The sequence below is a fragment of the Saccharothrix mutabilis subsp. mutabilis genome (assembly GCF_039521145.1).
GTDB classification, from domain to species: Bacteria; Actinomycetota; Actinomycetes; order Mycobacteriales; family Pseudonocardiaceae; genus Actinosynnema; species Actinosynnema mutabilis.
The window spans coordinates 228145-341836 of the sequence record NZ_BAAABU010000001.1 but is presented as its reverse complement, the minus strand read 5'-3'; the positions used below and the strand labels follow the sequence as shown (position 1 = coordinate 341836).

109 protein-coding genes and 2 pseudogenes (2 of these 111 running past the window's edge) are annotated in these 113692 nt (G+C 72.6%); 57 read left to right on the top strand and 54 right to left on the bottom strand.

The features are described from left to right. The 4 genes from ABD126_RS01615 to ABD126_RS01600 all read right to left on the bottom strand — a co-directional run. A protein-coding gene (locus ABD126_RS01615; protein WP_343931745.1) for a hypothetical protein crosses the window boundary here: on the bottom strand, window positions 1-915 show its beginning. It extends 924 nt beyond the left edge of the window; the window shows 915 of its 1839 coding nt (coding positions 1-915); its start codon is at window positions 913-915; the stop codon falls past the left edge of the window. A 194-nt stretch (window positions 916-1109) separates the two neighbouring features. Then, window positions 1110-2189, bottom strand: a complete 1080-nt coding sequence (locus ABD126_RS01610; protein WP_343931744.1) for a CU044_5270 family protein — start codon at window positions 2187-2189, stop codon at window positions 1110-1112. Beyond that, window positions 2182-2778 carry an RNA polymerase sigma factor gene (locus ABD126_RS01605; RefSeq protein WP_343931743.1) on the bottom strand — a complete coding sequence of 199 codons (597 nt, stop codon included), beginning with the start codon at window positions 2776-2778 and terminating at the stop codon, window positions 2182-2184. Before ABD126_RS01605 ends, ABD126_RS01610 begins: the two co-directional genes overlap by 8 nt. Window positions 2779-2877: 99 nt before the next feature. Then, the gene (locus tag ABD126_RS01600; protein ID WP_486374848.1) at window positions 2878-3789 is read right to left on the bottom strand and encodes an NAD(P)H-binding protein; all 912 of its coding nucleotides are present in this window, start codon (window positions 3787-3789) and stop codon (window positions 2878-2880) included. A gap of 73 nt (window positions 3790-3862) precedes the next feature. Here ABD126_RS01600 and ABD126_RS01595 point away from each other — a divergent pair, with 73 nt between their 5' ends. The 3 genes from ABD126_RS01595 (at window position 3863) to ABD126_RS01585 (ending at window position 5846) form a co-directional block, all read left to right on the top strand. Next, window positions 3863-4747: a LysR family transcriptional regulator gene (locus tag ABD126_RS01595; protein WP_343931741.1), complete on the top strand. Its 885-nt coding sequence runs from the start codon at window positions 3863-3865 to the stop codon at window positions 4745-4747. Between the two features lie 164 nt (window positions 4748-4911). Next, on the top strand, window positions 4912-5322 hold the full coding sequence (locus ABD126_RS01590; protein WP_343931740.1) for a DUF6292 family protein: 411 nt from the start codon (window positions 4912-4914) through the stop codon (window positions 5320-5322). A 137-nt stretch (window positions 5323-5459) separates the two neighbouring features. After that, a complete protein-coding gene (locus tag ABD126_RS01585; RefSeq protein WP_343931739.1) occupies window positions 5460-5846 on the top strand; it encodes an STAS domain-containing protein in 387 nt (128 codons plus the stop codon). Between the two features lie 15 nt (window positions 5847-5861). Here ABD126_RS01585 and ABD126_RS01580 read toward each other — a convergent pair whose 3' ends face one another. Then, entirely contained in the window at window positions 5862-6194 is a 333-nt protein-coding gene (locus ABD126_RS01580; protein ID WP_343931737.1) for a hypothetical protein, read from the bottom strand. Between the two features lie 61 nt (window positions 6195-6255). On the opposite strand from ABD126_RS01580, the gene ABD126_RS01575 reads away from it, so the two are divergent. Further along, window positions 6256-6465 carry a DUF2795 domain-containing protein gene (locus tag ABD126_RS01575; RefSeq protein ID WP_343931736.1) on the top strand — a complete coding sequence of 70 codons (210 nt, stop codon included), beginning with the start codon at window positions 6256-6258 and terminating at the stop codon, window positions 6463-6465. Here ABD126_RS01575 and ABD126_RS01570 read toward each other — a convergent pair. Further along, window positions 6462-6650, bottom strand: a complete 189-nt coding sequence (locus tag ABD126_RS01570; protein WP_343931735.1) for a hypothetical protein — start codon at window positions 6648-6650, stop codon at window positions 6462-6464. The two genes, ABD126_RS01575 and ABD126_RS01570, sit on opposite strands and share 4 nt — an antisense overlap. 53 nt (window positions 6651-6703) lie before the next feature. Then, window positions 6704-8107, bottom strand: a complete 1404-nt coding sequence (locus ABD126_RS01565; protein ID WP_343931734.1) for an FAD-dependent monooxygenase — start codon at window positions 8105-8107, stop codon at window positions 6704-6706. Between the two features lie 100 nt (window positions 8108-8207). Here ABD126_RS01565 and ABD126_RS01560 point away from each other — a divergent pair, with 100 nt between their 5' ends. Further along, entirely contained in the window at window positions 8208-8768 is a 561-nt protein-coding gene (locus ABD126_RS01560) for a TetR/AcrR family transcriptional regulator (RefSeq protein ID WP_343931733.1), read from the top strand. Window positions 8769-8907: 139 nt separating this feature from the next. Continuing rightward, the gene (locus tag ABD126_RS01555) at window positions 8908-9327 is read left to right on the top strand and encodes a nitroreductase family deazaflavin-dependent oxidoreductase (protein WP_343931732.1); all 420 of its coding nucleotides are present in this window, start codon (window positions 8908-8910) and stop codon (window positions 9325-9327) included. A 486-nt stretch (window positions 9328-9813) separates the two neighbouring features. On the opposite strand, the gene ABD126_RS01550 is transcribed toward ABD126_RS01555, so the two are convergent. Then, on the bottom strand, window positions 9814-10755 hold the full coding sequence (locus ABD126_RS01550) for a helix-turn-helix transcriptional regulator (RefSeq protein ID WP_343931730.1): 942 nt from the start codon (window positions 10753-10755) through the stop codon (window positions 9814-9816). 53 nt (window positions 10756-10808) lie between these two features. Between ABD126_RS01550 and ABD126_RS01545 the strand changes: the two genes are divergently transcribed. Together ABD126_RS01545 and ABD126_RS01540 are read left to right on the top strand one after the other, a co-directional pair. Continuing rightward, on the top strand, window positions 10809-11345 hold the full coding sequence (locus tag ABD126_RS01545; RefSeq protein WP_343931729.1) for a mycothiol transferase: 537 nt from the start codon (window positions 10809-10811) through the stop codon (window positions 11343-11345). Beyond that, window positions 11342-11935: a GNAT family N-acetyltransferase gene (locus ABD126_RS01540; protein WP_343931728.1), complete on the top strand. Its 594-nt coding sequence runs from the start codon at window positions 11342-11344 to the stop codon at window positions 11933-11935. The genes ABD126_RS01545 and ABD126_RS01540 overlap by 4 nt, the downstream gene beginning before the upstream one ends. On the opposite strand, the gene ABD126_RS01535 is transcribed toward ABD126_RS01540, so the two are convergent. Further along, on the bottom strand, window positions 11936-12247 hold the full coding sequence (locus tag ABD126_RS01535) for a hypothetical protein (protein WP_343931727.1): 312 nt from the start codon (window positions 12245-12247) through the stop codon (window positions 11936-11938). Window positions 12248-12300: 53 nt separating this feature from the next. Then, window positions 12301-13245, bottom strand: coding sequence for a beta-ketoacyl-ACP synthase III (locus tag ABD126_RS01530; protein ID WP_343931726.1), 945 nt, complete (start codon window positions 13243-13245; stop codon window positions 12301-12303). A 63-nt stretch (window positions 13246-13308) separates the two neighbouring features. Here ABD126_RS01530 and ABD126_RS01525 point away from each other — a divergent pair, with 63 nt between their 5' ends. The 3 genes from ABD126_RS01525 to ABD126_RS01515 are packed head-to-tail and all read left to right on the top strand — an operon-like array spanning window position 13309 to window position 15561. Continuing rightward, window positions 13309-13914 carry a TetR/AcrR family transcriptional regulator gene (locus ABD126_RS01525; RefSeq protein ID WP_343931725.1) on the top strand — a complete coding sequence of 202 codons (606 nt, stop codon included), beginning with the start codon at window positions 13309-13311 and terminating at the stop codon, window positions 13912-13914. Between the two features lie 10 nt (window positions 13915-13924). After that, complete coding sequence (locus ABD126_RS01520; RefSeq protein WP_343931724.1) at window positions 13925-14773, top strand: helix-turn-helix transcriptional regulator; 849 nt, start codon at window positions 13925-13927, stop codon at window positions 14771-14773. A gap of 44 nt (window positions 14774-14817) precedes the next feature. Continuing rightward, window positions 14818-15561 (top strand): glucose 1-dehydrogenase, encoded by a 744-nt coding sequence (locus ABD126_RS01515; protein WP_343931723.1) that lies wholly within the window; start codon window positions 14818-14820, stop codon window positions 15559-15561. Between the two features lie 280 nt (window positions 15562-15841). Here ABD126_RS01515 and ABD126_RS01510 read toward each other — a convergent pair whose 3' ends face one another. The 5 genes from ABD126_RS01510 to ABD126_RS01490 all read right to left on the bottom strand — a co-directional run bounded on the left by ABD126_RS01510 (window position 15842) and on the right by ABD126_RS01490 (window position 20680). After that, window positions 15842-16585 carry a universal stress protein gene (locus ABD126_RS01510; protein WP_343931722.1) on the bottom strand — a complete coding sequence of 248 codons (744 nt, stop codon included), beginning with the start codon at window positions 16583-16585 and terminating at the stop codon, window positions 15842-15844. A 202-nt stretch (window positions 16586-16787) separates the two neighbouring features. Beyond that, entirely contained in the window at window positions 16788-17117 is a 330-nt protein-coding gene (locus ABD126_RS01505; protein ID WP_343931721.1) for a DUF3040 domain-containing protein, read from the bottom strand. Window positions 17118-17410: 293 nt separating this feature from the next. Continuing rightward, on the bottom strand, window positions 17411-17890 hold the full coding sequence (locus ABD126_RS01500) for a superoxide dismutase family protein (RefSeq protein WP_343931720.1): 480 nt from the start codon (window positions 17888-17890) through the stop codon (window positions 17411-17413). Between the two features lie 191 nt (window positions 17891-18081). Beyond that, window positions 18082-18444, bottom strand: a complete 363-nt coding sequence (locus ABD126_RS01495; protein WP_343931719.1) for a DUF742 domain-containing protein — start codon at window positions 18442-18444, stop codon at window positions 18082-18084. A 31-nt stretch (window positions 18445-18475) separates the two neighbouring features. Then, window positions 18476-20680, bottom strand: coding sequence for a sensor histidine kinase (locus tag ABD126_RS01490; protein ID WP_343931718.1), 2205 nt, complete (start codon window positions 20678-20680; stop codon window positions 18476-18478). Window positions 20681-21247: 567 nt separating this feature from the next. Between ABD126_RS01490 and ABD126_RS01485 the strand changes: the two genes are divergently transcribed. From ABD126_RS01485 to ABD126_RS01465, 5 genes are all read left to right on the top strand, one after another. Next, complete coding sequence (locus ABD126_RS01485; RefSeq protein ID WP_343931717.1) at window positions 21248-23452, top strand: molybdopterin cofactor-binding domain-containing protein; 2205 nt, start codon at window positions 21248-21250, stop codon at window positions 23450-23452. Window positions 23453-23461: 9 nt separating this feature from the next. Further along, a complete protein-coding gene (locus ABD126_RS01480) occupies window positions 23462-23917 on the top strand; it encodes a (2Fe-2S)-binding protein (protein WP_343931716.1) in 456 nt (151 codons plus the stop codon). A 295-nt stretch (window positions 23918-24212) separates the two neighbouring features. Beyond that, a complete protein-coding gene (locus tag ABD126_RS01475) occupies window positions 24213-24647 on the top strand; it encodes a MarR family winged helix-turn-helix transcriptional regulator (protein ID WP_343931715.1) in 435 nt (144 codons plus the stop codon). Window positions 24648-24726: 79 nt separating this feature from the next. Beyond that, window positions 24727-25170, top strand: coding sequence for a hypothetical protein (locus ABD126_RS01470; RefSeq protein ID WP_343931714.1), 444 nt, complete (start codon window positions 24727-24729; stop codon window positions 25168-25170). After that, window positions 25170-25784: a DJ-1/PfpI family protein gene (locus ABD126_RS01465; RefSeq protein ID WP_343931713.1), complete on the top strand. Its 615-nt coding sequence runs from the start codon at window positions 25170-25172 to the stop codon at window positions 25782-25784. Before ABD126_RS01470 ends, ABD126_RS01465 begins: the two co-directional genes overlap by 1 nt. Here ABD126_RS01465 and ABD126_RS01460 read toward each other — a convergent pair. From ABD126_RS01460 to ABD126_RS01450, 3 genes are read right to left on the bottom strand one after another with little or no spacing between them, the layout of a single operon-like run. Continuing rightward, window positions 25769-26299, bottom strand: a complete 531-nt coding sequence (locus ABD126_RS01460) for a GNAT family N-acetyltransferase (RefSeq protein WP_343931712.1) — start codon at window positions 26297-26299, stop codon at window positions 25769-25771. The genes ABD126_RS01465 and ABD126_RS01460 overlap by 16 nt on opposite strands. A 14-nt stretch (window positions 26300-26313) precedes the next feature. Next, complete coding sequence (locus ABD126_RS01455) at window positions 26314-26694, bottom strand: VOC family protein (RefSeq protein ID WP_343931711.1); 381 nt, start codon at window positions 26692-26694, stop codon at window positions 26314-26316. A gap of 43 nt (window positions 26695-26737) precedes the next feature. After that, complete coding sequence (locus ABD126_RS01450) at window positions 26738-27412, bottom strand: dienelactone hydrolase family protein (protein WP_343931710.1); 675 nt, start codon at window positions 27410-27412, stop codon at window positions 26738-26740. 80 nt (window positions 27413-27492) lie between these two features. On the opposite strand from ABD126_RS01450, the gene ABD126_RS01445 reads away from it, so the two are divergent. Then, window positions 27493-29433 (top strand): erythromycin esterase family protein, encoded by a 1941-nt coding sequence (locus tag ABD126_RS01445; RefSeq protein WP_343931709.1) that lies wholly within the window; start codon window positions 27493-27495, stop codon window positions 29431-29433. Window positions 29434-29448: 15 nt separating this feature from the next. Here ABD126_RS01445 and ABD126_RS01440 read toward each other — a convergent pair whose 3' ends face one another. Beyond that, window positions 29449-29826 carry a hypothetical protein gene (locus ABD126_RS01440; RefSeq protein ID WP_343931708.1) on the bottom strand — a complete coding sequence of 126 codons (378 nt, stop codon included), beginning with the start codon at window positions 29824-29826 and terminating at the stop codon, window positions 29449-29451. Between the two features lie 74 nt (window positions 29827-29900). Further along, complete coding sequence (locus ABD126_RS01435; protein WP_343931707.1) at window positions 29901-30572, bottom strand: DsbA family oxidoreductase; 672 nt, start codon at window positions 30570-30572, stop codon at window positions 29901-29903. 67 nt (window positions 30573-30639) lie between these two features. On the opposite strand from ABD126_RS01435, the gene ABD126_RS01430 reads away from it, so the two are divergent. Further along, window positions 30640-30984 carry a winged helix-turn-helix transcriptional regulator gene (locus ABD126_RS01430; RefSeq protein ID WP_343931706.1) on the top strand — a complete coding sequence of 115 codons (345 nt, stop codon included), beginning with the start codon at window positions 30640-30642 and terminating at the stop codon, window positions 30982-30984. A 4-nt stretch (window positions 30985-30988) separates the two neighbouring features. On the opposite strand, the gene ABD126_RS01425 is transcribed toward ABD126_RS01430, so the two are convergent. From ABD126_RS01425 to ABD126_RS01400, 6 genes are all read right to left on the bottom strand, one after another. Continuing rightward, window positions 30989-31960, bottom strand: a complete 972-nt coding sequence (locus ABD126_RS01425) for a zinc-binding alcohol dehydrogenase family protein (protein WP_343931705.1) — start codon at window positions 31958-31960, stop codon at window positions 30989-30991. A 22-nt stretch (window positions 31961-31982) separates the two neighbouring features. Beyond that, the gene (locus ABD126_RS01420) at window positions 31983-32525 is read right to left on the bottom strand and encodes a potassium-transporting ATPase subunit C (protein ID WP_343931704.1); all 543 of its coding nucleotides are present in this window, start codon (window positions 32523-32525) and stop codon (window positions 31983-31985) included. Beyond that, window positions 32522-34528: a potassium-transporting ATPase subunit KdpB gene (gene kdpB, locus ABD126_RS01415; RefSeq protein WP_343931703.1), complete on the bottom strand. Its 2007-nt coding sequence runs from the start codon at window positions 34526-34528 to the stop codon at window positions 32522-32524. The genes ABD126_RS01420 and kdpB overlap by 4 nt, the downstream gene beginning before the upstream one ends. Next, window positions 34525-36147: a potassium-transporting ATPase subunit KdpA gene (kdpA, locus tag ABD126_RS01410; protein WP_343931702.1), complete on the bottom strand. Its 1623-nt coding sequence runs from the start codon at window positions 36145-36147 to the stop codon at window positions 34525-34527. Before kdpA ends, kdpB begins: the two co-directional genes overlap by 4 nt. Then, on the bottom strand, window positions 36147-36248 hold the full coding sequence (gene kdpF / locus ABD126_RS01405) for a K(+)-transporting ATPase subunit F (RefSeq protein WP_343931701.1): 102 nt from the start codon (window positions 36246-36248) through the stop codon (window positions 36147-36149). Before kdpF ends, kdpA begins: the two co-directional genes overlap by 1 nt. Window positions 36249-36472: 224 nt before the next feature. Further along, a complete protein-coding gene (locus ABD126_RS01400) occupies window positions 36473-37420 on the bottom strand; it encodes a LysR family transcriptional regulator (RefSeq protein WP_343931700.1) in 948 nt (315 codons plus the stop codon). A 151-nt stretch (window positions 37421-37571) separates the two neighbouring features. On the opposite strand from ABD126_RS01400, the gene ABD126_RS01395 reads away from it, so the two are divergent. Beyond that, complete coding sequence (locus tag ABD126_RS01395; RefSeq protein WP_343931699.1) at window positions 37572-38501, top strand: M64 family metallopeptidase; 930 nt, start codon at window positions 37572-37574, stop codon at window positions 38499-38501. Window positions 38502-38518: 17 nt separating this feature from the next. Here ABD126_RS01395 and ABD126_RS01390 read toward each other — a convergent pair whose 3' ends face one another. Beyond that, entirely contained in the window at window positions 38519-38734 is a 216-nt protein-coding gene (locus ABD126_RS01390; protein WP_343931698.1) for a DUF6343 family protein, read from the bottom strand. Between the two features lie 324 nt (window positions 38735-39058). On the opposite strand from ABD126_RS01390, the gene ABD126_RS01385 reads away from it, so the two are divergent. Next, a complete protein-coding gene (locus ABD126_RS01385) occupies window positions 39059-40327 on the top strand; it encodes a hemolysin family protein (protein ID WP_343931697.1) in 1269 nt (422 codons plus the stop codon). A 107-nt stretch (window positions 40328-40434) separates the two neighbouring features. Here the strand turns inward: ABD126_RS01385 and surE are convergent, their stop codons facing one another. From surE to ABD126_RS01370, 3 genes are all read right to left on the bottom strand, one after another. Further along, the gene (surE, locus tag ABD126_RS01380; protein WP_343931696.1) at window positions 40435-41175 is read right to left on the bottom strand and encodes a 5'/3'-nucleotidase SurE; all 741 of its coding nucleotides are present in this window, start codon (window positions 41173-41175) and stop codon (window positions 40435-40437) included. A gap of 97 nt (window positions 41176-41272) precedes the next feature. Next, window positions 41273-42196, bottom strand: a complete 924-nt coding sequence (locus ABD126_RS01375; protein WP_343931695.1) for a 1-phosphofructokinase family hexose kinase — start codon at window positions 42194-42196, stop codon at window positions 41273-41275. 39 nt (window positions 42197-42235) lie between these two features. Further along, window positions 42236-42970: a DUF6292 family protein gene (locus tag ABD126_RS01370; RefSeq protein WP_343931694.1), complete on the bottom strand. Its 735-nt coding sequence runs from the start codon at window positions 42968-42970 to the stop codon at window positions 42236-42238. Window positions 42971-43087: 117 nt separating this feature from the next. Here ABD126_RS01370 and ABD126_RS01365 point away from each other — a divergent pair, with 117 nt between their 5' ends. Both ABD126_RS01365 and ABD126_RS01360 read left to right on the top strand, forming a co-directional pair. Next, window positions 43088-43840, top strand: a complete 753-nt coding sequence (locus tag ABD126_RS01365; protein WP_343931693.1) for an MBL fold metallo-hydrolase — start codon at window positions 43088-43090, stop codon at window positions 43838-43840. Between the two features lie 29 nt (window positions 43841-43869). After that, the gene (locus ABD126_RS01360; RefSeq protein ID WP_343931692.1) at window positions 43870-44337 is read left to right on the top strand and encodes a PaaI family thioesterase; all 468 of its coding nucleotides are present in this window, start codon (window positions 43870-43872) and stop codon (window positions 44335-44337) included. Between the two features lie 92 nt (window positions 44338-44429). On the opposite strand, the gene ABD126_RS01355 is transcribed toward ABD126_RS01360, so the two are convergent. The 4 genes from ABD126_RS01355 to ABD126_RS01340 form a co-directional block, all read right to left on the bottom strand. Further along, complete coding sequence (locus ABD126_RS01355; RefSeq protein WP_343932181.1) at window positions 44430-48125, bottom strand: NPCBM/NEW2 domain-containing protein; 3696 nt, start codon at window positions 48123-48125, stop codon at window positions 44430-44432. Between the two features lie 727 nt (window positions 48126-48852). Further along, the gene (locus ABD126_RS01350) at window positions 48853-49209 is read right to left on the bottom strand and encodes an MmcQ/YjbR family DNA-binding protein (RefSeq protein WP_343931691.1); all 357 of its coding nucleotides are present in this window, start codon (window positions 49207-49209) and stop codon (window positions 48853-48855) included. A 150-nt stretch (window positions 49210-49359) separates the two neighbouring features. Continuing rightward, on the bottom strand, window positions 49360-50610 hold the full coding sequence (locus tag ABD126_RS01345; protein WP_343931690.1) for an SGNH/GDSL hydrolase family protein: 1251 nt from the start codon (window positions 50608-50610) through the stop codon (window positions 49360-49362). Between the two features lie 8 nt (window positions 50611-50618). Further along, entirely contained in the window at window positions 50619-51287 is a 669-nt protein-coding gene (locus ABD126_RS01340; protein ID WP_343931689.1) for a polysaccharide deacetylase family protein, read from the bottom strand. 135 nt (window positions 51288-51422) lie between these two features. On the opposite strand from ABD126_RS01340, the gene ABD126_RS01335 reads away from it, so the two are divergent. Together ABD126_RS01335 and ABD126_RS01330 are read left to right on the top strand one after the other, a co-directional pair. Further along, window positions 51423-52355 carry a YihY/virulence factor BrkB family protein gene (locus ABD126_RS01335; protein WP_343931688.1) on the top strand — a complete coding sequence of 311 codons (933 nt, stop codon included), beginning with the start codon at window positions 51423-51425 and terminating at the stop codon, window positions 52353-52355. A gap of 60 nt (window positions 52356-52415) precedes the next feature. Then, window positions 52416-52688 carry a GlsB/YeaQ/YmgE family stress response membrane protein gene (locus ABD126_RS01330; RefSeq protein ID WP_343931687.1) on the top strand — a complete coding sequence of 91 codons (273 nt, stop codon included), beginning with the start codon at window positions 52416-52418 and terminating at the stop codon, window positions 52686-52688. 61 nt (window positions 52689-52749) lie between these two features. Here the strand turns inward: ABD126_RS01330 and ABD126_RS01325 are convergent, their stop codons facing one another. Beyond that, on the bottom strand, window positions 52750-54450 hold the full coding sequence (locus tag ABD126_RS01325; protein WP_343931685.1) for a glycoside hydrolase family 13 protein: 1701 nt from the start codon (window positions 54448-54450) through the stop codon (window positions 52750-52752). 60 nt (window positions 54451-54510) lie between these two features. Here ABD126_RS01325 and ABD126_RS01320 point away from each other — a divergent pair, with 60 nt between their 5' ends. The 4 genes from ABD126_RS01320 to ABD126_RS01305 all read left to right on the top strand — a co-directional run bounded on the left by ABD126_RS01320 (window position 54511) and on the right by ABD126_RS01305 (window position 59116). Next, the gene (locus ABD126_RS01320) at window positions 54511-55368 is read left to right on the top strand and encodes an SAM-dependent methyltransferase (RefSeq protein WP_343931684.1); all 858 of its coding nucleotides are present in this window, start codon (window positions 54511-54513) and stop codon (window positions 55366-55368) included. A 473-nt stretch (window positions 55369-55841) separates the two neighbouring features. After that, window positions 55842-56264, top strand: a complete 423-nt coding sequence (locus ABD126_RS01315; RefSeq protein ID WP_343931683.1) for a hypothetical protein — start codon at window positions 55842-55844, stop codon at window positions 56262-56264. A 240-nt stretch (window positions 56265-56504) separates the two neighbouring features. Further along, complete coding sequence (locus ABD126_RS01310; protein WP_343931681.1) at window positions 56505-57941, top strand: hypothetical protein; 1437 nt, start codon at window positions 56505-56507, stop codon at window positions 57939-57941. Then, window positions 57941-59116 (top strand): ARPP-2 domain-containing protein, encoded by a 1176-nt coding sequence (locus tag ABD126_RS01305; RefSeq protein WP_343931680.1) that lies wholly within the window; start codon window positions 57941-57943, stop codon window positions 59114-59116. Before ABD126_RS01310 ends, ABD126_RS01305 begins: the two co-directional genes overlap by 1 nt. A gap of 467 nt (window positions 59117-59583) precedes the next feature. Here ABD126_RS01305 and ABD126_RS01300 read toward each other — a convergent pair whose 3' ends face one another. Then, window positions 59584-60846, bottom strand: coding sequence for an extracellular catalytic domain type 1 short-chain-length polyhydroxyalkanoate depolymerase (locus ABD126_RS01300; RefSeq protein ID WP_343931678.1), 1263 nt, complete (start codon window positions 60844-60846; stop codon window positions 59584-59586). A 135-nt stretch (window positions 60847-60981) separates the two neighbouring features. Between ABD126_RS01300 and ABD126_RS01295 the strand changes: the two genes are divergently transcribed. From ABD126_RS01295 to ABD126_RS01260, 8 genes are all read left to right on the top strand, one after another. Next, entirely contained in the window at window positions 60982-62229 is a 1248-nt protein-coding gene (locus ABD126_RS01295; protein ID WP_343931677.1) for an SGNH/GDSL hydrolase family protein, read from the top strand. A 116-nt stretch (window positions 62230-62345) separates the two neighbouring features. Next, window positions 62346-62723, top strand: coding sequence for an STAS domain-containing protein (locus tag ABD126_RS01290; RefSeq protein WP_343931676.1), 378 nt, complete (start codon window positions 62346-62348; stop codon window positions 62721-62723). A gap of 120 nt (window positions 62724-62843) precedes the next feature. Continuing rightward, window positions 62844-63398 carry a helix-turn-helix domain-containing protein gene (locus ABD126_RS01285; protein ID WP_343931675.1) on the top strand — a complete coding sequence of 185 codons (555 nt, stop codon included), beginning with the start codon at window positions 62844-62846 and terminating at the stop codon, window positions 63396-63398. Window positions 63399-63460: 62 nt separating this feature from the next. Beyond that, window positions 63461-64600, top strand: coding sequence for an NAD(P)/FAD-dependent oxidoreductase (locus ABD126_RS01280; protein ID WP_343931674.1), 1140 nt, complete (start codon window positions 63461-63463; stop codon window positions 64598-64600). Further along, a complete protein-coding gene (locus tag ABD126_RS01275) occupies window positions 64597-64854 on the top strand; it encodes a (2Fe-2S)-binding protein (protein ID WP_343931673.1) in 258 nt (85 codons plus the stop codon). The genes ABD126_RS01280 and ABD126_RS01275 overlap by 4 nt, the downstream gene beginning before the upstream one ends. After that, window positions 64851-66131 carry an FAD-dependent oxidoreductase gene (locus ABD126_RS01270; protein ID WP_343931672.1) on the top strand — a complete coding sequence of 427 codons (1281 nt, stop codon included), beginning with the start codon at window positions 64851-64853 and terminating at the stop codon, window positions 66129-66131. The genes ABD126_RS01275 and ABD126_RS01270 overlap by 4 nt, the downstream gene beginning before the upstream one ends. Before the next feature lie 42 nt (window positions 66132-66173). Beyond that, window positions 66174-67175, top strand: coding sequence for a proline racemase family protein (locus tag ABD126_RS01265; protein ID WP_343932180.1), 1002 nt, complete (start codon window positions 66174-66176; stop codon window positions 67173-67175). After that, window positions 67172-68569, top strand: coding sequence for an aminopeptidase P family protein (locus ABD126_RS01260; protein ID WP_343931671.1), 1398 nt, complete (start codon window positions 67172-67174; stop codon window positions 68567-68569). The genes ABD126_RS01265 and ABD126_RS01260 overlap by 4 nt, the downstream gene beginning before the upstream one ends. A gap of 4 nt (window positions 68570-68573) precedes the next feature. Here the strand turns inward: ABD126_RS01260 and ABD126_RS01255 are convergent, their stop codons facing one another. Continuing rightward, window positions 68574-69530 (bottom strand): LysR family transcriptional regulator, encoded by a 957-nt coding sequence (locus tag ABD126_RS01255; protein WP_343931670.1) that lies wholly within the window; start codon window positions 69528-69530, stop codon window positions 68574-68576. A gap of 6 nt (window positions 69531-69536) precedes the next feature. Here ABD126_RS01255 and ABD126_RS01250 point away from each other — a divergent pair. Continuing rightward, window positions 69537-70946 (top strand): annotated as a pseudogene (locus ABD126_RS01250) (M9 family metallopeptidase N-terminal domain-containing protein); the annotation flags it as partial. 61 nt (window positions 70947-71007) lie between these two features. Then, complete coding sequence (locus ABD126_RS01245; protein ID WP_343932179.1) at window positions 71008-71814, top strand: collagenase; 807 nt, start codon at window positions 71008-71010, stop codon at window positions 71812-71814. Between the two features lie 214 nt (window positions 71815-72028). Here ABD126_RS01245 and ABD126_RS01240 read toward each other — a convergent pair whose 3' ends face one another. Next, complete coding sequence (locus ABD126_RS01240; RefSeq protein ID WP_343931669.1) at window positions 72029-73246, bottom strand: serine/threonine-protein kinase; 1218 nt, start codon at window positions 73244-73246, stop codon at window positions 72029-72031. A 111-nt stretch (window positions 73247-73357) separates the two neighbouring features. After that, complete coding sequence (locus tag ABD126_RS01235) at window positions 73358-75004, bottom strand: acyl-CoA dehydrogenase family protein (RefSeq protein WP_343931668.1); 1647 nt, start codon at window positions 75002-75004, stop codon at window positions 73358-73360. A 79-nt stretch (window positions 75005-75083) separates the two neighbouring features. On the opposite strand from ABD126_RS01235, the gene ABD126_RS01230 reads away from it, so the two are divergent. Then, on the top strand, window positions 75084-75806 hold the full coding sequence (locus ABD126_RS01230) for a PaaX domain-containing protein, C- domain protein (RefSeq protein WP_343931667.1): 723 nt from the start codon (window positions 75084-75086) through the stop codon (window positions 75804-75806). Between the two features lie 35 nt (window positions 75807-75841). Here the strand turns inward: ABD126_RS01230 and ABD126_RS01225 are convergent, their stop codons facing one another. The 5 genes from ABD126_RS01225 to ABD126_RS01205 form a co-directional block, all read right to left on the bottom strand. Continuing rightward, window positions 75842-77743: a family 20 glycosylhydrolase gene (locus tag ABD126_RS01225; protein WP_343931666.1), complete on the bottom strand. Its 1902-nt coding sequence runs from the start codon at window positions 77741-77743 to the stop codon at window positions 75842-75844. Between the two features lie 170 nt (window positions 77744-77913). Continuing rightward, window positions 77914-80181 (bottom strand): heavy metal translocating P-type ATPase, encoded by a 2268-nt coding sequence (locus ABD126_RS01220; RefSeq protein WP_343931665.1) that lies wholly within the window; start codon window positions 80179-80181, stop codon window positions 77914-77916. Further along, entirely contained in the window at window positions 80171-81082 is a 912-nt protein-coding gene (locus tag ABD126_RS01215) for a hypothetical protein (RefSeq protein ID WP_343931664.1), read from the bottom strand. The genes ABD126_RS01220 and ABD126_RS01215 overlap by 11 nt, the downstream gene beginning before the upstream one ends. 47 nt (window positions 81083-81129) lie before the next feature. Further along, on the bottom strand, window positions 81130-81336 hold the full coding sequence (locus ABD126_RS01210; RefSeq protein ID WP_309113281.1) for a heavy-metal-associated domain-containing protein: 207 nt from the start codon (window positions 81334-81336) through the stop codon (window positions 81130-81132). Between the two features lie 20 nt (window positions 81337-81356). After that, complete coding sequence (locus ABD126_RS01205; RefSeq protein ID WP_343931663.1) at window positions 81357-81638, bottom strand: metal-sensitive transcriptional regulator; 282 nt, start codon at window positions 81636-81638, stop codon at window positions 81357-81359. Between the two features lie 115 nt (window positions 81639-81753). Here ABD126_RS01205 and ABD126_RS01200 point away from each other — a divergent pair, with 115 nt between their 5' ends. Continuing rightward, window positions 81754-82944 (top strand): cysteine desulfurase-like protein, encoded by a 1191-nt coding sequence (locus ABD126_RS01200; protein WP_343931662.1) that lies wholly within the window; start codon window positions 81754-81756, stop codon window positions 82942-82944. 142 nt (window positions 82945-83086) lie between these two features. Continuing rightward, window positions 83087-84106 (top strand): family 2 encapsulin nanocompartment cargo protein polyprenyl transferase, encoded by a 1020-nt coding sequence (locus ABD126_RS01195; RefSeq protein ID WP_343931661.1) that lies wholly within the window; start codon window positions 83087-83089, stop codon window positions 84104-84106. A gap of 58 nt (window positions 84107-84164) precedes the next feature. Here the strand turns inward: ABD126_RS01195 and ABD126_RS01190 are convergent, their stop codons facing one another. Further along, the gene (locus ABD126_RS01190; protein ID WP_343931660.1) at window positions 84165-85295 is read right to left on the bottom strand and encodes a glycoside hydrolase 5 family protein; all 1131 of its coding nucleotides are present in this window, start codon (window positions 85293-85295) and stop codon (window positions 84165-84167) included. Between the two features lie 19 nt (window positions 85296-85314). Next, window positions 85315-86337 (bottom strand): LacI family DNA-binding transcriptional regulator, encoded by a 1023-nt coding sequence (locus ABD126_RS01185; protein WP_343931659.1) that lies wholly within the window; start codon window positions 86335-86337, stop codon window positions 85315-85317. 134 nt (window positions 86338-86471) lie between these two features. Between ABD126_RS01185 and ABD126_RS01180 the strand changes: the two genes are divergently transcribed. The 8 genes from ABD126_RS01180 (at window position 86472) to ABD126_RS01145 (ending at window position 96932) form a co-directional block, all read left to right on the top strand. Further along, window positions 86472-87749, top strand: coding sequence for an ABC transporter substrate-binding protein (locus tag ABD126_RS01180; protein ID WP_343931658.1), 1278 nt, complete (start codon window positions 86472-86474; stop codon window positions 87747-87749). A gap of 4 nt (window positions 87750-87753) precedes the next feature. Next, a complete protein-coding gene (locus ABD126_RS01175) occupies window positions 87754-88632 on the top strand; it encodes a carbohydrate ABC transporter permease (RefSeq protein ID WP_343931657.1) in 879 nt (292 codons plus the stop codon). After that, window positions 88629-89471, top strand: a complete 843-nt coding sequence (locus ABD126_RS01170; protein WP_343931656.1) for a carbohydrate ABC transporter permease — start codon at window positions 88629-88631, stop codon at window positions 89469-89471. Before ABD126_RS01175 ends, ABD126_RS01170 begins: the two co-directional genes overlap by 4 nt. Before the next feature lie 22 nt (window positions 89472-89493). Continuing rightward, complete coding sequence (locus tag ABD126_RS01165; protein WP_343931655.1) at window positions 89494-90843, top strand: discoidin domain-containing protein; 1350 nt, start codon at window positions 89494-89496, stop codon at window positions 90841-90843. Between the two features lie 12 nt (window positions 90844-90855). Beyond that, window positions 90856-95178 carry a glycoside hydrolase family 38 N-terminal domain-containing protein gene (locus ABD126_RS01160; protein ID WP_343931654.1) on the top strand — a complete coding sequence of 1441 codons (4323 nt, stop codon included), beginning with the start codon at window positions 90856-90858 and terminating at the stop codon, window positions 95176-95178. Window positions 95179-95239: 61 nt separating this feature from the next. Continuing rightward, window positions 95240-95968, top strand: a complete 729-nt coding sequence (locus ABD126_RS01155; protein WP_343931653.1) for a DUF7158 domain-containing protein — start codon at window positions 95240-95242, stop codon at window positions 95966-95968. A gap of 88 nt (window positions 95969-96056) precedes the next feature. Next, the gene (locus ABD126_RS01150; RefSeq protein WP_343931652.1) at window positions 96057-96509 is read left to right on the top strand and encodes a DUF4383 domain-containing protein; all 453 of its coding nucleotides are present in this window, start codon (window positions 96057-96059) and stop codon (window positions 96507-96509) included. Between the two features lie 90 nt (window positions 96510-96599). Next, window positions 96600-96932 (top strand): helix-turn-helix domain-containing protein, encoded by a 333-nt coding sequence (locus tag ABD126_RS01145; protein ID WP_343931651.1) that lies wholly within the window; start codon window positions 96600-96602, stop codon window positions 96930-96932. Between the two features lie 215 nt (window positions 96933-97147). On the opposite strand, the gene ABD126_RS01140 is transcribed toward ABD126_RS01145, so the two are convergent. Beyond that, window positions 97148-97621, bottom strand: coding sequence for an SRPBCC family protein (locus tag ABD126_RS01140; protein ID WP_343931650.1), 474 nt, complete (start codon window positions 97619-97621; stop codon window positions 97148-97150). A 93-nt stretch (window positions 97622-97714) separates the two neighbouring features. Between ABD126_RS01140 and ABD126_RS01135 the strand changes: the two are divergent. The 4 genes and pseudogenes from ABD126_RS01135 to ABD126_RS01120 all read left to right on the top strand — a co-directional run. Beyond that, window positions 97715-98533: pseudogene (locus tag ABD126_RS01135) on the top strand (CoA transferase subunit A); the annotation flags it as partial. A gap of 305 nt (window positions 98534-98838) precedes the next feature. After that, complete coding sequence (locus ABD126_RS01130; RefSeq protein ID WP_343932178.1) at window positions 98839-99567, top strand: CoA-transferase subunit beta; 729 nt, start codon at window positions 98839-98841, stop codon at window positions 99565-99567. After that, entirely contained in the window at window positions 99564-100739 is a 1176-nt protein-coding gene (locus tag ABD126_RS01125) for a thiolase family protein (protein ID WP_343931648.1), read from the top strand. The genes ABD126_RS01130 and ABD126_RS01125 overlap by 4 nt, the downstream gene beginning before the upstream one ends. Before the next feature lie 202 nt (window positions 100740-100941). Next, complete coding sequence (locus ABD126_RS01120; protein WP_343931647.1) at window positions 100942-101736, top strand: IclR family transcriptional regulator domain-containing protein; 795 nt, start codon at window positions 100942-100944, stop codon at window positions 101734-101736. 18 nt (window positions 101737-101754) lie between these two features. On the opposite strand, the gene ABD126_RS01115 is transcribed toward ABD126_RS01120, so the two are convergent. Continuing rightward, window positions 101755-102759 carry an aldo/keto reductase gene (locus ABD126_RS01115; RefSeq protein ID WP_343931646.1) on the bottom strand — a complete coding sequence of 335 codons (1005 nt, stop codon included), beginning with the start codon at window positions 102757-102759 and terminating at the stop codon, window positions 101755-101757. Between the two features lie 94 nt (window positions 102760-102853). Here ABD126_RS01115 and ABD126_RS01110 point away from each other — a divergent pair, with 94 nt between their 5' ends. After that, on the top strand, window positions 102854-103546 hold the full coding sequence (locus ABD126_RS01110) for a TetR/AcrR family transcriptional regulator (RefSeq protein WP_343931645.1): 693 nt from the start codon (window positions 102854-102856) through the stop codon (window positions 103544-103546). Here the strand turns inward: ABD126_RS01110 and ABD126_RS01105 are convergent. From ABD126_RS01105 to ABD126_RS01090, 4 genes are all read right to left on the bottom strand, one after another. Beyond that, window positions 103511-105955, bottom strand: a complete 2445-nt coding sequence (locus ABD126_RS01105; RefSeq protein ID WP_343931644.1) for a bifunctional lysylphosphatidylglycerol flippase/synthetase MprF — start codon at window positions 105953-105955, stop codon at window positions 103511-103513. The genes ABD126_RS01110 and ABD126_RS01105 overlap by 36 nt on opposite strands. Then, window positions 105922-107190, bottom strand: a complete 1269-nt coding sequence (locus ABD126_RS01100; RefSeq protein WP_343931643.1) for an alpha/beta hydrolase — start codon at window positions 107188-107190, stop codon at window positions 105922-105924. The genes ABD126_RS01105 and ABD126_RS01100 overlap by 34 nt, the downstream gene beginning before the upstream one ends. A gap of 137 nt (window positions 107191-107327) precedes the next feature. Next, window positions 107328-108470: an alpha/beta hydrolase family protein gene (locus ABD126_RS01095; RefSeq protein WP_343931642.1), complete on the bottom strand. Its 1143-nt coding sequence runs from the start codon at window positions 108468-108470 to the stop codon at window positions 107328-107330. 90 nt (window positions 108471-108560) lie between these two features. Beyond that, window positions 108561-109325 carry a MerR family transcriptional regulator gene (locus ABD126_RS01090; RefSeq protein WP_343931641.1) on the bottom strand — a complete coding sequence of 255 codons (765 nt, stop codon included), beginning with the start codon at window positions 109323-109325 and terminating at the stop codon, window positions 108561-108563. Between the two features lie 136 nt (window positions 109326-109461). Between ABD126_RS01090 and ABD126_RS01085 the strand changes: the two genes are divergently transcribed. Then, window positions 109462-109782 carry a YciI family protein gene (locus ABD126_RS01085; RefSeq protein WP_343931640.1) on the top strand — a complete coding sequence of 107 codons (321 nt, stop codon included), beginning with the start codon at window positions 109462-109464 and terminating at the stop codon, window positions 109780-109782. Continuing rightward, window positions 109775-111103 (top strand): RNA polymerase sigma factor, encoded by a 1329-nt coding sequence (locus ABD126_RS01080; RefSeq protein WP_343931639.1) that lies wholly within the window; start codon window positions 109775-109777, stop codon window positions 111101-111103. Before ABD126_RS01085 ends, ABD126_RS01080 begins: the two co-directional genes overlap by 8 nt. Here ABD126_RS01080 and ABD126_RS01075 read toward each other — a convergent pair. Further along, window positions 111045-111866 (bottom strand): PP2C family protein-serine/threonine phosphatase, encoded by an 822-nt coding sequence (locus tag ABD126_RS01075; RefSeq protein ID WP_343931638.1) that lies wholly within the window; start codon window positions 111864-111866, stop codon window positions 111045-111047. The two genes, ABD126_RS01080 and ABD126_RS01075, sit on opposite strands and share 59 nt — an antisense overlap. Beyond that, the gene (locus ABD126_RS01070; protein WP_343931637.1) at window positions 111863-112786 is read right to left on the bottom strand and encodes a hypothetical protein; all 924 of its coding nucleotides are present in this window, start codon (window positions 112784-112786) and stop codon (window positions 111863-111865) included. The genes ABD126_RS01075 and ABD126_RS01070 overlap by 4 nt, the downstream gene beginning before the upstream one ends. Before the next feature lie 224 nt (window positions 112787-113010). On the opposite strand from ABD126_RS01070, the gene ABD126_RS01065 reads away from it, so the two are divergent. Continuing rightward, window positions 113011-113692 carry the 5' portion of a peptidoglycan DD-metalloendopeptidase family protein gene (locus ABD126_RS01065; protein WP_343931636.1) on the top strand. It continues 506 nt past the right edge of the window, so 682 of the gene's 1188 nt are visible here — the first part of the coding sequence; the start codon lies at window positions 113011-113013; the stop codon falls past the right edge of the window.

Here is a 113692-nt window from a genome sequence, read left to right as displayed (position 1 = left end):
CAGCGGGACCGTGCGGCCCGGGGTGGGGCCGTCGGCCCACGAGACGCCGCGGGTGTCGCGCCGCGCCTGCGGGACGCGGACCTGGTAGCGGCCGGCGTCGTCCACGAACAGGTAGGGCTTCTCGCGGCTGAGCGGCGTGCGGTCCAGCGTGGTGTAGGGCGGGTTCGGGAAGGCGGTGTCGGCGGGCGCGCCCTCGACGCCGGAGAAGACCTGGTTCCACACGCCGTTGGACCAGCCGGCGACCTCGCTGTCGCGGGTCAGCCACTGCTGCTGCGAGCCGTTGACGACCTGCGGCAGCCGGGAGTCCGCGATGAACCCGCCGCTGGCGTACTGGGGTCCGGCGGTGCAGTAGTCCATCAGCGAGAACGTGCCGCCGGTGACGTTGAGGCGGCGCAGCGAGACCGCCTGCGACACCGCCCAGAAGTTCGCCGACGAGCGGCAGCCGTCCTGGCCCCCGGCCTCGACGTTGATCGTCAGGTTGGACACGGTGCGCCAGAAGTTGACCAGGGCGAGGCAGTTGCCGGCGCCGCCGTCGGCCAGGCAGCGGTTGTAGACCTCGACCTTGCCGTTGACGACGACGTCGGTGGGCGAGGAGCCGAGGCCCGCGATCTCGGTGTAGTAGCCGACCTTGATGTGCAGGGGCCGCTCGGCGGTGCCGTAGGTGCCCGGCTTGAACAGGAACGCGTGCCGGCGGGTGCCCATCTCGTCGTCCACGCGGGCGGCGTGGGTGGCGTCGAGCGCGGCCTGGATCTCGGCGACCGGGGTGCTCGGGTCGAACACCCGGACGTCCGTGCCGAGGTCCTGGGGTCGCGGCGGGTCGGCCGTGGCGCCGGGCGCGGCCAGTGCCGCGGTGGCCAGCGCCAGTGCCAGTGCCGGGACGAGAACGCGTCTCGCGAAGGGGCCCATGATCGTCATCGACCTGCCTGTACCGGGGAGTGGGGGCGGAGACCCGCCCGTGAGAGAGCGCTCTCACGGGCGGGTGCGCCATTCTTACTCCGCCGGGTCCGGTTTTCCAAGGGTGCGCGGAATCCCGGTCTTTCCCGGAATTCGGCAGGAGAAGGGCCCGTGCGCCCCCGACAGCCGCACGAGCCCTTCCGCCGAACCACCGCTCACCGGGTGGGCTTGTCCCCCATCCGCTCGACCACGCCGGTCTCGACGGCGGTGAACGACAGGACCGTGCCGGCCTTGAACTGGTCCATGTCGGACGTGGTGACCTGGCGTTCGCCGATGAACTGGCCGGTCTCCGGGTCGATGATGATGTCCTGGCGCAGGTCGCCGTCGTCGATGCCCAGCGCCGTGCCCAGCCGGCCGCCCAGGTTGGCCTGCTTCTCGGTCACCTGAAGGCCCGGCAGCTTCGCCAGCGCCTTGTAGATGTTGGCCCGCACGTCGCTGCGGACCAGGCCGCTGCGCAGGGCGTCGGCCGCGTAGACCAGCAGTTCGGCGTCACCGCGGTCGTTGTCCGGGGCGTCGTCGCTGAGCCGTTTGAACAGGGCGTCCGGGTCGGTGGGCAGGCCTGCCTGCCACTCGGCGGTCGGGTGCTGCCAGCTGCCGCGCTCGTCGCACTCCCTGCCCGGCTCGGCGAAGAACCCGCCGCACTTGGCGCGCCACTCGCCCTCGGGCCAACCGCCCTCGGTGTCGATGCCGGCGGCCTTGGCCCGCTCCGCCGTGCCGACGACCCACTGCTGGTTGCCGGTGACGTCGCGGCGCAGCAGCCATTCGGCCTGCTCGTCCGCCGGCGCCCACGTCTCCAGCAGGTTCTCCGCCAACCGGGAGAACTCGCCGCTGGTCGCCATCCACCAGGCGCGCGTCGCCACGTACCGGTAGCCGCCGGACGGGACCGGCTGGTCCACCGCGCCGATGGTCCGCGCGGCGGCCCGGTCCAGCGTCGCGGCGGCCTCGGCGCTGGCCGGCGCGCGGTCGCGGCCGAACGACACGGTCTGCACGACCAGTCCGGCCGCCACCAGCACGGCCACGGCCGCCGCGCCGAACACCCAGCGCCGCTTCGAGCGCGCCGGTTTCGTCTGCCCCGGGTCGGTCGTCACGTGCGTCTCCCCTTCGGTCGTCTCCACCAGCGCCGCCCGGGCGCGGGCGAGCACCGCCTCGTCGCTGTCGACGTCGGCGTTGAGTGCGTCCAGCGCGGCGTCCAGCTCGTCGTCGGTCCAGATGCGGTGGATGTTGTCGTCACTCATCGCCGGTCCTCGCTTGGTCGGTCTCGGGCGCGTGGGCGCGCAACCGGCGGCGCACGCGGTGCAGCCGGGAGCGGACGGTCCCGACCGGGATGCCGAGCGCCTCGGCCACCTCGTTCGAGTCCAGCCCGGCCCAGCTGGTGAGCAGCAGGACGTCCCGGTCGCCGGGGTCCAGTTCGGCCAGCGCGCCCGCGAGCAGCCGGGCACGCGCGGCGGCGTCCACCCGGTCGGCCACCCGGCCGCCGTGGTCCTCCTGGCCCGCGGTGGACCCGGCGGCGCGGGCGGCGGCGGCCAGGCCGCGCACCTCCTGGCGCACGTGGCGGCGCAGCAGGTTGGTGGCGATGCCGTAGAGCCACGACCGGGCGGTGCCGCGTTCCGGGTCGTAGCCGGCCCGGGTCTGGTAGGCGACCAGGAACGTCTCGCCGACCAGGTCGTCGGCCAGGTCGCCGACGCGGCGGGCCAGGTAGCGGTGCAACGGCCGGGCGTGCCGGTCGAACAGCCGCCCGAAGACGAGGCCCGGCCCGGGTCCGGACAGGTCCGGCCGGTCGTCCGCGTCGGACGCCCGCGCACCCGCCGTCGTGTGTTGGGTCATCGTCCTCACACCTGGTGTTGCCCGGAGCCGGCCGTGGCGTTCACGGCAACTTCAGGTGAGCACACACTCACCCTGTGTCGTTGACCGTTCGGTCTGGAGTCAGCCGATAGCGGGCTTGAGGACCTCCTCGCACCACTGGCGGAACGTGGTGGGCGTCGTGGACGCCGGTGTGCGGGGTTCGGTGTTGTCCAGGCCGTTGTCCTTCGCGCGCATCATCGCCACCATGCCGTCGGCGAACGGCTCGGACATGCCGGCCGCCGTCAGCCGCGCCCGGAACGCGTCCTCGGGCACCCGCAGGTAGCGCACCGGCCGGCCCAGGACGTCGGTCATGATCGCGGCCATCTCGTCGTGGGACAGGTCCTCCGGCCCGAGCACCGGGACGTCGGCGCGGCCCTGCCACGAGTCGTCCAGCAGCAGGCCCAGGGCCACGTCGGCGATGTCGCGGGTGGCGCACATGGGCAGTGCGCGGTCGCCGGACACGATGTCGGCGAACACGCCGTGGTCCCGGATCGGGTCGACCTGGCGCAGCACGTTGTCCATGAACGACGGCATGGTCAGCGCCCGGTAGCGCACGCCCGTGCCCGCGATCAGGTCGTCCATCGCCAGCGACGCGGTCACCAGGCCCGCCTCGCCCGCCAGGGCCGACCCGCGGCCGAGCGCCGAGACGCCGACGACCCGCCGCACGCCCCGCTCGGCGAACGCCCGCGCCGCCGCCCGCGTGAACCCGACGTAGGCGTCCTGGACGTCGGGGGTGCGGCGGTCCGGCGCGGGCACCCAGTACACGGCCTCCGCCCCGGCGAACGCCTTGGCGACGACCTCGGCGTCGGCGTGCGAGCCCCGGACGACCTCCGCGCGGTCCCGGACGTCGTCGGGCAGGCGGGACGGGTCGCGGGCGATCACGCGGACGGGTGCGCCCCGGTCGAGCAGGCCGCGGACGACCCTGCGGCCGGTGTTGCCCGTCGGTGTGGTCACGACGATCACGCTGTTCTCCTCGGAAAGTGGTTGGGGCACAACGGCGTCGAGTCAACCGGCGGGACCCGCGCGACTGAAGGACCGATCCGGTCCGCGTTGATACCGTGCGGGTATGGACGACCTGGAGGTCCGTCAGCTGCGCTACTTCGTGGCCGTCGCCGAGGAGCTGCACTTCGGGCGGGCGGCGCGGCGGCTGGGGATGGCGCAGCCACCGCTGTCCCGGGCGATCCGGGAGCTGGAGCGCGGCCTGGGCGTGCGGCTGCTCGACCGCACCACCCGGCACGTGGCGCTCACCCCCGCCGGCGAGGTCCTGCTGCGCGAGGGCCGCGCCGCGCTCGACGCCGTCGGCGCCGCCGCCCGCCGGACCCGGCACGCGGGCCGTCCCACGCCGGCGCTGCGGCTCGCGCTCAAGGCCGACTTCGACGCGGGGCTGCTGCCGGCGGTGCTCGCGGAGTACCAACGGACAGAAGGGCTTCCGCCGGTCGAACCGGTGCTGGGCGGACGCGGCGACCAGGCGGTGGCGCTGCGCGACGGCCGCGCCGACGTGGCCCTGCTGCCCGGCCCGGTCGACGCGGCCGACCTGGACTTCGAACCGCTGGTCACCGAGACCCGCGTGGTCGCGCTGGCGGTCGGCGATCCGCTGGCGGCCCGCGCGGACCTGCGGCTGGCCGACTTCGCCGGGCGCGTGCTGCCCGACGGCTCCCCCGCCGAGCAGGACGGCACGGGCACGGCCACCACCACCGGGTTCCGGCCCCGGGACGTGGCCGAGATCTTCAACATGGTCGAGCTGGGCCGCATGGTGTGGTTCCTGCCCGGTTCCCTGGCCCGCCGCCACCCGCGCCCCGGCGTGGCGTACCGGCCCGTCACCGACCTGTCGCCGTTCACGCTGTCGGTCGCGTGGCCGCGCAACTCGCGGTCACGGGCGGTCGCCGCGTTCGTGCGCGCGGCCACCGGGGTCGCCGGGTCGCCGGTGGGCGCGCAGGCCCTGGGCGCCTGAGCAGGCGGGCGGGCGCCGCCCTCGACGATCGCCCTGACCTGCGGTTTTCCGCCCGTTCGTGATCGGTTCCGCGAGAGGCGGGTTTGGACGGTCACCCGGTTGGGGTATCTGGGCGGTGCGTCAAACAGTCGGCGCCCCGGTTGGTGGAATGAGGGCGGTTGGCGATGAGCTGGGACTTCGAGGAAGCGGCGACGCGGGCGTTGCGGGAGTACGTCCGGCGCGTCACGCAGGCGCTGGGGTTGAGCGGCGAGTGCTCGCTGGTGCAGGCCGAGCGGCCGGCGTCGGCCTACGTCGCGGTGGACGGCCACCTGCCCGGCTTCCCGGACCGCGACCTGGCGCTGGTGTGGGACGAGCGGGACGGGTGGGCCGCCGCCGTCGAGACGCACAGCGGGGAGGACCTCGTCGTGCGGGCGCGCCTGGGCGGGGACGTCCTGCCGCCGCCCGACGTGGTCGCCGCCTGGCTGGACCAGGTGCGGCACGGCGCCGCGGTGTCGCTGCCCGCGCCACGCCGGGTCGGGGACCTCTCGGTGCGGCTGCGCACCTACAGCACCGCGGAGTTGTCGCGGACCGCGTGACAGCGGGTCGGCTTGTCGGATCGCCGCACCGGTCGTACGTTCGAAGCGGACACGAAGGCGTCACCGTGAGGAACGATCCCGGTTGAGCGGCCAGTCCGGGACGGGTCCTCGCGACTTCACGGCGGGGAGCGACGGGGATGACGGGACCTGAACTCGACCGGGCGCTGCGGGTGACGACCGCCGAGTCCGACGGCGTCGTCGTGCTCGAAGTGGTCGGCGAGGTGGACATGGCCACGTCACCGCGGCTGCGCGCCGAAGTGTCGCGGCTGCTCGACACCCGACCCACGGTCCTCGTGATCGACCTGCGCCAGGTGGTGTTCTTCGGCTCGACCGGCATCTCCATGCTCGTGGAGGCCGAACACCACGCGCGGCGGCTGGGCGTGCCGCTGGGCATCGCCGCCACTCAGCCCACGGTGCTGCGCCCCCTGGCCGCGACCGAGGTGGACACGCTGGTCACGGTCCGGCCCGACCCGGCGATGGCCGCCGCCGCCGTGCTGGGCGACACCCGCCCGGAAGCCTCCTGACCCCCGGCCGCCCGGCTAGCCCAGCTGCGGACGCCACTCCTCCTGCCACGCGTGGTGGGTGTCGTAGGCGGTGGCGAGCAGGCGCAGGGTGTCGTCGTCCGCGCCGGCCTCCAACTCGTCGCGCAACAGCGCCGCCTTCTCCGCGAACGGCACAGGCGCGTGGTCCTCGTCACTGGCGCCCGGGAGCAGCAGCAGGCCCTTGCCGTCGTCGGCGCGCACGATCCGCAGCCGGCCCCGGCCCTCGGCGTCGTCCAGCGCGGTCGTCCCGTCCTCGGCCAGCCGCCGTTCGTCCTCGGCCAGCCGGTCGAGCACGAACCGCCGCAGGTCTTCCCTCACGTCGACGTCCATGCCACCGGGGTGCCCGCTGCCGGCGGCGTTTACCCCGACCCCTCCCGGGTAGTCGGGCGGCATGACCGACACGACCACCGTCGACCGGTTGCGCACCGCCCTGAGCGACGTCGCGTACCCGGCGGACAAGGCGCAACTGGCCGACCACGCATCCCGCAACAACGCCGACGAGGACACGGTGCACGCGCTGCGCTCGGTCCCCGACGGCGTCTACGGCTCGTTCGACGAGGTCCTCGGCTCGATCGCGATCGACCAGAGCCGGGACCGCTAGGCGGTCGGCGGGTCGGCCCGGCGGCCGGGGTCCAGGCCCAGGTCGCCGGACTCCTCCGCGTCGGGCATCTCCGGATCGCGGAACTCCTCCGCGTGCGTCGGGCCGCCCGCCCGCAGCGAGTCCTCCACCTCGTGCTTCAGCTCGTCGTCCACCGCGGGACCGTGCTGGGTGCTCTCCCGTTCCACGACACGCCCTCCTCGTCGGGTCCATCCACTCCGGACACCCCGGGTACCCCGGTTCAGCGGGTTCCCACCAGTTCGGCCAGGGCCCGGCGCAGCCCGGCCGGGTCGGCGCCGGCCCAGCCCACGTACCCGTCCGGGCGGACCAGCACGAGCGGGCCGCCGGCGCCCGGGACGACCTCGACGCGGTCCTCCCACCCGGTGACGTCGACGTCGCCCAGCACGACGAACTTCTGCCCGCGCAGCACCTCGTACAGGCGGCGACCGCCCACCGGGACGTCCGCGGCGCGCGTGCCGACCAGCTCGTGCGCGCCGGCGGGCCGCGGGTAGGTGTAGCCGACGCCGCTGAGCTGCCCGGTGGCCTTGCGGGCGATGGCGGGCACCGCCAGCGCAACCCGGCCGACGACTCCCCGGACCGCCCGCCCGGCCCACGACTTGATCATGGCGGCCCGGATGATGCCGCCGCTGCTGCGCAGCACCGCGCGCCCGACCGGGTGGCGTTCGGCCTGGTAGGTGTCGAGCAGGCGGTCGGGCGCGCCGCGCAGCACCGCGGCGAGCTTCCAGCTCAGGTTGGCCGCGTCCTGCAACCCGGTGTTCATGCCCTGGCCGCCGGCCGGCGAGTGGACGTGCGCGGCGTCGCCGGCCAGGAACACCCGGCCCACGCGGTAGTCCGGCACCTGCCGCTCGTCGCTGTGGAACCGCGACAGCCAGCGGGCGTCGTGCATGCCGAAGTCGGTGCCCAGTGCGCGCCGGGTGACCTCGCGGACCTCGTCCAGGGTGAGCGGTTCGTCGTCGGCGACGGCCCGGCGGCGGTCCCAGGCGAACACGCGGTAGTAGCCGTCGCCGAAGGGCGCGATGAACGCGAACGCGTCGCCCACGCCGTTGACGGTCAGCAGGTCGGCGGGCGCCTCGGCCACCTTCACGTCCGCCAGCATGATCGACTTCAGCACCGAGCGGCCGGGGAACGGCTGCCCGAGCGCGGCCCGGACCGCGCTGTGGAACCCGTCCGCGCCGACCGCGTAGGCGGCGCGGTAGGTCCGGTCGGCGGTGGTGACGGTGACGCCGTCGGCGTCCTGCGCGATGCCCTTGACCTCGGCGTTGTGCACGATCTCGACGCCGGCTCGCAGCGCCCGTTCGCGCAGCAGGTTCTCGACGTTGTACTGCGGCGTGATCAGCAGGTAGGGGAACCGGCTGGGCAGGGCGCCCAGGTCCACCTCCACCCCGCCGAACAGGCGGACCTTGTCCAGCGCCGCGCCCGTGGGCACCAGCCGGTCGGCCAGGCCGCGCGCGTCGAGCTGCTCCAGCGTGCGGGCGTGGACGCCGAACGCGCGGGACAGGTTCGACACCCGCCCGTCGCGACGCTCCAGCACGACCACCCGGACGCCCGCCTCCGCGAGGTCCCCGGCGAGCAGCAACCCGGTCGGTCCGGCCCCGACCACGAGCACCTCGGTCGTCCCGCTCATGACTCCCCCTTTGCCAACGCTTGTTTGCCAACGTGTGTTGGCATGAGTGTGGCGCGACCGTGGTGGCGATGTCAACACTTGTTGGCCTACACTCGTTGGCATGGCCTCCGACAAGCCCCGAAGCTCGGCCGCGACCAAGGAGTCGATCCTCGCGGCGGCCCGCGAGCGGTTCGCCGAAGACGGCTACGAACGCGCCACCATCAGGGCGATCGCGGCCGACGCGGACATCGACCCGTCGATGGTCATGCGGTACTTCGGCAACAAGGAGAAGCTGTTCGCGGCGGCGGCGGAGTTCGACCTGCGGCTGCCGGACGTGACGGACCTGCCGGTCGAGGAGGTCGGTCGGCGACTGGCCGGGCACGTGGTCGACCGGTGGGACGGCGACGAGACGTTGATGGCGTTGCTGCGGGCGGCGGTGACCAACGCGACCGCGGTCGAGCGGATGCGGGAGATCTTCGCGACCCAGTTGGGGCCGGTGGTGGCGAAGGTCGCGCCGGACCGGGTGGGGACGCGGGCGGGGTTGATCGCCACGCAGGTGCTGGGGATCGCGTTGACCAGGTACGTGCTGCGGTTGCCGCCGGTGGTGGCGATGAGCCGGGACGAGCTGGTGGCGTGGATCGGGCCGACGCTCCAGCGTTACCTGACGGGGACGCCGGGCTGACTCGCGGGTACTTGCGGGTGCTTGCCGTTGCTTGCGGGCGGCCCTGAGTTTCCGGACTGCGTCCCATGGGGCGGACCGTGTGATCCATGTCGCCTATGATTGTTCGGGAGACACCGAACTACGAGAGGAACGTGACCGCATGGCCGAGGGCGTGGGCGAGTTCAACCAGCGGCTTGTCGCCGAGTTCCGGGCCAACGGGGGGAAGGTCGGGGGCCGGTTCGAGGGCGGCAACCTCCTGCTGCTGACCACCGTCGGGGCGCGCACGGGACAGGAGCGCGTCTCGCCGCTGGCCTACACGCGCGACGGCGAGCGGTACGTGGTCGCGGCGTCGTACGCGGGCGCGCCGAAGCACCCGGCCTGGTACCACAACATCGTCGCCACACCGAAGGTGACGGTCGAGGTGGGCGAGGAGACGTTCGAGGCCGTCGCGACGGTGATCGAGGATGGGGCGGAGCGGGATCGGCTGTACGCCGGGATGGTCGCCTACTCGCCGGTGTTCGCGGAGTACCAGGAGAAGACCGAGCGCGTGATTCCGATCGTGGTGCTGGAGCGGGTTTAGTCGGCGTCGCCGGGTGATCTTGGGAGCCGCGAGGCGCGTTTGAGCTTGCGCGGAGCGCGGAGCGCGTTTGAGTTGCTTGCGCGGAGCGCGGAGCGCGGAGCGCGTTTGAGTTGCTTGCGCGGAGCGCGGAGCGCGGAGCGCGTTCGAGCTTGCGAGCGCGGAGCGTGTCCTGTTTGGACCCGCGAAGCGTGGGCTTGAGCAGCGAAGCGCGAGTTCAAAGCGTAAAGAGCCTCGCCGGCGGGCGAGCCACCAGAGATGGACACAACTGCCAAGGCGGGGGCTTCTTGCTTGTGCCCTCTCCGCATGACCCGGCAAAGCCAACCACAGATTTTCCGAGTGCCGCTAAATTTTTTGCTCGTTCCTCACAAAAAATTCGGCTGCACCCGGAAAATCTGTGGTAGCCCTTCGGGCGGGCCATACGGAGAGGACACAAGCAAGAAGCCCGGGTTGGGTTGTGTCCCCTCCGGTGGGCTGCCCGCTTGCGGGCTAGTCGGCGCTTGCCTTCAGGCGTTGGGCCAGAGTGGTCAGGGCGGTGCGTAGTTCTGGGCAGTGCACCACCTTGAACGGGGCCGGGATGGTCGCCAGTTGTTCCGCGTACCAGGTCGGGTTGCTGGTGCTGCCGATCAGGTGGGTCGTCGCGTCGTCCTGCTCGATCAGGCGGCCCAGGACGCGCGGGATGCACTCCGCGATCCGGGCCAGCGGTGCGTTGATGTGTACTTCCACCTGGTACTCCCAGCCACTGGCCAAGTGGTCTTCCAACTCCGCCACCGGGTCCAGGTCGGCGGGTGGGGTGAAGGTCGTGTCCAGGGTGGTGACCTTCTGGACTCGGTCTATGCGGTACGCGCGGCGGGTGTCCGAGTCGTGTGAGCGGCACAGGAGGTACCAGCGGCCGTGGCGGACCACCACTGACCACGGGTCCACGTCCGTCGTCCATTCCTTGCCCGACTCGGAGCGGTAGTCGAGGCGGACGGCGTGGTGGGTCGCGCAGGCCCGCACCAGAGTTGTCGTGGTTTCTGGGGCTGGGCGGGCGGCGGCTCGGTCGGGGGCCGGGGCCGTGGTGCGGCGGACTTCCCGGGCTTGGGCCGCCACTGGATCCGGTAGGGCGCGGATCAGTTTGCCCAGGGCGCTGCCGACCGGGTCCTCTGGATTTCCGGCGTCGTGGTGGCCGTCCAAGACCGCCATGACCAGGGCCAACGCCTCGGTGGCGGTGAACATCAACGGGGGTGGGCGCAGGCCTCGGCCCACCCGGTAGCCGCCGTACGGGCCGCGTTCGGACTCCACGGGGACGCCGGCCTCGCGCAGGATGCCCACGTAGCGGCGGGCGGCGCGCTCGGACACGCCGAGTTTCTCGGCCAGGCGGTCGGCGGTGATGCCCGGGGTGGCTTGGAGCAGCTCCAGCGCCAGCAGGGCGCGAGCGGTGGGGGACATGGTTCGCCTGTTCCGGAAGCAGAACGTCCGGAACCCAGCTTAACGTGCGGGTCATGAACGGCGACACCGCGATCCACGAACCGTCGCTCACGGCGGGCGAGGTGGAGATGATGCTCTTCGCGCTGGAACGCTCCCGCGCCCAGTTCGCCTGGAAGGTCGGCGGGCTGGACGCCGAAGCGCTGCGCAGGCCCCACCCGCCGTCGGCCATGACGCTGGGCGGTTTGCTCAAGCACCTGACCCGGGTGGAGGACCAGCGCACGGACCTCGACCTGCTCGGCCGGCCGATCTCGCCGCCGTGGGACGCCGCGCCGGACGAGGAATGGGAGTGGACCTCCGCCGCCGAAGACGACGCGAGCGAGCTGTACGCGCGGTGGCGGGCGGCGGTGGAGCGGTCGCGTGAGGCGTGGGCGGCGGCGTTGGCCGAGGGCGGGTTGGACCGGTTGTCCGCGCACGTCTACGGCAACGGCGCTCGGCCCAACCTGCGGCGCATCCTGTGCGACCTGCACGACGAGTACGCCCGGCACACCGGTCACGCGGACCTGATGCGGGAAGCGGTGGACGGCCTGGTCGGAGAGGACCCGCCGCGGTGAGCACGGAGATCGTCCCCGCCAACACGGCCTCGCCGGAGGACATCGACGCGATCTTCGGCACCGCCGACGCCGGGCGCTGCCGGTGCCAGCGGTTCAAGGTGGTCGGGTGGATGTGGCGGGACTCCACCCTGGACGAACGCGTCGACCGGCTCTACGAGCAGACCGCGTGCGGGGAGCCGGACGCGCCGGCGACCAGCGGCCTGGTGGCCTACGTGGACGGTGAGCCGGCGGGATGGGTCGCGGTCGAGCCGCGCACCGCGTACCCGAAGCTGCGGGGCTTGCGCGTGCCGTGGACGGGTCGGGACGAGGACAAGGACGACGCCGGCGTGTGGGTCGTGACGTGTTTCGTCGTGCGCAAGGGTTTCCGGGGTCGTGGCCTGACCTACCCGCTGGCCCGCGCGGCCCTCGACCACGCGCGGGACAGCGGCGCTCGGGCGGTCGAGGCGTACCCGATGGTCGTCCCGCCGGGCAAGCACATCACGTGGGGCGAGACGCACGTGGGCGTGCGGCAGGTCTTCGAGGACGCCGGGTTCACGCAGGTCGCCCACCCGACGCCGCGCCGGGTGGTGATGCGGGTCGACTTCGCCTGATCACATCCGGGACCAGGCCACGAGGAACACCACGATGAACGCCACCACCACCAGCACGCCCAGGGCGCCGCCGAGGACCAGCCCCGTGCCGAACGCGCCGCCGGGCTTGTCCAGCCGGACCAGCTTGACCACGCACCCGAGCAGGATCGCGCCGACGGCCACGCCGATGAACGCGTACGCGTACTCGCCGCCCAGCCAGCCCCAGGAGGCGAAGGTGTCGGACGAGTAGGCGAAGTACAGGGCCACCAGCAACGCGCTCGGCAGCAGGAACCCGGCAAGCCCCAGCGTCCGGCGCCGGTCGATCTCGGTCATGCCGCCGAGTCTGCTCATGCGCCGGGGTCCGGCGCATGAGCAGTTCTACGCGCTTACGGAACCGTGACGACCTGACCCGCCCACGACAGTCCGCCGCCGAACGCGAACAGCAGCACCGGCGCGCCCGACGGCAGGTCGCCCCGGTCCACCAGCTTGGACAGCGCCAACGGCACCGACGCGGCGGAGGTGTTGCCCGACTCCACGACGTCCTGCGCGACGACCGCGCCCTCCGGCAGGTCGAGCTGACGCGCCAGGGCCTCGATGATCCGCAGGTTCGCCTGGTGCGTCACGATCCCGGCCAGGTCCGCCGGGGCCAGCCCGGCCAGCTCGCACGCCTGCCGCGCGACGGCGGGCAGTTCGCCGGTGGCCCACCGGAACACCGCCTGCCCCTCCTGGGCGAACCTCGGCTGCCACCGGTCGACCAGGCGGACGGCGTCGCCCCGGGTCGGGTCCGAACCCCACGCCACCGGCCCGATCCCGGCGTTGTCGGACGCGCTGAGCACCGCCGCGCCCGCGCCGTCGCCGAGCAGGACGCACGTGCCGCGGTCGGTCCAGTCGGTGACGTCGGACATCTTCTCCGCGCCGACGACCAGGGCGTGCCGGGCCGCTCCGGCGCGCACCGAGTGGTCGGCGACGGCCAGGGCCGTGCAGAAGCCGGCGCAGCCGTTGTTCAGGTCGAACGCGACCGCCGACGGGATGCCCAGGCGGGCGGCGACCTGGGCGGCGATCGACGGGCACCGGTCGATCGCGGAGCAGGTCGCCACGGTGACCAGGCCGATGTCGGCGGGCGCGAGGCCCGCGCCGGCCAGCGCCTTGGCCGCCGCCGCGGCGGCGAGGTCGGTGACGGACTCGTCGGGCGCGGCGATGCGGCGGGTGGCGATGCCGGTGCGGCGGCGGATCCACTCGTCGCTGGTCTCGACCATCGTCGCCAGGTCGTCGTTGGTCAGGACGCGCGCGGGCTGGTGGTGGCCCAGGGCGGCGATGCGGCTTCCCGGCACGGTGGTCTCCTCAAGGTCGAACCGACAATAGCAACCGATCGGTCGGTAGCTAAGATGGTCGACATGAGTCCGCGCAAGTCCGCCGTCGAGGCCCGGCACACCCGCGAGCGCATCGTGGCGCGCGGCATGGCGATCGCGTCCGTCGACGGCCTGGAGGGCCTGACCATCGGGCGGCTGGCCGCCGACCTCGGCATGAGCAAGGCCGGGGTGCTGGGGCACTTCGGCACCAAGCAGGCGTTGCAACTCGCGGCGCTGCGGGCGGCGTCGGAGGTGTTCACGCGGACCGTGTGGCGGCCGGTCGAGCACGTCGAACCGGGTCTGCCCCGGCTGCGCGCGCTGTGCGGGACGTGGGCGGACTACCTGGAGACCGAGCGGGCGACCTTCCCCGGCGGGTGCCTGTTCACCACGGCCGCGATCGAGTTCGACGCGCGCGGCGGCCCGGTCCGCGACGCCGTCGCCCGGCTGTTCACCGCGTGGCGGCGACGGTTGGCGACCGAGGTAGCCACCGCCGTGGAGCGCGGCGACCTGCCCGCCGGCACCGACCCGGACCAGGTCGCGTTCGAGGTGTTCGGAGTGTTCCTGGCGTTGAACCAGGAGATCCAGCTGTTCGGCTCCCCCGACGCCCACGCGCGCACCCGTCGGGCGCTGGACCGGGTCCTCGCGGGCTAACGTTGGATCCGTGGCCAATGGATCGACGACGGCACGGCGGCACCAGCTCAGCGAGTTCCTGCGCGCCCGGCGGGCGCGGATCACCCCCGAGGACGTCGGCATGCCGTCGGCGGGCCGGCGGCGCACGCCCGGGTTGCGGCGCGAGGAGGTCGCCGTGCTCGCCGGGGTCGGCGTGTCCTGGTACACGTGGCTGGAGCAGGGCCGGGACATCCGCGTGTCCGGCGAGGTCCTCGACGCCGTCGGCCGCGCGCTGCGGTTGGACGAGGCGGAGCGCGAGCACCTGTACGTGCTGGCCGGCCTGAACCCGCCCCGGACCGTGCGGAAGGACCGCGAGGTCACGCCCGAACTGCGGCGACTGGTGGACGCGTGGTCACCGCGCCCGGCCCTGCTGCGCGACCGCTACCGGAACCTGCTGGCCATCAACGACGGCACGCGGGCCGTGCTCGGGTACGACGACACCGACCACAACTGCATGATCTCGTTCTTCACCAACACCAGGTACCGGGAGCCCTACGAGCACTGGGCGTCGGTCGCGCCGGCGGTCGTCGCGTCCTTCCGCGCGGAGGCGGCACGCACCCCGGACGACCCGGAGTTCCACCGCCTGGTGGCGGAGCTGACGGCGGTGAGCCCGGAGTTCGCGGAGTTGTGGGCGCGACACGACGTGGGCGTGCCCGCGCAGGCGGTGAAGGCGGTGCACCACCCGGAAGTGGGACGGCTGCTGTTCGACACCACCACGCTGACCGTCACCGACCACCCCGACTGGTACCTGGAGCTTTACAACCCGCGCCCCGGGACGGGGACCGCCGAGCTGGTGGAGCGGCTGTCCCGGCTCAGGGTGGTGGTGGCACACCCGGGTTAGGCACGCACTGCACAGCTCGTTCGGTGGCGCACAAGCTGTTGCTCATGAACCGATTCGAGGGCAGGACCGCCCTGGTCACCGGCGGCACGAGCGGCATGGGCCTGGCGGTCGCCCGCCGCCTGGTCGCGGAGGGCGCGCAAGTGGTCATCACCGGCCGGGACAAGACCAGACTCGACGCCGCGCTGGAGCCGGGCATGCACGGCGTGGCCGGCAACGTCGCCGACCTGGCCGACCTGGACACCCTGATGACCGACATCGACTCCCGCTTCGGCCGGCTGGACGTGGTGTTCGCCAACGCCGGCGTCGCGTCCTTCCACCCCGCACCGGAGGTCAGCGAAGACGAGTTCGACCGCGTGGTGGACATCAACTTCAAGGGCGTCTACTTCACGATCACCAAGGCACTGCCACTGCTGGCCGACGGCGGCTCGGTCGTGATCAACGCGTCGTGGACCCTGCACCGGGGCATGCCGGGGGCGTCGCTCTACGCGGCCACCAAGGCGGCGGTGCACAACCTGGCGCGAACGCTGTCCGCGGAACTGGCGCCACGGCGAATCCGGGTGAACTCGGTGAGCCCGGGCTACATCGAGACCCGGATGTACCACGAGAACGTGCCGACGAACGCCCACGACACCGTCGTGGACGGGGTGGCGGCGGGCCGCCTGGGCACGTCCGAAGAAGTAGCCGCCGCAGTAGCCTTCCTGGCCTCCGACGAGGCCGCCTACATCACCGGCCAGGACCTGGTGATCGACGGCGGCGTGGTGGCCACCATCCCAAGCCCAATGGCCTAACCCCGCGCCGAAGGCGCCCCGGGCTATCAGCCACAGGAAGGGCCTCGGTTCGTTCCCCGTACGGCCTGGGCGAAGCCCAACCACGCTTGGGTCTTCTGTGCAACCACGCTTCACCGGTTGCGCAGAAGACCCAAGCGTGGTTGCCTCCGGCAGGCCGTACGGGGAACGAACCGACGCCCTTCCACCCCCGGGGGCCTGCCGCGCGGCGAGCGCCTCTTTTGATCTTTCGCTTTCGCTCTCCGCTCTCCGCTCTCCGCTCTTGAGGGCACGCCAGGACAAGTCAGGCCAGCAGAACCGGACAGGCGGAGTGGTAGAACGCGGTCTTCGCCACTCGGCCAACAGAGCCGCCATACCCGCGCCCGATGATCAACAGGTCGGTCGAGGGCGCGCCGAACGCCTCATGGGGCGCGCGGCGGTCCAGCAGGTTGGTCGGTTCCAGGTCCGGCGCGATCGCCCGCAGGTACTTGGTTGCGTGACGCAACGGGGTGTTGTCCGGTTCGCCGACCTCGGCGACGCCGCCGAAGTGCAGGTGCAGGTGCAGCAGGCGCAGCCTGGCGGCGCGGGCGCGGCAGACCTGGGCCGCAGCGCGCAGGACCGCGCGGTCCGAGACGCCGCCCACCGCCGCCGTCACCACGCCGGTCGCCAGGCGGGGCAGGCCGCGCACCACGACGAGTTGCCGTTCCGGGTTCTCGGCCGCCGCCGCGAGGCCGTGGAACGGCTCTCCGCGCGACCCCACGACCAGGGTGTCGCACTCCAACGCGCGCAACTCGTCCGGCCCCCCGGGCACAAATCGCCCCACCACTCGCGCCCGATCCACCACCCGCGCCCGTTCCACCGACAGCGCCCGATCCACCGACTGGCTCCGGCCCACCACGACCAGTTCCGCCCGACTGGCGGCGGCGTGCTCAACCGCCCAGTCCAGCGCACGGGCCGCCGCCTCGGAACCGTCCACGCCCACCGCGATCGTCCGACGGCCGCCGGAACGGGGAAGGGCCTCGACGGATTCTGCGACGACTCTCGACATGGCTTGCCTCGCGCGCGTGGAGGGTGACGGGGTATCGAAAAACTCTGCCCCTCTTCGCCCCCGAATGCCAGAGTCGGCCACCCTTTCGGGTGTCACCCTGCGCGACCCACGCCAGCCAACCGACCCACGCCAGCCAACCGACCCACGCCAGCCAACCGACGCGCGCCAACCGACCGACCAACGCGCGCCGGCCACACGCGCGCTATCCGATCGACGGCGTCCGTTCAGCGACCGTGTACGGGTCCGGCTGCCGCCCGGCACGCACGGCGTCGACCACCAGCAGCACCGGGAACACCGCGGCCACGACCGCGCCCAGCGCCACCAGCGCGGCGGACCCCGTGGTCACGCCGAACACGACCACGGTCAACCCGAGCAGGTACACGACCGTCAGCGCCACCCCCACCGCCAGGCGGCCGGTGAGCCGACGGCCGGGCCGCATCCGGGCCAACCGGGTGGCCAGGCGAGGGTCCTCGGCGGCGAGGTTGCGCTCGATCTCGTCGAGCGCGCGTTTCTCACGGTCCCTCAAGCCCATGACCAGCCACCTCCGCGCGCGGGGTCCCGACCCGTCCAGTATCACCCGAAGAACCACCCCGTGCGCCAGCACGAGATTGCTCTGTTGAAGCGTCGAGTACCCCGCACCGACCACGGCCCAACCCCCGCAAAACAAGCCAAACCCGCACAAAGCCGGCCAAACCCCCACAGAGCCAGCCAAACCCCCGCAGAGCCGGCCAAACCCCCGCGAGGCCGGCCAAACCCCCGCAGAGCTGGCCAACCCCCGCGAGGCCGGTCCGACCTCGCGGGGGTCGCGGTTCACGACCGCCCGGGTCAGGGCTGCTTCAGCGTCACGCAGCCGAGGCGCGCACCGGCGGTGCCGGCGTGCTGGGCGTGGGTGGCCGTCGTCTTCTCGTGGATGACGACCGAGGCGGGCCTCCGGTCGGCGAGCTGCCAGTCCACAGTGGACTTCGCGGTGCCGGCGCCCTTGTCGTCGGTGGTGAAGTCCAGCCAGATCTCGTTGCGCGGGTTGGCGTAGGCGGGATCGACCGAAGGGGTCACCGGGTCCGCCTTGTCCTGGAAGTGCGGACCGGCCGCCTCCCCCTTCTCCCCGCACGCCTTGACGTGCGCGTGCGCGCCGTAGGCCCGGCCGGGCTGCAGGCCGGTGACCTTCAGCTCCGTGACCACGCCCGAGCCGGACGTCGTCACGACGACCTCGGCGGACGAGCCCGCCGGGACCAGCTCCGGGTGGTACGTGATCGCCGCGCCCTCCGGCGTGAACGCGGCGAACTGGCCACCGCCGCGCAACGCCACCGAGGACGACGGCGTGGACGGGGTGGTCGAGGTGGTGGTGGTGCTTTGCGCGCCGCCCTGCCCGCAGCCCGTGAGGGCGGCGGCCAGGGTCAGAACGGCAACCGTGCGTGTGCGGATCGCGGCCTCCTACGCCGTGCGCGGGGCTGGCGGGCCCCGCGTTCCCAACTGTGCTCAACCCTCGGACGAGGGCTCTAGAGCCTGCGAATCCCCTCCAGCACCCGCTGGAGCATCTCCAGGTCCGGCATCGCGGAGATCGTCCGCGAGCGGAACATCAGGAAGTCCCGTTCGAGCAGGTCGCTGATCACCACCCGGGCCACGCCCAGCGCGAGCCCGACCTTGGCGGAGATCTCCGCGACCGACTGGGGCACGGCGCACACCTCCAGCACGCGTGCGTACTCCGGGTTCAGGCCGTGCGGCTGCAAGCCCGTCGCGACGACGAGCGTGATCAGGTCCAGCTGCGGACCGGCCGGCTTGGTCCGCCCGCGGGTGACCTGGTACGGGCGCACCAGCGGGCCGGCGTCCTGGTCGTACCACGCGTGCTCGTCGTCGGTCACGACGCGGGCACCCCTCCCCCGGCGGCGACCGTCACGAACCCTCACCCCGCGCCTGCTGCACGCCCTGCTGGAACGCGGCGAACCCGGTCCGCGACCGCTCCGGCGCGGGCTCGGCGAAGGACGCGGGCTCGGCGGCGCGCTCGGCCATCGGCAGCGACCCGGACAGGCTGCCCAACGACTCGCCGGGCGTGCGGGTGGCCAGCGACTCACCGGACGTGCGCGTGGCCAGCGACTCACCGGGCGTGCGGCGGTCCAGCGGGGCCCGGCGCGGCGGCGGCGCGGTGGACACCGGGGTCAGCGTCGCGGTCTCCTCCGCCGGCGTCACGGGGTTCTCCTCGGCGATGAGGTCGTTGGGCAGCAGCACGACCGCCTGCACACCGCCGTAGATCGACTCGCGCAGCGCGACCTTGATGCCGTTGCGGTTGGCCAGCTGGCCCACCACGAACAGGCCGATGCGGGTCTCGCCGGTCAGCGCCATCACGCCGAAGTCCGGCGGGCTGGACAACCGGCGGTTCAGCTCGGCCAGCCGCTCCTCCTGAATGCCCTGGCCCTGGTCCTCGATCTCGATGACCACGCCGCGCCCGACCCGGGTGGCGACGATGTCCACGTGCGTCTCCGGCGGGGAGAACGCGGTGGCGTTGTCGACCAGCTCGGCCAGCAGGTGGATGACGTCGGCGACGACCGCGCCGGCCAGCTTCACCTCCGGCAGCGCGCCGGTGTCCACCCGGCTGTAGTGCTCGGTCTCCGACACCGCGCCGCGCACCACGTCCAGCAGCGGCACGGGGTTGCGCCACTGCCGGCCGGGCCGCTTGCCGCCCAGGATGATCAGGCTCTCGGCGTTGCGGCGGCTGCGGGTGGCCAGGTGGTCGAGCTGGAACAGCAGCGCGAGCTGGTCGGGGTCCTCCTCGGACCGCTCGGCCTTGTCCAGCACCTGCAACTGCTTGTGCACCATGACCTGGTTGCGGTGGGCCATGTTGAGGAACACCGACCGCACGCCCTGGCGGGTCTCGGCCTCCTCGGCGGCGGCGGACACCGCGAACCGCTGCGCCTTCTCGAACGCCCGCGCGACCTCGCCGATCTCGTCGTCGCCGTGGTCGAAGTGCGGCAGCTCGGCCTCGACGTCGACGCGCTCGCCGCGCCCGATGCGCGCGACCACGTCGGGCAGCTTGTGCTCGGCCACCTCCAGGGTGTCCTTGCGCAGCGTGGTGAGCCTGCGGATCAGCGAGCGGGACTGGCGCAGGGCGATCAGCATCGCGGCGACGGCCAGCAGCAGGATGACCCCGCCCGCGGTCAGCGACGCGGTCAGCACCGCGCCGCCGCGGCTGGTGCCCAGGTCGGCGGCGTAGGTGGAGTGGGCGGCGTAGAGCTTGAGCAGGTTCTCCGACACCGTCTTGTTGGCGTTCTCCCACGCCTCGACGTCGAAGTCCGGGGCGTGCTTGCCCGGCCCCTTGGCCATGATCCTGTCGTCGCCCGCGACCAGGGTCTTCCAGTCGTCGGTGCCCTTGAGGTTGGTGTAGTCGGTGCGCTCCTGGTCGGTCAGCCGGGGCACGATGGTCTCGATCAGCTCGTGGTAGGTGCCCATCTGGTGGGCCAGCTCGTGGTACTCCTTCTCGTCCAGGCCGCGGGTCATCGCGCGTTCGACCAGGACGTGCGAGCGGGCCTGGGCCTCCACCGAGCGCAGCAGCTCGGAGCTGATCGTCTGCTCGAAGGCGACCTCGCCGTCGGTGGCCGAGCGGGCGATGCCCTGCACGCCCAGGCCGACGAAGTCGATCAGGTCGCCGTAGAAGTCGTAGACCTGGCCGGGGGTGACGGCACCGAAGTCGGCGCGCTGGCGCATCTGGGGCAGGTCGCGGGAGGCGTCGCCGAGCAGCTGCAGCGGCTTGCGCAGCTCGTCGGGCGCGTCCTCGGCCAGCCGTTCGACGGTGGCGGACAGCTCCACCAGCGCGGTGTCGACGGCGCCGCGCTGCTCGGCCAGGCGCTTGCGGTCCGCGCCGGGGTCGTTGAGCTGGATGGTGGTCAGCCGGCGTTCCTCCTGCACCGCCTGGATGACCCGCGAGCTGGGTCCCAGCGAGCTGCGGACGTTGTCGGCGAAGTTGCGCGTGCTGATCCCCTGGTAGGCCAGGTAAGCGGACAGGACGACACCCACGACCATGATCGCGATCGAGGGGATGAGGGCGATGGCCAGGACGCGGGACTGGATCGTGCCCGATCCCCGCAGCCGCTTCGGTGTGCGCATGGACGTCGTCTCTTCAACCTTCCCCGGATCGTCGGCACGCAGCGGGGCGACTCGCCATCACCGGATCGCGGAATCGGACGACAACGAACTGGCGGACGCGCGGACTGGACACGCCGCCACGAGCGGAAATAACCCCGACAACAGCCGACAAGGCATCCGCAGGTGCCCCGAAGTCACCTGCGGCTCATTTGTGGTGATGCGCTGGACTGGTGTGCGTGGGTTTTTATAGCAGATCTCGCAAGGGGGTAGCTACCCCAGGGTAGGTAGTACACGTGGTTGACTACCCGTATACCCCCAGTTACTCCGAACGGCGGATGGATCTACCCGTTTGGGGTTACCTAGAGTGTCGCGGAACCACGGCCAAAGGGACGCTGACCCCTGTCCCGGACCGTCGATCGCACCTGTCCGTGTAGTCCCGGCGAAACGTGAGAGGGTTTCTCTTTCGACTCTCGCAGCCCGCTGACCTGGCGGATCCGCACAAAACTCCGGTGCTCGGCGTGCGAATGTCGACGGTTTATTGGCGGCACCCCCTGCAAACACCCTGCAATAGTCTGACAAGGAGTTCGGATGGCCGGCGCCGGCGAGCAGATCAACCGGGCGGATCCCCCGACCGACCGCAAGCCGGGGATCGGGCGGCGCAGATTCCTGACCTTCGCCATCGCCGCCCCGACGCTGGCCGTGGGCGGTTACGTCGGCTACGACGCCACCGACGCCCAGGCGCTGCCCAGCCTCCCGCAGCCCGCCGACCTGCTCGACCTGGGCGACGTGATCACCCTGGCGAGCCGGCCCACCGCGTGGACCATGGCGCTGCGCGTCGAGGAGGACGGCACGGTCGTCTTCGAGCTGCCGCGCGCCGAGTCCGGGCAGGGCATCACCACGGCGGTGGCCATGCTGATCGCCGAGGAGCTGGACGCGAAGCTCGCCGACGTGCGGGTCGAGCTGGCCGACGCCACGCCGAGCCTGCTGTGGAACCAGTTCACCGGCGGCTCGACCAGCATGCGCACGCTGTGGGAGCCGGTCCGCCAGATCGCCGCCGCCGCGCGCGGCCGGCTGGTCACCGCCGCCGCCAAGCGGTGGGGCGTCGAGGTGTCCGCGCTGAGCACCCGCGACTCCGCGGTGGTGGCCGCCGACGGGCGGACGCTGACCTTCGCCGAGCTGGCCGTCGAGGCCGCCACCACGACCTCCGCGCCGGTGGCCGCGCTGCCCAAGGACGCCAAGAACTACAAGCTGGTCGGGCAGCCGACCGGCCGGGTGGACGCGCGCGACATCGTCACCGGCAAGGCCAAGTACACCCTCGACGTCGAGGTGGAGGGCGCGCTGGCCACGGTCGTCGCCCGGCCGCCCACGATCCGCGGCACCGTGGTGTCGGTGGACGACACCGCCGCGCGGGCGATCCGCGGCGTGGTCGCGGTGACCCGCATCGACACCGGTGTCGCGGTGAGCGCCACGTCGTTCGACATCGCGTTGAAGGCTCGCGACGCCCTGAAGATCACCTGGAAGGACGGTCCGGCGGTCGGGTTGTCCGACACCACCATCCGGTCCAAGCTCCGGCAGGCCGTGGCGCCGCTGGTGGTGCCGGGGCTGCTGTCCAGCTCGCTGGACGCGGAGTTCGACTTCGCGTTCGTGCCGCACGCGCCGATGGAGGTGCTCGGCGCGGTCGCCGACGTGCGGCCCGACCGGGCCGAGGTGTGGTTCCCGTGCCAGTCGCCGATCGTGGCGCAGAACGAGATCGCGCGGGCGGTCGGGCTGCCGGTGGACAAGGTGACCGTGCACGTGTCGCGCGCCGGCGGGTCGTTCGGGCGGCGGCTGTTCTGGGACCCGGCGCTGGAAGCGGCCGTGGTGTCCAAGAAGATCGGCAAGCCCGTCCGTCTCATGTGGACTCGGGCGGACGACACCAAGCACGGCCGGTTGCGCCCCGCCTCGCACCACAAGATCCGCGCCACCCACCTGCTCGGCGACGTGCAGGCGTTCGAGCACCGCATGGCCGCGGTGGAGACCGACCTCAAGCACGGGTTCGGCGAGATCATCTCGGCCAGCGGCGCGGCGGTGTCCGGACCCGCCGACGGGCTGCTGTTCTTCCAGCTGTCGGCGACCTGCCCGTACCACTTCGGCGTCGTCACACAGGTGCTCAGCGAGGTGCCGATGCCGGTGCCGACCGGCAGTTGGCGGTCGGTGTACTCGGCGAACCTGCGCACCGCCGAGGAGATCGTGGTCGACGAGCTGGCCGCGAAGCTGGGCCGCGACCCGGTGAAGTTCCGCACGCAGATGCTGAAGTCCGCGCGGGTCAAGGCGGTGCTGGCCAAGGTCGCGACGGAAGGGCAGTGGGGCAAGGCGATGCCCGCCGGGCACGCGCAGGGCGTCGGCGTGCACGAGGAGTACCGGTCGGCCACGGCGTGCCTGGTCGAGATCGACGCGCGCGACCCCAAGGCGCCGCGCGTCACCCGGGCGACCATCGCCGTGGACGTCGGCCTGCCGGTCAACCCGACCGGGCTCAAGGCGCAGATGATGGGCGGCCTGATGGACGCCATCTCGACGGTGTTGCAGGCCGGCGCGCACATCGACGACGGGCGCGTGCGGGAGGGCAGCTACGGCGACTTCCACTACGCGCGGCAGAAGCACGCGCCGATCAAGCTCGACGTGTTCGTCATGCCGGCCAACGGCCGGCCCGGCGGCGCGGGCGAGCTGGGCGTGCCCGCCGCGGCGGCGGCCGTGGCCAACGCCTACGCCCGCGCGACCCGCACCCGTCCCCGCAGCTTCCCGATCAACTTCTGAGGAGTTCCCGTGCCCACCTACCGGTTCTCCGTCAACGGCGACCAGGTCGCGGTCGACGTGCCGGCCGACACCCCGCTGCTGTGGGTGCTGCGCGACCACCTGGGCATCACCGGCCCGAAGTACGGCTGCGGCGTCGGCGTGTGCAAGGCGTGCACCAGCCACCTCGACGGTGCGGCGGTGACGCCGTGCACCGTGCCGGTGTCGCAGTGCCAGGGCCGCAAGGTCACCACGATCGAGGGTCTGGCCGACGGCGACGACCTGCACCCGGTGCAGGAGGCGTGGATCACCGAGGACGTCGCGCAGTGCGGCTTCTGCCAGCCGGGCCAGATCATGGCCGCCGCCGCGCTGCTGAAGAAGACCAAGACGCCGACGGACGCGGACATCGACGCCATCGAGAACGTCTGCCGCTGCGGCACCTACTGCCGCATCCGCGACGCCATCAAGCGGGCCGCCGCCGCGATGTGAGGCTTCGGGGGCGTGGCACGGTCGCACCACCCGCGCCACGCCCCCTCCGCCCACCCGCGCCACCGCACCCCACCCCGCCGCACCCCACCCCGCCGCACCCCACCCCGCCGCACCCCACCCCGCCGCACCCCACCTCCCCCGCCGCGCCCCGCCCACCCGCGCCGCACCTCCCCCGCCGCACCCCGCCCACCCGCGCCGCACCTCCCCCACCGCGCCGCACCGTCCCACCTGCGCCACCCCTCCACCCGCGCCGCACCTCCCCCACCGGCTCGCGCGGGTGCGCGAAAATACCGCCGTGACCTCCCCGAACGACCCGCCGCAGCCGCCCGTGCCCAGCACGTCCATCGTCGTCCTGACGCTGGCCCGCCGGGTCGAGGCCGAGTTGAACGCCGCGCTGGCCCCGCTGGAGCTGACCGTGAGCAGGCTCGGGCTCCTCGGGCACATCTCGGGCGTTCCCGGCGCGTCCTTCAGCGACCTGGCCCGGATGTCGGGCATCTCCGTCCAGTCCGTGCACGGCGCGGTGAAGGCGCTGGTCGCCGCCGGGCTCGTGCAGGACCGCACCGCCCGCGCCGGCTCCGCCTCCACCATCGAACTCACCCCCGAGGGCACCCGCCTGCTCGCGTCCGCCCGCGAAAAGGTGTCCGAAGTGGACGAGCGGCTCTTCGGCCCGGACGCCGACCCGGCCCAGCGCAAGGTCGGCGAGGTGGTGCGCGCGACCTTCTCCTTCTGAACCACCTGCCAGCCGACCTGCCTTCAAGTTGCCTGAAGCATGCGCTAGGCTTCAGGCAACTTGAAGGTTGGAGGTCGCAGTGCACCACGTCCTGCTGTCGATCCACGTGGTCGCCGGCATCGTCCTCGTCGGCGGCTCGGCGGTCGCCGCGAGCCTGTTCCCGAGGTACGCGCCGGTCTCGCCCGCGCCGGAGAACAGCGAGCGCAACCCCGCCGTCGCCGCCCTGCTGCACCGGGTGACCGGCGGTTACGCGATCGCGGGTGTCGTCGTGCCCGTGGTCGGCATCGTCCTGGCGTCCGTGCAGGGCCGGATGGGCGAGATCTGGGTGATCCTCGCGATGGCCCTCACCGCCGCGGCCGGCTTCCTGCTGGCCCTGCAGATCCACCCGCGCCAGCGGGCCGCGCTGAAGACCCCCGGCGACGCGAGCAAGCTCAAGGCGTTGTCCGGGCTCGTCGGCGTCTACAACGTCCTCTGGACGGTCGTCGTCGTGCTGATGATCGTCCGACCCGGATCGGAGGGGTGATGACCACCTACGGACTGCTGGTCTTCGACGAGGCCGAGGAGCTGGACCTCGTCGGCCCGTGGGAGGTGTTCACGGCCTCGGGGCTGGTCCGCGCCGCCGGCGACACGGCCGTGCTCATCTCGGAACGCCCCGACCCGGTGCGCTGCGCCAAGGGGCTGCGCGTCCTGCCCGACCGGACCCTGGAGGACCACCCGCCGCTGGACGTGCTGCTGGTCCCGGGCGGGCGCGGGGCGCGGCTGGTGCAGTCGCGCAACCCCGTGGTGACCGACTGGATCGCCCGCACCCGGGCGACCTGGGTGGTCGGGGTGTGCACGGGCGCGTTCCTGCTGCACGCGGCGGGCGTGCTGCGCGGCCGGCGGGTCGCCACCCACTGGCAGCACGAGCGGGAACTGGAGGACCTGGGCGAGGTCACGGTCGTGCGCGACGCCCGGTACGTGGTCGACGGCGACCTCGTGACCAGCCAGGGCGTGTCGGCGGGCATCGACAGCGCGCTGTGGCTGGTGGGCCGGCTGCACGGCCGCGACCACGCGCGCGAGGTCCGCCGCTCGATCCAGTACGACCCGGCCCCGCCCTACACCGCCGACGAGCCGTTGCCGGATCAGGTGAGCGGGTAGCCCATCTCCACGCCCTCCAGCACCACGCCGTCGGGCAGCGGCACGAGCGTCCGCCGCACCTCGCGGAACCCGAACGACCGGTAGAGCGGCTCGCCCGGCAGGGTCGCCATCAGCACCAGCGACCGGAAGCCCGCCTCCCGCGCCGCCGCCACGCACCGGGACAGGATCGCCCGCCCCAGCCCGCGCCGGGTGAAGTCGCCGCGCACGAACATCGCGCGCACCCGCGCGGGCTCGGTGGCGGGGTCCAGCGGGCGGTCGTCGGACGCGCCGGGGCCCGACCCGGTGTAGAGCTTGTCGCGCCGGCTCCAGCCGCCGCACGCCACCACCTCGCCGTCGACCTCGTGCACGTAGTACGTGCCGTCGTCGATCAGCACCGTGTCGGGAACGGTCAGGTGGCGCGCGGCGGATGCGGTGGCGCGCTCGTCGTGGAACCGCGGGAACACCTCCAGCACGGACCGCCGCATCAGCGCGCCGATCGCCGGCACGTCCGCCCTGGTCGCCTCACGCAGTGCCACGGCCGTGGATCATGTCACGGCACTTCGTGCAGGCACAGGTAGTTGCCCTCGGAGTCGCAGAACCAGGCCGCCTTCTCGCCGCCCATGTCCGCGATGTGGTCCACGGTCTTGAGGTCGGGCATGTCGTAGTCCTCGAACCGCACGCCGCGCGACTCCAGCTCCCTGACCTCCCCGGCGATGTCGGAGACCTCGAAGCTGAGCACGGTGTGCTTGGTCTGCGAGCCCTCCTCGGCGGGCAGCAGGCTCAGGGCGTTGCCGTGGCCGAGGTCGAAGGTCCGGCTGCCGTCGGGGCCGGTCCCGGACTGCCTGAGGCCGAGCCGGTCGGCGTAGAAGTGGCTCGCCCGGTCCATGTCGGAGACGGGCAGGACGGTCGTGGTTCTCGTATCGGTGAGCATTGAGCACCTCCTCCAGACGCCAGCAATGGTCCGCCCGAACGGGTTACTCGGCAATGCGTGTTCGCGTTCCGTAAGACCCCAGGTGCCGGCGGAACCACTCGGCCGCGAGCCGGGCCACCCGGTCGAGCGCACCGGGTTCCTCGAACAGGTGGGTCGCGCCGGGCACGACCTCCAGCGTCCACTCGCAGGTCAGCTGTCCCGCCGCCGCCCGGTTGAGGTCGAGCACCTGGTGGTCCTCCCCGCCGACGATGAGCAGCGTGGGCGCCTGGACCCGGCTCAGCGCGCCGTGCGCGAGGTCGGGCCGCCCGCCCCGGGACACCACCGCCCCGACCGGCGCGTCCGCGGCGGCGACCAGCGCGGCGGCGGCCCCGGTGCTCGCGCCGAACAGCCCCACCGGCAGCCCGGCGGTCCGGTCGTCGGCCCCGCACCAGCGCACCGCGTCGGCCACGCGCCCGGCGAGCAGCCCGATGTCGAACCGGAGCCGGCCGGTGCGCAGGTCGGTGCGTTCCTCGTCGGGGGTGAGCAGGTCCAGCAGGAGCGTGGCCAGGCCGTGCTCGCGCAGGAACGCCGCCACCGCCCGGTTGCGCCCGCTGTGCCGGGAGCTGCCCGAGCCGTGCGCGAACACGACGACGCCCGCCGGCCTCGGCGGCAACCCCAGGTCGCCCACCGGACCGTCGCCGATGCGCACCGCGACCGGGTCCACCCCGGAGGTGTTCACGCGGACGCGGCGGGTCAAACGTGTAGCCGCCCGGACGGGCGGGTAACCCACCGGTTCCGCCGAGTCGGGGAGTGAGTGCCGTGCGGAACGAACGGCTCTTCCGGGACCGCCGCGACGCGGGACGCGTGCTGGCGGGGCTGCTCGCCCACTACCGGGACCGGGACGACGTGGTCGTGCTGGCGTTGCCGCGCGGCGGGGTGCCCGTGGCCTACGAGGTGGCGCGGGCGCTGCACGCGCCGCTGGACGTGTTCGTGGTGCGCAAGCTGGGGCTGCCGCGCCAGCCGGAACTGGCGATGGGCGCGCTGGCGTCCGGGGGCGTGGTCGTGCTCAACGACGACGTGGTCCGGCGGGCGCGTGTGGACGAGGACACCGTGCGGCGGGTGACCGAGCAGGAGCAGAAGGAGCTGCTGCGGCGGGAGCGGGTGTACCGGGGCGCCGCGCACATGATCGACGTGGCGGACAGGACCGTGCTGCTGGTGGACGACGGTCTCGCCACGGGGGCCAGCACGCGCGCCGCCGTCCGGGCGCTGCGGCGGTTGCGGCCCGCGCGGCTGGTGGTGGCGGTGCCGACCGCGCCCGCGTCGACGTGCCGGGAGCTGGCGGGCGAGGTGGACGAGGTGGTGTGCGCGACGACGCCACGCGACTTCGCCGCCGTCGGCGGGTCGTACGTGGACTTCGGCCAGACCACCGACGACGAGGTGCGTTCCCTGCTGCGCGGAGCGGAGGGGACGCCGGTGGCCGACACCTCCGCCGCCGTCCTGCGCGGCGACGCCGTGCCCGCACCGGGCGGGGTGCTGTCCGACGAGGTGCTGTTCGACCTGGTCGGGGACGCGGGGCTGGTGCTGTTCGGGGAGGCGTCGCACGGGACGCACGAGTTCTACGCGGCGCGGGCCGCCATGACCCGGCGGTTGATCGAGGAGAAGGGGTTCCGGGCGGTGGCCGTGGAGGCGGACTGGCCGGACGCCCACCGCGTGAACCGCCACGTCCGGGGGCGCGGCGGGGATCGGGACGCCGAGGAGGCGTTGCGGGGGTTCGAGCGGTTCCCGGCGTGGATGTGGCGCAACACCGACGTGGTGGACTTCGTGACGTGGCTGCGCGCCCACAACGCCGGCTCGGCCGAGCAGGTCGGGTTCTACGGTCTCGACCTCTACAGCCTGCACCGGTCGGCGGCGGAGGTCGTGGCGTACCTGGAGGGCGTGGACCCGCAGGCCGCCGCGCGGGCGCGGGAGCGGTACTCGTGCCTGGAGCACGGCGAGGACGGCCGGGCGTACGCGCGGGCCGCCGCGTTCGGCGCGGGTGACGACTGCGAGCGTCGGGTGGTGGAGCAGCTGGTCGAGCTGTGCTCCGCGCGGGCCGCGCTGCCCGACGACGAGCGCTTCCACGCGGAGCGCAACGCCCAGCTGGTGCGGTCGGCCGAGGAGTACTACCGGACCATGTTCGGCGGGCGGGTGTCGTCGTGGAACCTGCGGGACCGGCACATGGCGGAGACCTTGGAGGCGCTGCGCGACCACTTGGGGGCCAAGATCGTGGTGTGGGCGCACAACTCGCACCTGGGTGACGCCAGGGCGACGGAGTTCGCGGCGCGCGGCGAGCTGAACGTGGGCCAGCTGGTGCGCGAGCGCTTCCCCGACGACTGCCGCCTGATCGGCTTCACCACCTACACCGGCACGGTGACCGCGGCGGACGACTGGGGCGGCCCGGCGGACCGCAAACACGTCCGCCCGGCCTTGGCGGGCAGCGTGGAGGAGCAGCTGCACGAGGTGGGCGGCGACTTCGCCCTGGTGTTCCCGAGCGCTCCACGCGGCGCGCGGGTCCTGCGGACGTCCCGCCTGGAACGGGCGATAGGCGTCATCTACCGCCCGCGGGCGGAACGCCACAGCCACTACTTCCGCGCCCGCCCGGCCGACCAGTTCGACGCGCTCATCCACGTGGACCGGACCACGGCCCTGGAACCGCTGGAACGCACGCCCCGCTGGAACCGCGGCGGCGACCTCCCGGACAGCTACCCCCACGCCGTGTGACCCGACGCGGCCGGCTCAGTCCGCCGGGTCGGGTTCCCGCGCGGCGCTGCCCACCGAGCCACCCGCCTCGTCCGCCGACTGCCCGCGCCCCACCGCCTCGGCCGCATCCTCGGCCGCCACGGGGTCCTGCGCGTCGTCCGGCTCCTCCTCGGCCAGCCGGTCCTCCAGCGGGCGCGCGTGGGCCTGCTCGTACGGCGTCATCCCGTACTTGTCCACCCCCGACCACCGCTCGGGCGGGTCCATGCCGGCCTCCAGCGGGTCGGCGCGGAGGCGGTCCTCGTCCAGGTCCTCGGCGCTGTTCAGAGCCACCGGGTCGGTCTCGACCGCGTCCGGCGCCCCGGTGTCCTGCGGCGCCGCGTACGACGCCAGCTCGTCGCCCCTGTCAGTGCTCATGCAGTGCGTGTACCCGTCCGCACGCGCCTCAACCCGATCAAGACGCGGTGCGAGTCGGCCGAGCACCACCGCCGTTACGCCGAGCACCCGTCCGCGCGGCACGCGTCCACGTCGTCCGCGACGGTGACCGGCCGGTCCGCCCACGCGGTCTCCAGGGCCTTCGCGAACAGCTCCTCCGGCTGCGCCCCGGACACGCCGTAACGCCCGTCCAGCACGAAGAACGGCACCCCGTTCGCCCCCAACCGCGACGCCTCCCGCTGATCGGCGCGCACCGCGTCCAGGTACTCCCCCGAGTCCAAGACCCGCTTCACCTCGTCCGCGTCCAACCCGGCCTCGACGGCCACCTCGACCAGCGCCTCGGCCGTGAACAACGACCGCGCCTCCCCGAAGTGCGCCTCGAACATCCGCCGCAGCACCTCGTGCTGCACGCCGCGCTCCCGCGCCAGGTGCAGCAGCCGGTGGGCGTCCAGCGTGCCCCCGACCTCGCGGTCCGTCCGGTACGCCAATCCCTCGCCGCGTGCCAGCTCGGCGACCTGGTCGTCCATCCCCGCCGCCCGCGCGCCGTACTTCGCGGTCAGCATCGCGGGCACGGGCTCGGTGTGCGAACGGCCCGGGTCCAGTTCGAACGACCGGTGGACCACCTCGACGTCGTCCCGGTGCGCGAAACCCGCCAGGGCCCGCTCGAACCGGGCGGTGCCGATGTAGCACCACGGGCAGACCAGGTCGCTCCAGATCTCGACGCGCACGGTGTTCCTCACGAGTACACTAACCGACGGAAAGCACTAACCATTCCACAGTACACGGGGGTCCGGCGTGAACTTCGACGTCTTCGCCAAGGACTGCCCCTCCCGCGAGGTCCTCGACCACCTCACCGGCCGCTGGGGCGTCCTGGTCCTGGCCGGCCTGCGCAAGGGCCCCGCCCGGTTCAACGCGCTGCGCCGCCGGGTCGACGGGGTGAGCGAGAAGATGCTCGCCCAGACCCTCCAGGCGCTGGAGCGCGACGGTTTCGTGCACCGGGAGGTCCTCGCCGCGATGCCGCCCAGCGTGAACTACTCGCTGACCCCGCTCGGCGAGTCCACCGCCGACCACCTGCTGGCGCTGATCGAGCACCTCGAAGCCAACATGCCCGAGGTCCTGGCCGCCCGCGCCGAGCGCTGACCGGTCACGGCACCAGCACGGCCGCGCCGTTGACCCGGTCGGCCGCCAGGTCCGCCAACGCCACGTCGGCCCGGTCAAGCGGGTACTCCGTCGTGGTCACCGTCAGGCGGTGCTCCCCCGCGAAGGCGAGGAACTCGCGGGCGTCCGCACGGGTGTTCGCCGTGACACTGCGCACCTGCTTCTCGTAGAACAGGTGCCGCTGGTAGTCCAGCACGGGCACGTCGCTGAGGTGGATGCCCGCGATCGCCAACGTCCCACCCCGGTCCAACGCCTCCAGCGCGGGCAGCACCAACTCCCCCACCGGCGCGAACAGCACGGCCGCGTCCAACGGCTCGGGCGGCCGGTCGAACGCGCCGCCCGCCGACGCCGCCCCCAGCGACAGCGCCAACTCCCGGGCCGCCGCGCTCCGGGTCAGCACGTGCACCACCGCGCCCCGGGCCAACGCCACCTGGGCGGCCAGGTGGGCGCTCGCCCCGAACCCGTAGATCCCCAACCGGCCACCCGGCGGCAGCTCGGCCCGCCGCAACGCCCGGTAACCGATGATCCCGGCACACAACAAGGGCGCCAGCTCGACGTCCCGGTACCCGTCCGGCAGCACGTGGGCGAACGCCGCCGGCACGGTCGCGTACTCCGCGTACCCGCCATCCGCGTCCCACCCCGTGTAAACGGAGGCGGGACACAGGTTCTCCGCTCCACGCACGCAGTACCGGCAGGTCCCGCAGGTCCCGCGCAGCCACGCCACGCCCACCAGCGTCCCCGCCGGCAACGGCCCGGCGACGACCTCGCCCACCACCTCGTGCCCCGGCACCACCCCGGGCCGGTGCACCGGCAGGTCACCCTCGGCGACGTGCAGGTCCGTCCGGCACACCCCGCACGCCCGGACCCGGACCAGGACCTCCTCCGGCCCCGGCTCGGGCACCGGCTCCTCGGACGGCGTCAGCGGCGGTCCCGGGCGCAACACTCTCCACGCACGCATGACCGCCACTGTGCCGCACCCGTCAGCGCGCCGCCTCCAGCGCGCGGTTCAACGCCGTCACGTTCACCCCCGGCTCACCCACGAAACCCAGCCCCCGGCCGTCGGTGTGGGCATCGACCAGCCGTCGCACCACGTCCTCGCGCAACCCGTTCACCCGGGCCACCCGCGGCGCCTGCAACAGGGCGTAAGCCGGGCTGATGTGCGGGTCCAGGCCGGACGCCGACGCCGTCACCGCGTCCTGCGGCACCTCGTCCGGGGTCACGCCCTCCCGTTGCGCCACAAGGGCACGGCGTTGCGCCACCACCGCGTCGTAGTCCGCGGCACGCTCCCCCTTGTTCGACCCGCCGGACGCGGGCAGGGACGCCATCGACGGCCGGGTGTGGAACCACCGGTCCCCCTCCCGGTCCACGGCCACCAGGGTCGTGTCCACGGCCTCGGCGTTCGCGCGCAGGCCCGGCAGCCGGGACACGCCCCACACCGCCAACGGGTACAGCACACCGGTCAGGACGGTCAGCACGACCAGGACCCGAAGCCCGGCCAACGTCTGCTTGAGCAAGGACCTCACCCGATTCCAGGGATGTGCCGGACGAGCAGGTCGACCAGCCAGATGCCGACGAACGGCGTGACCACCCCGCCCAGGCCGTAGACCAGCAGGTTGCGCCGCAACAGGGCCGCCGCCCCGGCCGGCCGGTACCGCACGCCCCGCAGGGCCAGCGGGATCAGCGCCACGATGATCACGGCGTTGAAGATCACCGCGGACAGGATCGCCGACTGCGGCGACCCCAGCCGCATCACGTTGAGCCGGTCGAGCTGCGGGTGGATGGCCGCGAACATGGCCGGCAGGATCGCGAAGTACTTGGCCAGGTCGTTGGCCACGCTGAACGTGGTCAGCGCGCCGCGCGTGATCAGCAGCTGCTTGCCGATCGCCACGATTTCGATCAGCTTGGTCGGGTCGGAGTCCAGGTCCACCATGTTCCCGGCCTCCTTGGCGGCGGAGGTGCCGGTGTTCATGGCCACGCCGACGTCGGACCGGGCCAGCGCGGGCGCGTCGTTGGTGCCGTCGCCGGTCATCGCGACCAGCTTGCCGCCCTCCTGCTCGCGCCGGATCAGCGCCAGCTTGTCCTCGGGCGTGGCGTCGGCCAGGTACTCGTCCACGCCCGCCTCGGCGGCGATCGCCGCGGCGGTCAGCGGGTTGTCGCCGGTGACCATGACGGTGCGGATGCCCATCGCGCGCAGTTCGGCGAAGCGCTCCTTCATGCCGGGTTTGACCACGTCCGACAGCCGGATCACGCCCAGCACGACGTCGTCTTCCGCCACGACCAGCGGGGTCCCGCCGGCCGCGCCGATCCGGTCCACGACCCGCCGGGCTTCGTCCGACAGCGTGAACCCGCTCGCCGCGCCCTTGCGCAGCCGCCGCCCGTCGAGGTCGATGCCGCTCACCCGGGTCTGCGCGGTGAACGGCACCACGTCGCCGGTCTTCTCGTGCTCGGACGCCTCGGCGGCGCGGCCGTGCCCGGTCACGCACAGCTCCACGATGCTGCGGCCCTCGGGGGTGCCGTCGGCGAGGCTGGCCAGGCGCACGGCGTCGACCAGCCGGTCCAGGTCCGTGCCGTCGACCGGGATGAACTCCGTGGCGCGCCGGTTGCCCCAGGTGATGGTGCCGGTCTTGTCCAGCAGCAGGGTGTCGATGTCCCCGGCCGCCTCGACCGCCTTGCCGGACGTGGCCAGGACGTTGCGCCGCACCAGCCGGTCCATGCCGGCGATGCCGATGGCGCTGAGCAGCGCGCCGATCGTGGTGGGGATCAGGCACACCAGCAGCGCGGTCAGCACGACCACCGACTGCTCACCGCCGGAGTGGACCGCGAACGGCTGCAACGCCACCACGGCGAGCAGGAAGATGATCGTCAAGGTGGAGAGCAGGATCGTCAACGCGATCTCATTGGGCGTCTTCTGCCGCTGCGCGCCTTCCACCAGCGCGATCATGCGGTCCACGAAGGACTCGCCGGGTCTGGTCGTGATGCGCACGACGATCCGGTCCGACAGCACGGTGGTGCCGCCGGTCACCGCGGACCGGTCGCCGCCGGACTCGCGGACCACCGGCGCGGACTCGCCCGTGATCGCCGACTCGTCCACGGTCGCGATGCCCTCGACCACGTCCCCGTCGCCCGGGATCACCTCGCCTGCCTCGACCACCACGAGGTCGCCGACCTTCAGGTGCGCGCCGGGCACGGTCGTGCCGTCGGTGAGCCGCGCGACGGCCTCGGTCTTGGTGCGCCGCAACGACTCCGCCTGCGCCCGGCCGCGCCCCTCGGCGACCGCCTCGGCCAGGTTCGCGAACAGCACGGTGGCCCACAGCCACACCGCCACCGCGACGGTGAACACGCTCGGCTGCCCGAACGCGAACACCGTGACCAGCGCCGACCCGACCCAGACGACGAACATCACGGGGTTGCGCACCTGGTGGCGCGGGTGCAGCTTGCGCAGCGCCTCGGGCAGCGAGCCGGCGAGCCGGCGGGGGTGGAACGCGCTGCCGGCGACTTCCGGCGCACGCACTTGCGTGGTGGTCACAGCAGAGCCTCCGCGATGGGACCGAGGGCGAGAGCGGGGACGAAGGTCAGCGCCGCCACGAGCACGACCGCCCCGGCGAGCAGACCGGCGAACAGCGGTCCGGTGGTGGGCAGCGTGCCCGCCGTCACCGGCACCTTCCGTTGCGCGGCAAGCGATCCGGCCAGGCACAGCACGGCCACGATGGGTACGAACCGGCCCAACGCCATGCACACGCCCAGCGACGCCTGGAACCAGTCGCTGGTGACCGTGATGCCGCCGAACGCGCTGCCGTTGTTGTTGGACGCCGACGCGTAGGCATAGAGGATCTCCGACAACCCGTGCGCGCCTTCGTTGCCCAGCACGCCTGGTGTGCTCGGGAGGATCGCCGTGATGCCCGCGCCGACCAGCAGGACCGTCGGCATGGCCAGGATCGACACGGCGGCGGCCGTCACCTCGCGCCGGCCGAGCTTCTTGCCCAGGTACTCCGGCGTGCGGCCGACCATCAGGCCCGCCAGGAACATGGCGATCACGGCCATCACCAGGATGCTGTAGAGGCCCGTGCCGACCCCGCCCGGCGTCAGCTCGCCGAACAGCATGTTCAGCAGCGTCGCGCCGCCGCCCAGGCCGGTGTAGCTGTCGTGCAGCGAGTTGACCGCGCCCGTGGACGTGCCGGTGGTGGCGTTGGCGAACAACGCCGAGGACGGCACGCCGAACCGGACCTCCTTGCCCTCCAAGGGCCGCAGCCCGTGCGCCTCGGCCGCCCAGATCACCGCGAGCATCGCGCCCCACAGCGCGCCCATGACGCTGAGCAGCACGTACCCCTGCCGCCGGTCGCCGACCAGCGTGCCGAACGCGCGGGTCAGCGACACCGGGATGAGCAGGATCAGGAAGACCTCGACCAGGTTGGTCCACCCGTTCGGGTTCTCGAACGGGTGCGCGGAGTTGGCGTTGAGCACGCCGCCGCCGTTGGTGCCCAGTTCCTTGATGGCCTCCTGGCTCGCGACCGGGGCGGTGGCGACGGTCTGCCCGTCCACCTCGACGCCGGAGCCGAAGCTCATCACCACGCCCAGCGCCACCAGCACGACGGCGAACACGAACGCGACCGGCAGCAGGACGCGGACCGTGCCGCGCACCAGGTCCACCCAGAAGTTGCCCAGCCGGTCGGTGCGGTGCCGCACGAAACCCCGGACCAGGGCCACGGCGACGGCCATCCCGACGGCGGCGGACACGAAGTTCTGCACGGTGAGCCCGACGACCTGCACGGTGTGGCCCAGGACCGTCTCCGGCACGTAGGACTGCCAGTTCGTGTTCGTCACGAAGCTGACCGCCGTGTTGAACGCCATCCCCGGCGCGACGTCACCGCGGCCGAAGTCGAACGGCAACGCCGACTGGACCCGCTGGAGCACGTAGAGCAGCACGATTCCCACGAACGAGAACCCGAGCACCCCATAGGCGTAAGTGGTCCACCGTTGTTCGACGTCCGGGTCCACGCGGACCACCCGGTAGATCACGCGTTCCACCCGAAGGTGGCGCTGCGAGGAGTACACCCGGGCCAGGTAGTCGCCGAACGGCCGGTGCACCGCGGCCAGGGCGAGGATCAGCGAGCCGACCTGGAGCAGGCCGGCGGTGGTCGGCGACATCAGAACCTCTCCGGCCGGACCAGCGCCACGACCAGGTAACCGATCAGCAGCAACGCCAGGACGCCGCCCACGGCGTTGGCCACCACCCCCGTGCCGCTCACAACCTCTCCAGACCGCGCACGCCCAGCGCGAGCAGCGCGAAAACCCCGATCAGCAGCAACGCGCAGGCCAGGTCGGCCATGCCCTTCACCCCTCGACGAACCGTACGAGCCGTTCACGCCGAGAGCGTCCGTCCGAGTTGATCGGGATCAGCGTGGCCTGACGGGTCCTTGATGACCCCGACCGCGTCCTTTACGGGTCGTTGACGGCCCGCGAGACGTGCCTCTCACCCCGGCTGGACGGACCGGAGCAGGTCGAAGTGGGCCGTGCGGTCGCGGACGTGCGCCCAGTACGCCTCGCGCGCCAGGTCGGCGATCGCCTCCAGCCGGGCGGCCAGCACCCCGTCCCGCCGGCACACGACGACGTGCCGCATCCACACCGGGCTGCCCGCGATGGGCCGCACCACGACGTCCGCGCCGGACGGGTACACCGGCTGGCACGGCGCCACCGCCCGCCCCGCCGCGACCAGCGCCCGGATCGAGTCGCTGCTGGAGATCGAGTACCGGACGCGGGGCCGGAACCCGTGCTGCTCGCACACCGCGTGGAAGCAGTCCGGCCAGCCCGCGCCGTCCGACGGCGTCATCACCCACGTCCGCTCGGCCAACTCCCCCAACGGCACCTCGTCGCGGCGCGCCAACGGGTCCCCGGCGGCGACGGCGACGAACACCGGTTCCCGCGCGATCGGCTCGCACGCCATCGCGGCCGTCGAGTGCAGCTCGTAACCGGGGTAGTCGACGGTCGTGGCGACGTCCAGGCGGCCGGCCGCGACCAGGTCCCACAGCAGGGCGGGCGAGTAGTCCATGGTCAGCCGGACCTCGTGGTCGGGCAGGTGGTCGCCCAGCCGTTCGGCCAACCCGATCGACACCGACCCCACGACCCCGCCCAGCGCGACGACCGTGGTGGCCTGTTGGGTGAGCCGGGCCGCGTCGCGCCGCAACTCGGCCACCCCGTGCAGGATCGCGCGGGCCCGCAGCAGCACGAAGTCCCCCACGAGCGTCGGCGCCATGCCCTGCGGCAACCGCGCGAACAGCGGCGCGCCGATCTCCTCCTCCAGCCGCTTGAGGCGCGCGGACAGGGCGGGCTGGGACATGCGCAGCACGGCGGCGGCTTTGGTGAGGCTGCCGGTCTCCGCGATCGCGCACACCGTCCGCAGGTGGCGCAGCTCCAGCTCCATCGGTCGAGCGTAGGCAGGCGGCGGTGACCGCATCAATCGCCGGCGCATAATCCAGGTCGATCGGAAACGCTATTTCCGCCGACGGGAGCAGCGGCCCCATAGTGAGCGACGTTCCGGCCTCACGGTTCCCTGCACGGAATGGAGCGCTCCCATGCGCATTCTGCCCGTCCTCGTAGCAGCCGCCCTACTGGCGCAACCACTCACCGCCACGGCCGCACCCACGGTGGTCAAGGAGGTCTTCGCGCCCGACGGCACCATCACCCGGGCACGCGTGGCGCAACCCCCGACCGATGCCGCCCTGGTGGCCACCGCCGCCGAGGTCGTGCCCATCCAGCAGACCGGGCCGTCGTCGTCCCGCTTCGACCTGGTCTTCGTGGGCGACGGCTACACCGCCGCCGAGATCGGCGCCTTCCACCAGCACGTGGTCGCGCGTTGGGCGGAGCTGAGCGCGATCGAGCCCTACAAGTCGCTCAAGCAGTCGTTCAACGTGTGGCAGGTCAACGTGATCTCGCAACAGTCCGGTGTGGACAACGACCCGACCAGGGGCGTCCGCCGTGCCACAGCGCTGGACATGTACTTCTGGTGCGGCAACATCGAGCGCCTGTTGTGCGTGAACGAGACCAAGGCCCGCCAGTACGCCGCTTCCGCGCCCGAGGCGGACCAGATCCTGGCTCTGGCCAACACCACCAAGTACGGCGGCGCGGGCGGTGGCGTGGCGACGTCGTCCGGTGGCAACGCGCAGGCGACGTGGATCGTGGCGCACGAACTGGGCCACTCGGTGGGAAGCCTGGCCGACGAGTACGACTACCCGAACGACCTCTACACGGGCAACGAGCCGACCGAACCCAACGTCTCCACACACACCAGCGCGCAGATGGCCCAGCACCGCGTGAAGTGGTACGCGCACCTGGGCAAGTCCTCACCGGACGGCGGCGTGGTCGGCACGTACGAAGGCGCTTACTACCACCGGCGCGGCGTCTACCGCCCCACGGAGAACTCGCTCATGCGCAGCCTGGGCAGGCCGTTCAACGTCATCGGCCTGGAAACCATGCGCGCGGCCATCCTCGCCCACACCCACTGACCCGACCGCCGCGACGCTCACCCGGGGTCGCCGCGCCGCTTGCGGTGCACCACCCAGGCGAAGTCCACCACCAGCCCCACGGCGATCAGGACCAGGAACACCGCCAACCCCCGGTAGTCCGCCCGCCACAGCAGCACGGCAACCCCGGCGTTGAGCAGCACCCCGAACCCCGCCAGCCACAACCGCAACGTCAGCGCGCTGCGGGGCGGGGCAGGGGGCGGCAGTTCGTCCATACCGACCGGGTTCCCCGGTTCCTCCCCGGGAACCCTCCGGGAATTGTCGTACCCCGCCGGCATCCTCACCCATGACCGAGTTCGTGACCGGAAGGGGTGCGTGATGACGATCGAAGTGGCGGGCAAGCGGCGGCGGCAGACCTCGTGTCCACACCCCTGTCCCACGCCGCCCTGGTCACCCGCTACGCGACAGACGACTGGCCGTCCTGACGGCGACACCCCTCCCCGAGGCCGGCGAGCACCACCCGGGACCAGCGAGCACCAGCCGGGACCAGTAGCGTCGCCGGGGTCCGATCGAAGGTCGCGACCGGTTCGGGAGTCGGGGTGGACGGGTACGGTTTCACGCTCGCGTTGGTCGCGGTGCTGGTGGTGCTGAACGCGGTGTTCGCGGGGAGCGAGATGGCGCTCATCTCCCTGCGCGAAGGGCAGTTGCGCACGCTCGAACGGGAAGGAGGCGTCACCGCGCGCAAACTCGTCCGGCTCGCCCGGGACCCCAACCGGTTCCTGGCCACGATCCAGATCGGCATCACGCTCGCCGGCTTCCTGGCGTCGGCGACGGCCGCCGTGTCGTTGGCGAAGCCGCTCGTGCCCCTGCTCGACCCCCTCGGGGGCGCGGCGGAGGCGGTGGCGGTCGCGCTGGTCACGGTGGTGCTGACGTTCCTCACCCTCGTGTTCGGCGAACTCGCGCCGAAGCGGCTGGCGATGCAGTACGCCCTGCGGTGGGCGCTGCTGGTCGCCCGGCCGCTGGACTTCCTGTCCTCGGTGTCGCGGCCGGCGGTGTGGGCGTTGAGCGCGTCGACCAACCTCGTGGTCCGGCTGTTCGGCGGCAAACCGGAGGCCGACGCCGGGCAGCTGTCGCCGGAGGAGCTGCGGGAACTGGTGGAGGTGCAGCGCGGGCTCAACGTCGAGCAGCGGATGATCATCACCGGTGCGCTGGAGATCCACGAGCGCCGCCTGCGGGAGGTGCTGGTGCCGAGGCGGGCCGTGGTGACGCTGGCGGCCGAGACCGACGTGCCGACCGCCCGGGCCGAACTGGCGGCGTCGGGGCACTCCCGCGCGCCGGTCGCGGCGGGCGGGCACCTGGACGACGTCATCGGCGTCGTGCACCTGCGCGACCTGCTCGACGACGACACCACCCTGGTGGAGGTGGCCCGACCGCCGGCGGTGTTCCCGGACTCGTTGCGGGTCTCGGACGCGCTGCGCCGGTTCAAGGCCGAACGCGAGCAGCTGGGCCTGGTCGTGGACGAGCACGGCGCGATCGCGGGCATAGTCACGTTGGAAGACCTGTTGGAGGAGGTCGTCGGCGAGATCTACGACGAGACCGACCGCAACGTCCTGGCGGTGCGCGCGGACGACGACGGTTCGCTGGTCGTGCCCGGCACGTTCCCGGTGCACGACCTGACCGACATCGGCGTCGAGCTGCCCGACGCGCCCGAAGGGGACTACGCCACCATCGCCGGCCTGGTGCTGGTGCTGCTCGGCCGCATCCCGGACGACCCGGGCGACCGCGTGGAGGTGTCCGGGTGGACGATCGAGGTGCTCGGCGTCGAGCACCACGCGATCACGTCCGTGCGCCTCCAGCGGCAACCCTGAACCCGCGCGCTCAAGGCCGACCCAGCCCGGCTCCCTAGTGCGGATGTCGGGGTGCTCGGCACCCGGCTCGCTAGAGCTGGACGTCGGGGTGCTCGGCGCCCGGCTCGCTAGAGCCGGACGTCGGGGTCCTCGGCGACCGAGCGCAGCGCGGTCAGCGTGGCGTGCCCTTCGGCGAGCAGGGCGGCGTCGCTGCCCGGTGTCAGCTCGCCCTCGACCACCACGGTGGTCAGCCGGATCGAGCCGTCGTCGGTCTCCTTGACCCGGCTGCGCACCATGCCGAACTCCGCCAACCCGGCCGTGCGCGGCGGACCGGACTCCGGCTGGTTGGGCACGTTCAGGTTGAACGCCACGCCCGGCGGCAGCTCCGCGAGCCGGTCGAACAGTCCCGAGGCCACGGTCACCGCCGTGTCCCAGTGCAGGAGGTCACCCGGCTCCAGACCCACGTCCAGCGACACCGCCAGCGCCCGCGCGCCGTTGATGGACGCCGTGAGCGCCGCGCCGACGGTGCCCGAGTGCAGCACCGCCCGCCCGACGTTCGCGCCCCGGTTCACCCCGGACAGCACGACGTCCGGCGGGTCGCCGAACGCGCCCTGCGACGCGACGAGCGCGATCAACCCGGGGTGCGCGGCGACGGCGTAGGCGGGCACGCCGGCCAACCCGGGCAACGACCGCCGCTCGACCTCCACCCGCCGCTCGTCCTCGGCGGCGGTCAGCCCCGCGCTCGTGCCGCTGGACTCCCGCGCCGGCGCGGCGACCACGACCTGCCAGCCGTGCGCCGCCGCACCCCGCGCCAGGGCCGCCAACCCCGGCGAGTCGATCCCGTCGTCGTTCGTGATCAACACCTTCACCCGTCGTCCTCCCACCGCTCGCTCCGCGCCTTCACCCGTCCACCCTCCGCTCGACCCGCACGCCTCACCCGTCCACCCACCGCTCGACCCGCACACGTCACGCGTCCACCCACCGCTCGACCCGCACCCGGCCGACCAGCTCGCGCACCACGTCGCCGCTGCCCGACCCCAGCCCGTGCCGGGTGATGTTCACCGCGCCCGCCGCCGCGCCCAACCGCACGGCGTCCACCAGCGAGTCGCCCCGCGCGAGCCCGGCCGCCAGCCCGGCCGTCATCGAGTCCCCGCCGCCGCGGGTGTCCACCGGGGTCAGCTCCGGCGACGACACCAGCAGGAACTCGCCCTCGACCAGCGCCAACGTGTCGTCCGACGCCCGGGACACCACCACCGCCCCGGCCCCCGTCGACGCCACCTCCCGGCACGCCTTCGCCAGGTCGCGCAGCTCGTCGGACGCGGCCAACCCGTCGGCCACCAGCTCCTCGTGGCTGACCTTCACCACCGCCGGCCCGCCGGCCAGCGCCGCGGCGAGCCGGTCACCGGACAGGTCGACCACCACGGTGCAGCCGTTGGCCCTCAGGTCGCGCGCGAGCCGCTCGTACACCGAGTCGGGCACGGGCGCGTCCTCCTCGGCGGGTCCGCTGAGCACCGCCACCCCCGCCGACAGCGCCTCGACCAGCGTCATCTCGTACAGGTCGTCCAGCTCGTGGCGGGTCAGCGCGTCGGCGGGCATCCGGACCACCTCGTCCCGCGCGCCGTCGCGGCGGTCGTGCACGTAGCCGCCGTTGCGCGCGGCCACCTCGCGCACCTTCAGGTCCACCCCGATCAGGTGGCTGAGCACCTCCCCGGTCTCCCCGCCCAGCGCCGCGCACACCACCACGTCCACCCCGAGGGACCGGATCATGCGGGACACCCACACGCCCTGCCCGCCGGCGTGGATGTGGATGTCGGGCTGCCCGTCGAGCTGCTCCACGGTCACTGTCAACTCCGGCGACGGTGCGAACACCGCGACACGACCTCTCGTCATGCCGGTCGTTTACCCCGTCCGGCGCGGCTCGACGCGCGATCACGCCCCTTCGCTGCGGGCCGGCGGGCAGATGTCGAGGACGTGGTCGGCGTCCGTCGCCCGGATCGGCTTGAGCACGCGGGCGGTCGTGACCACCACGGTCACCGGCACGTGCGCGCGCAGCGCCCGCCGGTGGACGTCGATCAGCATCGCGATGCCCCGCGCGCCCAGGAAGTCCACGTCGGCGAGGTCGATCACCAGCGATGACGGCCGGTTCCCCAGCTGCGCCACCAGTTCCGCCCGCACCACGTCCACCGTGGCCGCGTCGATCTCCCCGGACACCGTGGTCACGATCGCGTCCCGCCGCCGCGTGCTGTGCACGGACACCGGCGCGAGGACCTCCGGCCGGTTGGCCTCCCGCAGCCGCGCCAGCAGGCTCGGGCCTTCGCACCCGGGCGCGGTGTCGGGCGGCGGGTCGCCGTGCAGCAGGCGCGTCGCGAACCGGGCCACCACCTCCACCCGCGGGACGACGCCCGGCAGGTCCGCCACGACCAGCAGGTCCTCGCCGCAGCCGGTCTCCACGGCCACCGACCACCCCTGCCGCTCGTCCCACACCAGCGCGACGTCGCGGTCCGGGTGGGAGGGCAGCCGCCCCTCCAGCGCGAGGTACGCGGTGGCGGGCGGACCGGCGTCGTAGCACCAGCACTCGCCGGACAGGTCCAGCGCGTCGCCGATCCGCTCGACGTAACGGCGCAGTTCCCGGGCCGTCGTGTCGTCGAAGTCCACGTCCTCCACCGCAACCACCGCCCAGCCCCGGGAGCAACCGCGTCAGGTAGGGGTACCCCGCCGCGGCGATCAGCGAATCGGCCGAAAGCGGCTGTTCCGATCCAGTGATCGGTCATGCTGGGCGGCATGAGGGGTGTCAGGGTGCTCGGGGGTTGCGGGGCGTACCCGGAGCCGGGGCGGGCGTGCAGCGGTTTCCTGGTCGAGTGGGACGGCTTCCGCGTGGTGCTGGACTTGGGCTACGCGACCCTGCCGAGGCTGCTCGACCACTGCCCGGACGGTGACGTGGACGCGGTCGTCATCACCCACGAGCACCCCGACCACTGCGTGGACCTGCACGGCCTGTTCCGCCTGCGCCACTACGGACCGGCCACCGCCCGCCTGCCGCTGTACTGCCCACCCGGCGTGCTCACCCGGCTGGCCGCGCTCGAACCCGAGGTCCCCCTGACCGCCGTGTTCGACGTCCACGAGCTCCCCGGCCGCCACCGCGTCGGCCCCTTCACCCTGACCGGCGTGCCCCTCCCCCACTACGTGCCCAACGCCGGCGTCCGCCTGGAGGCCGACGGCGTGGCCATCGCCTACACCGGCGACACCGGGCCGACCCCGGCCCTGGCCGATCTCGGCCGGGACGCGGACCTCTACATCGTCGACGCCACCGACCGCGTCGGCGAGACCGCGCAGCCGTGCCGGAACCTGCTCACCGCCGCCGAAGCCGGCCACTGGGCCACCCGAGCCGGCGCCCGCCGCCTGGTGCTCACCCACTTCTGGCCGGGCAACGACCGCGCCGCCGCCGTCGCCGCCGCGAGAGCCGAGTTCACCGGCGAGGTGCTCACGGCCGAGGAGGACCTCCTGGTCCCGCTACCGGACGTCTCGGGCCGGTGACGCTGCGGTGTCCGCCTACATTGGACGCCGTGACCAGCACCGCTCTGACCAGCATCCAGGAACGCCTCTACCCGACGCTGCCGTGCTTCGGCTGCGGGCAGGCCAACGACAAGGGGCTGCGGCTGCGCAGCTACCCCGGTCCGGACGGCGTGGTCATCGCGTCGTTCACGCCGTGGCCCGAGCACGACAACGGCCTGGGCTATCTCAACGGCGGCATCATCGGCACCGTCCTGGACTGCCACAGTGCCGCCGCGGTGATGCTGGAGGCCGAACGCCAGGGCTGGCCGCCCCTGGGTGACGCGGCCCTGTCGTACGTGACGGCCGGGCTGGACGTGCGCTACCTGCGGCCGTCGCCGCTGCACGACGCGGTCGAACTGCGCGCGGTGGTCAAGGAGGCGACGGAACCGCAGATCACCGTGGAGGTCACCCTGGTCTGGGACGGCAAGCCCCGCGCGGAGGCCACCGCCGTCTGGAAGCGCTGGCGCCCCCGCACCTGATGCGGCACACGGGTTCCCACCACCCGCCGCACGCGACGATCGGCAGGGGCCGCGCAAGCCGCGCGACCCCTGCCGTATCTCATATCTGATATCTAAGGCGAGCAGGTCAGCTTCGCGTCCGCCCAGTCGCCGTGGTCGCTGCCGATCCCGTTCCCGCCGTCACCCAGCACGAGATCGAGCACCTTGCCGCCGGCGACATCGACATCCACCGACACCGTCGCCGAGTTCCCGGTCAGCACGGGCGAGGCGTACTTCTCCACCCCGTCCACCACCACCTTGAACACGACCGAGCCGCGGTCGGCCATCTCGTCGTCCACGCCGACCTTCGCGGTGAACCGCGTGCACGTGCCGCCGAGGTTGACCTTCACGTCCGACACGGCGTGCGCGCCGAGGCCCTTGGTGTAGACGACCCCGTTCAGCGTCAACGGCTTGCCGTCACCGCCCGCGCTCTCGTTGTTGCTGCGGTCGCGCTCCACGGGACCCCAGCCGTTGGTGGCGTTGATCCACTCCAGGTCGCTGACCCACGCCTCGCCCTTGGGCGCGGGCGGGAGCGGCCGGTCGTGGACGGTGGCCGCGAAGAAGCCGATCGACGTGCCGACGGGCAGCTTCACGGCCCGCGCGGTCTTGCCGGGCGTCAGCTCGACGGTGTTGTAGAACAACCGGTAGTCCACGTCGGTGTTCGCCAGGCCCGTCGGGGTGTTGCGCCCCTTCACCGACACGGCGAGCTTCGCGCCGCCCGTGCCCGCGCCCTGGAACGACCAGTTGGGCACTTGGAGGCTGTGCCGCGACTCGGTCCCGTCGGTGTAGAGCACGGTGACCGACCCGGTGGCGTTGGTGCTCGCCCCGGACGCGAGGAACGCGAGGTGACTGCCCTTGCCGGACACCAGGATCGGCAGGTTGGTGCCCTTCACCATGTTGGGCGTGCCGGGCGCGCCGGACGGGAGCGTGAACTCCGCGCCGTTCGCGGTGACCTTCGCGCCGGGCGTGTACCCCTTCTCCGCCAGCAGTTCGGCCGAGAAGCTGTTGCCGTCGGGGTCGAACTTCCCGGCGGCGAAGGTTGTCGCGTCGGTGACGCCGACGGTGTCCGCTGCCTCGCCCACCGACCCGAACGGCACCAGCGCGCTCGCCACGGCCGTGCTCTCGTGCTGCGCGCCCCGCGCGGTGTAGCCGGCCTTCACGCCGATGGTGAACTGGCCCGCCTTGCCGCTCGGCGTGACGGCGATCTGGCGCCGCACGGTCTGGCCGGGCACGACCCAGCGGAACTCCGCCTCACCCCGCGCGGTCCAGCCCTCCGGGAGCGTCAAGCCCAGCTTGACGTCCCGCATGACGGCGTTGGAGTCGTTGCGGAAGGTCGCGGTGACCTCGGTGACCTGGCCGGGCGCGTTCCACAGGTCCGGCGCGGCCAGCTCGGTGACGCCGAACGAGTCGGACGCGTGCCCTCCACCCACGGCGCTGGCACCGGACAGCACGACGGTCGCCTGCCGGTCCGTCGAGACGGCCGCGGTCTTGACGTTCACGACACCGCCGCGGTCGGACTCGTCGTAGTACCAACCGGTCTCGGCGCTCGCGTAGTCCGCTTTGGACAGTGGCCGCAGCGCCTTGCCGTCCACGACGACCGCGCCGGGCTTGGCACCGGTGTGCGCGGTCAGCTCGTACGGGCGCTGGGCGGGCTTGCCCGCGTAGTCGCCCTCGCTGCGGCCGATGCGCACGACGACGTCACCACGCCCGGTCGTCGGCGCGGTCACCTCGAACTTCTGCGTGGCCGACGCGCCTTCGCGGTGGGCGCGGGTGACGCGGTCGTCCTCGTACAGCTCGAAGGACGACCGGCCCTTCGGGTAGACGTCGAGGGTGACGCGGTCGCCGGGCCGCTGCTCGGCGTGGCCGTTGATGCCGTCCCGCCACATCGGCACCACCGCGCCCGCCTTGACGAACAGCGGCAGCCGGTCCAGCGGGGCGTGGTAGCCGTTGAGCGTGGTCGGGCCCTTGTGCAGGCGGCCGGACCAGTAGTCGATCCACGTGCCCTCGGGCAGGTAGACGCCGTTCTTGACCTCGCTGTCGGTGAACACCGGCGCGACCAGGAACTCCTTGCCCGCGAGGAACTGGTACTTGGTGGTGTCGTCCCAAGTTTTGGGGTCGTTCGGGTATTCCAGGATCAGCGACCGGTTGATCGGCGCGCCGGTGCGGTGCGCTTCGGCGGCGTAGCTGTAGAAGTAGGGCAGCAGCCGTTCCCGCAGCTTGAGGTACTGCCGGTTGATCGCGGTGTACGGCTCGCCGTAGGCCCACGGCTGCTTGAACTTCGGCGTCGACCAACCGCTCATCGTCATCAGGGCGGGGTTGAACGCCTTCCACTGCAAGTCACGCACGTAACTGGTGGCGCTGCCGCCGAAGATGCCGTCGATGTCGCCGGCGGCGTAGGCGATGCCGGAGTTGCCGGAGCCGTGGATCGCCGGGATCTGCCACTTGATGTTGTCCAACGTGCCGCTGTGGTCGCCGGTCCACTGCACGGCGCACCGCTGCGCGCCCGCCCAGCCCTCGACCATCCAGCTGTAGCCGCGGGCGTCGCTGTGCTGCTCGATGCCGCGGTGGGCGGTGTCGCACGCCGACAGCGCGTGCCGGTAGCCGGGTCCGACCCAGGCGACGTCGAGCTTGCGCACCCGCACGCCCGCGTGGCCGACCTCTTCGGGTTGCCGGTCGAGCGCGGCTTCGGTCCACAGGCCCATCTCGATGCCCTTGTCGCGCAACGCGTCACCGGTGCTCTTGAGCGCTTCGACGTCGCGGGTGCCGACGTACTTCTCCACGCCGCCCTGGTTGGGGTTGGGGATGTAGGCGTCGCGGTCGTTGCTGTAGCCGCAGCCGTAGTCGTCGTTGACGAGCATCCAGCCGCGGGGCATGTCGTTGTCGACGAACTTCTGGGCGATCTTGGCCGCGTCCGGCGTGACTTCCTTGTCCGGGTGGTACTTCCAGTCGTTGCCGGGGTCGGGGTCGAGGCCGGGGCGGTAGTGGCCGCGGTTGTAGCAGTCGGAGTCGCCGTACTCCATGCCGTAGAGCGGGGGCAGGAAGGGGCGGCCGGTGAGTTCGGTGTAGCGGTCGAGCGAGGTCTTCATGTCGCCGACGAAGTAGTACGCGTCGAACCGCTTCTCGTCGTGCCTGGTGGCGAGCGGCTCGTTGAACGCGTAGGCGCCCGGGGCGAACGTGTTGCGCAGGACGCCGTAGCCGGCGGTGCTCATGTAGTAGGGCGAGGCGTTGGGGTTGCCGCCGTCGGTCCAGTTGAAGTCGCGCGAGATCCGGATGGTCTGGCCGCGGTGCGAGAACCGCCCGTTCTGCATGCCGCCGCCGACGAACTGCTCGGTGGCTTGGCGGGCCAGCGTCTGGGTGGTGGCGGTGTCGGTCCAGGTCAGCGGCTTGACCTCGGACCAGACGGTCGAGCCGTCGGGGCGGTGGAGGGAGAAGCGCAGCGGGTTCTTCCGAGCGCGGACCTCGGCCTTGGCGGTGCGCAGGGAGTAGTGGTCGCCCTGGTCGGACCAGCGCGTCGTCGGGGTGGGGTAGTCGTTCTTGACGACGATGTTCGAGGAGGGTTGCGACGGGTCCGAGGGAGCGGTGTTCGCCGGGTCGGTGAACGTGCCGTCGGGGGCGAGCCAGATCCGGAAGACGTCGTCGGCGAGGAAGGACACGCGCACCTTCGCCGCGCCGGCGTCGAGCGTGAAGGTGGCCTGGTCGGCGGCGAACCCGGTGACGGCCCCGAGTTCCCCGCCCGCGGCGGCGGCCGGTGGGGCGGGCGACAACGACACCACCAAGGCCGCAGCGACCCCGACCTTCCAGACCTTCTGTAGCTTTCTGCGCGATTGTCGCTCAGAGTTGCTCACTACAACCCCTTTCTGCGCAACTTTGGGCACCAGGGGCATGTTTACTGCATGAGCGCGCCAAAGTCACCAGCCACAAGCCCGGAAATTTCTTCCGGCGAGCGACCCTCGGGGAGGCCGTGGCGCCGCGCTAAGCTCTTCGGCGCATGAACCGGAAACCCCGTCTGACCAGCAGAAACAGGGATCACCCGATCGTGTGAATGACAGGATTCGCGACCAAACGCCGCCTCGCGCGTCCCGTAAACAAGGAGCGCGGTCGACGGCCCCCTGGACTCGCGGGCCGGCCACGCGGAGCCACCGAGGTTGGGCTCGGCCGATGACGGAGGGTGGCGTTCGGGGCGAGAGGCGCGCGTCGCCGGGTATGTGGAAGGGGTGACCGGACCGGCGGCGGCGGGGATATCGGCTGCGGCGGGCGGGCAGCCGCGAGAACTCGGGCCGGGCGCGAGAACTCGGGCCGGGAAGTCGCGAGTCGCGCGCGCACCGGGACCCTCGTCAGTCCGCGCCCGCCCGCCAGTCCGCGCCGCCCGCCCATGCCGTCCTGCGCGCCGCCCGCTATGCCGCGCCCCGCCAGCCCGCGCCACCAGCCATGCCGCGCCGCCCGCCCGCGCCACCCGTCATGCCATCCGGCCGGCGGGCGTCTGCGCCGGCCGGGGCGTCACTGTGTCAGGTGGGCGGGGTCTTCGGCTTCGGCCACCAGGTCGTCCGGCGCGGTCAGGCGCCAGGCCTCGAAGACGAGTTCGGTCAGTTCCCGCAGGTCGATCTTCTCCAGGTACACGACCACCCAGCCGAAGCCGCCCGCCGTGAACTGCTCCTCGAACACGTCCGGGCGCTCGGCCACCAGCGCCAGCTGCTCCGACAGGGTCTGCTTCAACCCCACGGTCTGCGTGCGCGGCCAGTAGTAGCCGAACTTCTTGCCCCGCACGCTGAACGAGCTGTACGTCCCGCTCTCCGCGCGCTTGACCTCCGCGAGCCCGTTCACGACCCGGAAGAACTCGTCGCTTCGCACACCCACCGCAATCCCCCGAAAAAGTCCCGCGAAGTATAGGACCCGGACGCGGGAGGTGGCGTGGGGTCCTCCACGTCGAGGACCCCACGCCGGATCGGGGAACACCCAGGCGAGAGAACACCCGGGCAAGGGAACAGCCGGACTTCGCAGAAGCCCTCAGCGCAGCAGGTGCAGCGGCACGGCTGCCGCCATCGCCGCCATGCCGGCGTCGTTCGGGTGCAGGTGGTCGCCGCTGTCGTACTCCGCGCGCAACCGTTCCGGGTCGGCGGGCGCTCGCAGGGCCGCGTCGAAGTCGACCACCCCGTCGTGCTCGCCGGACGTCCGGATCCAGTGGTTGACCGCCTGCCGCGCCGCCTCGTTCTCCGGGCTGTAGAAGCCGAACGTGTCACCCTTGAACGGCGTGATCGTGCCGCCGATGATCCGCAGGCCGGCGGCGTGCGCGCGGGCGATCAACAGGCGGTGCGCGGTGATGATGTCCTCGGCCGTCACGGCTTCCGACGGGGGCGCGACGGTGCCGGGGTGGCCGAGGTCGTTCACGCCCAGCAGGACGACCACGTGCCGGACACCGGGTTGGGCCAGCACGTCCCGGTCGAACCGCCGCAGCGCCGACTGGCCGAAGTACGCCGCGTAGTTCTCCGCCGGGTGCCCGGCCGGCGGGTTCGGGTCGTGCAGCAGGCGGTTGCCGCTGATGCCCGCGTTCACCACGCCCGCCCGACCGTGCAACCGCCGCGCCAGCACGTCCGGCCACCGCCGGTTCGCCCCGCGCGTGGTCTCCGCGCCGTCGGTGATGGAGTCGCCGAACGCCACCACCGTCGACCCGCCGCCGGACACGCTCACCCCGGTCAGGAAGTGCCATTTGCCCAGCACCGCCGTCGGCGTGATGGCCGGCTGCGCCGCGACGTTCCCCGACGCCACGTACCCGTCCTGGTAAGGGAAGGCGTGCACGGTCGTCGCCGCGACCCGCACCGGCAGGTAAACGCTTACCACCAGGTCCGAGTCGGCGCTGACGGTCAACGACACCGGGTCGCTCACCACCGGCGCCCCGGCCGGCACGGTCACCGACCCGCGCCCGCCGAACGTCAGCGGCCGGTCGGTCCCGGGCACGACCGAGGACCCGCCGGCACCCCGACCCACCCGCGCCTCGCCGATCACCAGCGGCTGCGTGCCGAACTCGTTGGACAGCCGCACCCGCACCTGCCTCCCACCGGTGGACAGGTGCACGACCTGGCGCAACGTCTGGTCCTCGAACGTCGTGGTGTCCGACGCGGGCACGCCGGTCGGCGACGTCCCCCACGCCCCGACCCACGAAGAACCACCCGCGGCCCACGAAGAGCCGCCCGCGACGGCCGACCCGACCGGGACCGGCACCAGGAGCAGCAGTACCGCCAGCAGCCCCAACCGCCGCACGACCGACCTCACCGCGCGGGCCGGTCGAACCGGTACCCGGCGCGCCGCAGCTCCGGCACGATCCGGTCCACGGCGTCAACGGTGTTCGCCCGGTTGGCCGGACCGTCGTGCATCAAGACCACGGCCCCCTCGGTGATGCCGTCCCGCAGCCGCTGCACCAGCTCGTCCGTGCTGGGCGGCGGGTCCCAGTCGCCGATGGCCAACCGCCAGCCCAACGACGTCATGCCCAGCGACGCGGCCACCTCCGGCGTGACACCCCAACTGCCGTAAGGCGCACGGAAGTACCGGATCGGCACACCGGGCACCACCCGGTTGATCGCGGCGGACGTGCGTTCGAGGTCGGCCTTGACCTGCTCGGGCGTGGCCGCCCCGAGGTCGTCGTGCGACCAGCTGTGGTTGCACAGCCTGTGCCCGTCGGCGACGATCGCCCGCACCACCTCGGGGTGCTGCTCGACCCGCTCACCCCACAGGCAGAACGTGGCCTTGACGTGGTGCTCGCGCAGCACCCGCAGCAACCGGGGCGTGTCGACCGGGTTCGGCCCGTCGTCGAAGGTGAACGCGACCGTGCGCCCGCCGTGGCGGGTCGAGTCCACGATCTGCGCGCCCTCGGCGCCCGCCGTGCCGGTCGTCAGCCCCAGCAGCAGACCCGTGGTCAGCAGGACGGTTCTCCACCGCATCCGTGCACCTCTTCTCCTCGACGGCCGGAACGGGCCCACTATCCGTCCGCGATTCGACCGCCAGCCAGGGGTTTCGCGGAAGTTTCGTGTCTTGACTGGCGTGTACGCGCGGCCGGCCCGGGTAACCCGTCTCGCATGGCGCATGCACCCGACGCTCCGACCGACCTGCCCAAGCGGTCCTGGTGGGCCGTGCTCAAGCGGACGGTCAAGGAGTTCAACGACGACAACCTCACCGACTGGGCCGCCGCGCTCACCTACTACGCGGTGCTGTCGCTGTTCCCCGGCATCCTGTTGCTGACCTCGTTGCTGGGGCTCCTCGGACCCGACGCCACCCAGTCCATCAAGGACAGTCTCGACCTGCTCGGACCGGGCGAGGCCAAGGACCTGATCATCGGCGCCATCGACAACCTCCAGAAGTCCAGCGCCATCGCCGGACCGCTCGCGATCGTCGGCCTGGTCACCGCGCTGTGGTCGGCGTCCGGTTACGTGGGCGCGTTCATGCGCGCGGCGAACTCGATCTACGACATCGAGGAGGGCCGGCCGTTCTGGAAGGTCATCCCGCTGCGCCTCGCGCTGACCGTCGGCGTCGTGGTGCTGCTGGCCCTGACCGGCCTGGGCGTCACGCTGACCGGCGGGGTCGCCGAGTGGCTGGGCGAGGCGCTGGGCCTGGGTTCGACGTTCGTGACGGTGTGGGACATCGCGAAGTGGCCGGTGCTGTTCCTGTTGGCCAGCCTGGCGATCGGCCTGCTGTTCTGGGCGTCGCCGAACGTGCGGCAGCCGTCGTGGCTGTGGATCACGCCGGGCGGGATGCTCGCGGTGCTCGCGTGGGCGGTGGCCTCGACGGGGTTCGCGCTGTACGTGGCCAACGCGGGCTCCTACAACAAGACCTACGGCTCGCTCGCCGGCGTGATCATCTTCCTGGTGTGGCTGTGGATCTCGAACCTCGCCCTGCTGCTGGGCGCGGAGCTGGACGCCGAGCTGGAGCGGGGCCGCCGGATGCACGCCGGGCAGTCCGACGGGAGTGACCCGGTGGCTCCGCCCCGTGACACCCGGGCGATGGACGCATGATTCGAGCCGCCTCGGGGTACAGGCGGCTCAACACGCAAAAGCTCGGGAAGGAGAACGACCATGACGGTGACCGGGATCATCAGCGCACTGGTCGTCGGCCTCATCATCGGCGCGCTCGGCAGACTGGTGCTGCCGGGTCGGCAGAGCATCCCGATCTGGCTGACCATCCTCGTCGGCATCGTCGCCGCGTTCATCGGCACGTTCATCGCCAACGCCCTGGGCGTCGGCGACACGCGCGGCATCGACTGGATCGAGGTCATCATCCAGGTCGCGCTGGCGGCGGTCGGTGTCAGCCTGGCGGCCGGCATGTACGGACGACGACGCTTGAGCTGAACGGCGTAGCGCGTCGTCTGGGCCGCCCCGAACGCTTCGGGGCGGCCCAGTCCTGTGTGGACTACTCCAGGAGGACGTGCGCCTCCCACGGTCCCAGCGTGATCTTCCCGTTCTCACGCCGGAGTTCCCCGGTGTTGGACAGCACGGGCTCCGCGTCCGGCCAGTCCAGCTCGGCGGACTGCTCGCTGCCGCACAGGTTCGCGACCACCAGCAGGCGGGTGCCGTCCAGTTCCCGTTGGTAGGCGTAGATGTGCGGGTGGTCGGCGAGCAGCATGTGGAAGTCGCCCAGCGCCACCACCGGCTGGGTGTGCCGCAGCTCGATCAGGCGGCGGTAGTGGTGGAACACCGAGGTCGGGTCGTCGTACTGGGCCCGTGCGTTGAGCCAGGTGTGGTTGGGGTTGACCGCGATCCACGGGGTGCCGGTGGTGAAGCCCGCCTGCGGTGAGGCGTCCCACTGGACGGGGGTGCGGGCGTTGTCGCGGCCCATGCGGTGGATGCCGTCGAGCACGGTCTCGGGCGGCATTCCCGCGGCGACCGCGTGCCGGTAGTGGTTGAGCGATTCGACGTCGCGCAGGTCTTCCAGGCCGGTGAACTTCGCGTTGGTCATGCCGAGTTCTTCGCCCTGGTACACGTACGGCGTGCCGCGGTGCAGGTGCAGCACGGTGGCCAGCGCGGTCGCCGACTCGCGCCAGTACCGGCCGTCGTCGCCGAACCGGGACACCACGCGGGCCTGGTCGTGGTTGTTCCAGTACAACGAGTTCCAGCCGACGTCGCGCAACGCGGTCTGCCACCGGCCCAGGGACGCCTTGAGATCGCGCAGGTCCAGCGGTTTCGGGTCGAACTTGCCGCCCGGACCGTGGTCGAGCGCCACGTGCTCGAACTGGAACACCATGTCCACCTCGCGCCGCGCGGGGTCGGTGAACAGCCGCGCCTGCTCCCACGTGACGCCCGGCATCTCCCCCACCGTGAGGTGCTCGCCGTCGCGGCCCTCGAAGACCTCGCGGTGCATCTCCTGCAGGAAGTCGTGGACGCGCGGCCGGGTGCCGTAGTGCGGGTAGCCGTTGCCCAGGCCGCTGGTGCCGGTGATCGCGCCGTCGGGCAGCTCGGGGTCCTTGGAGATCACGTTGATGACGTCCATGCGGAAGCCGTCCACCCCGCGGTCCAGCCACCACCGCATCATCGCGTAGACCGCCTGCCGGACCTCCGGGTTCTCCCAGTTCAGGTCCGGTTGCTTGCGGTCGAACAGGTGCAGGTAGTACTCGCCGGTCGGCTCGTCCAGGGTCCACGTCGGGCCGGAGAAGAACGACTCCCAGTTGGTCGGCTCCGCCCCCGGCTCACCGGCCGCGAACCCCTCCCGCGGCGGTCGCCACCAGTACCAGTCGCGCTTCGGGTTGTCCTTGGACGACCGGGACTCCACGAACCACGGGTGCTCGTCGGAGGTGTGGTTCACGACCAGGTCCATGATCAGCTTCATGCCCCGGCCGTGGACCTCCGCGAGCAGGCGGTCGAAGTCGGCCAACGTGCCGAACACCGGGTCGATGTCCTGGTAGTCCGAGATGTCGTAGCCGTTGTCGGCCTGCGGCGAGGCGTACACCGGCGACAGCCACACCACGTCCACGCCCAGCCGGGCCAGGTGGTCGAGCTTCGCGGTGATGCCGTTCAGGTCGCCGATGCCGTCACCGTCGGAGTCGGCGAAACTGCGCGGATATATCTGATATACGACGGCGGAGGTCCACCACGGCGGCGTCTGCTCAACGGTCACGCGTCCCAGCATGGCCGCCGGCGCGGGGCGGCGCAGCCGGACCGCTAGGGTGGGCGCGCCGTGATCGACGCGAGTTCGGCGGGGGACGACGTGACCGACACCAGCGCTTGGCTGCCCGACCAGACCACCTGGGTGCCCGCCGAGACCGACACGACCCGACCGTCGGCCGCGCGCGTCTACGACTTCCTGCTCGGCGGCGGCCACAACTTCGCCGCCGACCGCGCCGCCGCCGCGCGCATCGAGCAGGTGCTGCCCAACGCGCGCCGCGTGGCCCGGTCCAACCGGGCCTTCCTGCGGCGGGCCGTGCGGTTCATGGCGGAGCAGGGGATCACGCGGTTCCTGGACCTGGGTTCGGGCATCCCGACGGTCGGCAACGTGCACGAGATCGCGCGCGACGCCAACCCCGAGAGCCGGGTCGTGTACGTGGACTTCGAGTCGGTCGCGGTCGCGCACAGCCGACTGCTGCTCGACGGTGACGAGCGGACGGCCGTGGTCGAGGCGGACCTGACCGACCCGGGCACCGTGCTGGCCGACCCGGCCGTGCGGGCGCTGCTGGACACCGACGAGCCGGTCGGGCTGCTGCTGGTGGCCGTGTTCCACTTCGTGCCCGACCACGGGGACCCGGCCGGGCTGGTCGGGCGGTACCTGTCGGCGCTGCCCGCGGGCAGCCTCGCGGCGATCTCGCACCTGACGGCCGACTTCGACGCCGAGGGCATGGCGCAGGTGGCCGAGACGATGGCGAACAGCCCGAACCCGATGTTCTTCCGGCCGTTCGACCGGGTCGCGCCGCTGTTCGCCGAGCTGGACCTGGTCGAGCCGGGCTTAGTGGACGCCGACCTGTGGCGCCCGGAACCCGGCGTCACCGACCCGGACGGCCCAGCGCGCGGCGTCTACGCGGGCGTCGGCCGAGTCCGCTGACCACTGGCCGCTTCTCCCCGCGCACGGGGAGGGGTTCGCCGGTCTCACCGGCCTCGCTGATTTCGCCGGTCCCGCCGATTTCGCCGGTCCCGCCGATTTCGCTGGTTTCGCAGGCTTCGCTGGTCTCGCCGGCTTCGCTGGTTTCCGGGCGCACCGCCAGTGCCACCACCGCGCCCGCCCAGCACAGCCTGACCGCCATCCCGAACCAACCCTCCACCGCTCCGCCCCGGCCCATGCCACCTCCAGCAGATCGAACCGATCGGTACGATGTGGTCCGTGCCCGTGGCGAAAGGCTCCCGCGCCCGCCAACTCCGCGCCCCGCCAACCCCGCGCCCGCCGGCCTCACACCCGCCGGCCCTACGCCCACCAGCCCTGCGTCCACCCACGAGCCGGCGGCCCGCATGGGTGAGCCCACGTCACGCATTCGCCTTCCGCCGGCATGACCACCCCGTCCGCCGGATACTCCGGTAGTCATGAGCGACCGAGTCGAGCACCGACGCCCGGCAGGGGTGGACGACGCCACGGTGGAAGCCGTAGGCGCGCTCACCGAGGCCCTGGAGACCACCGAACGCGCCCGCGGCCACCTGTTCGAGTTCCACCAGTTGACCGGCAGCGGCGACGCCAAGCTGATCAAGGCCGCGCAGCTCCTGCGCGACGCCGGCCACACCGCCCTCGCCGACGGCCTCGAACGCCACCTGATCGGCCGCAACGTCGTGCCCGGCCGGTGGACGTTCCAGCTCATCGAGGACTACGAGGACACCTACTACTCCGTCTTCCGCGAGTGGGAGCGCAAGGTGCGCGACGACCTCATGGGCGGCGTGGCCCACGTCTACGAGGCCGAGATGAAGGAACGCAACACCACCTCCGGCGAGCCCGGCCACGAACTGAACCCCTGACACCTGTCGCGATCACCTGTCGTGATCACCTGCTCCGATCACATGCGCTGATCATCTGAGTCGATCATCTACTCGCGACATCTCGACTAAATGCAGGTCACGTACGCCGTGGCCGCTGTTACGGTGTGCGGGCCGACCGCGGGACTCCAGTGCGACTTCCGGAACCCGCCTTTGAAGCGATGCTTCGTTGATCGCGCTCCCATTCCCCGGTCGGCCCCAGACACACCCACCGGAGACGTGATGGACCGCCTGACGGCCGAAGACATGGTCATGTTCGTCAACGCGGCCACCACGTCCACCGGCCAACGGGAGTTCCACAGCCGGGCCGCCGAGCAGCGGGCGTCGCTGGAGTTCCTGCACGAGTACGTGGCCGGCAACTACCGCGACCTCTACGCCGCCGTCCTCGCGCTGGACATCAACGACCTCAACGCGGCTCTGATCACCCGCCGCCTCCTGGCCACGTCCGCCGAGGCCACCCCGGACCAGCGCGCGCTCGAAGGACGCCTGATCGCCCGCCGCCTGGCGGTCATGCCACCGCAACGCGTCTACGACCTGTTCCGCGACCTGCGCCGAGCGGGCGTCAACAACCGGCGCACCCGGGCGATCGTCCGCGACTGGCTCTCCGCCCGCCCCGACCAGGCCTTCGACGCAGTCAAGTACCGCCAGGGCCTGAAGCGGGCACTCCGCCACACCCACCTCACCCCGACCCGCATCGCGCGGACTCCCGCCGCCGGCCCGACGGACGCCGTGCTGGCCGACGAACTGGGGACCTTCCTCTTCCGCACCGCCTCCCCCGCCCGCTTCCGCACCCCGCTCCTCGAAAGCTGGCGCCGCGCCCACTACGAGCAGGCCGCCGTCTACGACCTCCCCTACACCGTGGCCGAGGGCTTCGCGGCCAAGCACGGCATCGCCCGCTCCACCTTCCTGGCCAAGATCAAGCCCAACCTCACCCGCCTGGAGTCCCTGCGCCTGCGCGATTCCGCGGACACCGGGACCGCCCTCGCCGCCATGCCGCTCACCCGGCTGGCGACCTACGTCCTGTCCCTGCCCTTCGCCGACCGCGTCGACCGCCGCACCGAGCTGACCGACGCGCTCCGCGCCGCCGCCCGGCGCACCGCCGGCCGCAACGCCGGGCAGTGGGGACGTGTCGCCGCCGTGCTGGACGACAGCTTCTCCTCCTACGGCTCCGGCGTGAAGCGTCGCCGCCCGCTCGCGGTGGCGGTCGCCGGGCACTTCCTGCTGGAGGCGCTGGCGGCCGAGTTCGTTCCACTGTGGACGTCCGGCGCGACCGACCCGCTGATGGCCCACCCGCGTGGCGCGACGCCGTTGGGGCACCGCATCCTGGACGCCCTGTCCCACGAACCGGACCGCCTGCTGATCATCTCCGACGGCTGGGACAACGCCCCGCCGGGACTGGCCGGCGAGGTCCTCCGCGTGTGGCGCAGGAACGTCGACCCGGCGAACCGGGTCAGCGCCATCCACCTCAACCCCGTGTACGACGCCGGCGACTACGACGTCAAGCGCCTCACCCGCGACGTCCCGTCGGTCGGCATCCGCAACGCCGAGGACCTGCCCACCCTGGTCGAGTTCGCCCGCTTCACCGAGGGCCGGACCGGTTACGCCGGCCTGAGCGCGCACTTCACCGACCGGGTGACCCGCTTCCTGGAGTCCTCCTGATGGCCACCCTCGATCTCACCGGCCTGACCGCCCTGCCCGCCCAGGTCTGGGGCGCGGTCCGGCTGGTGCCGCTCGTCCGCCACCGGCCGATCACGGGCCTGCGCCTGCACACCCGTCTGTACGGCGACGACCCGGCCGTGGTCACCCTGCCGAAGGACGCCGCCTACAACGCGTACATCCCGCACGGTTTCGTGGCGACGTGGTCGGACTCCCCCGAGGCCTCCTTCGGCACCGACCTGACCTCGCCCACCGCGACCGCGCCCGCGTCGACGTGCCGGCTGCGCTTCCACCGCCGCATGGCCCGCCGCGAGGACCGCGACCGCCTGCGCTTCCTGCCGCTGCACCTGGCGATGGAGGGCTACCTGGCCCTGCACTTCAACGGCCCGACCGTGCTGTGGGAGGAGTGGTCGCAGCGCGCGATCCGCCGCGGCCTGTCGCCGCGCGCCGAGCAGGCCTACGCGGGCGCGCAGGTCGAGGGCCTGGCCGACGCGCTGAAGCTGTTCGAGATCCACCCGGACCAGTGCGGCGTGGTGCTGTACGTGGCGGACGCGCTCGCCGCGGCGTTCGTCGTCCCGCACCCGGACGACTACCGGGCCCTGCACGCGACGCTGCTGCTGGACATGTACGGCGAACTGGTCCACCACTACGCGCTGCTGGCCGCGCCGGTCCCGGCCTTCACCGCGCGCCTGGACGACACGCACGTGCGCACCCTGGACGACCTGCGCGCCGCCGCGAACCGCCAGTCGACCGAGTGGGCGGCGTTCCACGCCACCACCATGGCCGGCGGCCTGCTGGACGCGTCCTACGACATCCGCCGCGTCCACCGGGCCGGCCGGTTCACCCTCAGCCGCTTCCTGCCGGGCTTCCGGCCGAAGGAGGAGAACCACATCGGCGAGATCATCACCGACCAGCGGGGCCGCACGGCGTACCTGAAGACCTTCCGCCTGTCCGAGTCCCAGATCCGCCGGGGCCACCTGCTCAACACCCTGGCCTCCCACGACTGGCACCTGCCGACGGCGGCGCAATCCCTGGGGACCACCGTGCACGCCTTCGGGCTCCGCCTGAACCAGGCGGGCTTCGGCCACCTGCTCAACGAGCACGTCCTGGCGGGCTACCGGGCCCGGGCCCGAGCCGCGGCCAAGTCCAGCCAGGCGAACCCGGCCAAGTTCAGCTAAGCGAACCCGGGCGGCTTCGGCGGCCCCGGGCGGCTCCGGCGGCCCCGGGCGGCTCCGGCGGCCCCGGGCGGCTTCCCGCGTTGGCGACCCTCGCCGCCCTTCCCGCGTTAGCGAGCCCGGGCGGCTTCCCGCGTTGGGCGACCCCCGCCGCGCTTCCGCGTTGGCGAGCCCGGCCGGTTTCCCGCGTTCCTCCCTCTCTACGGGACGCGCGAGTCGGCGGAAAGTCGCGGATCCTGCATGTCACTCGATCGGGTGGTGTGTTGGGGAGGCCACCCGAAGACCGCTGACCTGCGCGAACACCACCGTACCGGAACTGGTCGGCCGGCGTACCGCCAGCGGATCGGCCGAGGAGCCGGGCCTGCACCTGCCCGGCTCGCGGACCCGCCCTGGAGGTCCGCGCGGTCCCACGGTCCTGCCCGCTCGGAGCGTGGGACCGTCCTCGGCCGGTTGCCGCTACCGCCGCCCTCTCAGGCCACGGTGCAGCTCGCTCCGTTCAGCGTGAACGCGGTCGGCTTGCCGGTGTCACCGGTGTGCGTCGCCTGGAGTCCGATCTGGACGGACGTGCCCGCCGCGATCGTCCCGTTGTACGACACGTTCTTCGCGGTCACCGCACCGCTCGTCGGCGCGTACGTCGCACTCCACCCGCCGGTGATGGCCTGGCCCGCCGGCAGGGTGAAGCCCAGCGACCAGCCGTTGACCGCGCTCGTCCCGGTGTTGGCGATGGTGATGGTGGCGGTCAGGCCGGTGTTCCACGCGTTCACCGAGTACGTCACCCGGCACGGGCCACCCGGCTGGGAGCTGGTGGTCGTGGTGGTCGTGGTGGGAACGCCCGAGTCCAGGCCGAAGAACTGGATGGCGCGCAACGCCATGCCCGACGCCATGATGTTGTGCCCGACGCCTTGCAGGGAGATCGCCTCGACACCGCTCCCGTAGCGCGTCCGCGTCCAACCGGACTGCGGGTAGTCGGTGGACGTCGGCGCCGTCGAGACGCCGTGGACGTTGGTCCACTGGTCGATCTCCTCGCCGAAGTTCGGGTACCGCAACGTGTCGTCGTTCGTCCCGTGCCACAGCTGCATCCTCGGGCGGGCACCGGTATAACCGGGGTAGGCCGAGCGGGCGATGTCGCCCCACTGTTGCGGCGTGCGCAGCACGGTCCCGTTGGCGCACGCGCTGTTCCAGCCCGACCCGTCGGTGGTGGCGAAGCACCCGGCCGGGACGCCGGCGAACGCCGCGCCCGCCTGGAAGACGTCGGGGTAGTTGGCGAGCATGACGTTGGTGGTCATCGCGCCCGACGAGATGCCGGTGACGAACACGCGCCCGGCGTCGCCGTTGTGGCGCTGCAACACGTACCGGACCATCGACACCAGGCCGACCGGGTCGCTGCCGCCGTCGCGCCGCAACGCCTGCGGGGAGGACACGTCGAAGCAGTTGCCGCTGCGGGTGGCCGACGGGTAGATCACGATGAACCCGTACTGGTCGGCCAGGCGCGCGAACTCGGTGCCGGAGTACATCGCCGGGCCGGACCCGGTGCAGTAGTGCACGGCCAGCAGCACCGGCGGCTTGGCCTGCACGCGGTCGGGCACGTACAGGTGCATGCGCAGGTTCGACGGGTTCGTCCCGAACCCGGTGACCTCGGTCAGCGTCGCCGCGGACGCGCTGGGCGCGCCGGGCACCAGCAGCGCGGCCGTCACGGCGACCAGTGCCGCGAGCAATGCGCCTAATGTCTTCATGGACCAACTATTCGCAGTTGATCACATTTCGCACAAGAAGTTTCGTTCTGTTTCGGGTCTCAAATGGGCCCTTCGCGCTTGCCCACGACCGAAATTTTCTGGTCACATTGAGAAACTGTCGATCAGGGAGTCGCCGTGAGTCGAACGACGTCCGTCCTCGCCCTCGTCCTGGCCGCGGCGGCGGTCACGTCCGCTCCCGCCACGGCCGACCGGCCCCGCGCGTGGACCCACACGTGGACGTCCATGCCGCAGCTCACCGAACCGCACAACATGCCGCCCGCGCCGTTCACCCAGGACGGCCTGGTGCTCAAGGACGCCACGCTGCGCCAAACGGTGCACGTCTCGGTCGGCGGCGAGAAGATCCGGCTGCGCTTCTCCAACGCGTTCGGCGGCACGGCCCTGCCGATCACCGCCGTCTCCGTCGCGCTGCCCGCCGACGGGAAGGCCGGGGTCAGCGCGGTCCAGCCCGGCAGCACGCGCCCGGTCACGTTCAACGGCCGCGCGTCGACGGTCGTCCCGGTGGGCGCGCAGGTCGTGTCCGACCCGGTCGACTTCCGGCTGGCGGCGCGGGCGAACCTGACCGTGACCACCTACCTCGCCGACGGCCAGGCGTCGAACAACATCACCTCCCACCCGGGTTCGCGCACGTCGTCGCACCTGCTCGCGGGCAACCACGTCACCGCCGACGACCTGCCCGGCGCGACCCGCACCGACCACTGGTACTTCCTCAGCGGCGTCGAGGTGCTCAGCCGGGGCAGCGCGTTCGCGATCGTCGGCGACTCCCTGACCGACGGCCGGGGCTCCACCACCAACGGCAACGACCGCTGGCCGGACCGGCTGCTCGCCCGCCTCCAGGGCCACCCCGCGACCGCCCGCACCGCGGTGCTCAACCAGGCCGCCGGCGGCAACCGCGTCCTCAACGACGGCCTGGGCCCCAACCTCTTGGCCCGCCTGGACCGGGACGTCCTGGCCACCAGCGGCGTGACGTCGCTGCTGGTGTTCGAAGGGGTGAACGACATCGGCACCGCGCCCGCCACCGAGACCGCGCAGAAGCAGGTCGCCGACGACCTCATCGCGGCCTACGAGCAGATCGTCGCCCGGTCGGTCGGCCTGCGGGTGTACGGGGCGACCATCACGCCGTTCGGCGGCAACACCGGCTACGACGACCCCGACGGGCACCGCGAGCGCGCCCGGCAGCGGGTCAACGAGTGGATCCGCACCGGTGGGGCGTTCGCCGGCGTGGTCGACTTCGACCGGGCCGCCCGCGACCCGGGGGACCCGCGCCGGCTCGACCCGGCCTACGACACCGGCGACCACCTGCACCTCAACCCCGCCGGTTACCAGGCGCTGGCCGACGCCGTGCCCACCGGCTGGTTCCGGTGAGGGGCGGCGTCGTCCCGGAGTGACAACCGGCACGGCGGCTCGTACGCTCGGGTGCGCGGGTTCAAACAGGCAGCCTGCCCCGACAGCGGCGTCACGGTCGCGATGGAGGACGCCTGATGCTCGACTCGGCTCCGGAGTTCTTCGAGGTGCACCGCGACGTCCGCGGCGCCGCCGTGGTGCTGCACGTGTCCGGCGAACTGGACCAGGAGACCTCCGCCGTGCTCGAAGGCCACCTGCGGCAGGCGGAAGACCTGGTCAGACCGCCCGCGCCGGTCGTCGTGGACCTCGGCGGGGTCACGTTCTTCGGCTCGTCGGGCCTGTCGCTGATGCTCACCCACCACCTGCGGTGCGCGGGTCGGGGCACCGCGCTGCGGCTGGTCGCGGGGCACCGGGCGGTGCTGCGGCCCATCGAGATGACCGACCTGGGCACGGTGCTGACCGTGCTGCCGTCGGTGGAACGCGCGCTGGAGATCCCCCGGCAGCGCACGGACTAGGTGCGGGAGCACGCGGCCGGCGCGAATCCCCATGCCCGTCAGCACAACGCGGGTCCGCGAACCCCTGGGAACGGCGGCACTGTACCCGGGCTGACCTGCGGTACGGCAGGATCTGCGGGCATGGGTGCCGCTCGTGCCGGTGAAGTGCTCGGGGTCAACATCAAAGCGCTGCGCGAGGCGCGGGGGTGGTCGCTGTCCGAACTCGCCCGCCAGTCGTCGATCGCCAAGGGGACGCTGTCGCAGCTCGAAGCGGGCACCGGGAACCCCACCATCGAGACAGTGTTCAGTTTGTCGAACGCTTTGCAGGTGCCGGTGTCCGAGCTGCTCACCGAGCGGTCCGTGCCGGAGGTGGTGTTGGTGCGGTCGGCGGACGTGGAGGTGCTGAGCAGCAACGCCGTCGACCTGCGGCTGCTGCGCCGCCTCGACCTCGCCGACAAGGTCCTGGAGATCTACGACCAGCGCGTCCGGCCGGGCGAGGTGCAGCGGACCGAGGGCCATCCGGGGCTGGAACACGTCGTGGTCACGGCCGGTGTGCTGCGGGTCGGGCCCGAGGGGCGGCAGTTCGAGCTGGGGCCGGGCGACTACGTCTGCTACCCCGGCGACGTCCCGCACGTCTACGAGACCGTCGGCGGGCCGGTCACCTCCGTGCTGATGCTGGAGTACCCGAAGGCTTGACGCTCCGCCACCGGCGAACCTACGCTCAGCGGCGTTCAGTTTAGTGAACGGTGGTGAGCAGCGTGGCACACCCGGACGTCGTGGTCGTCGGCGCGGGGATCGTCGGAGCGGCGTGCGCGGAGGCCCTGACGGCCGCCGGGCTGCGCGTGCTCGTGCTCGACCGCGGCCCGCTCGCCGCCGGCACCACCGCCGCGGGCGAGGGCAACGTCCTGGTGTCGGACAAGGAACCCGGCCCCGAGCTGACCCTCGCGCGGGCCTCCCGCGAACGCTGGCCCCGGCTGCTGGCCGAACTCGACGCCGACGTGGAGTGGGAGGAGAAGGGCGGCCTGGTCGTCGCCACCACCCCGGAGGCCGTCGAGCCGCTGCACCGCTTCGCCCGAGCCCAACGCGACGTCGGCGTGGACGCCTGCCCGCTGAGCCCCGCCGAGGCCCGCGCGCTCGAACCGCACCTCACGCCCGAGGTCGCCACGGCCGTGCACTACGCCGAAGACGCCCAGCTCAACCCGGTGCTGGCGGCGACCACGCTGCTCGCGGCCGTGCGCCGGCGCGGCGGTGGGACCACGCCGTTCGTCGAAGTGTCCGAGGTGGAAGGTGACCGCCGGGTGACCGGCGTGCGGACCCCGCAGGGCACCATCCCGTGCCACGCCGTGGTGAACGCGTGCGGGCCGTGGTCGGGCGCGCTGACGGCCAAGGCGCCGCTGCGGATCATGCCCCGGCGCGGGATCGTGCTGGTGACCGCTCCCCTGCCGCCCGTGGTGCGGCACAAGGTGTACGACGCGGACTACGTAGGCGCGGTGGCCTCCGGTGACGCCGCCCTCCAGACCTCGGGCGTGGTCGAGTCCACGCGCGCCGGCACGGTGCTGATCGGGTCGAGCCGGCAGCGCGTCGGGTTCGCCGAGCGGTTCGAGGTGCCGGTGTTGAAAGCGTTGGCGCGCAAGGCGGTCACGTTGTTCCCCGGGCTGGCCGGGGTGCCGGTCATGCGCGCCTACGGCGGGTTCCGCCCGTACGCGCCGGACCACCTGCCGGTGATCGGCGAGGACCCGCGGCTGCCCGGCCTGTGGCACGCGACCGGTCACGAGGGCGCGGGCATCGGCCTGGCCGCCGCGACCGGGCTGCTGGTCGCCGAACTGCTCACCGGACGCGAACCGCACGTGGACCCGGAGCCGTTCCGGGTGGACCGACCGGAGGTGATGGCCGCGTGAAGGTCACCGTCGACGGGACCGCCGTCGCCGCGCGACCGGGGCAGACGGTCGCCGCCGCGCTGCTCGCCGCCGGTCGCGCGGCCTGGCGGGACACCCGCGGCGGCGGCCGTCCGCGCGGGTTGTTCTGCGGGATCGGGGTGTGCTTCGACTGCCTGGTCGTGGTCAACGGGGTGCCGGACGTGCGGGCCTGCCAACGCGTGCTGGCCGACGGCGACGACGTCCGCACCCAGCACGGTGCGGAGCTGCCGCGATGAGGGTCGTCGTGGTGGGCGCGGGCCCGGCGGGGCTGGCGGCGGCACGGGCGGCGGCGCGCCACGGCGCTGCGACGGTCCTGGTCGACGCCGAGCCGAGCGCGGGCGGCCAGTACCACCGGGGCGAGGGAATCGTTGCGCCGCAAGGGGTCGAGCACCTGACGGACACCACGGTGTGGGCCGTGGAGGGCACCCGGTTGCACCTGCGCACCGGTCCCGCCGACGCGCCGGACCGCGTGGCGCGCGTGCTGGACTGCGACGCCTTGGTGCTGGCGACCGGCGCGCACGACCGCGCTCTTCCCTTCCCGGGCTGGGACCTGCCGGGCGTCGTCACGGCGGGCGCGGCGCAGGCGATGGCCAAGGCGCACGGCGTGGCGGTCGGCCGGCGGGTGGTGGTCGCCGGCACGGGACCGTTCCTGCTGCCGGTCGCGGACGCGTTGCGCAAGCTCGACGTGGACGTGGTGTCGGTGCTGGAAGCGGGCAGTCCGCTGGCGTGGGCGCGGGAACCGGCCGGGGTGCTCGCCGGGCGCGGGAAGCTCGCGGAGATCGCCCGCTACAGAGCCGTCCTGTCGCGCTACCGCACGCGCTCGACGGTGATCGCCGCGCACGGCGACGACCGGGTGACCGCCGTGACCGTGACCAAGCTCGACCGGGACTGGCGCGTCCGCCCCGGCACCGCCCACCGGGTCGAGGTGGACGCGGTGTGCGTCGGGTTCGGCTTCACCCCGCGCCTGGAACTGGCGGTCGCCGCCGGGTGCGCGGTGCGCGACGGGTTCGTGCGCGTGGACGACCGGCAGGCGACCTCCGTGCCGGGCGTCTACGCGGCGGGCGAGATCACCGGCATCGGCGGCGCGGACCTCGCGCGCGCCGAGGGCGAGATCGCCGGCACCTGCGCCGCCGGCGGCACACCGTCGGCAGGGCTCCTCAAGACCGCGCTCAGGGGGCGGACGTTCGCCGCCGCGCTGGACCGGGTGCACGCGGTCCGGCCGGGCTGGCGGACGTGGCCGGACGAGCGCACGACGGTGTGCCGGTGCGAAGAGGTGGACCTGGCCGCGCTGCGCGCCGCCGTGGACGAGCACGCCGCGCTCGGGCTGCGGTCGCTCAAGCTGACCTGCCGCGTCGGGCTGGGCCTGTGCCAGGGCCGGGTGTGCCTGCGCAACGCCGCCGAACTGGCCGGTGTCCCCTACGACGCCGACCGGTTCTCCCGCCGCCCGGTCGCCGCGCCGCTGCGCCTGGGCGAACTCGCCGACACCCCGCTCACGCCCGCACCGGAGGAGTGACATGACCGAGGACCTGCGCCGCGCCCTGGAGGTGTTGTGACGATGCGGGCCGCCCGCTACTTCAGCGCTGTCGATTCCCACACCGAAGGCATGCCGACCCGCGTGATCACCGGCGGGGTGGGCGTGGTCCCCGGCGCCACCATGGCCGAGCGGCGGCTGCACTTCATGGCGCACATGGACCACATCCGCGAGTTCCTGATGAACGAGCCGCGCGGCCACTCGGCCATGTCCGGCGCGATCCTGCAACCGCCGACCCGGCCGGACGCCGACTGGGGCGTGCTCTACATCGAGGTGTCCGGGTGCCTGCCGATGTGCGGGCACGGGACCATCGGCGTGGCGACCGTGCTGGTGGAGACCGGGATGGTCGAGGTGGTCGAGCCGGTCACGACGGTGCGCCTGGACACCCCCGCCGGGCTGGTCCTGGCCGAGGTGGCGGTGCGGGACGGGCGGGCGCTGCACGTGACGATCCGCAACGTCCCCGCGTACGCGCACGAGCTGGACGCCGTGGTGACCGTCCCGTCACTGGGCGAGGTCACCTACGACATGGCCTACGGCGGCAACTTCTACGCCATCCTGCCGTTGGAACAGCTCGGCATCCCGTTCGACCGGGCGTACAAGGACGAGATCCTCGGCCTCGGTCTGTCCATCATGGACGCCATCAACGAGCAGCGGAAACCCGTGCACGTCACCGAAGCGGGGATCGCCGGCTGCAAGCACGTCCAGTTCACCGCGCCCGGCGAGGACGGCGCGCACTCCCGCAACGCGATGGCGATCCACCCCGGCTGGTTCGACCGCTCCCCCTGCGGCACCGGCACCTGCGCGCGGATGGCGCAGCTGCACGCGCGCGGCGAGCTGGGGCTGGCCGAGGACTTCGTCAACGAGTCGTTCATCGGCACCCGCTTCACCGGCCGCCTGACCGGCGAGACCACGCTCGGGTCCACCACGGCCGTGCTGCCGACGGTGTCCGGGCGGGCGTGGATCACCGGCATGGCACAGTACCTCCTCGATCCGACCGATCCGTTCCCGAAGGGGTTCACGCTGTGACCAGACCCGCCCGCCGCGACCCGAGCAGGCTGACCGAGGCCACCGGTTTCCGCGACTTCGTCCGCGGCGGCTGGGGAGCAGGCGACCGCGCGGTCCGCCTGGCCCCCGGCGCCGCCGAGGCCGCCGCCCGCCACCGCGAGCGGCTGCGGTCCGCGCTGCCCGGGGTGCGGGTCGCGGTGGCCTCGGGGTGGGCGCCGGTGCGGTCCAACGACACCGACTACGGTTTCCGGCCCGACAGCGACTTCTCGTGGCTGACCGGGTGCAACGCCGAGGGCGCGGTGCTGGTGCTGCACCCCGACGGCGACGCGGAGCTGTTCCTGCGCGAGCCCGCCGGGCCCGACGACGCGGACTTCTTCGCCAACGCGCGCGACGGCGAGCTGTGGATCGGTCCCGTGCCGGGCCTGGCCGAGTGGTCGGCGGCGTTGGGCGTGAAGTGCCGGCCCGTCCACGACCTGCCCTCCGCGCTGCGCGGCCGGTTGCCGCTGGTGCACGCGACCGGTGGCGTGGACCCGCTGCTGGACGCCCTCGCCGGGCACAGCGCCGAGCTGCGCCGGGTGCTGGCCGAGCTGCGCCGGATCAAGGACGACTGGGAGATCGGCCAGCTGCGGGCGGCGGTGGACGCGACCGTCGAGGGCTTCGCCGACGTGGCCGCCGAGCTGAAGACCGCCGTGGCGGGCGGCGGCGAGCGCTGGTTGCAGGGCACGTTCGACCGCCGGGCGCGCACCGCCGGCAACGGGCCCGGCTACGCCTCCATCGTCGCCGCCGGCCCGCACGCGCCGGTCCTGCACTGGGTCCGCAACGACGGCCCGGTGCCCGAGGACGGCGTGCTGCTGCTGGACGCCGGGGTCGAGCTGAACACCCTCTACACCGCCGACATCACGCGCACCCTGCCCGTGTCCGGCGTGTTCTCCGACGCCCAGCGCCAGGTGCACGACCTGGTCGAAGCGGCGGTGGAGGCCGCGCTGGCGGAAGTCCGGCCCGGCGTGCCGTACCGGGAGTTCCACCGGGCGGCGATGCGGGTGCTGGCGGTCGGCCTGCACGACTGGGGCCTGCTGCCGGTGTCGGTGGACGAGTCGCTGGACGACGACGGTCAGCACCACCGCCGCTACATCGTGTGCGGCATCGGCCACCTGCTGGGGCTGGACGTGCACGACTGCGCCAACTCCTCGCCGGAGGCCTACCACGAGGGGCCGTTGGAGGAGGGCATGGCGCTGACGGTGGAGCCGGGGCTGTACTTCCACCCGCACGACGAGACCGTGCCGCCGGAGCTGCGCGGCATCGGCGTGCGGATCGAGGAGAACCTGGTGGTGACGGCGAGCGGCAACCACATGCTGTCGTCCGCCCTGCCGCGTGACGCGGCGGGTCTGGAGGCGTGGGTCTCCGCCCGCCGGTAGCGCCTCACGCGGTCCAGGGATGGGCTTCCGGGTGGGACCGCCACCAGCGGGCGTAGGTGGCGGTCTCCTCGGCGTGGGTCGTGTACGCGGCGCCGATCGCGTGGCACAGGGCCCTGATCGCCTCCTCCGGGAAGGCCTGGCGGCGCCACGCCAGCAGCAGGCGGCCCGTGCTGGGGTCGCCCTTGAGCGGCCGGATCGCGCACGCCTGCGACCGGCTGCCCGGTTCGACCAGGCGCACGGCGTGACCGGCGGCGATCAGGTCCGACGCTCCGCCGCTGGGGGCGTGGAAGCGGATCTTCGGGGTGAACCCCGCTTTGCGGCACATCGCCCGCAGGGACGCCAGGGAGCCGTCGTCCGCGCCGGGCGGGCAGATCCAGCGCTCGTCGGCCAGGTCTTCCAGTGCTATTTCCGGGCGGGACGCCAATGGGTGGTCGTGGGACAGGGCGATGAAGAACGGGAACTTCGGGATTATCGTGCGGCGCGGGATGTCGGCTGGCAGCGGGAGTTCCTGGTTGTCCAGTTGGCAGATTATCGCCAGATCGGCGTGAGAACGTTCCAGGAGGTTGCACAGGACCAGCGTCGAAGGTTCCACCTGGACCGTCGGGTCGCCGGCCGGGAAGTGCTTTTCCAGCGCGTCCACGATCTTCGACAGGCACGCCAGGTGGGCCGTCGCTATCCGGGGTGAGCGGGGGCCGGCGGGCCGCGTGGCCAGGTCGGCGGCGAAGGCGTCCAGGTCCGCGAGCAGCAGCCGGGCTTGCCGCAGCGCCGTTTCGCCCAGGTCGGTGGGCCGTGCGCCGGAGCGGTCCCGGACGAACAGGCGACCGCCCACCAGGTCCTCGACCCGGGCCAGCAACATCGTCAGGGCCGGTTGGGACACCCCCAGGCGCACCGCCGCCTTCGACAGGCTGCCGGCGTCCGCAATGGCGCAGATCGCCCTCAGGTGCCGCAGTTCCAGCTCCATCAGCAAATGTTATCGTCGCCGCTTGTTGCCGCGCCAGACCCGCGTTGGGACGCTTTTCCGCACGCCGCTGACCCTGCTTGCGGAGGAACCATGCGACCCAAAACCACGACCGCCGTGCGGTCCCTTTTCTTGGCCGTGCTGGCCGCGACCGCCGGAATACTGCCGACACCGGCGAACGCCGAGCCGCGCGGCGACGCCGCGATCCAGCGGCTTTCCGTCCCGCCCGAGCGGGCGGCCGAGCCCACGACCGTCGCGCACGGGGAGGTCACCGCCGAGCGGCGACCGGTCCGCCCGTTGGAGCTGCCGCAGTCCCGCGCCGCCGGCGTGGAGGAGGCGTGCGCGGTCTCGGACTTCGCCTCGGTCACCGGCTCCGCGCTGGTCAGCGCGGTGAAGGCGGCCACGACCGCGTGCGTCAACACCCTGTTCGGGCTCACCGGCGGCGATGCGAACAAGGTCTTCCGCGAGCCGCAGATGGTGTCCGTGGCGGACGCTTTGCGCGCCGACGCCGCCGCCTACGCGGGCGACAACCGGTCCTCCACCGCACAGCTCGTGCTGTTCCTGCGCGCGGGCTACTACGTGCAGTGGTACCACCCGGGCGACGTCGGCCAGTACGGTCCCGCGCTGACCCAGGCGATCCGGCCCGCGCTCGACGCGTTCTTCGCCAACCCCCGCGCCGCCGACGTCACCCAGGCCAACGGTGAGGTGCTGGCCGAGGCGGTCACGTTGGTGGACAGCGCGCAGGAGAACGCCCGTCACCTCCCGCTCGTGCGCCGGCTGCTCGACCGGTACGACGGCACCTACAACGCGTTCCCCGCGATGCTCGCGGCGGTCAACAACGCCTACACGATCCTGTTCCGCGGCCACCAGCTGCCCGAGTTCGTCACGGCCGTGCACGCCGACCGCCGCGTTTTCGATTCGCTGCAAGGGTTCGCGGTCCGCAACGCCGGCCTGCTGGGCACCGACCGCTCCTACCTGGTGTCCAACGCGGGCGGCGAGCTGGGCCGGTTCCTGCGGCACGAAACCCTGCGCCCGGACGTCCGCCCGCGCGCCCGCGACCTGCTCGGCCGGTCCACGATCACCGGTCCGACCGGCGCGCTGTGGGTCGCGGTCGCCGCGATGGCCGACGCCTACGACAAGGCCCAGTGCGCCTACTACGACGTGTGCGACCTGCCGACCAAGCTGGCCGACGCGATCCTGCCGATCAACCACTCCTGCGGCCCGACCCTGCGCATCCGCGCCCAGGCGATGAGCACCACCGAGCTGACCGGAACGTGCGCCAGCCTGCGCAACCAGGACGCCTACTTCCACGGCGTGGCCAAGGACAGCGGTCCGGTCGCCAACGACAACAACACGTTGCTGGAGGTCGTGGTCTTCGACTCCGCGCGCGACTACCGCACGTACGCGGGACCGATGTTCGGCATCGACACCAACAACGGCGGCATGTACCTGGAAGGCGACCCGGCCGCCGCGGGGCAACCTGCCCCGGTTCATCGCGCACGAAGCCGACTGGCTGCGCCCGGCGTTCGAGATCTGGAACCTCAACCACGAGTACACGCACTACCTCGACGGCCGTTTCAACATGCACGGCGACTTCGCGGCCGGTATGCAGACGCCGACGGTGTGGTGGGTCGAGGGTTTCGCGGAGTACATCTCGTACCACTACCGCGGTGTCGTCTACCAGAACGCGCTCAACGAAGCCGGGAAGCGCACCTACGCGCTCAGCACCCTGTTCGACACGACTTATGACCACGGTGTGACCCGCGTGTACCCGTGGGGTTACCTGGCGGTCCGGTACCTGCTGCAACACCATCGGTCCGATGTGGACACGATCCTGGGCTACTACCGCACCGGCCAGTGGCAGGCCGCGCGCACCTACCTCAAGTCCACCATCGGCACCAAGTACGACACCCATTGGTACAGCTGGCTTTCCGCGTGCGCGTCGGGTCGTTGCGACGCCGAGTGCACCGCCGACGACACCCGTGCACTGGGTGAGGACTGCGTGCGCAGCAACCGGTCGGCGTCCCTGGGCAACTACGACTACCTGTACCTCTGGGTGCCGGCGGGCGTGACGAGCCTCAAGATCACCGCCAGCGGCGGCACCGGTGACTGCGACCTGTACTTCAACCGCGCCACCTGGGCCACCACCACCGCGTACACGCACCGCTCCACCGGCACGACCAACAGCGAGGCCATCACGGTGACCGCTCCCCCGTCCGGCTACGGTTTCGTGAGCCTGCACGGCAAGCAGGGCTGTGCGGGGGTGACCGTGGCCTCCGAGTACTGAGCGGGTCAGGGTGGCGCGGTCACGATCACTCCCCGTCGTGACCGCGCTCCCCGACCTCGACCCGCACCTGACGACCCGCGACCGGGCCGAGCCGGGCCACACCAAGCGACGTGCACGACCTGACCGCGGTGGTCGGCCACGACGGCGCGCCCACCACCCGCTGCGGCGACGCGCCGGCCACCCACGGGCTGTGCGAACGGGTCGTGACGAGCCTCTAGCCCTTGCCCTTCCCCTTGCCGGGCTTGCCCTTGTGCTTGTCCTCCTTGCCGGCGGGCGCGGCGGGCGCGGGTTCCTGCCGCGTCTCGGCGACCGGCTGCACCACCCGGGTGGTCACGAGGGTGGGCGGCGCGACGGGCACCGGGACGACCTTCGCCGGCTCCGGCGGCGACGCGGCCGGCGGCGTGGTGTCGACCATCGACCAGGCCAGGCCGCTCAACCCCAGCACGGCCGCGAGGGACCCGGAGATCAGCCACCGGCGCGCGGACTGCGGCGCGTCCGGCACGGCCTCGATGCTGGCCAGGGTGTCCGGGTCCGTGCTCGCCGCCGGGGCGTTCGGCTCGGCGCCCGCCGGGTCGGCCGGGGCTTCCAGCCGCCGCGTGGGCTGCGCGGGGCGCGGCAGCGGCACGGGTGGCGGCGCGCCGTCGCGCAGGACGCGGGCGCACTCCTCCGCCGACGGCCGCCGCTTCGGCGTCATGGCCGTCATCAGCGAGAACAGCCGCACCAGCTCCGAAGGCAGGTGGCTGGGCACGTGCGGGGGCCGGTGCAGCCGCGCGACCGCCGCCTCCACCCCGCCGCCGTCGTACTCGGTCCGCCCGGACAGGCACTCCAGGAGCACCAGGCCCAGCGCGTAGACGTCGACGGCGGGCCCGATCGCGCCGCCGCGCACCTGCTCGGGCGCCAGGTAGGGGGCGGTGCCGACGACCTGCTGGGACAGCGTCACCCGGTCCGCGCCGCTGGTCAGCGCCAGGCCGAAGTCGGCGAGCAGGGGTTCGCGGTCGGCGTCCAGCAGGACGTTGGACGGCTTGAGGTCGCGGTGGACGACGCCGTGGGCGTGCACGTGGGCCAGCGCGTCGGCGATCGCCGCACCCAGCCTGCGCACCTCGCTCAACGCCAACGGCCCCCGGTTGATCTCCGCGCGCAGCGTCCGGCCCTCCACCAGCCGCATCACGACGAACCGGGTGCCGCCGCTGGTGCCGGCGTCGTAGACGGCCACCAGGCCGGGGTGGGAAAGGGCGGCCAGCGTCCGGATCTCGTTCTCGATCCGCCGCTCGGTGACCGCGTCCTCGACCCCGGGGAACAGCTTGACCGCGACGGGCCGCCGCAGCAGGACGTCCCAACCCCGGTGGACCTGGGCCATGCCGCCGGCCCCGACGAGCCCGTCGAGCCGGTAACGGTCGGCCAGCAGACGGCCACGGAAGGCTTGGACGGTCACGCCAACCGGGTGCCCTGGCTGTTGTCCGCTCAAACTCCCGCCGACCCGGGCCGGCCCGCGCGGTGGCGGCCACCGCCGCCAGGTCCGCGACACTCCGCGCCCGGCCTGCGTCTAGTAGGACGCCCGGTCGAGGATGGCGGTGAAGTCGGTGCCCGCCGGGAGGGTGCCGAAGGCGTAGCCGCCGCCACCCAGCCGGGACCCGCAGAAAGCGTCGGCCACCGCGTTCGGCGCGTACCGGACCAGCAGGGACGCCTGCAACGCCAGCGCCATGCGTTCGACCAGGTGCCGCGCCCGCACCTCGACGTCCGCCGGGGACGCCAGAGCGGCGGCGACGTCGTCCACGGCGGCGTCCAGGCGCGGGTCCGCGCCCCGCGACAGCGCCAGTTCGGCCAGCAACGCCCGCGCCGCGGCCGGCTGTTTGCCCAGCACGCGCAGCACGTCGAGGGCGTTGACGTTGCCCGACCCCTCCCAGATGGAGTTCAGCGGGGCCTCGCGGTAGAGCCGGGGCATGCCCGAGTCCTCCACGTACCCGTTCCCGCCGAGGCACTCAAGCGCCTCCGCCGCGAACACCGGGGCCCGCTTGGTCACCCAGTACTTGCCGATGGCCGTGGCGATCCGCCGGAACGCCCGTTCGCCCTCGTCGCCCCGCACGGCCCGGTCCGCCGCGCCGGCCAGCCGAAGCGTCAGCGTGGTCGCGGCCTCGGACTCGACCGCCAGGTCGGCCAGCACGTTGCGCATCAACGGCTGGTCCACCAGCCTCGCCCCGAACGCCGAGCGGTGCCGGGTGTGGTGCAGGGCCTCCACGAACGCCTTGCGCATCAGCACCGCCGAGCCCGACACGCAGTCCAGGCGGGTGCAGTTGACCATCTCGATGATGGTCTTCACGCCCCGGCCCTCGGGACCGACCAGCCACGCCACCGTGCCGTCGAACTCCGGCTCCGACGACGCGTTGGACCGGTTGCCGAGCTTGTCCTTCAACCGCTGGATGCGGAACGCGTTGCGGGTCCCGTCGGGCAGCACGCGCGGCACCAGGAAGCACGACAGGCCGCCCGGGGCCTGCGCCAGCACCAGGAACAGGTCGCACATGGGCGCGGAGGTGAACCACTTGTGGCCGCGCAGGGTGTAGACGCCGTCCTCGCCGGTCGGGGTGGCGACGGTGGTGTTGGTGCGGACGTCCGAGCCGCCCTGCTTCTCGGTCATGCCCATGCCGGCCAGCAGGCCGCGCTTGGCGGTCGGCTCGCGCAGGCCCGGGTCGTAGACGCGGCTGGTCAGCAGCGGTTCGTAGCGGGCCGCGAGGGCCGGTTCGTGGCGCAGCGCGGGGACGGCGGCGTAGGTCATGGCCATCGGGCAGCCGTGGCCGGCCTCCGTGTGACCCCACGTCAGCAGTCCGGCGTAGCGGGCGACGTGCGCGCCGGGCCGGGGGTCCGCCCACGCCGACGCCGCGTTGCCCTCGGCGACCGCGACCCGCATCAGGTCGTGCCAGCTGGAGTGGAAGTCGACCTCGTCCACCCGGTTGCCGTACCGGTCGTGGGTGCGCAGCACCGGTTCGAAGGTGTTGGCCTGCTCGGCCCAGCGCTGGGCCTCCGCGCTGCCCGCGTGCCGGCCCAGCCGGCGCAGGTCGTCCTCGAACCAGCCCGCGCCCTCGCGGCGCAGGCCCTCCAGCAGGGCCGCGTCGGCGGACGCGTCGTAGGGCGCGAGCGGCGGCGGCTGGTTGGTGACCTCGTGGGTGGCGGACGAGGGCGTCAGCGGCAGGACCATGACCTCAGTATTACGCTCTCGGTTCGACCGCAGCAAGACTGTAATACCGGTAGGATGCCGGGGTGACCGGGAGGCGCGTGTGACGCAGGAGCTCCGGCTGCGCCCGCTGACCGCGCGCTCGGTGGTGCTCAGCACCCTGCTCGGCGCGCACCCGCCCGAACTGCCAGTGCGCGAACTCGTGCGGATCGCGGCCCTGTTCGGCATCAACGACACCGCGCTGCGCGTCGCCCTGACCCGCATGGTCGCCACCGGCGACCTGCACCGCGCCGACGGCACCTACCGCCTCAACGACCGCCTGGTGCGGCGCCAGCGCCGCCAGGACGAGGCCGTGGACCCCAGCACCGTCGCGTGGGACGGGACGTGGGAGATCGTCGCCGTCACCGCCACCGGCCGCAGCCCCGCCGACCGCGCCGCCCTGCGCGCGCGGATGACCGCGCTGCGCCTGGGCGAACTGCGCGAGGGGCTGTGGCTGCGCCCGACCAACCTGCGCCGGACGTGGAGCGCCGACCCGGGCGTGCAGCGGTTCACCGCCGTGCCGGAGACCCCGTCGGCCGAGCTGGCGCGCACGCTGTGGGACCTGGACGACTGGTCCGCCCACGGCCGCGCCCTGCTGCGCCACTTCCGCGCGGTCGACCAGCCGGTGGACCGCTTCACCACGGCCGCGGCCATCGTGCGCCACCTGCTGGCCGACCCGATCCTGCCCGGCTCGCTGCTGCCCCGCCCCTGGCCCGCCGACGACCTGCGCGTGGCCTACCGCGGTTACCAGCGCGAGCTGGCGAACCTGGCGGCGCTGCCGGGTTGAGGAGGGCCGAGGCGACACCCCGGCCCTCCCCGCGCTCACGCTCCGTGAACCTCGAACTCGTACAGCGAGTAGCCCCACGTCGTCGCCCGGGTCACGCCCTGCACCCGCACGTACCGGCCCGACCCGGACAGCCCGGTCAGCTCGTCCGTCCCGCCGTCACCGGCGGTCACCTCGCGCAACGTCGTCCACGCGACGCCGTCGGCGGAGGACTGGACGCGGTAGGCCCGGCCGTACGCCGTCTCCCACGTCAGCTTCACGCGCCCGACCTGCCGGGTCGCGCCCAGGTCCACGGTGATCCACTCGCCGTCGCTGTAGGCGCTGGACCACCGGCTGCCGTAGTCGCCGTCCACCGCGTTGACCCCCGGGAACGCCGGCGTCTCCACCGAGGACACCGCCACCGGCTTGCCGAAAGCGAGGTTCCCCGGCTGCGCCGACGACGGCCACGCCGGGTTGCGCCCGACCGACGCGATGACCGAGGTGAACGCCGACCACGTCGAGACCAGCTTCGGCGAACCCCAGGTCTGCTGGGCCAGCATGCGCAACGGGTCCCGGATGCCGGAGGCGATCTGCGCCTCGGTCTCCCCCGCCGGGTAGTCGCACCACACGTGGATCTTGGAACCCAGGTTGCGGGTCTGCGAGGCCGCGTTCAGGGTCTGGTTGCCCTGGAAGACGTTGGTGTTCCAGGTTTCGTAGCCCCACGTGGTGTTCGGGCGGCCGACGCTGCCGTTGTAGAGCACGTAATAGGTGGGGTCCCAGCTCTCGTTGGAGATCAGGTGGCCGTTGTCCACGTGCTGCTGCGGCGAAAGCCCGTACTTGTACCAGAACTCGATGACGATGTTCGGGTTCACCCGCACCGCCGAACCGCCGTGCAGACCGTCGTTCCACGCGCGGGTCGTCTTGCCCGCCGCGCGCACGATCCCGTTGGCCCAGTTGACGAAGCCCAGGTAGGTGTCCTTGGCGTTGGCCGTCGGGCCGTAGTTCGCGCGGGCGTGGGTCAGCAACTGCGGGTAGGCCGCGTAGTCCGTCACGTACTCGTCCGCGCCGATGTGGAAGTACGGGGCGGGGAACAGCGGCAGGTACTCGTCGTAGATGTCCTTGATCAGCGTGTACGCGGCCGGCTTGCTCAGGTCGATGAACCCGTGGTTGACCGTCCCGCCGCTGCTGACCAGCTTCAGGTCCGGGTGCTTGGCCAGGATGGCGTCCATGTGGCCGGGCGCGTCGAACTCCGGCACGACGGTGATCTTGTACTTGGCGGCCAACGCGATCAGGTCGCGCACCTGCTGCTTGGTCAGGTGCTGCGCGGAGACGTACTCGGGGTGCTTCTCGCTCTCGATGCGGAACCCGAGGTTGTCGGTCAGGTGCAGGTGCAGGTAGTTGAGCTTGAGGTAGGCAAGTTCCCTCACGTGGTCGGCGAGCCACTGCGGCGTGAAGTACTTGCGGCCGTTGTCCACCATCAGGCCGCGTTCGCGCTTGAGCGGCCAGTCGCGTGCGGTGCCGCGCGGGATGGTGGTGCGCTGCTTGAGCAGTTGCAGCACGGTGCGGGTGCCGTAGAACGCGCCGGCGTCGGTGCGGGCGGTGACGACGACCCGGTCGGTGACGCTGAGCGCGTAGCCCTCCTCGCCCAGCGCGGTGTCGGTGGAGCCGAGCCGGAGGACGACGTCCCCGGCCCGCGCGCCGCTGTCCACCTGGGCGACCGGGCGGCCGAACCGGGCGGTGAGGTCGTCGGCGAACACGCCGGCGGTCGTCGCGAGCGCGGGGTCGCGGACGATCCGGGCGGTGTCGGCGAAGGTGAAGTCGCCGGTCCCGCCGGTCCACTCGCGCAGGGCGGGAATGGTCTGCGGCTTGGGGTTCGCCGCTTGGGCGAGGGCGGGGCCGGGCAGCGCGGCGGAGGCCGCCAGCACGGCCAGCGCCGTGACCAGCGTGCGGAGACGTGGCATCGCGGTTCCTTCCAGGCAGGGAGCTGGTCTGGACCAATTGCGCGGATCAGTGCAACGCCATGCGCACGACATGTCAAGAGTTGTTCAGAAAGTGGCACTAATTGCCACCTTCACTCATACGAATGGCCCGGAACCTGGTCAGGTTCCGGGCCATCGGCGACCGGGAAGGGTCAGACCTTCGCGGGCACCTTCTCCGGGCGGGGCGCGGCCTGGGCGGGACTCTCCCCGACCGCGCCGCGGAACCCGCGCAGCCGCAGGCTGTTGCTGACCACGAACACCGAGGAGAACGCCATCGCGGCGCCGGCGATCATGGGGTTGAGCAGGCCCAGCGCGGCCAGCGGCAGGGCGGCGACGTTGTAGGCGAAGGCCCAGAACAGGTTGCCCTTGATCGTGGCCAGCGTCCGCCGCGACAACCGGATGGCGTCCACCGCCGCCCGCAGGTCACCGCGCACCAGGGTCAGGTCGGACGCCTCGATCGCCGCGTCCGTGCCGGTGCCCATCGCCAGGCCCAGATCGGCCCTGGCCAGCGCCGCCGCGTCGTTCACGCCGTCACCGACCATCGCCACGACCCGACCCTCGGCCTGCAACCGGGCCACGACGTCCACCTTGTCCTTGGGCAGGACCTCCGCGATGACCTCCTCGATCCCCACCTCGGCCGCGACCGCCTTCGCCGCGGCCTCGTTGTCCCCGGTCAGCAGCACCGGGGCCAACCCGAGTTCCCGCAGCTGCCGGACCGCCTCGGCGGAAGTCGGCTTGACCGTGTCGGCGACCACGAGCACCGCACGCGCCTCGCCGTCCCAGGCCACCAACACCGCCGTGCGCCCCTGGCGCTCGGCCTCGGCCTTGGCCGCGGCCAGCTCGCCGTCCAGGTGGACGCTCCACTCGGCCAGCAGCCGCTCCCGCCCGACGAGCACCGCGTGCCCGTCGACCACGCCCTGCACGCCCAGGCCCTCCAGGTTCTGGAAGCCCTCGACCTCGGGCAGCTCGCCCACCCGCTCGGCGGCGGCCGTGGCGATCGCCTTGGCGATCGGGTGCTCGGAGGCGTGCTCCAGAGCGCCCGCCAGCCGCAGCACCTCGTCCTCGGAGCCGGCGGTGTGCACCGCGTGCAGGCTCATCCGGCCCGTGGTCACGGTGCCGGTCTTGTCCAGCACGACCGTGTCCACCCGGCGGGTCGACTCCAGCACCTCCGGCCCCTTGATCAGGATGCCGAGCTGCGCGCCGCGACCCGTGCCGACCAGCAGCGCCGTGGGCGTGGCCAGCCCCAGCGCGCAAGGGCAGGCGATGATCAGGACCGCCACCCCGGCGGTGAACGCCGCCGCCGTCCCCTGCCCCGCGCCCAGCCAGAAGGCGAGCGTCCCGACGGCGAGTGCGATCACGATCGGCACGAAGATCCCGGACACCCGGTCGGCCAACCGCTGCACCTCGGCCTTGCCGTTCTGCGCGTCCTCCACCAGCCTGGCCATCTGCGCCAACTGCGTGTCCGCACCGACCCGGGTCGCCCGCACGACCAGCCGACCCCCCGCGTTCACCGTCGCGCCGACCACCGCGTCACCGGGACCGACCTCCACCGGCACCGACTCGCCGGTCAGCATCGACGCGTCGACCGCCGAGTTGCCGTCCTCGACCACGCCGTCCGTGGCGATCTTCTCCCCCGGCCGCACCACGAACCGGTCCCCGACGGCCAACTCGCCGATCGGCACCCGGACCTCACGGCCGTCGCGCAGCACCGCCACGTCCTTCGCGCCCAACTCCAGCAGCGCCCGCAAAGCCGCGCCCGCCCGACGCTTGGACCGCGCCTCGAAGTACCGGCCCGCCAGGATGAACGTCGTCACCCCGGCCGCGACCTCCAGGTAGATCGAGCCCGCGCCGTCCGTGCGCTGGATGGTCAACTCGAACGGGTGCGTCATGCCGGGCGTGCCGGCCGTACCCCACAGCAGCGCGTAGACCGACCACGCGAACGCCGCCAACGTGCCCATCGACACCAGGGTGTCCATCGTGGCCGCACCGTGCCGCAGGTTCACCGCCGCCGCCCGGTGGAACGGCCACGCACCCCACACGATCACCGGCGCGGCCAACGTCAACGAGATCCACTGCCAGAAGTCGAACTGCCACGCCGGCACCATCGCCAACACGATCACCGGCACCGTCAGGACCGCCGAGACCAGCAACCGCTGCCGCAACGACACCGTGGGATCGACCTCGACCGGGGCGGCCTCCTCGGTCTTCGGGGCCGGCAGGCTCGCGCCATACCCCGCCGCCTCGACCGTCGCCAGAAGCGTCTGCGGGTCCAGGCCCTCCGGGAAGGACACCTTGGCCTTCTCGGTGGCGTAGTTGACCGTCGCGGTCACACCGTCGAGCTTGTTCAGCTTGCGCTCGATCCGGTTCGCGCACGAGGCGCACGTCATGCCGGTGATCGAGAGTTCCAGATCAGTGGCCATGACCCGCCTCCACGGTGAACTCGGCCGTGCGCACGACGCCGCCGTGCTGGAAGTCCAGGAACAACCGGTACCCGCCCTCGCTGGGCACCTCCGCGACGAACGCGATCTCGGGCCCCGGCGCGGTCCTGCCGTCCCCGGGCGAACCCTCGGGGTGCACGTGGAGGTAGGCCAGGTCGCTCTGCCGCAGTGCCACCAAGTGACCATACGCCGCGAGGTAGGGCTGCAAGTCCGTGACCGGCTTGCCGTCCTTGCTGACGGTCAGCTTCAACGGCGACGCCTGGCCGGGCTTGAGGTCACCGTCCAAACGCACCTGGTAACCGTCCACCTCGGCCACTCGCGCCTCGGCGTGGGCCTCGGGCTGGAAGTCGCCCGCGACCGAGACGTCCGCGCCCAGCGTGGTCGCCGCGGCCCCGGCCGGCTTGAAGTCGGCGAACACCCGGTAGGAGCCGCCCGCCGGCAGGGTCACCGGCACCGACCAGGTCCCGTCGGCGGCCATCTCGGGGTGGACGTGCTGGTAGCCGGCGGTGTCCCGGCGCACCACGATCAGGTGCATCTTCTTGTCGTGCTCGACCTCGAACGAGGTCACCGCGTGCCCGTCGGGCCCGAGGATGCGGAAGGAGAGCGGGGAGGTGCCCGTCGGCAGGGTCGTCGCGGTGGGCGCGAGGGTGTAGCCGCCCCTGGTCGACGCCAGGCCCTTGGGCAGGTCCTGCGCGCCCTCCGCGACGGTGCCGCTGTGGGTGTCCCCGTGCCCGGCGGCCTCACTGCCGTGCGTGCCGCCTTCGTCGGCCTTCGGGGCCTGCTCGGCGGAAAGGGGACCGACAGCGCTCCCGACCGCCCAGGCGCCGGTGGCGACCAGGGCGAGCGCTACACCGTAGGCGGAGAGCTTCGCTGCTGTGTTCATCGTCTGAGTCCTTCGTGGTGGGAGCCGGGCTCCCGGTGGGTGGTGCTTCAGCCCGCGAGCGCGTAGCCCGCTTCCTCGACGGCGGCGCGCACGTCCGCCTCGGCCACCGGTTCGGCGCTGGTCACCGTGACCGCGCCGGTCGGCAGGTCGACCGCCACGTCGGTCACGCCGGAGATCTTGGAGACCTCCTCGGTGACCGACGCCACGCAGTGCCCGCACGTCATGCCCGTGACGGTGTAAGTGGACTCGGCCATTGCTGTTCCTCCTCGGTCGTTCACGAACGCACCAGCCGGGCGATCGCGTCGCTGGCCTCGCGCACCTTCGCGTCCGCGCCCTCGCCGCCCTGGGTCAGCGCCTCGGCCACGCAGTGCTTCAGGTGCTCGTCGAGCAGTCCGAGCGAGACCGCCTGCAGCGCCTTGGTCGCCGCCGCGATCTGGGTGAGCACGTCGATGCAGTACTCGTCGTTGTCCACCATCCGCTGGATACCCCGGACCTGGCCCTCCACCCGCCGCAGTCGCGCCAGGTAGTCGTCCTTGCCGCTGGTGTAACCCCGCATGTCCCGCTCCTTCCCGCTACGGGTCCATTTATACCCCTGGGGGGTACCCACCGCAAACGGACGTGACCGCGCACACACCCTCTGGGGGTATCCGGGGCGTGTCAGAGTGGCGCGCATGAGCTACGACGTCGAGGCCGTCCGCGCCCGCTTCCCGTCCCTGACCACCGGCACGGCCCACTTCGACGGACCGGGCGGCTCCCAGGTCCCGGCCCGGGTCGCCGACGCGGTCCACCGGGCCATGACCGCGTCGCTGGCCAACCGCGGCCGGGTGACCGCCGCCGAACGCGCCACCGACGACATCGTCCTGGCCGCCCGCCACGCCCTGGCGGACCTGCTGGACGCGACCCCCGGCGGAATCGTCCTCGGGCGCAGCGCGACCCAGTTGACCTACGACTTCGCCCGGACCCTGGCCAAGTCCTGGGAGCCGGGCGACGAGGTGGTGGTGACCAGGCTCGACCACGACGCGAACGTGCGCCCGTGGGTGCAGGTGGCGGAGGCGGTGGGCGCGGTGGTCCGGTGGGTCGACTTCGACCCCGCGACCGGCGAACTGGACCCGGTGGCGCCGACCGACCGGACGCGCCTGGTGGCGGTGACCGCCGCGTCGAACCTGATCGGCACCCGTCCCCCGCTGGCCGACATCGCGCGCGCGACCCACGAGGCCGGCGCGCTGCTGTACGTGGACGGCGTCCACTTCGCCGCCCACCACGCGGTGGACGTGGCGGAGCTGGGCGCGGACTTCTTCGTGTGCTCGCCCTACAAGTTCTTCGGCCCCCACCTCGGCGTCCTGGCCGCCGACCCCGCCCTGCTGGAGGCGCTGCGCCCGGACAAGCTGCTGCCGTCCACGGACGCGGTGCCGGAGCGCTTCGAGCTGGGCACCCTGCCCTACGAGCTGTTGGCGGGCACGACGGCGGCGGTCGACTTCATCGCGGACCTGGTGCCCGGCGACGGCGACCGGCGCGCCCGCGTCAAGCGGTCGATGGACGCCGTGGCCGAGCACGAAGGCCGCCTGCGCGCGGTCCTGGAGGAAGGCCTGCGGGACCTGCCCGGTGTCACCGTCCACTCGCGGGCCGCGCTGCGCACGCCGACCCTGCTGCTCACGTTCGCCGACCACGACCCGGCCGACGCGTACCGATTCCTGGCGACGCGGAACATCAACGCGCCCGCCGGCTCGTTCTACGCCATCGAGACCTCCCGCCACCTCGGTCTGGGCGACCGGGGCGGCCTGCGGGTCGGCCTGGCCGCGTACTCGACCGACGACGAGGTGGCCCGGCTCCTCACCGCGCTGTCCGACTTCCTCGACGGATAGCCGCGCGCGGAGAGCAGCCGCGTAGTCGGAGTGGTGGACAGACACGGTCGCTCGGGCGCGGAAGCATGGGACGGGCCGAGGGATGACGGCGTGGTCTCCGTGCGGCGAGTGCCGCCACCTTCGGAGTAGTCGAGGAGGAGCGATGTCCATCGCCCCGGTTCGACCGGCGTCCGCCGTGTTGGCCTGGAGTCGCGAACTCGTCCAACCCGCCCTCCGGGCCGCCGTCGACCGGTTGCCCGCGCCGGTCCGGCTGGTCGCCGGGTACCACCTCGGGTGGTGGGACCGCCGGGGCCGGCCGGTCGAGGCGGCCGGGGGCAAGGCGGTCCGGCCCGCGCTGGTGCTGCTCGCCGCCGAGGCGTCGGGGGCTCGCGCCGACACCGCCGTGCCCGCCGCCGTGGCGGTCGAACTCGCGCACAACTTCACGTTGCTGCACGACGACGTCCTCGACCGAGACCGCACCCGCCGCCACCGGCCCACGGCGTGGGCGGTGTTCGGGACGAGCGCCGCCATCCTCACCGGGGACGCGTTGCTGGCGCTGGCGGCCGAGGTGCTGGCCGCGTCCGAGCACCCGGCCGCCGGGCGGGTCCTCACCACGGCCCTGCTGGACCTGGTCGACGGCGAGTACGCCGACCTGGCGTTCGAGCGGCGGCCGGAGGTCGGGCTGGGCGAGTGCCTGGACATGGTGGAGCACAAGACCGCCGCCCTGCTCGCCGCCGCCTGCGCGTTGGGGGCGACGTTCGCCGGCGCGCCGCCCGCCACCGTCGCGCGGCTGCACGAGTTCGGCCGGCTGCTGGGCATCGCCTACCAGCACGTGGACGACCTGCTGGGCATCTGGGGCGACCCGGACCGAACCGGCAAGCCCGCGCACACCGACCTGCTCAGCCGCAAGAAGTCCCTGCCGGTGGTGGCCGCGCTGGCCTCGGGCACGCCCTTCGCCCGCGAACTGTCCACCCTCTACCGGCGTTCCGCCCCGCCCGGCCACGAGGAGGTCGCGCGGATGGCCGAGTTGGTCGAGCGGGCCGGCGGGCGGTCGTGGAGCCGCGACGAGTCCCGCCGGCTGCTGGAGGAGGCGCTGGACCGGTTGGCCGACACCGCTCCCGCGCCCCGCCCCGCCGCCGAACTGGCCGCGCTGGCCGACCTGGTGGTCAACCGCGACCGGTGACCACGCCCTCCACACGGGACAGGGCACCGCGCAACCGGGTGGGTGACATCGCCTCCTCTCATTCGATCGCCACCGGACCCTCCTGCCGGCGGCGCACCCAGTCCCGGTGGAACGCGCTGCCCGGCGCGACCTCGGCCCGGCGGTGCGGTTCGGCCAGCAGGTCGACCGGGCACGGCACGCTGCGATCCGGGGTCCGTCGCGCGCGGGGCGCCGCCGCGAACCCGGCCAGCGCCTCGGCGGCGGGCTTGCGGCGGTGGTCGGTGGTGAACAGGCCCAGGTCGTACTCGCGGTCGGGGAAGTCCAGCAGCGCGCGGTCGATGTCGTGCGAGGACCACCAGGTCACGCCCCACAGCGCGGGGTTCTCGGCGACGGCGTCCAGGGTCGCGCGCACGAACGCCGCCGCGTCGCCCGCCGGCACGTCCGGGCGCGGCACGCCCACCTCCTGCAACCACACCGGCCGGCCCGGCGCGACGGAGGCGGCCAGCGACACCAGGTAGTCGGCGTGGGTCACGGTCGCCGGCCCCAACGGGCCGTCCAGGCGCGAGGTCCCGTTGAACACCCACGAGTGCACGGTGGTCAGGTCACCCAGCTCCACCGCGTCGGCCGGGTGGAACGGGTGGTCCGGCGCGTACCAGGCGTCGTCGTACACCGAGAACAGCGCGGCGACGCCCGGCGCGGCCTCCCGCACCACCTCCACCAGTTCGGCGGCCCACGCCCGGGACGCCTCCGGCGTGGTCGGGTTGGCGGGCCACAGGTTGTCGACCTCGTTGCCCAGGGTGATCGCGAAGACGTTCGCGCGGCTCGCGGCGGCCTCGGACACGTACGCGACGTAGGCGGCGATGCCGTCGCGCACGTCGCGGTCGGTGAACACGCTGCGGCGGTGCCAGGTCAGCACCCAGGAGGGCAGGAAGTCGAAACTCGACAGGTGCCCCTGGAGCAGGTCGACCGCGACCTCCAGGCCGAACTCGGCGGCGACGTCGAGGGTGGTCAGCAGGTCGTCCACCGGGCGCAGCAGCCCCCGGTTGGGCTGGATCCACGGCCAGATCGGGAACACCCGCACGTGGTCCAGGCCCAGCTCCGCCAGGTCGGCGAAGTCGCGGCGGACCGCGTCGGCGGAGAAGTCGAGCCAGCTGTAGAACCAGCCGGCGGACGGCACGTAGTTCGCCCCGAGGCGCAGGGAGTCGGTCACGCCTTCAAGCTAAACCGTTTTAGCGGCCACTCCAAGGGGCGGTGCTCTCGCGGACGGTCAGCCGGGGCGTCTCGGTCTTCACCTCGCGCGGCGCGTTCGGGTCGGCCAGCAGGTCCAGCAGCGCCAGCGCGGCGCGCTCGCCGAACGCGTAGGTGTCGCGGGTCAACGCCGTGATCGCCGGGTGGGTCAGCTCGGTGAGCACCGAGTCGTCGAACGACGCGATGGACACCTCGCCCGGCACGGACACGCCCATCTCCGTGGCCACGCCCAGCCCGGCCACGGCCATCAGGTCGCTGTCGTAGACGATCGCCGACGGCCGTTCGCGCCTGCTCAGCAGGGTGCGGGTGGTCGCCGCGCCCTCGGTGTCGCTGAAATCGGTGTGCAGCGACTCGACGCCCGCCAGGCCCAACCGGTCGGCCGCGTCGCGCAGCGCGCGGGCGCGGCGCCGGGTGTGCCGGAACTCGGGGGTGCCGGCGACGTGCGCGATCCGCCGGTGCCCCAGCGCGGCCAGGTACTCCACGATCGACGTCATGGCCTCGCGGTCGTCGGCCCACACGCTGCACAGCGAGCCGTGCCGACCCGGCCCGCCGATCACGACGGCGGGCAGCAGCAGCTCGTCCACCACGTCGATGCGCGGGTCGCGGGTGCGCAGGTCGACCAGGACCAGGCCGTCCACGCGCTGCTCGGAGGCCCACCGCCGGTAGACGCGGATCTCCTCCTGCACGTCCTCGACGATCATCAGCTGCAACGTGACCGAGTGCGCGGACAGCCCGGCTTGCAAGCCGGAGAGCAGCTTGGCGAAGAACGGCTCGACGCCCAGCGTCCGCGCCGGCCGCGCGATCACCAGGCCCACCGAGTCGGCGCGCGCGCCGCCCAAGGCGCGGGCCACGCTGTGCGGGCGCCAGTTCATCTCCTCGGCCACGGCGAGGATGCGCGCCCGGGTGTCCTCGCTGACGCCGGGGCGCCCGTTGAGCGCGAAGGAGACCGCGCCCTTGGACACGCCCGCCCGGCGCGCGATGTCGGCGATCGTGGGTCTGCTCATCGCCCGCCTCCGATGTCCTGTTTTCTGTCCGGGTCCACCGCCGCGCGGCCCTTGACAGTGCCCGTCGACGCGAAGGATAGTCCGGTACTATACCGGTTTATCCGGTTCCTGCGTCAGAGTGGACGGGAGGGCGTATGCGCACGCTTCTGGCCCGGTCGGCCGTGCTCGCGGCCACCGCGGCGGTGCTCGCCGGGTGCGGTCTGGGCGGCGGCACGAGCGGTGGCGAGGTCGGGGCCACGGGCGAGGTCAAGGGCGAGGTGAGCCTCCAGACCTGGGCGCTGAAACCGAAGTTCACCGACTACGTGCAGGGCGTGATCGACGCGTTCCAGAAGAAGTACCCCGGCACCACGGTGAAGTGGCTCGACCAGCCCGGCGACGGCTACGCCGACAAGGTGCTCAGCCAGGCGGCGTCGGGCGAGCTGCCGGACGTGGTGAACCTGCCGCCGGACATGGCGCTGCCGTTGGCCAAGCAGGACATGTTGCTCGACATCGCCGCCAACGACGACAAGCTGCGCGCGGACTACGTGCCCGGTGGGGTGAGCGCGTACGAGTTCGCGGGCCGTCAAGGTGCCTACGCCTACCCCTGGTACCTCAACACCGACGTCAACTACTGGAACGCCGACCTGTTGACGCGGAACGGTCTGGACCCGAAGAAGCTGCCCGCGTCCGTGGACGACCTCATCGCGCAGGCCCGGGTGATGAAGGAGCGCTCGGGCGGGCAGATGTACCTGATGAGCCGCAAGCCCGAACTGGGCGACCTGGCCAACGCGGGTGTCAAGCTGCTCTCCGACGACGGCAGCAGGTTCACGTTCAACACGCCGGAGGCGGCGGCCGTGCTGGACAAGTACCGCGCCGCGTTCGCCGAGGGCCTGATGCCGCGCGACGTGCTGACCGACAAGTACCTGGGCAACAGCGAGCTGTTCAAGAAGCAGCAGGTCGCGTGGACCACCGGCGGCGGCAACACGATCAACAGCATCAAGGTGGACAACCCGACGCTGGCCACGAAGATCGTGCCGTCGGCGGCGTTCGGCACGCCCCCGCTGTACGTGCAGGGCCTGTCGGTGTCGCGGAAGAGCAAGAACCTGCCCGCCGCGCTGGCGCTGGCCCGGTTCGTGACCAGCCCGGAGAACCAGGCCGCGTTCGCCAAGCTGGTGCCCGGCATCTTCCCGTCCACCACGGCGTCGGCGAGCGACCCGGCGTTCAGCCAGAGCGACGGCACCAACGCCGGTGACGCGAAGGTCCTTGCGTTCCAGGCGCTGGGCGGGGCCAAGCTGCTCCAGCCGCCGGTGGTCAGCGAGGCGATGGGCGACTACATCAAGCAACAGATCTCGTTGGCGGTCAACGGGGAGATCTCCTCGAAGGAGGCGCTGGACCGGGCCGTGGCCAAGTGTGACGAGTTGCTGAAGAGCTGAGCCGATGCCCACGCACCGCTGGTTCACCCCCTGGCTGCTCGTGCTGCCCGCCCTGGTGTGGCTGGCGGTGTTCAACCTCTGGCCGTCGCTGAACACGGTCGTGCTGTCGTTCACCAACGCCAAACCGCTGGGCGGCGGCACGTTCGTGGGCGCCGCGAACTTCGAACGGCTGCTGTCCGACGACCAACTGGCCGACGCGCTGCTCAACAGCATCGTCTACATGCTGGTGTGCCTGCCGGTGCTGACGGTGGCGCCGCTGCTGCTGGCGGTGCTGGTGGAGAAGCGGCTGCCGGGCATCACGTTCTTCCGCACGTCGTTCTACTCGCCGGTGATCGCCTCCGCGGTGGTCGTCGCCCTGATCTGGAACTGGCTGCTGGAGGACCGGGGCGCGGTCAACGGGCTGGCGCGACAGCTGGGCGTGGTGTCCGGGCCGGTGCCGTTCCTGACCGACCGCTGGCTGCTGATCTTCAGCGCGATCGGGCTGACGGTGTGGAAGGGCCTCGGGTACTACATGGTGATCTACCTGTCGGCGCTGGGGAACGTCAGCCGGGACCTGCACGAGGCGGCGGCGGTGGACGGCGCGGGACCCGTCCGCCGCTTCCTGAACATCACCGTTCCCGGTGTGCGCAACACGATGTTGCTGGTCAGCGTGCTGATCACGGTGTCGGCGCTGCGGGTGTTCTCCGAGCTGTACGTGCTGACCAACGGCACCGGCGGCCCGGGCGGGCGGGACATGTCGGTGGTGATGCTGATCCAGATGTACAGCCGGGGCTTCACCGGCCACCTGGGCTACGCCTCCGCGCTGAGCATCCTGCTGTTCCTCGTCACGCTGGGCCCGATGTTGTTGTTGCTGCGCCTGAGCCGGAAGGGGGCCGACGCGTGAGCCGGGGTTTCAACAGCACCAGCCCGCGCGAGAAGGTCCTGCGGTACGCGCTGCTGGTGTTCGTCCTGCTGATCACCGTCGGCCCGTTCCTGTGGCAGCTCTCGACGTCGTTCAAGGGGCCCGGCGAGGACATCTACACCGCCACGCCGAGGTTCCTGCCCGAACAGCCCACCCTGGGCAACTACGCCGAGGTCGCCCGCGCGATCCCGGTGTGGGACTACATCGGCAACTCGCTGGTCGTCGCGGCCCTGACGATCACCGGCAACGCGGTGGGCGCGACGCTGGCCGGGTACGCGCTGGCGCGGCTGCGGTTCCGGGGCGGCAGGCTCGTGCTCGGCCTGGTCCTGGGCACGCTGGTGCTGCCCGGCGAGGTCACGATCGTCTCGCAGTACGTCACGGTCCGCGAACTGGGCCTGGCCGACACCCTGGTCGGCGTGGCCCTGCCGGGCGCGATCGGCATGCTGAACATCCTGCTGATGCGCGCGGCGTTCCTGGCGATCCCGCGCGAGCTGGACGAGGCCGCCTACATCGACGGGGCCGACGCGTGGCAGCGGTTCGTCCGGATCGGGCTGCCCAGCGTGCGCGGGATGCTCAGCGTGGTGGTGATCTTCGCGTTCATCGGGGCGTGGGACGACTTCCTGTGGCCGCTGATCGTGCTGACCGACCCGGAGAACTACACGCTCACCGTGGGGCTCCAGTACCTGAACTCGTCGTTCACCTCCAACCCGCGGGTGGTGGCGGCCGGGACGATGATCGCGTTCATCCCGATCGTGGTCGTCTTCGCCACCCTCCAGCGCTTCTTCTTCCGCGGCGTCGAGGAAGGCGCCATCAAGGGGTAACACACAACGGAGGTTGTTCCCTGTGAAAACAACGATTCTCCGCACCGCCACAGCGTTGGCGCTGCTGGCCTCCACCCTGCTCACCACCCCCGCCCAGGCCCAGGAGGCGATGTCGAAGCGGACCGTCGTCTACTACCAGACGCAGTACCTCAACGGGACGTACGTCTCCCCCAAACCGTTGCTGGACAACAACACCGGCATCACGGACGTGCTGGTCGCCGCCCTGCACCTGAACGGCGACGGCACCGTCCACCTCAACGACCACCCGCCCGCCGACCCGCGCTACACCCAGATGTGGGCGGACCTGGCCGCCATGCAGGCGCGCGGCGTCAACGTCTCCATGATGGTCGGCGGCGCGGCGCCGGGCACCTTCACCCGCCTGGACACCGAGTTCGACACCTACTACCCGAGGCTGCGCAACGTCATCAGCACCTACAAGCTCGACGGCGTGGACCTGGACGTCGAGGAGAACATGTCCCTGACCGGCATCAAGCGGGTCATCGACGCCCTGCGCGCGGACTTCGGCTCCGACTTCATCATCACCCTCGCTCCGGTCGCGCCGGCGCTGGCGGGCGGCGGCAACCTGTCCGGCTTCGACTACGACCAGCTGGAACGCGACCGGGGCGCGCAGATCGACTGGTACAACGCGCAGTTCTACTGCGGCTGGGCGTCCCTGTCGAACACCACCGCCTACGACAACATCATTCGCCGGGGGCTGTTCCCGCCGAACAAGGTGGTGGCGAGTTCCCTGACCCACCCGTCGTTGTGCGGCGGGTACGTGGACGTCACGACGACGTTGAAGTCCACCATCCAGTCGCTGGTGCAGAAGTACCCGAACTTCGGCGGCGTGGCCGGGTGGGAGTACTTCACGTCCAACCCGGGCGGCACGGCGCGGCCGTGGGAGTGGGCGGGGCTGATCACGTCCTACCAGAAGGGCACCACTCCCCCGCCGGCGAACCTGGCCCTGAACAAGGCCGCCACCGGTTCGGCGTCCTGCAACTCCGCCGAGGGTCCGGCGAAGGCGGTCAACGGCAGCGTGAGCGGCGGGAACAGCGACAAGTTCTGCTCGCCGGCGTCGTCGAGGTGGCTGCGGGTGGACCTGGGCTCGGCGCAGACGGTGGGCAGCTTCACCGTCCGCCACGCCGGCGCGGGCGGCGAGTCGACCTCGTACAACACGAAGGCGTTCACCATCCAGACGTCCACCGACGGCACGAACTGGACGACCCGGGTCACGGTCACGGCCAACACGGCGAGCGTGACCACGCACCCGATCAGCCCCGCGAGCGCCCGCTACCTGCGGCTGAACGTCACCACGCCGACCCAGACCGGTGACCCGGCGGCCCGGATCTACGAGTTCGAAGCCTACGCCTGACGAAGGAGTGCAGTGGCAGCGCGGATCCTGTCGGTCGTCTCGACCGACCTGTTCATCGGCACCGAGGACCGGCCCCGGCAGGTGGTGCGCGTCACCGTCGACCGGGGCGCGGGGTCCGCGGCCCTGCCCGTCGAGGTGTCCGGGCCGGGACTGACCGGCTCGGCCCTCACCGAACCCGGCGAGGGCGAGGTGGTGGCGGAAGTCCCCGTCACCACCTCCGCTCCGGTCGGCACGGAAATCCCGGTCAAGGCCTCCCTTGGCGAGTCCACTCTGGACGCAGTGGTGACGGTGGAGGAGACCGGGTGGCGCATGTTCCTGGTCTCCCACTTCCACTACGACCCCGTCTGGTGGAACACCCAGGCCGCCTACACGCAGACGTGGGAACTCCAGGGCAACGACGGCACCACCCGCCCGGTGTGGGAGCACAACGGGTTCAACCTGGTCCGTGCGCACCTCGACATGGCCCTGTCCGACCCCGATTACGCGTTCGTCCTGGCCGAGGTGGACTACCTCAAGCCGTTCTGGGACGTGCACCCCGAGTACCGGCAGGTGTTGCGGGACCTGATCGCCGAAGGCCGGGTCGAGGTGATGGGCGGGACGTACAACGAGCCCAACACCAACCTCACCGGGTCCGAGACGACCATCCGCAACCTGGTCTACGGCGTGGGCTACCAGCGGTCGATCATGGGCGCGGACCCGCGCACGGCGTGGCAGCTCGACGTGTTCGGGCACGACCCGCAGTTCCCCGGGCTGGTCGCCGAGGCCGGGCTGACCAGCACGTCGTGGGCGCGCGGGCCGTTCCACCAGTGGGGTCCGCTGCTGACGAAGTTCGACGAGGCCGGCGGGGACGCGGCGAACATGCAGTTCCCCGCCGAGTTCGAGTGGATCTCGCCGTCGGGGCGCGGGGTGCTCACGCACTACATGCCCAACCACTACTCGGCGGGCTGGTGGATGGACTCGTCCGCCACGCTGGAGGAGGCGTGCGGCAAGGTCTACGACCTGTACCGGGCGGTGAAACCGGCCGCGGCCACCCGGAACACGTTGCTGCCCGTCGGCACGGACTACACGCCGCCGAACAAGTGGGTGACGCTGATCCACCGCGAGTGGGCGTCGCGGTACGTGTGGCCGAAGTTCGTGTGCGGCACGCCGCGCGACTTCTTCGCCGCCGTGCACGAGGAGCTGAGCGCGCGCGGGGTCGCGCCCAGTCCGCAGACGCGGGACATGAACCCGGTCTACACCGGCAAGGACGTGTCCTACATCGACACCAAGCAGGCGCAGCGGGCCGCCGAGGTGGCCGCCACCGACGCGGAGAAGCTCGCCGTGTTCGCGTCCGCGTTGGGGTTGGGCGGGTACCCGGAGGCGGCGCTGGACAAGGTGTGGCGGCAGCTCGCGTACGGCGCGCACCACGACGCCATCACCGGGTCCGAGTCCGACCAGGTCTACATCGACCTGGTGTCGGGGTGGCGGGAGGCGCACGACCTGGCGGTGGACGTGCGGGACCGGTCGCTGGCGGCGATCCTCGGGCAGGTGGACACCTCCGGCGCGGGCCGGGCGGTGACGGTGGTCAACACCCTGGCGTTCGCGCGGACCGACGTCGTGCGGGTGACCGTGCCCGGGTCGTCGGGGCTGCGGTTGCTCGACGCCTCGGGCGCGCCGGTGCCGTTCGTGGTCGAGGCGGTCGGCGAGTCGACGGTGCTGGCGTTCGTCGCCGCGGACGTGCCGGGGACGGGGTGGCGGACCTGGCGGCTGGTGGAGTCCGACGACGCCCTGCCGCTGTGGGAGGCCGCGGACGGGGTGGCGATCGCCAACTCGTGCTTCGCCGTCGAGGCCGACCCGGCGCGGGGCGGCGGGTTGCGCAGCATCCGCGAGGTGGCGTCCGGGCGGGAGCTGGTGCGGGAAGGCGAGGTCGGCAACGAGCTGCGGCTCTACGACGAGTACCCGCAGCACCCCGAGTTCGGCGAAGGGCCGTGGCACCTGCTGCCCACCGGGACCGTGGTGTCGTCGGCCTCGTCGCCCGCGCAGGTGCGGGTGGCGCACAGCCCCGTGGGCAGCCGGCTGGAGGTGTCCGGGCGGGTCGGCGACGTGCGGTACGAGCAGCGGATCACGTTGTGGCACGGCGTGGACCGGCTCGACCTGCGCACCCGAGTGCCCGCGTTCACCGGGTCCGACCAGTTGCTGCGGGTGAAGTTCCCGGTGGACGTGCCGGGGGCGCGGCCGGTGAGCGAGGTCGGCGGGGCGGTGATCGCGCGGGGGTTCGCGCTGCCGGACTCCGACACCGCCGTCGCGCCGTGGACCCTGGACAACCCGGCCAACACGTTCTTCGGGCTGAGCACGACGGCGGCGCTGCGCCTGGTGTCGCCGGAGGGCGCGGTGCTCGGGCGGGCGGCGATCGCGGTGGCCGAGGTGGTCGTGCCGACCCTGCCCGACGCCGCGCCGCTGGCGCGTGAGCTGGTGGTGGCGTTGGCGCGGGTGGGCGTCACGGCGACCACGTCGACCGCCGAAGGCGCCCGGTACGGGTGGCTGCGGGTGGACTCGAACCTGCCGGACGTGCGGATCGTGCTGGGCGGTTCGGACCGCAACCCGATCGCGGCGGAAGTCCTGGACGCGGCCGGCGACGCGTGGCGGGACGAGCTGAAGCGGCAACTGGCGGACCGGGGCGCGGCGCGGGTGTTCGTGCCGGGGGCGTCGGCCGTGGAGGAGGCGTGGCGGCCCGACGCGGACCTGCGTTCGCCGCGGTCGTTGCCGGTCGTGGTGGTCGACGGGGTGGACGCCGAGGCGCTGGCCGCCGAGATCGCGCTGGTGGCCGGGGAGTTCGCCGTGGGCGACGCCGAGGTGACCGCCGTGGCGGTCGGGCCGACGCGGTTGGTGGACGAGCACACCGTCGGGTTGCTGTCGTACGGCATCCCCGGGTTCGCCGTGGACCCGGAGGGCGCGCTGCACCTGTCGCTGATGCGGTCGTGCACGGGGTGGCCGTCGGGGATCTGGCTGGACCCGCCGGTGCGGCGGGCGCCGGACGGGTCGGCGTTCCAGTTGCAGCACTGGACGCACGACTTCGATTACGCCCTGGTGAGTGGTGCCGGTGACTGGCGGGCGACGGACCTGGTGGCGCAGGGTCAGGGCTTCTCGGCCCCGCTGCACGGTCGGGTGGTAGACGCACACTCCGGGGTGCTGCCGGCGCGGCACGCGTTGCTGACCGTGTCGCCGGAGCGGCGGGTGCAGGTGCAGACGGTGAAACGGGCCGGCAACCCCAGCGCGGTCGGCTCGGCGGCGGCATCGGGGTCGCCTGAGCAGCCGACCGGCATGACTCTCCGCTTGGTCGAGACGACGGGCCGGCCGGTGACGGCGACGGTGTCCTCGGTGGTGCCGTGGACGGCCGCGCACACCGCCGATCTGCTGGAGCGGGAGCGACGCGAGCCGGTGCTGGCCGACGGTCGGGTGGTCGTGGCGCTCGACGGGTCGCAGATCGCCACGGTCGTGGCCGACACCGCGCCCGCCGACACCGCGCCCGCCGACACCGCGCCCGCCGACACCGCGCGCGCCGAGACCGGGTGGGCCGACACCGGGTGGGCCGCGGCCGGTGGAAGCTCGGGTTCGGCGGTTGGCGGTGTGCTCGGGGCGTCGGCCGAGGTGGCGCAGCCGGTGTACGCGCGGTACTGGCTGCACAACCGCGGGCCCGCGCCGATGGGGTTCTTCCCGGTCAGCGTCACCGCCGCGCCGACCGTGCTGACCGCCGCCGGCGGTCCGCTGTCCACCTCCGTCACCGTCGCGAGCCAGGTCGCGGCGGAGTTCGGCGGGACGCTCCGGGTGGTCGCGCCGGAGGGCTGGGTCGTGACCCCCGCCGAGCGGCCCATCACCCTGGCCGCCGGTGGCCACACGTCGTTCCCGGTGGAGGTGGTGCCGTCGGGTGGGCCGGGCCTGTACTTCGTCCGGGTGCAGATCCCGGTCGGCGGCGACCTGGTCGAGGACGTCGTGAGCGTGCTCGTCCCCGGTGGCCCGCTGGACGACGTCGTGCCGCCGCCGCCCGGCCCGGAGATCGACCACGGCAAGCAGATCGAGGGCACGACCGCCACGTCCGGCCGGGCGACCGGGCTGCGGGTGACCGACGTGAGCGACGCGGTCGTGGTCGCTCCCGGAGGGCGGGCGGTGGTGGCGGTGTCGCTGGCCAACGACGCCTCCTCCGCCGTGGACGGCGAGGCGATGCCGGTGAGTCCGTGGGGGACGTGGGGGTTCGTCGGGCCCTACGCGAAGGGGTTCAGCGTGCCGGCCGGGGCACCGGTCGGGTGGAGTTCGAGGTGGACGTGCCGGAGGGCGCGGAACCGGGCACGTGGTGGGTGATGGTGAAGCTCATGTGGTTCGGGCGCGTGCAGTACACGCCGGCGATCCCGGTGGAGGTGCGGTGAACCACCACCATCACCACCCCTCGGACAAGGCGTCGGCCGCGCGCGCCCAGCGTGAGGCGACCGTGGTCGGGTGGGTCGAGGGCGTGCCCGTGCCGCGGGAGGCGTTGGACGCGCGGCTGGCGGCGTTGCGCGCCCGGCCGGGGGCGCTGCCCAAGCCGGGCACCAGCGAGGACCGCCAGCTGGCGCGGTGGACCGCGCACGTGCTGCTGACCGAGGAGCTGTGCCGGCGGGAGGCGGCGGCGCGGGCGTTGCGGGTGACGTCGCACGTGCCGCTGGACCCGGTGGCGGCGGTCCACCTGGGGTCGATCAGCGCGGCGGCGTGGCAGTCGTGCGCGGAGGTGGGTGCGGTGTTCGCGGCCGTCGTGCCGGCGGCGTCGGGCGAGGCCGGGGAACCGGTGGTGCGTCGGTGGTGGCGCGTCCGGTACGGCGCGTCGTTGACCCCGATCGGGTGGACCACGCTGGACGACCTGCCCGCCGCCGTGGCGGACGCCCTGCGAACGTCCCCGCCGGGCACCGTGGTCGGGCACGGCGAGCACCGGGCGGTCGCGGACGAGCACGAGGACCGCCCGGTGGACGCGGACTCACCGGACCGCCGCCGGAGAGGTGCCCGCCTGCGCGAATTCAGCCGATGGTTGGACCACCGCCGGGCGACGACGGTCGTCACCGCACCCGGTTTCGAGCACCCGGGTGACCCGTCCCAACCCGACTGCACCCACCGCCACTGACCGCAGCGCCGGGCGGGTGTTTTGCGGGGGTCGCGCTGGGTAGTCGGGTGGTCAGGCTCGACATTCCCCTCGTGACAGGGAGCTTGACATGAGCACAAGCGGAGCGCTCACCCGGACGCCGGTGCAGTCGGCCGCACTCGCGGTGAGTGTGGTGTTCGCGCTGGTCGGGATCGCCGGCTTCATCCCGGGCCTCACCACCGATTACGACACCATGCAGTTCGCCGGGCATGAGTCACAGGCGCAGCTGCTCGGGGTCTTCAACGTCTCCATCCTGCACAACCTCGTGCACCTCGCGTTCGGCGTGGTGGGCTTCCTGATGGCCCGCACCGTCAGCGGCGCGGTGACGTACCTGGTGGGCGGCGGTGTCGTGTACCTCGTGCTGTGGCTCTACGGGCTGCTCATCGACCACGACAGCGCCGCGAACTTCGTTCCGGTGAACACCGCCGACAACTGGTTGCACCTCGGCCTGGGCCTCGGCATGGTGGCGCTGGGGTTCACCCTGGGCAAGTCGTCCCGGATCGGGCGACGCGGCGCGGTCTGACCGCGGCGGTGACCGCACCGGGACGAGCGCGACACGCCGCGAACGGACGCACCTGACGTCGGTTGCGCGCTCACAACTACAATCGGCGGGGTGAGCGAAGATTCCGTCACCCCGTCGCCCTTGTGGACCTACATCGAGACCAACCTGGAGAACCGCGGCCTGAGCACCGGGGACCTCTCCCGAGCGACCGGCGTTCACCGCAGCCGGTTCACCGACTGGCGGCGGGGCAAGTCCATCAACATCGACACCGCCCGGGCCATCGCGAAGCTGTTCGAGGTGAGCCCGCTGGAGGTGATGGTCGCGGCCGAGCTGATCACCGCCGATGAGGCGCAACTCAAGCACACCCGACCGGATCCGGCCGACCTGACCGACGACGAACTGGTCGCCGAACTCCGCCGCCGCCTCAAGCGCCTGGCGGGCTGAGCACCCCCGACGGGCGATTCCCGATCAAGCCACGCCGGCCGGTCCCCCGCGGACCGGCCGGCGGCTTCCGCGCCGCCCGTCATCCATCGCGCACCCACCCGGCCGGCCCCGCGTCCCGCCCGGCCAGCCCCGCATCCCGCCCGGCCGGCCCCGCGTCCCGCCCGGCCAGCCCCGCATCCCGCGTCCCGCGTCCGACCCGTCCGCCCACCGGCGGGTCAAGCCCGGTCGGCCGACCGCTCCGCCGCCTGCTTCAGCCGGGCCAGCGTGGCCTCGATGTTCGCCTGGTTCTGCGTGCCCCGGTCGCGGACGCCGGTCGCCAGCGCGGTCAGCGGGACGAACCACGCCGGGCGCAGGTCCCACGTGCTCTCCGTGACGCGGCAGCCGCCGTCCACCGGTTCGATGTCGTACTGCCAGCGCGACACCGGCATCCCCAACGACCGCACCACGAACGCGAAGCGGTCCGGCCGCGCGTCGGTCACCGTCGCGACCGTCGTCCACAGCCGCGCCCCGCGCCGGTTGGTGCCACGGAACCGCGCGCCGACCTCCGGCCCGGTCGCACCGCCCAGCCACCGCCCGCCCGAGTACTCCTGCGCCAGGCGCGCCATCCCCGCCAGGTCGCTGACCAGCTCGTACACCCGCGCGGCCGGGGCGGCCACGTCGACGCTCGCCCGTGCATCCGGATCGCTCACGTTCCGAAATCTAGAGGACCGCCGGGGCCGCACCAAGGGTTGACCGGTGCAGCGCCGCGCTCGTAGTGTTCGTATGAAGAACTTGTGTTCGGTATGCGAACAACGCGAGGTGACGTGGCCGAGATAGCGACGTTGGCGGACGCGGTCGGTGAACTGGTGGCCGACGGCGACGTGGTGGCACTGGAGGGCTTCACCCACCTGATCCCCACGGCGGCGGGGCACGAGATCATCCGCCAGGGCCGCCGGGACCTGACGCTGGTGCGGATGACGCCCGACATCGTCTACGACCAGCTCATCGGGGCCGGCTGCGCGCGGAAGCTGGTCTTCTCGTGGGGCGGCAACCCCGGGGTCGGCTCACTGCACCGCTTCCGGGACGCGGTGGAGAACGCGTGGCCGCGGGCGTTGGAGATCGAGGAGCACAGCCACGCCGGCATGGCCAACCGGTACGTCGCCGGCGCGTCCGGGCTGCCGTTCGCGGTGCTGCGCGGGTACGTCGGCACCGACCTGGCGACGGTCACGCCGACGATCAAACCGATCACCTGCCCGTTCACCGGCGAGGTGCTGACCGCGGTGCCGGCGTTGAACCCGGACGTGACGGTCGTGCACGCCCAGCGCGCCGACCGGCGGGGCAACGTGCAGTTGTGGGGGCTGCTCGGCGTGCAGAAGGAGGCCGTGCTGGCGGCGCGGCGCAGCCTGGTCACGGTCGAGGAGGTCGTGGACGAGCTGACCCCCGTGCCGGGCGCGGTCGTGCTGCCGTCGTGGGCGGTGACCGCGGTGGCGGAGGTGCCGGGCGGCGCGCACCCCTCCTACGCGCAGGGCTATTCGGAACGCGACAACGCCTACTACGCGGCCTGGGACGCCATCAGCCGCGACCGTGACGAGTTCACCGCCTGGGTTGAGCGCATCAAGGGTGGCGCGGTCGAGCGCGGCGAGCCTGGGCGCGGTGTGGATGGCCGGGCCGAGCGCGATGGCGGGCGCGGGCACGAGGGCGAGCGCGGCGAGGCCGAGCGCGATGGCGGGCGCGGGCACGAGGGCGAGCGCGGCGAGGCCGAGCGCGATGGCGGGCGCGGGCACGAGGGCGAGCGCGGCGAGGCCGGCCGCGATGGCGAGCGCGGCGGCAGTGGCGGGGCCGGGCGCGGTGGGGTTGGGCAGGGTGTGGCGGAGCGCGCGCTGGGCAGTGGGCGGGGAGGTGTGGTGTGAGTTATTCGGCTGACGAGATGATGGCGGTGGCGGCGGCTCGGGCGTTGTCGGGGCGGCAGCGGGTGTTCGTCGGGATCGGGTTGCCGTCCACGGCCGCGAACCTCGCCCGGCGGACGCACGCACCCGACCTCGTGCTGGTGTACGAGTCCGGGACGCTCGGGTCCAAGCCGGACCGGTTGCCCGCGTCCATCGGCGACGGGATCCTCGCCGAGACCGCGGACGCCGTGATCAGCGTCCCCGAGGTGTTCAACTACTGGCTCCAGCCGGGACGCATCGACATCGGGTTCCTCGGCGCGGCCCAGCTCGACCGGTTCGGCAACATCAACACCACCGTGGTCGGCGACTACGGACGGCCCAAGGTGCGGCTGCCCGGCGCGGGTGGCGCGCCGGAGATCGCCGCGTCGTGCCGCGAGGTGTACGTCGTCGTGCGGCAGACCAGGCGCAGTTTCGTGGAACGGGTCGACTTCGTGACCTCCTTCGGGCACGGCACGGGCCGTGGTGATCGGGAACGGTTGGGCCTTCGAGGGGCGGGCCCGACGTTGGTGATCACCGACCTGGGTGTGTTCCGGCCGGACGCCGCGACCGCCGAACTGGTGCTCACCGCCTTGCACGAAGGTGTATCCCTGGACGACGTGCGCACCGCGACGGGGTGGGACCTCAAGGTCGCGCCCGACCTCGGCCGCACTCCCCCACCCACCGCTGACGAGCTGGCCGCGCTGCGGGCGCTCAAGGAGGCTTCGAAGTGACCGACGTGTTCGTGCTCGACGGTGTGCGCACCCCGTTCGGCCGCTACGGCGGCGCCCTGTCCGGGGTGCGGCCCGACGACCTGGCCGCCCACGTCGTGGGGACGCTCGCCCAGCGCACCGACCTCGACCCCGCGCAGGTGGACGAGGTCGTGTTCGGCGACGCCAACCAGGCTGGCGAGGACAACCGGAACGTGGCCCGGATGGCGGCGCTGCTGGCCGGGTGGCCGACGTCCGTGCCGGGGACGACGGTGAACCGGCTGTGCGGCTCGGGGATGGACGCCGTGATGCAGGCGTCGCGCACCATCGCGGTCGGTGATGCCTCCTTGGTGGTCGCGGGCGGTGTGGAGTCGATGAGCCGGGCGCCGTGGGTGCTGCTCAAGCCGGGCAAGGGTTTCCCGGCCGGGCACGAGACCCTGCACTCGACCACCCTCGGGTGGCGCATGACCAACCCGAAGATGCCCACCGAGTGGACGGTGTCGCTCGGCGAGAGCACCGAAGCGCTCGCCGAACGCTTCGGGATCGGCCGCGAGGAGCAGGACGCGTTCGCGCTGCGCAGCCACCAGCTCGCCGCCAAGGCCTGGGACAACGGCTTCTACGACGGCCACGTGGTGCCCGTGCCGGGTGCCGACCTGTCCCGCGACGAGGGCATCCGCGCCGACACCAGCCTGGAGAAGCTGGCCGGGTTGAAGCCCGCGTTCCGTCCACAGGGGACGGTGACAGCGGGCAACGCCTCGCCGCTGAACGACGGCGCGTCCGCCCTCCTGCTGGGTTCGCGGGAGGCCGCCGACCGCCTGGGCGTGACCCCGTTGGCGCGCATCGCCGGACGCGGTGCGGCGGGCGTGGACCCGGACGTGTTCGGCATCGGCCCCGTCGAGGCGGCCGAGATCGCCCTGCGCCGCGCCGGGATCGGGTGGGGCGACCTGGCGGCGGTGGAGCTGAACGAGGCGTTCGCGGCGCAGTCGCTGGCGTGCCTGCGGTCGTGGCCGGAGCTGGACCCCGAGATCGTCAACGTCAACGGTGGCGCGATCGCCATCGGTCACCCGCTGGGCGCGTCCGGTGGGCGGGTCGTGCTGCAACTCGCCCACGAGCTGCGCCGGCGCGGGGGTGGTTGGGGGCTGGCCGCGCTGTGCATCGGTGTCGGGCAGGGGCTGGCCGTGGTCGTGGAGGCGTAGCGGGAGAGGGAGGCGTGGCCGGCGGTGGTCAGAGTGTGGGTGATCGCCGAGGTGTGGCTGGCGGCCGGGTGCTGGCGGTCGGGGTGCTGGCGGCCGGAACGCGGGTGGCCGGTCGGAACGTGGGTGGCCGGTCGGAACGTGGGTGGCCGGTCGGAACGTGGGTGGTTGTCGGGGTGTGGTCGGTGGTTAGGGTGGGCGGATCATGGGTGAGTCGGTGGAGCGGGGCGCGCATCACGTGCAGTCGCTGGAGCGCGGGCTGGCCGTGATCCGCGCGTTCGGCGCCACCGCGCCCGCGCTCACGTTGACCGACGTCGCCAAGGCCACCGGCCTGACCCGCGCGGCGGCGCGGCGGTTCCTGTTGACGCTGGCCGACCTCGGGTACGTGCGGACCGACGGCAAGCTGTTCTCGTTGACCGCCCGCGTGCTGGAACTCGGGTATGCGTACCTGTCCAGCCTCTCGCTGCCCGAGATCGCCCAGCCCCACCTGGAGCGGCTGTCGGGAGAGGTGCGCGAGTCCACCTCCGCCTCGGTGCTGGACGGGGCGGACGTCGTGTACGTGGCGCGGTTCGCCGTGTCGCGGATCATGGCCGTGTCGATCACCGTCGGCACGCGGTTCCCCGCGTACGCCACCTCCATGGGGCACGTGCTGCTGGCCGGGCTGTCCTCCGGCGAGCTGGAGCACCACCTGGCTTCCGTGCGGTTGGAGCCGTTGACGTCGCACACGATCACCTCCGTGGAGCGGCTTCGGGACGAGCTGGACAAGGTGCGGGCCCAGGGCTGGGCCCTGGTGGACCAGGAGTTGGAGGAAGGGCTGCGGTCGGTGGCGGCCCCGGTGCGTGACCGCAACGGCCGGGTCGTGGCGGCGGTGAACGTGTCCACGCACGCCAGCCGGACCACCCTGGACCGCATCCGCAAGGACATCGTGCCGCCGCTGTTGGCCGCCTGTGCCGCGATCGAGGAGGACCTCGCCGCCGACCCGGCGCGACCGCGCCTCTAGTGGTGCGGCCGGTGTGGGTCAGCGCTCGCTGTCCAGGTCGGCCATCAGGGGTGTGGCGTAGCGGGAGCCGGCGGCGGCGTCGGCGGGGATCGCGGCGGTGATGGCCGTCAGGTCGGCCTCGGTCAGGGTCAGGGTTGTCGCGGCCAGGGCTTCGGTGAGGCGGGTGCGCGTGCGGGCGCCTACCAGCGGGACGATGTCCTCGCCCTGAGCCGCTACCCACGCGATGGCCACCTGTGCGACTGTCGCGCCCTTGGACTGAGCGACTGTGCGCAGGGCCTCCACCAGGGCCAGGTTGCGTTCCACGTTGCCCGCCTGGAAGCGCGGGCTGATGGCCCGGAAGTCGCCCGTGAGGGAACGGTCCGCCTGCCAGTGGCCGGAGAGCAGGCCCCGCGACAGGACGCCGTAGGCCGTCACGCCGATGCCCAGTTCGCGGACCGTCGGCAGGATTTCCGCCTCGATGCCGCGCGACAGCAACGAGTACTCGATCTGGAGGTCGGCGATCGGCGCCACCGACGCCGCTCGCCGGATCGTCTCCGCGCCGACCTCCGACAGGCCGATGTGGCGCACGTGGCCCGCTTCCACCAGTTCCGCGATGGCCCCGACCGTGTCCTCGATCGGCACGGACGGGTCCAGGCGGGCCGGGCGGTAGACGTCGATGTGGTCCGTGCCGAGGCGGCGCAGGCTGTAGGCGGCGAAGTTCTTGACCGCCGCCGGGCGGCCGTCGTAGCCCCACCAGCCGCCGTCCGGGTCGCGCAGGGCGCCGAACTTGACGCTGATCACCGCGTTGTCCCGGGAGCCGGGGCGGGTGCGCAGGGCGTCGCGCAGGAGCAGCTCGTTGTGGCCCATGCCGTAGAAGTCGCCGGTGTCGAACAGGGTGACGCCGGCCTCCAGGGCGGCGTGGACGGTCGCGGTGCTCTCGGCCTCGTCGGCCGGGCCGTACAGGTCGGACATCCCCATCAGCCCCAGGCCGGGGGACGACACGGTGGGCCCGGTCTTGCCGAGGGTGCGGAACGACGTGGTCATCGGGGCTCTCCTGACGTGAGTATCAGCGCTACCGACAAAAAGGTAGCACCGATTCCGGTATCAGTGCTAACCACGATTGGGTTAACATCGATCCATGGGCGACGAGCGCACCCCGACCACGCGCGAGCGGATCATCCAGGCCGCCGCCGAACTGCTGGCCGACGGCGGGATCGACGCGGTGTCCACGCGCGCGGTGGCCGCCGCCGCCGGGGTGCAGGCCCCCGCCCTCTACCGGCTGTTCGGCGACAAGCAGGGGCTGCTGGACGCGGTCACCGCACACGGCTTCGAGCGCTACCTGGCGGCCAAGAAGACCGTCGCGCCCAGCGACGACCCGGTCGAGGACCTGCGGCGGGGCTGGGACCTGCACGTCGAGTTCGGCCTCACCCACCCGGCGTTCTACGTGCTCATGTACGGCGTCCCCCAGCCCGGCCGCCGCCCGACCGCCGCCGACGACGCCTACCGCCTGCTGGTCGGCATCCTGGAACGGGTCGCGGAGACCGGCCGGCTGAAAGTGCCCGTCGAGACCGCCGCCAGCATCGTCCACGCCACCAACACCGGCGTGACGCTCAGCCTGATCTCCGCTCAGGAGAAGGACCCGGACGTGTCCACGCGCACCCGCGACATGGTGCTCGCCTCCATCACCACCGACGAACTCCCGCAGGAGGACACCACGCTGTCCGCCCGCGCCCTCGCCCTGGACTCCACGCTCAACCGCCAGACCCACCCGCTCAGCCCCGCGGAAGCCGCCCTGCTACGCGACTGGCTGCACCGGCTCGCGTCCAACTGACCGCAGCACCCGCCCGGCCAGCCGCACCCCCTGCCGCACGCTCATCCCCGGCAGGTAGGCCCGCCCGACCGCGTTCGCGATGCGCGGCAACGCCGCCGGGTCCGGGTAGGCCATGTACAGCGGCCGGTACACCGGCTGGAACTTCGCCTTGAACGCCAACAGCGACCGGAACCCGTACACCGGCTCCAGCACCCGCCCGGTGAAGTCCAGCACCCGCTGCACCGCGCACGGCCGCGCGCCCCGGTCCAAGCGCGCCAACGGCGCCCCCGACAGGCTCAGGAACGAAAAACCCTCCTCCCGCAACGCCAGCGCCGCCGACGCGATCAGGAACTCCATCGCCCCCGGGAAGGCGCTCCCCCGCCGCCGCATGAAGTCCAGCGTCCACCCGACCACCCGGCCGTCCCCGTGCACCGGCAGCCAACTGGTCACCGCGTGCACGGTCCGGTCCTCGTCCACGGCCACCAGGCACCGCACGCCGTCCCCGGACAGCTCCGCCAGCCCGCCCAGCGTGAACCCCATCTCCGGCAGCCCCTTGTCCGCCACCCACTCCGCCGAGATCGACCGCACCTGGTCGGTCAGCGCCGGCGGCGCGTCGGCGTAGCGCACCCACTCGGCGGTGATGCCCCGCTTGCCCGCCTTGTTCAACGCCGTCCGCACGTCCTGCCACTTGCGCCCAGTAAAAGCCAAGTCGCGCAACGGAACCACGGTGTCCTCGGCGACCTGGACCGCGTGCCACCCGGACGACGCCACCTCGTCCCGCAACTCCTCGCTGATGCTGTAAAGGCAAGGCGTCCACCCCTCGTGCGCACAGAAGGACGCGAACCCGCGCACGGCCGCCCGCCGAGCCCCCGGTGGCCCGATCGGGTCCCCCACCGTCAACGCGATCGTCGCCACCACCCGATAAGCGACCACAGCCTGACCGTCGGGCGTGAACCAGTACCGGTTGCCGCGCCACGTCGCCATGTACGACAGCGAAGTTCCGCCGTGCAGCAGCACCAACTCCCGCGCCCGCACCGCCGCGTCCTCCTGCCCGACGCGCCGCGCGTGCCACAGCGCCTGCAACAGCCCACCCAGCACGACCAGCCAAAACACCACGCCGGTGTACTCGAACAGCACCGCCGCCACCAGGTCGTCCGGCCGGAACGACAGCGGCACCAGCCCCAGGTAGCCGGGCGGCAGGAAGCGCGCCGGCAGGTCCGCCACCAGGTCCGCGAACTTCGGCACGGGCGTGAACTGCTCGCGCACAACGTACCCGCCCAGCACGTACACCGCGCTCAACGCCACGAGACCGCCACCGGTCACCGCCCAGAACGGCCGAACCGGTGTGGGCAGCGGGAAGTGCCGCCGAGTGCACAGCAACACCACCACGATCGCCAACGGCAGCAACAAGGGCAACGCGAACTCGACGAGCAGCGAAGGCGTGAACGGCTCTCCCAGGTCCACCACGTACCAGCCGAACAGCACCGCCATCCCGAGGTTGAGCGCCAGCGCCGCCCACCACGCGAACCGCCGCCCCCGCCGCAACCCCTCCGCCAGCACCAGCAACAACAACGCCGGCACCACCGACATCAGCAACGCGGGCACCCGGTCGTAAGCCGCCTGGGCCTGCGCGGTCCGGCACTGCGACCACAGCTCCGGGTCCGCGCACAACGCCGCCACGGTCTCCGCGTCCGGCTGTGTCACCGCCACCACGTCGGTGAACCACGACAACGGCCCGTTGGCGTAAGGCGACAGCCACACCACGATCGGCCCCAACGCCGAAGCCGCCAACAGCAACGCCACCAACACCCGGGTCTCCGACGCGAGCACCGCCACCGGACGCCGCCGCACCACCACCACCGCCAGACCGATGAGACCGCCGCACAGCCGCAGCACGTCCTCCAGGTACCCGGAGTACAACGCCGGCACCAGCAATCCCAGGACCAGCAGCAACCGCACCCGCCGACGCCACAGCGGCGGCAGCCGGAAGCTCAACGCCAACGCCAACCCGGCCACCCCCGGCGACGGCCCCACCGCCAGGTCGTACTCCAGCGAGGTCGGCCAACTCCACCCCGTCGACGCGCCCAGCCGCACCAGCCCAGCCCCCGCGAACACCGCCAGGACCTGGCAGCCGAGCAGGACCACGAGCGTACGCACCCGCCCGAACTCCCGTTCCGCGACCGGCCCGAACACCAGCAGCAACGCGCTGGTCCCCAGGTACCCGGCCAGGTTGGCGCACCACAACGCCGAGCCGAACGCCGTCCACAGTGGAGACGACACCCCGAACCCGACCCGCTCCAGCAGCTCCTCCGGCGGACCGGACCACAACGACCCGCTGACCGCCCCGACGCCCCACAGCGCCACCAGCACCGCGGACGTGACGGGCGCCCGGCGGATCAGCGGGCCAAGCCGGTGCGCCGCGCGAGCCACGGCAGCGAGTCGTACAACCCGGGACGCCACACGTTCCAGTCGTGGCCGCCGGGCAGTTCCGCCCACCGCACGTCCATCCCCGCCCGTTGACACGCTTCGAACACCTTTCTGTCCTCGTCGCGGTAATAGACGTCCTGCGCGCCCGCGACCACCACGCCCTCGGTGTCGGGGAACCGCCGGTCCGCCAGGATGTCGAGCGGGTTCACCCGCCGGAACGCCTCCGCGTCACCGCCGAACACCTGGCGCACGGTGTCCGCGCGGTTCCCCAACGTGGGTTCGGCCTGACCGGCGATGTCGATGAACTTCCCGTACACCGAAGGTGCGCGCACAGCGAGTTGCAGCGCGCATGTGCCGCCTTGAGAGAACCCGGCGATGGTCCACGAGGTGCGCCGCTCGTCCACCACGAGCCGCCGCTTCACCCAGTCGGGTACATCTTTGGCCAGGTACGTCTCCAAGGCGCCGCGCGGTGAGTCCACGCAGAGCGGATTCGCCATCAGGGACCCGAGTTGGTCGACCATGACGACGATGGGCGCGAGTCCTCCGTGCCGGCGGGCGAACGCGTCGAGGTGGGTCGTGAGCCGGCCCGCGTCCAGCCAGTCGCGAGGCGTGCCCGGCTGGCCCGCCAGCAACACCACCACGGGCAGCCGGGGCCGGGGCGACACCGCGTACGCGGGCGGCAGGTACACCCAGGCGCCACGCGGCCGGTAGTCGGTGCTCGCCGGGATCGACGCCGACGACACCGTGCCCTTGTCCGGCACAGTGGACGGCCGCCACACGTCGGCGAGCACGGACCCGTCCGGCACGGTGAGTTCGGCGGCGGGCCGGGTGACCTCGTCCAGGTCCACGGTCTCGGCCAACAACGGCCCCAACACCGCACGCAAGGTCGGGTACTGCCCATAGAAGGTGTTCACCCCGGACAACGCGCCCACCAGAACGACCACGACGGCGAGCACGGTCAACAGGCGGTGTCCTCGCCGGCGCACCACCGCCAGGACGAGAGCGAGCACCACAGCGCCCAGGCACACCAGCACTTTCAGCGGCAGCGGCTCGGGGAACGGCCGCCACACCACGTTGACGACCAGTCCGACCAGAGCCGCGAAGGCCGTGCCGGCGAGCGCCGCGAACAGGACGATCCGGAAAGGACGGACACCGATGGCGAGCAACACCATGCCGGCGACGGCCACCACGGTGACCGCCGCCGGCATGGGTCCGTTGATCAGCGAAAGGTCGAGCACCCCGGGCTTCCCGTCACATCGTCGGCGCGATGCGTCCAGTCCACCCGCGACCCGCCCTCCCGCGCATCGGACGAACGGCCCGCCGCCGTCCGCCCGTCGGTTGAGCCGGGATCAGCCCCAGGTCTGACAACCTCGGTTCAGCGGCGCAGGGTGCGGTGGAAGAACGAGCCGACCAGGTCGCGGACCAGCGGAACGGACCGGGCGGCGGGGATCTCGCCGACCAGGTGCACCCGGTCCTGTTCGGTCATCAGGCGGGCGTCGACGAGCTGGGCGGACATCGGCGCGAAGTCGGTGAACACCCAGTGCGTGGCGTCGGCGATCTCGTGGTGCCTGGTGCGCGGGCCGTGGGAGAGCATGGCCGCCCACGAGGTGCGGTACCGGTCGTCCAGGTAGCCGTCGGTGCCGACGAGGAACAGCGGCCGGTCCACGCCGTCCCGGGCGACGGGCAGCAGTTCGCCCGGTTTGCCCGGTTCCACCGCGTAGTCCAGGTAGCCCTCCAGGTTCACCGCCGCGTCGATGCGCCGGTCCTCGTACATCGCCTGGGACGCCGTGGTGCCGCCCGCCGAGTGCCCGTACGCGCCGACGCGCCGCAGGTCCAGGGCCTTGTGCAGGTCCCGGGGCAGTGCGCGGCCCGCCGCGTCCGGGTTGCCGCCGGCGGCGAGCACCTCCAACTGGTCGAGGACGAACTTGGCGTCCAGCAGTCGGACGGCGATCATGTCCCGGAAGATCGCGGGCTTGACGCGCGGGTCCTCGGGCAGGGCGATGGTGCGCAGGCGGCCGTCCGGGAACTCGACCTCGCTGGTCTCGCCGGGGTGGTCCATCGAGACCACGACGAAGCCGCGACTGGCCAGGTGCTCGGCCAGGCCGGTGTTGATCGCGCGCGGGTCGCCGCCGCCGGTGCTGTAGAGCAGCACCGGCCGCCGCGTCGGCGACGCGGGCGCGCCGACGTGCGAGTGGGTCTTGGTGGCGGCCCAGTCCACACCGGAATCGGGCAGCTCCGGGTGCCCGTGCACCGCGTCGAGCTGCGCGAACACCTCGGCCGCGCGCGGCGTCATCTGCGGCGCGACCGGGTAGCCGCGCACGGTGCGCGCCGGGTAGTGCACGGTCACCATGACCTCACGCGGCTTGCCCAGGGCGTCGGGCCACGGGTCGGTGCGCTGGTGGTCGACCAGGTGCAGCGTCGTGACGCCCACCTTGTGCGGTCCGTCCGGTTCGGGCAGCCGCACCGTTTCGGCGGCCACCGCCGGCGCGCCGCTCAGGACGAGCAGCGCAGCCGTCAACCCTATGGTTTTTCGGAACACGGAATTCCCCCTCGTGTGTCGAACTGCGACGGTGGCCGGCGGGCACCCCCTGTCCGCCGGTCACCGGCCTTAACGCGCAGCCGCGTACATGCGGCTCACGTAGTCCCAGAGCCCGTCGCCCAGGTCGCTCAGCGGCTGGTCGGGCAGGACGTCGCGCAGCACGCCGTGGCCGTGCTGCCTGAAGAAGGTGCGCATCGACCGCAGGAGGTCGGGGTCGTCACCCGCGAACATGCGGCCGATCTTGGCCAGCCGCCGCCCCTCGGCCTGCACCTCCGGGTGGTCCACGGGGGTGGCGGCGCGGTAGTGCGCGATGATCGCCGACAGCACCTTGGGCCACTCGGCGTCCAGGTGGCGGCGCTCGTCGTCGGTCAGGCGGTCGGCCAGGTCGAACAGGGCCTGCCGCTGGTCGCGGCTGAGCGAGTCGTCGAACACGCTCGTGCAGCCGAACAGGGCGAGCAGGTCGGCCGGGTCGGGGCGCGGCCCGTCGAGCTGGTCGAGCAGGCCGCGGGTCTGCCGGCGCAGGGTCTCCAGCCGCCACACCTGGTCGTCGAGCTGCTCCAGGTGGGCGGTCAGGACCTCGCGCAGTCCCGCCGGGTCGGCCAGGGCCTCACCGATCTCGTCCAGGGACATGCCCAGCTGCCGCAGCAACCGGATGCGGTAGAGCCGTTGCAGGTCCGGTTCGGTGTAGCGGCGGTGCCCGGAGGCGGTGCGCTCGCTGGGGCGCAGGAGACCCAGTTCGTCGTAGTGGTGCAGCGTGCGGACGGTGAGACCGGTGACCTTGGCCAGGGCGCCGACGCTCCAGCGTGGCTGCTTCACATGCTCCGTTCCGGTCACACCACTGACCATAAAACCTCACGTGGCGTCAGGTTCAACACCGTATCGGGTGGTGTGTCGAGAACCGGTGGTGTCCTCTTGGGCGGGGCGCCGTTCGTCGTAGTGGTGGAATGCCACCGACGACGGGAGTTGCCCCATGAAGTACATGCTGCTGATCTGCGCCTCGCCGGACGTCGAGCCGGACGGCGGCGGCATCACGATCGACCAGTGGCTCGCCGAGGTCGACGGCAAGCGGCTGGACGGGTCGGAGCTGGCGTCACGGCGCAGCGCGACCACCGTGCGGACCCGCGGGGACGAGGTGCTGCTGTCCGACGGGCCGTTCGCCGAGACCAAGGAGCACATCGTCGGCTACGACGTGGTCGAGTGCGCCAACCTGGACGAGGCGGTGCTCATCGCGGCCCGGCACCCGGTGGCCCGGTTCGGCGCGGTGGAGATCCGGCCGTTCGCCGATGCCTGACGACCTCGGGAACCGCCACACCCCGGACCACCCGTCCCCAGACCACCCGTCCCCGGACCGCCACGCCCCGGACCGCCGCATCCCGGACCGCCCGACCCCGGACCGCCGCAGCGCGGACTGTCGTACCCCGGTGGGAGGATGGAGCCGGGGGCCGGAGGCCGCCGTCGAGGAGGTCTTCCGCGCCGAGCGCACCCGGATCGTGGCGACGCTGATCCGGGTCACCGGCGACTGGGACCTGGCGCAGGACTGCGTGCAGGACGCCTTCGCGCAGGCGCTGGAGCGGTGGCCGCGCGAAGGCGTCCCGCGCAGCCCCGGCGCGTGGCTGACCACGACCGCCCGCAACCGGGCCGTGGACCGGCTGCGCCGCTCGGCGGTGGAGGCGGCCAAGCTGCCGCTGACCCTGGACGACCCGGTCGAGGACGGGTTCGGCGACGACGTGCTGCGGCTGGTCTTCACGTGCTGCCACCCGGCGCTGTCGCTGGAGGCCCGGGTCGCGCTCACCCTGCACACGGTGGCTGGCCTGTCGGTCTCCGACATCGCGCGGGCGTTCCTGGTGACCGAGTCGACCATGGCGAAACGGCTGGTGCGGGCGCGGGCCAAGATCCGGGCCGCCCGCATCCCGTACCGCGTGCCGCCCGCGCACCAACTGCCCGAGCGGACCGGCGGCGTGCTGGCCGTGCTGTACCTGCTGTTCAACCAGGGGTACTCGGCGGTGGAACGGTGGGAGCTGTGCGCGGAGGCGATCAGCCTGACCCGCACGCTGGTGGCGTTGATGCCCGACGAACCGGAGGCCGTGGGCCTGCTGGCGCTGATGCTCCTGCACGACTCGCGCCGCGCGGCCCGCCTGTCCGGCGACGACCTGGTGCCCTTCGCCGAACAGGACCGGTCGTCGTGGGACGCGGGCCGCATCGCCGAGGGCACGGCCCTGCTGGACCGGGCGCTGCGGCGCGGCCGGCCGGGTCCGTACCAGGTGCAGGCGGCGATCGCGGCGTGCCACGTGGCGGCGGACGGTCCGGACTGGCCGCAGATCGCGCTGCTGTACGGGCGGCTGGTCGAGCTGGCGCCGTCGCCGGTCGTGGCGTTGAACCGGGCGGTGGCGGTCGGTGAGGCGAGCGGGCCGGCGGCGGGGTTGGCGCTGGTCGACGGGTTGGCGGGCGAGTTGGCCGGACACCACCTGTGGCACGCGACCCGGGCCGACCTGCTGCGTCGGCTGGGGCGGCCGGGTGCGGCGGAGGCCTACCGGACGGCCGCGGGGCTCGCGCCTACCGAGGCGGAGCGGCGATTCCTGGCGCGGCGGGCCGAAGAGGCGGAACGGGGATGAGCGCGGCGGTGACGTTGTCGTGGCCGCCGGCGGCGAGGGCGTGGCCGACCAGGGCACGGGCGGCGTGCAGGCTGTCGCCCGGCCCGGCCGCCGCACGCAGTTCCGCGGGGGCGGCCAGGTAGCGCGTCAAGCCGTCGGTGCACAGCAGGACACGACCGGCGCTGGACGGGCGGTGGCTGCGCAGGCGTGGCCGAGGGTCGGGGGCGTCCGCGCCGAGCCAGGCGGTGAGGGCGTCGTGCTCGCCCGTGTCGTCCTGGGTCAGCAACAACCCCGGGCCTTCGTCCGGCAGCCAGTACGCGCGACTGTCGCCGACGCCCGCCGCCCACAGCCCCTGCGGACCGACGACCGCGGCGACGTAGGTGGTGGCCGGGGCGACGCCGAGGGTGGACGGGCCGCCGGCGAGCGCGGCCACGGCGCGGGCCGCGTGCGCGACGGAGTCGGTGAGGGCGGTTTCCGGCAGCGCGTTCACCGCAAGCGCTCTGACCAAGGTCGAGGCGCCTGCTTCGGCGGCGACCTGCGCCGCGCGTTCGGGTCGGGCGGACAGGGACACGCCGTCGCACACCACCCCGACCGTCCACTCCCCCACCGTCGTGAGCACCACCGCGTCCGCGTTGACCGCGCGCCGCAGGCCCCGGTCGGTGACGAAGGCCGAACCATCCACAGTGGACTCGACGTGGGCGCGGAAGTCCGTCTGGTTCAGGCCGCAGTCCCAGCAGTGGCCGTCGGGGGCGACTGTTCCGGCGCATCGGGCACAGGGGGTCATGTCCATTCCCACCCTATCCCCAGCACGCCGCGCGGCACGTCCTTCGCCGTCAAGTGCACCAGGCGACCGGGGGCGAGGACCAGGTCCGCGCCCCGCTCCACCGGGCCGTCGTCGTGCTGGGACAGCGCGAAGCAGCGCACCGGCAGGCGCGGCTCGGTGAACCGGACGCTCATCACGTAGTTGCCCACGGGGTAGCGGAACGCGCGGCGGTAGTCCACGGCCTCCGTGCCGCCCTCCACGGTGAACGCGTACTCCAGCAAGTGCGTCTGACCCGCGGGCAACGCGTGGTCGAACAGCAGTTCCACCGCGATCACCGGCGCGGCCGGGTGGCGGCGCACGCGGCCCAGGCGGCAGTTCTCCACCGCCTCCGGCACGATCGCGTCCGGGTCCGTGCCGGGGTCGGCGCAGTACACGGCCAGGTGCCGGTCGGGGTGGCCGTCGACGGCCAGCAGCACCTGTCTGGTGTGGATGCGCCGGATCGCGCCCTCGCCGCCCACGGTCACCGCGTCGTCCTGGCACCACAGCCGCAGGTTGCCGTCCGACGGTCCGACCAGCTCGTCCACCGTCTCGGCCAGCGACTGCGCGGGTTGCAGCATGCTGCCGTACCGGCCGGTCGCCCGGCGTCGCGCCGCCCACCGGCCACGCGGGCGCGGCGGGCCCAGCAGGGACTCCAGGGAGTGCCTGGGCAGCCCCAGGATCGCCTCGATGGCCTGCACGGCGCGCAACGAGTCCGCCCGCTCCGGACGGCTGCGCCCCAGGCGCCAGTAACTCAGCGTCGCCAGGCTGACGTGGATGCCGCGCCGCGCGAGGCGTTCCCGCAGGCGTTCCAGGGTCAGCCCGCTGCGGTCGATCGCCGCGCGCAGCGCCTCGTGGAACGGACCCGTGCGCAGCAGGACGTCGACGTCGGGTCGGACGGACACGGCCTGCCCCCTCGACTGTGGAAGAAAACAGTCTAGGAGCCCGGTAGCTCCCGGCATGACCGACCGACGACGGTAGCCGTTCACAGTTTTGCCCCGGTTTCCACAGTAAGCCGCGGCCCGCCGCGAGTGGTCTTGACCAGTTTCCGGCCACCGGTATGTCATCGGCGCGCGGCAGCCCTCCCTGCACCGGGCTGCCGGTTCCCTGCAAGTGTCCTGGAGGGCACATGTCCCTTTCCCTGCGGCGAATCCTCGCCACCGGGGCGTCGCTGGCCGCCGGTGTGGCGGTGCTGGTCGTGCCGTCGACCGCCACCGCGCAGCCGGACCTGGCGACGACCGTCCGCTCCGCCGTGCTCGACCGGCACGGCGCCGCGCTGCAAGAGCAGTGGGGCGCCCGGTCGCTGCGCGAGCCGCTGTTCGAACCAACCCGGACCTCCGGCGACTGGGTGTTCGGCAGCACCACCGTCCCCATGGCCTACGGCCAGGAGCACGGGTCTCCGCTGATGGCCCTGTTCCTCGCCAAGCGCACCGGCAAGACCTGGAAGGTCGAGTTCGACGGCACTCCGGGGTTCGCCTCGCTGGCCCAGCACGCGCCGGTGCTCAGCGACGGCGAGAAGGAGACCTTCCGCAACAACGCCTCCGGCGTCCAGACCCTCGCCGACACCGGCCTCGGCCTGCCGTGGCCGCAGGGCGTGGCGTGGTGGATGGGCGGCGGTCCGCACGGCAACAGCGGCAGCACCCGGCCGTTCAGCTCGATCGACTTCAACGGCGGCGACGGCCGTGTTCTGTCCGCGGGACCCGGGCGCGTCTACAAGAGCTGCATCCGGGGCCGTAGTGCGCTGGTGAAGGTCGTGCACGACAACGGTTACAGCACCACGTACTACCACATGTACGACCTGACCACGTTGG

Bases quoted from the DNA above. Each gene is read 5' to 3' on its own strand.
- ABD126_RS01610 (WP_343931744.1), bottom strand. From the start codon at position 2,189: ATGAGTGACGACAACATCCACCGCATCTGGACCGACGACGAGCTGGAC.
- ABD126_RS01605 (WP_343931743.1), bottom strand. From the start codon at position 2,778: ATGACCCAACACACGACGGCGGGTGCGCGGGCGTCCGACGCGGACGAC.
- ABD126_RS01595 (WP_343931741.1), top strand. From the start codon at position 3,863: ATGGACGACCTGGAGGTCCGTCAGCTGCGCTACTTCGTGGCCGTCGCC.
- ABD126_RS01590 (WP_343931740.1), top strand. From the start codon at position 4,912: ATGAGCTGGGACTTCGAGGAAGCGGCGACGCGGGCGTTGCGGGAGTAC.
- ABD126_RS01585 (WP_343931739.1), top strand. From the start codon at position 5,460: ATGACGGGACCTGAACTCGACCGGGCGCTGCGGGTGACGACCGCCGAG.
- ABD126_RS01580 (WP_343931737.1), bottom strand. From the start codon at position 6,194: ATGGACGTCGACGTGAGGGAAGACCTGCGGCGGTTCGTGCTCGACCGG.
- ABD126_RS01575 (WP_343931736.1), top strand. From the start codon at position 6,256: ATGACCGACACGACCACCGTCGACCGGTTGCGCACCGCCCTGAGCGAC.
- ABD126_RS01565 (WP_343931734.1), bottom strand. From the start codon at position 8,107: ATGAGCGGGACGACCGAGGTGCTCGTGGTCGGGGCCGGACCGACCGGG.
- ABD126_RS01560 (WP_343931733.1), top strand. From the start codon at position 8,208: ATGGCCTCCGACAAGCCCCGAAGCTCGGCCGCGACCAAGGAGTCGATC.
- ABD126_RS01555 (WP_343931732.1), top strand. From the start codon at position 8,908: ATGGCCGAGGGCGTGGGCGAGTTCAACCAGCGGCTTGTCGCCGAGTTC.
- ABD126_RS01550 (WP_343931730.1), bottom strand. From the start codon at position 10,755: ATGTCCCCCACCGCTCGCGCCCTGCTGGCGCTGGAGCTGCTCCAAGCC.
- ABD126_RS01545 (WP_343931729.1), top strand. From the start codon at position 10,809: ATGAACGGCGACACCGCGATCCACGAACCGTCGCTCACGGCGGGCGAG.
- ABD126_RS01535 (WP_343931727.1), bottom strand. From the start codon at position 12,247: ATGACCGAGATCGACCGGCGCCGGACGCTGGGGCTTGCCGGGTTCCTG.
- ABD126_RS01525 (WP_343931725.1), top strand. From the start codon at position 13,309: ATGAGTCCGCGCAAGTCCGCCGTCGAGGCCCGGCACACCCGCGAGCGC.
- ABD126_RS01515 (WP_343931723.1), top strand. From the start codon at position 14,818: ATGAACCGATTCGAGGGCAGGACCGCCCTGGTCACCGGCGGCACGAGC.
- ABD126_RS01510 (WP_343931722.1), bottom strand. From the start codon at position 16,585: ATGTCGAGAGTCGTCGCAGAATCCGTCGAGGCCCTTCCCCGTTCCGGC.
- ABD126_RS01505 (WP_343931721.1), bottom strand. From the start codon at position 17,117: ATGGGCTTGAGGGACCGTGAGAAACGCGCGCTCGACGAGATCGAGCGC.
- ABD126_RS01490 (WP_343931718.1), bottom strand. From the start codon at position 20,680: ATGCGCACACCGAAGCGGCTGCGGGGATCGGGCACGATCCAGTCCCGC.
- ABD126_RS01485 (WP_343931717.1), top strand. From the start codon at position 21,248: ATGGCCGGCGCCGGCGAGCAGATCAACCGGGCGGATCCCCCGACCGAC.
- ABD126_RS01465 (WP_343931713.1), top strand. From the start codon at position 25,170: ATGACCACCTACGGACTGCTGGTCTTCGACGAGGCCGAGGAGCTGGAC.
- ABD126_RS01455 (WP_343931711.1), bottom strand. From the start codon at position 26,694: ATGCTCACCGATACGAGAACCACGACCGTCCTGCCCGTCTCCGACATG.
- ABD126_RS01440 (WP_343931708.1), bottom strand. From the start codon at position 29,826: ATGAGCACTGACAGGGGCGACGAGCTGGCGTCGTACGCGGCGCCGCAG.
- ABD126_RS01425 (WP_343931705.1), bottom strand. From the start codon at position 31,960: ATGCGTGCGTGGAGAGTGTTGCGCCCGGGACCGCCGCTGACGCCGTCC.
- kdpA (WP_343931702.1), bottom strand. From the start codon at position 36,147: ATGTCGCCGACCACCGCCGGCCTGCTCCAGGTCGGCTCGCTGATCCTC.
- ABD126_RS01400 (WP_343931700.1), bottom strand. From the start codon at position 37,420: ATGGAGCTGGAGCTGCGCCACCTGCGGACGGTGTGCGCGATCGCGGAG.
- ABD126_RS01395 (WP_343931699.1), top strand. From the start codon at position 37,572: ATGCGCATTCTGCCCGTCCTCGTAGCAGCCGCCCTACTGGCGCAACCA.
- ABD126_RS01390 (WP_343931698.1), bottom strand. From the start codon at position 38,734: ATGGACGAACTGCCGCCCCCTGCCCCGCCCCGCAGCGCGCTGACGTTG.
- ABD126_RS01375 (WP_343931695.1), bottom strand. From the start codon at position 42,196: ATGACGAGAGGTCGTGTCGCGGTGTTCGCACCGTCGCCGGAGTTGACA.
- ABD126_RS01365 (WP_343931693.1), top strand. From the start codon at position 43,088: ATGAGGGGTGTCAGGGTGCTCGGGGGTTGCGGGGCGTACCCGGAGCCG.
- ABD126_RS01340 (WP_343931689.1), bottom strand. From the start codon at position 51,287: ATGCGGTGGAGAACCGTCCTGCTGACCACGGGTCTGCTGCTGGGGCTG.
- ABD126_RS01335 (WP_343931688.1), top strand. From the start codon at position 51,423: ATGGCGCATGCACCCGACGCTCCGACCGACCTGCCCAAGCGGTCCTGG.
- ABD126_RS01330 (WP_343931687.1), top strand. From the start codon at position 52,416: ATGACGGTGACCGGGATCATCAGCGCACTGGTCGTCGGCCTCATCATC.
- ABD126_RS01315 (WP_343931683.1), top strand. From the start codon at position 55,842: ATGAGCGACCGAGTCGAGCACCGACGCCCGGCAGGGGTGGACGACGCC.
- ABD126_RS01310 (WP_343931681.1), top strand. From the start codon at position 56,505: ATGGACCGCCTGACGGCCGAAGACATGGTCATGTTCGTCAACGCGGCC.
- ABD126_RS01305 (WP_343931680.1), top strand. From the start codon at position 57,941: ATGGCCACCCTCGATCTCACCGGCCTGACCGCCCTGCCCGCCCAGGTC.
- ABD126_RS01300 (WP_343931678.1), bottom strand. From the start codon at position 60,846: ATGAAGACATTAGGCGCATTGCTCGCGGCACTGGTCGCCGTGACGGCC.
- ABD126_RS01290 (WP_343931676.1), top strand. From the start codon at position 62,346: ATGCTCGACTCGGCTCCGGAGTTCTTCGAGGTGCACCGCGACGTCCGC.
- ABD126_RS01285 (WP_343931675.1), top strand. From the start codon at position 62,844: ATGGGTGCCGCTCGTGCCGGTGAAGTGCTCGGGGTCAACATCAAAGCG.
- ABD126_RS01270 (WP_343931672.1), top strand. From the start codon at position 64,851: ATGAGGGTCGTCGTGGTGGGCGCGGGCCCGGCGGGGCTGGCGGCGGCA.
- ABD126_RS01265 (WP_343932180.1), top strand. From the start codon at position 66,174: ATGCGGGCCGCCCGCTACTTCAGCGCTGTCGATTCCCACACCGAAGGC.
- ABD126_RS01255 (WP_343931670.1), bottom strand. From the start codon at position 69,530: ATGGAGCTGGAACTGCGGCACCTGAGGGCGATCTGCGCCATTGCGGAC.
- ABD126_RS01235 (WP_343931668.1), bottom strand. From the start codon at position 75,004: ATGGTCCTGCCGCTGACGCCCTCGTCCGCCACCCACGAGGTCACCAAC.
- ABD126_RS01225 (WP_343931666.1), bottom strand. From the start codon at position 77,743: ATGCCACGTCTCCGCACGCTGGTCACGGCGCTGGCCGTGCTGGCGGCC.
- ABD126_RS01220 (WP_343931665.1), bottom strand. From the start codon at position 80,181: ATGGCCACTGATCTGGAACTCTCGATCACCGGCATGACGTGCGCCTCG.
- ABD126_RS01215 (WP_343931664.1), bottom strand. From the start codon at position 81,082: ATGAACACAGCAGCGAAGCTCTCCGCCTACGGTGTAGCGCTCGCCCTG.
- ABD126_RS01210 (WP_309113281.1), bottom strand. From the start codon at position 81,336: ATGGCCGAGTCCACTTACACCGTCACGGGCATGACGTGCGGGCACTGC.
- ABD126_RS01205 (WP_343931663.1), bottom strand. From the start codon at position 81,638: ATGCGGGGTTACACCAGCGGCAAGGACGACTACCTGGCGCGACTGCGG.
- ABD126_RS01200 (WP_343931662.1), top strand. From the start codon at position 81,754: ATGAGCTACGACGTCGAGGCCGTCCGCGCCCGCTTCCCGTCCCTGACC.
- ABD126_RS01195 (WP_343931661.1), top strand. From the start codon at position 83,087: ATGTCCATCGCCCCGGTTCGACCGGCGTCCGCCGTGTTGGCCTGGAGT.
- ABD126_RS01185 (WP_343931659.1), bottom strand. From the start codon at position 86,337: ATGAGCAGACCCACGATCGCCGACATCGCGCGCCGGGCGGGCGTGTCC.
- ABD126_RS01180 (WP_343931658.1), top strand. From the start codon at position 86,472: ATGCGCACGCTTCTGGCCCGGTCGGCCGTGCTCGCGGCCACCGCGGCG.
- ABD126_RS01175 (WP_343931657.1), top strand. From the start codon at position 87,754: ATGCCCACGCACCGCTGGTTCACCCCCTGGCTGCTCGTGCTGCCCGCC.
- ABD126_RS01150 (WP_343931652.1), top strand. From the start codon at position 96,057: ATGAGCACAAGCGGAGCGCTCACCCGGACGCCGGTGCAGTCGGCCGCA.
- ABD126_RS01130 (WP_343932178.1), top strand. From the start codon at position 98,839: ATGATGGCGGTGGCGGCGGCTCGGGCGTTGTCGGGGCGGCAGCGGGTG.
- ABD126_RS01120 (WP_343931647.1), top strand. From the start codon at position 100,942: ATGGGTGAGTCGGTGGAGCGGGGCGCGCATCACGTGCAGTCGCTGGAG.
- ABD126_RS01115 (WP_343931646.1), bottom strand. From the start codon at position 102,759: ATGACCACGTCGTTCCGCACCCTCGGCAAGACCGGGCCCACCGTGTCG.
- ABD126_RS01110 (WP_343931645.1), top strand. From the start codon at position 102,854: ATGGGCGACGAGCGCACCCCGACCACGCGCGAGCGGATCATCCAGGCC.
- ABD126_RS01085 (WP_343931640.1), top strand. From the start codon at position 109,462: ATGAAGTACATGCTGCTGATCTGCGCCTCGCCGGACGTCGAGCCGGAC.
- ABD126_RS01080 (WP_343931639.1), top strand. From the start codon at position 109,775: ATGCCTGACGACCTCGGGAACCGCCACACCCCGGACCACCCGTCCCCA.
- ABD126_RS01075 (WP_343931638.1), bottom strand. From the start codon at position 111,866: ATGACCCCCTGTGCCCGATGCGCCGGAACAGTCGCCCCCGACGGCCAC.